The 113,130-nt window shown below is 63.4% G+C and carries 106 protein-coding genes and 1 tRNA gene (2 of these 107 cut by a window edge); 66 read left to right on the top strand and 41 right to left on the bottom strand.

Features of this window, described 5'->3' with window-relative positions; all coding sequences use genetic code 11:
- On the bottom strand, window positions 1-172 hold the beginning of the coding sequence (locus OKW20_RS03535; RefSeq protein ID WP_043618241.1) for a LysR family transcriptional regulator. 710 nt of this gene lie to the left of the window's left edge; the window shows 172 of its 882 coding nt (coding positions 1-172); it begins with the start codon at window positions 170-172; its stop codon lies off the left edge, out of view.
- A gap of 127 nt (window positions 173-299) precedes the next feature.
- On the opposite strand from OKW20_RS03535, the gene OKW20_RS03530 reads away from it, so the two are divergent.
- The 3 genes from OKW20_RS03530 to OKW20_RS03520 all read left to right on the top strand — a co-directional run bounded on the left by OKW20_RS03530 (window position 300) and on the right by OKW20_RS03520 (window position 4,177).
- Window positions 300-1,796, top strand: coding sequence for a CoA-acylating methylmalonate-semialdehyde dehydrogenase (locus OKW20_RS03530; RefSeq protein WP_429170218.1), 1,497 nt, complete (start codon window positions 300-302; stop codon window positions 1,794-1,796).
- Between the two features lie 235 nt (window positions 1,797-2,031).
- Window positions 2,032-3,126 (top strand): YjgN family protein, encoded by a 1,095-nt coding sequence (locus OKW20_RS03525; RefSeq protein ID WP_429170215.1) that lies wholly within the window; start codon window positions 2,032-2,034, stop codon window positions 3,124-3,126.
- Entirely contained in the window at window positions 3,116-4,177 is a 1,062-nt protein-coding gene (locus OKW20_RS03520; RefSeq protein ID WP_429170213.1) for a M48 family metallopeptidase, read from the top strand. The genes OKW20_RS03525 and OKW20_RS03520 overlap by 11 nt, the downstream gene beginning before the upstream one ends.
- Window positions 4,178-4,263: 86 nt before the next feature.
- On the opposite strand, the gene OKW20_RS03515 is transcribed toward OKW20_RS03520, so the two are convergent.
- Window positions 4,264-5,283, bottom strand: coding sequence for a Fe(3+) ABC transporter substrate-binding protein (locus tag OKW20_RS03515; protein WP_429171139.1), 1,020 nt, complete (start codon window positions 5,281-5,283; stop codon window positions 4,264-4,266).
- Between the two features lie 213 nt (window positions 5,284-5,496).
- Here OKW20_RS03515 and rirA point away from each other — a divergent pair, with 213 nt between their 5' ends.
- A complete protein-coding gene (rirA, locus tag OKW20_RS03510) occupies window positions 5,497-5,961 on the top strand; it encodes an iron-responsive transcriptional regulator RirA (RefSeq protein WP_034801384.1) in 465 nt (154 codons plus the stop codon).
- Window positions 5,962-6,024: 63 nt separating this feature from the next.
- On the opposite strand, the gene OKW20_RS03505 is transcribed toward rirA, so the two are convergent.
- On the bottom strand, window positions 6,025-6,414 hold the full coding sequence (locus tag OKW20_RS03505; RefSeq protein WP_043618400.1) for a response regulator: 390 nt from the start codon (window positions 6,412-6,414) through the stop codon (window positions 6,025-6,027).
- Between the two features lie 76 nt (window positions 6,415-6,490).
- Entirely contained in the window at window positions 6,491-7,204 is a 714-nt protein-coding gene (locus OKW20_RS03500) for a helix-turn-helix transcriptional regulator (protein WP_429170210.1), read from the bottom strand.
- Window positions 7,205-7,851: 647 nt separating this feature from the next.
- On the opposite strand from OKW20_RS03500, the gene OKW20_RS03495 reads away from it, so the two are divergent.
- The 8 genes from OKW20_RS03495 (at window position 7,852) to OKW20_RS03460 (ending at window position 15,391) form a co-directional block, all read left to right on the top strand.
- Window positions 7,852-9,447 carry an ABC transporter substrate-binding protein gene (locus OKW20_RS03495; RefSeq protein ID WP_034800843.1) on the top strand — a complete coding sequence of 532 codons (1,596 nt, stop codon included), beginning with the start codon at window positions 7,852-7,854 and terminating at the stop codon, window positions 9,445-9,447.
- A gap of 204 nt (window positions 9,448-9,651) precedes the next feature.
- Window positions 9,652-10,656, top strand: coding sequence for an ABC transporter permease subunit (locus OKW20_RS03490; RefSeq protein ID WP_034800844.1), 1,005 nt, complete (start codon window positions 9,652-9,654; stop codon window positions 10,654-10,656).
- A gap of 10 nt (window positions 10,657-10,666) precedes the next feature.
- On the top strand, window positions 10,667-11,575 hold the full coding sequence (locus OKW20_RS03485; protein ID WP_429170208.1) for an ABC transporter permease subunit: 909 nt from the start codon (window positions 10,667-10,669) through the stop codon (window positions 11,573-11,575).
- 2 nt (window positions 11,576-11,577) lie between these two features.
- Window positions 11,578-12,420, top strand: a complete 843-nt coding sequence (locus OKW20_RS03480) for an ABC transporter ATP-binding protein (RefSeq protein ID WP_429170206.1) — start codon at window positions 11,578-11,580, stop codon at window positions 12,418-12,420.
- A complete protein-coding gene (locus OKW20_RS03475) occupies window positions 12,417-13,247 on the top strand; it encodes an ABC transporter ATP-binding protein (protein ID WP_043618254.1) in 831 nt (276 codons plus the stop codon). Before OKW20_RS03480 ends, OKW20_RS03475 begins: the two co-directional genes overlap by 4 nt.
- A gap of 180 nt (window positions 13,248-13,427) precedes the next feature.
- Window positions 13,428-13,775, top strand: a complete 348-nt coding sequence (locus OKW20_RS03470; protein WP_025426006.1) for a RidA family protein — start codon at window positions 13,428-13,430, stop codon at window positions 13,773-13,775.
- Between the two features lie 177 nt (window positions 13,776-13,952).
- A complete protein-coding gene (locus tag OKW20_RS03465) occupies window positions 13,953-14,123 on the top strand; it encodes a hypothetical protein (protein WP_090425577.1) in 171 nt (56 codons plus the stop codon).
- Window positions 14,124-14,260: 137 nt separating this feature from the next.
- Window positions 14,261-15,391 (top strand): AI-2E family transporter, encoded by a 1,131-nt coding sequence (locus OKW20_RS03460; RefSeq protein ID WP_402323738.1) that lies wholly within the window; start codon window positions 14,261-14,263, stop codon window positions 15,389-15,391.
- A gap of 17 nt (window positions 15,392-15,408) precedes the next feature.
- Here the strand turns inward: OKW20_RS03460 and OKW20_RS03455 are convergent, their stop codons facing one another.
- Window positions 15,409-16,206, bottom strand: a complete 798-nt coding sequence (locus tag OKW20_RS03455; RefSeq protein ID WP_043618257.1) for a response regulator — start codon at window positions 16,204-16,206, stop codon at window positions 15,409-15,411.
- 156 nt (window positions 16,207-16,362) lie between these two features.
- On the opposite strand from OKW20_RS03455, the gene OKW20_RS03450 reads away from it, so the two are divergent.
- Entirely contained in the window at window positions 16,363-16,611 is a 249-nt protein-coding gene (locus OKW20_RS03450; RefSeq protein ID WP_429112490.1) for a NepR family anti-sigma factor, read from the top strand.
- A gap of 47 nt (window positions 16,612-16,658) precedes the next feature.
- Here the strand turns inward: OKW20_RS03450 and OKW20_RS03445 are convergent, their stop codons facing one another.
- The gene (locus OKW20_RS03445) at window positions 16,659-16,907 is read right to left on the bottom strand and encodes a glycine zipper domain-containing protein (protein ID WP_034800856.1); all 249 of its coding nucleotides are present in this window, start codon (window positions 16,905-16,907) and stop codon (window positions 16,659-16,661) included.
- Between the two features lie 513 nt (window positions 16,908-17,420).
- Between OKW20_RS03445 and OKW20_RS03440 the strand changes: the two genes are divergently transcribed.
- Together OKW20_RS03440 and OKW20_RS03435 are read left to right on the top strand one after the other, a co-directional pair.
- Window positions 17,421-17,744 carry a hypothetical protein gene (locus OKW20_RS03440; RefSeq protein ID WP_429170204.1) on the top strand — a complete coding sequence of 108 codons (324 nt, stop codon included), beginning with the start codon at window positions 17,421-17,423 and terminating at the stop codon, window positions 17,742-17,744.
- A 76-nt stretch (window positions 17,745-17,820) separates the two neighbouring features.
- A complete protein-coding gene (locus OKW20_RS03435; protein ID WP_043618266.1) occupies window positions 17,821-18,018 on the top strand; it encodes a CsbD family protein in 198 nt (65 codons plus the stop codon).
- Window positions 18,019-18,122: 104 nt separating this feature from the next.
- On the opposite strand, the gene OKW20_RS03430 is transcribed toward OKW20_RS03435, so the two are convergent.
- Window positions 18,123-18,317 (bottom strand): hypothetical protein, encoded by a 195-nt coding sequence (locus OKW20_RS03430; RefSeq protein ID WP_429170202.1) that lies wholly within the window; start codon window positions 18,315-18,317, stop codon window positions 18,123-18,125.
- Between the two features lie 226 nt (window positions 18,318-18,543).
- Here OKW20_RS03430 and OKW20_RS03425 point away from each other — a divergent pair, with 226 nt between their 5' ends.
- The 3 genes from OKW20_RS03425 to OKW20_RS03415 all read left to right on the top strand — a co-directional run bounded on the left by OKW20_RS03425 (window position 18,544) and on the right by OKW20_RS03415 (window position 20,687).
- Window positions 18,544-18,708 (top strand): DUF1328 domain-containing protein, encoded by a 165-nt coding sequence (locus OKW20_RS03425; protein WP_034800864.1) that lies wholly within the window; start codon window positions 18,544-18,546, stop codon window positions 18,706-18,708.
- A 156-nt stretch (window positions 18,709-18,864) separates the two neighbouring features.
- Window positions 18,865-19,368: a TIGR00645 family protein gene (locus tag OKW20_RS03420; RefSeq protein WP_082006056.1), complete on the top strand. Its 504-nt coding sequence runs from the start codon at window positions 18,865-18,867 to the stop codon at window positions 19,366-19,368.
- A 65-nt stretch (window positions 19,369-19,433) separates the two neighbouring features.
- Complete coding sequence (locus OKW20_RS03415; RefSeq protein WP_043618271.1) at window positions 19,434-20,687, top strand: NAD(P)/FAD-dependent oxidoreductase; 1,254 nt, start codon at window positions 19,434-19,436, stop codon at window positions 20,685-20,687.
- Window positions 20,688-20,761: 74 nt separating this feature from the next.
- Here the strand turns inward: OKW20_RS03415 and OKW20_RS03410 are convergent, their stop codons facing one another.
- Complete coding sequence (locus OKW20_RS03410) at window positions 20,762-21,556, bottom strand: SDR family NAD(P)-dependent oxidoreductase (protein WP_429170199.1); 795 nt, start codon at window positions 21,554-21,556, stop codon at window positions 20,762-20,764.
- Window positions 21,557-21,607: 51 nt separating this feature from the next.
- On the opposite strand from OKW20_RS03410, the gene OKW20_RS03405 reads away from it, so the two are divergent.
- A complete protein-coding gene (locus OKW20_RS03405) occupies window positions 21,608-22,225 on the top strand; it encodes a TetR/AcrR family transcriptional regulator (protein WP_043618277.1) in 618 nt (205 codons plus the stop codon).
- A gap of 125 nt (window positions 22,226-22,350) precedes the next feature.
- Here the strand turns inward: OKW20_RS03405 and OKW20_RS03400 are convergent, their stop codons facing one another.
- Window positions 22,351-22,773, bottom strand: a complete 423-nt coding sequence (locus OKW20_RS03400) for a hypothetical protein (protein ID WP_429170196.1) — start codon at window positions 22,771-22,773, stop codon at window positions 22,351-22,353.
- Window positions 22,774-23,026: 253 nt separating this feature from the next.
- On the opposite strand from OKW20_RS03400, the gene OKW20_RS03395 reads away from it, so the two are divergent.
- Complete coding sequence (locus OKW20_RS03395) at window positions 23,027-24,163, top strand: fumarylacetoacetate hydrolase family protein (protein WP_429171137.1); 1,137 nt, start codon at window positions 23,027-23,029, stop codon at window positions 24,161-24,163.
- 33 nt (window positions 24,164-24,196) lie between these two features.
- Here the strand turns inward: OKW20_RS03395 and OKW20_RS03390 are convergent, their stop codons facing one another.
- Together OKW20_RS03390 and OKW20_RS03385 are read right to left on the bottom strand one after the other, a co-directional pair.
- Window positions 24,197-24,439 carry a hypothetical protein gene (locus tag OKW20_RS03390; RefSeq protein ID WP_429112510.1) on the bottom strand — a complete coding sequence of 81 codons (243 nt, stop codon included), beginning with the start codon at window positions 24,437-24,439 and terminating at the stop codon, window positions 24,197-24,199.
- A 284-nt stretch (window positions 24,440-24,723) separates the two neighbouring features.
- Window positions 24,724-24,797, bottom strand: a tRNA-Gln gene (locus OKW20_RS03385).
- A gap of 318 nt (window positions 24,798-25,115) precedes the next feature.
- Here OKW20_RS03385 and OKW20_RS03380 point away from each other — a divergent pair.
- The 4 genes from OKW20_RS03380 (at window position 25,116) to OKW20_RS03365 (ending at window position 29,886) form a co-directional block, all read left to right on the top strand.
- Window positions 25,116-26,705 carry a Ppx/GppA phosphatase family protein gene (locus tag OKW20_RS03380; protein ID WP_043618285.1) on the top strand — a complete coding sequence of 530 codons (1,590 nt, stop codon included), beginning with the start codon at window positions 25,116-25,118 and terminating at the stop codon, window positions 26,703-26,705.
- Window positions 26,702-27,439 carry an RlmE family RNA methyltransferase gene (locus tag OKW20_RS03375; RefSeq protein WP_402323285.1) on the top strand — a complete coding sequence of 246 codons (738 nt, stop codon included), beginning with the start codon at window positions 26,702-26,704 and terminating at the stop codon, window positions 27,437-27,439. The genes OKW20_RS03380 and OKW20_RS03375 overlap by 4 nt, the downstream gene beginning before the upstream one ends.
- 1 nt (window position 27,440) lies before the next feature.
- The gene (locus tag OKW20_RS03370; protein ID WP_429170194.1) at window positions 27,441-27,821 is read left to right on the top strand and encodes a VOC family protein; all 381 of its coding nucleotides are present in this window, start codon (window positions 27,441-27,443) and stop codon (window positions 27,819-27,821) included.
- Window positions 27,822-28,119: 298 nt separating this feature from the next.
- On the top strand, window positions 28,120-29,886 hold the full coding sequence (locus OKW20_RS03365; protein WP_429170191.1) for a peptidoglycan D,D-transpeptidase FtsI family protein: 1,767 nt from the start codon (window positions 28,120-28,122) through the stop codon (window positions 29,884-29,886).
- A 185-nt stretch (window positions 29,887-30,071) separates the two neighbouring features.
- Here the strand turns inward: OKW20_RS03365 and OKW20_RS03360 are convergent, their stop codons facing one another.
- Window positions 30,072-31,481 carry a DHA2 family efflux MFS transporter permease subunit gene (locus OKW20_RS03360; RefSeq protein WP_429170188.1) on the bottom strand — a complete coding sequence of 470 codons (1,410 nt, stop codon included), beginning with the start codon at window positions 31,479-31,481 and terminating at the stop codon, window positions 30,072-30,074.
- A 186-nt stretch (window positions 31,482-31,667) separates the two neighbouring features.
- Here OKW20_RS03360 and OKW20_RS03355 point away from each other — a divergent pair, with 186 nt between their 5' ends.
- From OKW20_RS03355 to OKW20_RS03335, 5 genes are all read left to right on the top strand, one after another.
- Complete coding sequence (locus tag OKW20_RS03355; protein ID WP_429170186.1) at window positions 31,668-32,654, top strand: MBL fold metallo-hydrolase; 987 nt, start codon at window positions 31,668-31,670, stop codon at window positions 32,652-32,654.
- Between the two features lie 204 nt (window positions 32,655-32,858).
- Window positions 32,859-34,361: an IMP dehydrogenase gene (gene guaB / locus OKW20_RS03350; RefSeq protein WP_034800902.1), complete on the top strand. Its 1,503-nt coding sequence runs from the start codon at window positions 32,859-32,861 to the stop codon at window positions 34,359-34,361.
- Window positions 34,362-34,444: 83 nt separating this feature from the next.
- Entirely contained in the window at window positions 34,445-34,861 is a 417-nt protein-coding gene (locus OKW20_RS03345; RefSeq protein WP_043618295.1) for an MAPEG family protein, read from the top strand.
- Between the two features lie 142 nt (window positions 34,862-35,003).
- Window positions 35,004-36,032 carry an alcohol dehydrogenase AdhP gene (adhP, locus tag OKW20_RS03340; RefSeq protein WP_429170183.1) on the top strand — a complete coding sequence of 343 codons (1,029 nt, stop codon included), beginning with the start codon at window positions 35,004-35,006 and terminating at the stop codon, window positions 36,030-36,032.
- Between the two features lie 148 nt (window positions 36,033-36,180).
- The gene (locus OKW20_RS03335) at window positions 36,181-37,056 is read left to right on the top strand and encodes a dienelactone hydrolase family protein (protein ID WP_192447729.1); all 876 of its coding nucleotides are present in this window, start codon (window positions 36,181-36,183) and stop codon (window positions 37,054-37,056) included.
- Between the two features lie 11 nt (window positions 37,057-37,067).
- Here OKW20_RS03335 and OKW20_RS03330 read toward each other — a convergent pair whose 3' ends face one another.
- A complete protein-coding gene (locus tag OKW20_RS03330; protein WP_429170181.1) occupies window positions 37,068-37,979 on the bottom strand; it encodes a LysR substrate-binding domain-containing protein in 912 nt (303 codons plus the stop codon).
- A gap of 185 nt (window positions 37,980-38,164) precedes the next feature.
- On the opposite strand from OKW20_RS03330, the gene katA reads away from it, so the two are divergent.
- Window positions 38,165-39,649, top strand: coding sequence for a catalase KatA (katA, locus tag OKW20_RS03325; protein WP_043618306.1), 1,485 nt, complete (start codon window positions 38,165-38,167; stop codon window positions 39,647-39,649).
- Between the two features lie 95 nt (window positions 39,650-39,744).
- Here the strand turns inward: katA and OKW20_RS03320 are convergent, their stop codons facing one another.
- Window positions 39,745-40,695 (bottom strand): LysR substrate-binding domain-containing protein, encoded by a 951-nt coding sequence (locus OKW20_RS03320; RefSeq protein WP_043618309.1) that lies wholly within the window; start codon window positions 40,693-40,695, stop codon window positions 39,745-39,747.
- A gap of 208 nt (window positions 40,696-40,903) precedes the next feature.
- On the opposite strand from OKW20_RS03320, the gene OKW20_RS03315 reads away from it, so the two are divergent.
- Window positions 40,904-41,200: a DUF1127 domain-containing protein gene (locus tag OKW20_RS03315; RefSeq protein ID WP_429170179.1), complete on the top strand. Its 297-nt coding sequence runs from the start codon at window positions 40,904-40,906 to the stop codon at window positions 41,198-41,200.
- Between the two features lie 312 nt (window positions 41,201-41,512).
- Here OKW20_RS03315 and OKW20_RS03310 read toward each other — a convergent pair whose 3' ends face one another.
- The 7 genes from OKW20_RS03310 to OKW20_RS03280 all read right to left on the bottom strand — a co-directional run bounded on the left by OKW20_RS03310 (window position 41,513) and on the right by OKW20_RS03280 (window position 49,250).
- Window positions 41,513-42,343, bottom strand: coding sequence for a DUF937 domain-containing protein (locus tag OKW20_RS03310; RefSeq protein WP_429170176.1), 831 nt, complete (start codon window positions 42,341-42,343; stop codon window positions 41,513-41,515).
- A gap of 125 nt (window positions 42,344-42,468) precedes the next feature.
- Entirely contained in the window at window positions 42,469-43,842 is a 1,374-nt protein-coding gene (locus tag OKW20_RS03305) for a glutamate--cysteine ligase (RefSeq protein WP_429170174.1), read from the bottom strand.
- Between the two features lie 448 nt (window positions 43,843-44,290).
- The gene (locus OKW20_RS03300) at window positions 44,291-44,860 is read right to left on the bottom strand and encodes a hypothetical protein (RefSeq protein ID WP_429170172.1); all 570 of its coding nucleotides are present in this window, start codon (window positions 44,858-44,860) and stop codon (window positions 44,291-44,293) included.
- A gap of 386 nt (window positions 44,861-45,246) precedes the next feature.
- Window positions 45,247-45,984, bottom strand: coding sequence for a 16S rRNA (uracil(1498)-N(3))-methyltransferase (locus OKW20_RS03295; protein WP_043618322.1), 738 nt, complete (start codon window positions 45,982-45,984; stop codon window positions 45,247-45,249).
- Window positions 45,985-45,995: 11 nt separating this feature from the next.
- Window positions 45,996-47,501, bottom strand: coding sequence for an inorganic phosphate transporter (locus OKW20_RS03290; RefSeq protein ID WP_429170170.1), 1,506 nt, complete (start codon window positions 47,499-47,501; stop codon window positions 45,996-45,998).
- A 139-nt stretch (window positions 47,502-47,640) separates the two neighbouring features.
- The gene (locus OKW20_RS03285; RefSeq protein ID WP_429171134.1) at window positions 47,641-48,147 is read right to left on the bottom strand and encodes an NUDIX hydrolase; all 507 of its coding nucleotides are present in this window, start codon (window positions 48,145-48,147) and stop codon (window positions 47,641-47,643) included.
- A gap of 314 nt (window positions 48,148-48,461) precedes the next feature.
- Window positions 48,462-49,250: a FadR/GntR family transcriptional regulator gene (locus tag OKW20_RS03280; protein ID WP_429170168.1), complete on the bottom strand. Its 789-nt coding sequence runs from the start codon at window positions 49,248-49,250 to the stop codon at window positions 48,462-48,464.
- 287 nt (window positions 49,251-49,537) lie between these two features.
- Between OKW20_RS03280 and OKW20_RS03275 the strand changes: the two genes are divergently transcribed.
- The gene (locus OKW20_RS03275) at window positions 49,538-50,812 is read left to right on the top strand and encodes a DUF3422 family protein (protein WP_429112541.1); all 1,275 of its coding nucleotides are present in this window, start codon (window positions 49,538-49,540) and stop codon (window positions 50,810-50,812) included.
- Between the two features lie 64 nt (window positions 50,813-50,876).
- Here OKW20_RS03275 and OKW20_RS03270 read toward each other — a convergent pair whose 3' ends face one another.
- Window positions 50,877-51,773 (bottom strand): LysR family transcriptional regulator, encoded by an 897-nt coding sequence (locus OKW20_RS03270; protein WP_429112544.1) that lies wholly within the window; start codon window positions 51,771-51,773, stop codon window positions 50,877-50,879.
- A 106-nt stretch (window positions 51,774-51,879) separates the two neighbouring features.
- On the opposite strand from OKW20_RS03270, the gene OKW20_RS03265 reads away from it, so the two are divergent.
- From OKW20_RS03265 to glcF, 4 genes are all read left to right on the top strand, one after another.
- Window positions 51,880-53,319, top strand: a complete 1,440-nt coding sequence (locus tag OKW20_RS03265; protein WP_429170166.1) for an FAD-linked oxidase C-terminal domain-containing protein — start codon at window positions 51,880-51,882, stop codon at window positions 53,317-53,319.
- Window positions 53,316-54,527, top strand: a complete 1,212-nt coding sequence (glcE, locus tag OKW20_RS03260) for a glycolate oxidase subunit GlcE (RefSeq protein ID WP_429170164.1) — start codon at window positions 53,316-53,318, stop codon at window positions 54,525-54,527. Before OKW20_RS03265 ends, glcE begins: the two co-directional genes overlap by 4 nt.
- A gap of 32 nt (window positions 54,528-54,559) precedes the next feature.
- Window positions 54,560-54,940, top strand: a complete 381-nt coding sequence (locus OKW20_RS03255) for a DUF4870 family protein (RefSeq protein ID WP_043618337.1) — start codon at window positions 54,560-54,562, stop codon at window positions 54,938-54,940.
- 111 nt (window positions 54,941-55,051) lie between these two features.
- Entirely contained in the window at window positions 55,052-56,347 is a 1,296-nt protein-coding gene (glcF, locus tag OKW20_RS03250) for a glycolate oxidase subunit GlcF (protein ID WP_205237040.1), read from the top strand.
- A gap of 65 nt (window positions 56,348-56,412) precedes the next feature.
- Here glcF and OKW20_RS03245 read toward each other — a convergent pair whose 3' ends face one another.
- Window positions 56,413-57,108 carry a L,D-transpeptidase gene (locus OKW20_RS03245; protein WP_429170162.1) on the bottom strand — a complete coding sequence of 232 codons (696 nt, stop codon included), beginning with the start codon at window positions 57,106-57,108 and terminating at the stop codon, window positions 56,413-56,415.
- Window positions 57,109-57,299: 191 nt separating this feature from the next.
- Complete coding sequence (locus OKW20_RS03240) at window positions 57,300-58,073, bottom strand: L,D-transpeptidase (RefSeq protein ID WP_043618346.1); 774 nt, start codon at window positions 58,071-58,073, stop codon at window positions 57,300-57,302.
- Between the two features lie 255 nt (window positions 58,074-58,328).
- Between OKW20_RS03240 and OKW20_RS03235 the strand changes: the two genes are divergently transcribed.
- Complete coding sequence (locus OKW20_RS03235; protein ID WP_429170159.1) at window positions 58,329-58,973, top strand: DNA-3-methyladenine glycosylase I; 645 nt, start codon at window positions 58,329-58,331, stop codon at window positions 58,971-58,973.
- Window positions 58,974-59,033: 60 nt separating this feature from the next.
- Here OKW20_RS03235 and copM read toward each other — a convergent pair whose 3' ends face one another.
- Both copM and OKW20_RS03225 read right to left on the bottom strand, forming a co-directional pair.
- Window positions 59,034-59,420 carry a CopM family metallochaperone gene (gene copM, locus OKW20_RS03230; RefSeq protein ID WP_429170157.1) on the bottom strand — a complete coding sequence of 129 codons (387 nt, stop codon included), beginning with the start codon at window positions 59,418-59,420 and terminating at the stop codon, window positions 59,034-59,036.
- A gap of 108 nt (window positions 59,421-59,528) precedes the next feature.
- The gene (locus OKW20_RS03225; protein ID WP_429170155.1) at window positions 59,529-59,957 is read right to left on the bottom strand and encodes a hypothetical protein; all 429 of its coding nucleotides are present in this window, start codon (window positions 59,955-59,957) and stop codon (window positions 59,529-59,531) included.
- A gap of 439 nt (window positions 59,958-60,396) precedes the next feature.
- Between OKW20_RS03225 and hisS the strand changes: the two genes are divergently transcribed.
- The 6 genes from hisS to OKW20_RS03195 all read left to right on the top strand — a co-directional run bounded on the left by hisS (window position 60,397) and on the right by OKW20_RS03195 (window position 68,929).
- The gene (gene hisS, locus OKW20_RS03220) at window positions 60,397-61,908 is read left to right on the top strand and encodes a histidine--tRNA ligase (RefSeq protein ID WP_429170152.1); all 1,512 of its coding nucleotides are present in this window, start codon (window positions 60,397-60,399) and stop codon (window positions 61,906-61,908) included.
- A 5-nt stretch (window positions 61,909-61,913) separates the two neighbouring features.
- Window positions 61,914-63,056, top strand: a complete 1,143-nt coding sequence (locus tag OKW20_RS03215) for an ATP phosphoribosyltransferase regulatory subunit (protein WP_429170150.1) — start codon at window positions 61,914-61,916, stop codon at window positions 63,054-63,056.
- On the top strand, window positions 63,053-63,748 hold the full coding sequence (hisG, locus tag OKW20_RS03210) for an ATP phosphoribosyltransferase (protein WP_043618363.1): 696 nt from the start codon (window positions 63,053-63,055) through the stop codon (window positions 63,746-63,748). Before OKW20_RS03215 ends, hisG begins: the two co-directional genes overlap by 4 nt.
- Before the next feature lie 147 nt (window positions 63,749-63,895).
- Window positions 63,896-64,603 carry a glutathione binding-like protein gene (locus OKW20_RS03205; RefSeq protein WP_429170148.1) on the top strand — a complete coding sequence of 236 codons (708 nt, stop codon included), beginning with the start codon at window positions 63,896-63,898 and terminating at the stop codon, window positions 64,601-64,603.
- A gap of 87 nt (window positions 64,604-64,690) precedes the next feature.
- Window positions 64,691-65,914: an NAD(P)/FAD-dependent oxidoreductase gene (locus OKW20_RS03200; RefSeq protein WP_429170146.1), complete on the top strand. Its 1,224-nt coding sequence runs from the start codon at window positions 64,691-64,693 to the stop codon at window positions 65,912-65,914.
- Between the two features lie 216 nt (window positions 65,915-66,130).
- Entirely contained in the window at window positions 66,131-68,929 is a 2,799-nt protein-coding gene (locus OKW20_RS03195) for a bifunctional diguanylate cyclase/phosphodiesterase (RefSeq protein ID WP_043618368.1), read from the top strand.
- Window positions 68,930-69,050: 121 nt separating this feature from the next.
- Here the strand turns inward: OKW20_RS03195 and OKW20_RS03190 are convergent, their stop codons facing one another.
- The 3 genes from OKW20_RS03190 to groES form a co-directional block, all read right to left on the bottom strand.
- Complete coding sequence (locus OKW20_RS03190; protein ID WP_043618371.1) at window positions 69,051-69,500, bottom strand: hypothetical protein; 450 nt, start codon at window positions 69,498-69,500, stop codon at window positions 69,051-69,053.
- A gap of 529 nt (window positions 69,501-70,029) precedes the next feature.
- Window positions 70,030-71,670 carry a chaperonin GroEL gene (gene groL, locus OKW20_RS03185; protein ID WP_043618373.1) on the bottom strand — a complete coding sequence of 547 codons (1,641 nt, stop codon included), beginning with the start codon at window positions 71,668-71,670 and terminating at the stop codon, window positions 70,030-70,032.
- Between the two features lie 60 nt (window positions 71,671-71,730).
- Window positions 71,731-72,027 (bottom strand): co-chaperone GroES, encoded by a 297-nt coding sequence (gene groES, locus OKW20_RS03180; protein WP_004675403.1) that lies wholly within the window; start codon window positions 72,025-72,027, stop codon window positions 71,731-71,733.
- 434 nt (window positions 72,028-72,461) lie between these two features.
- Between groES and OKW20_RS03175 the strand changes: the two genes are divergently transcribed.
- The 5 genes from OKW20_RS03175 to OKW20_RS03155 all read left to right on the top strand — a co-directional run bounded on the left by OKW20_RS03175 (window position 72,462) and on the right by OKW20_RS03155 (window position 78,804).
- Window positions 72,462-73,310, top strand: a complete 849-nt coding sequence (locus OKW20_RS03175; protein ID WP_192447677.1) for a TIGR01459 family HAD-type hydrolase — start codon at window positions 72,462-72,464, stop codon at window positions 73,308-73,310.
- Between the two features lie 13 nt (window positions 73,311-73,323).
- Window positions 73,324-74,310, top strand: a complete 987-nt coding sequence (locus tag OKW20_RS03170) for a bifunctional riboflavin kinase/FAD synthetase (RefSeq protein ID WP_192447675.1) — start codon at window positions 73,324-73,326, stop codon at window positions 74,308-74,310.
- A 244-nt stretch (window positions 74,311-74,554) separates the two neighbouring features.
- A complete protein-coding gene (ileS, locus tag OKW20_RS03165) occupies window positions 74,555-77,464 on the top strand; it encodes an isoleucine--tRNA ligase (RefSeq protein WP_429112584.1) in 2,910 nt (969 codons plus the stop codon).
- Between the two features lie 127 nt (window positions 77,465-77,591).
- Window positions 77,592-78,212: a hypothetical protein gene (locus tag OKW20_RS03160; protein ID WP_043618384.1), complete on the top strand. Its 621-nt coding sequence runs from the start codon at window positions 77,592-77,594 to the stop codon at window positions 78,210-78,212.
- Window positions 78,213-78,324: 112 nt separating this feature from the next.
- A complete protein-coding gene (locus OKW20_RS03155) occupies window positions 78,325-78,804 on the top strand; it encodes an N-acetyltransferase family protein (protein ID WP_429170143.1) in 480 nt (159 codons plus the stop codon).
- A 43-nt stretch (window positions 78,805-78,847) separates the two neighbouring features.
- On the opposite strand, the gene OKW20_RS03150 is transcribed toward OKW20_RS03155, so the two are convergent.
- The gene (locus tag OKW20_RS03150) at window positions 78,848-79,297 is read right to left on the bottom strand and encodes a nucleoside deaminase (RefSeq protein WP_043618390.1); all 450 of its coding nucleotides are present in this window, start codon (window positions 79,295-79,297) and stop codon (window positions 78,848-78,850) included.
- Window positions 79,298-79,370: 73 nt separating this feature from the next.
- On the opposite strand from OKW20_RS03150, the gene OKW20_RS03145 reads away from it, so the two are divergent.
- The 3 genes from OKW20_RS03145 (at window position 79,371) to OKW20_RS03135 (ending at window position 83,059) form a co-directional block, all read left to right on the top strand.
- The gene (locus tag OKW20_RS03145) at window positions 79,371-81,527 is read left to right on the top strand and encodes a pseudouridine synthase (RefSeq protein WP_429170141.1); all 2,157 of its coding nucleotides are present in this window, start codon (window positions 79,371-79,373) and stop codon (window positions 81,525-81,527) included.
- A 6-nt stretch (window positions 81,528-81,533) separates the two neighbouring features.
- On the top strand, window positions 81,534-82,094 hold the full coding sequence (rsmD, locus tag OKW20_RS03140; protein WP_429170139.1) for a 16S rRNA (guanine(966)-N(2))-methyltransferase RsmD: 561 nt from the start codon (window positions 81,534-81,536) through the stop codon (window positions 82,092-82,094).
- 83 nt (window positions 82,095-82,177) lie between these two features.
- Window positions 82,178-83,059, top strand: a complete 882-nt coding sequence (locus tag OKW20_RS03135) for a patatin-like phospholipase family protein (protein ID WP_429170137.1) — start codon at window positions 82,178-82,180, stop codon at window positions 83,057-83,059.
- Between the two features lie 86 nt (window positions 83,060-83,145).
- On the opposite strand, the gene OKW20_RS03130 is transcribed toward OKW20_RS03135, so the two are convergent.
- Entirely contained in the window at window positions 83,146-84,981 is a 1,836-nt protein-coding gene (locus tag OKW20_RS03130; RefSeq protein WP_429112594.1) for a monovalent cation:proton antiporter-2 (CPA2) family protein, read from the bottom strand.
- Between the two features lie 148 nt (window positions 84,982-85,129).
- Here OKW20_RS03130 and OKW20_RS03125 point away from each other — a divergent pair, with 148 nt between their 5' ends.
- The 6 genes from OKW20_RS03125 to lpxK all read left to right on the top strand — a co-directional run bounded on the left by OKW20_RS03125 (window position 85,130) and on the right by lpxK (window position 91,062).
- Window positions 85,130-86,476 (top strand): TldD/PmbA family protein, encoded by a 1,347-nt coding sequence (locus OKW20_RS03125; protein ID WP_429170135.1) that lies wholly within the window; start codon window positions 85,130-85,132, stop codon window positions 86,474-86,476.
- 84 nt (window positions 86,477-86,560) lie between these two features.
- On the top strand, window positions 86,561-87,376 hold the full coding sequence (locus OKW20_RS03120; RefSeq protein WP_043620987.1) for a 3'(2'),5'-bisphosphate nucleotidase CysQ: 816 nt from the start codon (window positions 86,561-86,563) through the stop codon (window positions 87,374-87,376).
- A 60-nt stretch (window positions 87,377-87,436) separates the two neighbouring features.
- Window positions 87,437-87,673, top strand: coding sequence for a DUF4170 domain-containing protein (locus tag OKW20_RS03115; RefSeq protein ID WP_043620984.1), 237 nt, complete (start codon window positions 87,437-87,439; stop codon window positions 87,671-87,673).
- A 91-nt stretch (window positions 87,674-87,764) separates the two neighbouring features.
- Window positions 87,765-89,078 (top strand): lipid IV(A) 3-deoxy-D-manno-octulosonic acid transferase, encoded by a 1,314-nt coding sequence (waaA, locus tag OKW20_RS03110; protein WP_043620982.1) that lies wholly within the window; start codon window positions 87,765-87,767, stop codon window positions 89,076-89,078.
- A gap of 24 nt (window positions 89,079-89,102) precedes the next feature.
- A complete protein-coding gene (locus OKW20_RS03105) occupies window positions 89,103-89,807 on the top strand; it encodes an HAD family hydrolase (RefSeq protein ID WP_043620978.1) in 705 nt (234 codons plus the stop codon).
- Window positions 89,808-90,021: 214 nt separating this feature from the next.
- Window positions 90,022-91,062 carry a tetraacyldisaccharide 4'-kinase gene (lpxK, locus tag OKW20_RS03100; RefSeq protein WP_429170132.1) on the top strand — a complete coding sequence of 347 codons (1,041 nt, stop codon included), beginning with the start codon at window positions 90,022-90,024 and terminating at the stop codon, window positions 91,060-91,062.
- A gap of 41 nt (window positions 91,063-91,103) precedes the next feature.
- On the opposite strand, the gene OKW20_RS03095 is transcribed toward lpxK, so the two are convergent.
- Together OKW20_RS03095 and mutL are read right to left on the bottom strand one after the other, a co-directional pair.
- Entirely contained in the window at window positions 91,104-91,337 is a 234-nt protein-coding gene (locus OKW20_RS03095) for a DUF2093 domain-containing protein (RefSeq protein WP_053250845.1), read from the bottom strand.
- Window positions 91,338-91,427: 90 nt separating this feature from the next.
- Window positions 91,428-93,245 (bottom strand): DNA mismatch repair endonuclease MutL, encoded by a 1,818-nt coding sequence (gene mutL, locus OKW20_RS03090; protein WP_429112605.1) that lies wholly within the window; start codon window positions 93,243-93,245, stop codon window positions 91,428-91,430.
- A 384-nt stretch (window positions 93,246-93,629) separates the two neighbouring features.
- Between mutL and OKW20_RS03085 the strand changes: the two genes are divergently transcribed.
- Window positions 93,630-95,348 (top strand): response regulator, encoded by a 1,719-nt coding sequence (locus OKW20_RS03085; RefSeq protein ID WP_429170129.1) that lies wholly within the window; start codon window positions 93,630-93,632, stop codon window positions 95,346-95,348.
- 263 nt (window positions 95,349-95,611) lie between these two features.
- Entirely contained in the window at window positions 95,612-96,958 is a 1,347-nt protein-coding gene (locus tag OKW20_RS03080) for a putative bifunctional diguanylate cyclase/phosphodiesterase (protein WP_429171133.1), read from the top strand.
- Window positions 96,959-96,964: 6 nt separating this feature from the next.
- Here the strand turns inward: OKW20_RS03080 and OKW20_RS03075 are convergent, their stop codons facing one another.
- Window positions 96,965-97,903, bottom strand: a complete 939-nt coding sequence (locus OKW20_RS03075) for a LysR substrate-binding domain-containing protein (RefSeq protein WP_205239391.1) — start codon at window positions 97,901-97,903, stop codon at window positions 96,965-96,967.
- A 92-nt stretch (window positions 97,904-97,995) separates the two neighbouring features.
- Between OKW20_RS03075 and OKW20_RS03070 the strand changes: the two genes are divergently transcribed.
- Both OKW20_RS03070 and OKW20_RS03065 read left to right on the top strand, forming a co-directional pair.
- Window positions 97,996-99,546: a trimethylamine methyltransferase family protein gene (locus tag OKW20_RS03070; protein WP_429170127.1), complete on the top strand. Its 1,551-nt coding sequence runs from the start codon at window positions 97,996-97,998 to the stop codon at window positions 99,544-99,546.
- A 39-nt stretch (window positions 99,547-99,585) separates the two neighbouring features.
- Entirely contained in the window at window positions 99,586-101,634 is a 2,049-nt protein-coding gene (locus OKW20_RS03065) for an NAD(P)-binding protein (protein WP_429170125.1), read from the top strand.
- A gap of 63 nt (window positions 101,635-101,697) precedes the next feature.
- Here OKW20_RS03065 and OKW20_RS03060 read toward each other — a convergent pair whose 3' ends face one another.
- Window positions 101,698-102,315, bottom strand: coding sequence for a PRC-barrel domain-containing protein (locus OKW20_RS03060; RefSeq protein ID WP_043620957.1), 618 nt, complete (start codon window positions 102,313-102,315; stop codon window positions 101,698-101,700).
- A gap of 358 nt (window positions 102,316-102,673) precedes the next feature.
- On the opposite strand from OKW20_RS03060, the gene OKW20_RS03055 reads away from it, so the two are divergent.
- Window positions 102,674-103,768 carry a hypothetical protein gene (locus OKW20_RS03055; RefSeq protein WP_429170122.1) on the top strand — a complete coding sequence of 365 codons (1,095 nt, stop codon included), beginning with the start codon at window positions 102,674-102,676 and terminating at the stop codon, window positions 103,766-103,768.
- 63 nt (window positions 103,769-103,831) lie between these two features.
- Here OKW20_RS03055 and OKW20_RS03050 read toward each other — a convergent pair whose 3' ends face one another.
- The 5 genes from OKW20_RS03050 to OKW20_RS03030 form a co-directional block, all read right to left on the bottom strand.
- A complete protein-coding gene (locus tag OKW20_RS03050) occupies window positions 103,832-105,556 on the bottom strand; it encodes an IlvD/Edd family dehydratase (protein WP_043620951.1) in 1,725 nt (574 codons plus the stop codon).
- 95 nt (window positions 105,557-105,651) lie between these two features.
- Window positions 105,652-106,536: an SMP-30/gluconolactonase/LRE family protein gene (locus OKW20_RS03045; protein WP_429112619.1), complete on the bottom strand. Its 885-nt coding sequence runs from the start codon at window positions 106,534-106,536 to the stop codon at window positions 105,652-105,654.
- Entirely contained in the window at window positions 106,536-107,171 is a 636-nt protein-coding gene (locus tag OKW20_RS03040) for a 2-dehydro-3-deoxy-6-phosphogalactonate aldolase (protein WP_429170120.1), read from the bottom strand. The genes OKW20_RS03045 and OKW20_RS03040 overlap by 1 nt, the downstream gene beginning before the upstream one ends.
- Window positions 107,172-107,186: 15 nt before the next feature.
- Window positions 107,187-108,104: a 2-dehydro-3-deoxygalactonokinase gene (locus OKW20_RS03035; RefSeq protein WP_429170118.1), complete on the bottom strand. Its 918-nt coding sequence runs from the start codon at window positions 108,102-108,104 to the stop codon at window positions 107,187-107,189.
- Window positions 108,104-108,874, bottom strand: coding sequence for an SDR family NAD(P)-dependent oxidoreductase (locus OKW20_RS03030; RefSeq protein WP_429170116.1), 771 nt, complete (start codon window positions 108,872-108,874; stop codon window positions 108,104-108,106). The genes OKW20_RS03035 and OKW20_RS03030 overlap by 1 nt, the downstream gene beginning before the upstream one ends.
- Window positions 108,875-109,024: 150 nt before the next feature.
- On the opposite strand from OKW20_RS03030, the gene OKW20_RS03025 reads away from it, so the two are divergent.
- The 3 genes from OKW20_RS03025 to OKW20_RS03015 all read left to right on the top strand — a co-directional run bounded on the left by OKW20_RS03025 (window position 109,025) and on the right by OKW20_RS03015 (window position 111,696).
- Window positions 109,025-109,843, top strand: coding sequence for an IclR family transcriptional regulator (locus tag OKW20_RS03025; protein WP_429170113.1), 819 nt, complete (start codon window positions 109,025-109,027; stop codon window positions 109,841-109,843).
- 195 nt (window positions 109,844-110,038) lie between these two features.
- A complete protein-coding gene (locus OKW20_RS03020) occupies window positions 110,039-110,779 on the top strand; it encodes a LuxR family transcriptional regulator (RefSeq protein WP_043620943.1) in 741 nt (246 codons plus the stop codon).
- Between the two features lie 143 nt (window positions 110,780-110,922).
- A complete protein-coding gene (locus tag OKW20_RS03015; protein ID WP_052201938.1) occupies window positions 110,923-111,696 on the top strand; it encodes a LuxR family transcriptional regulator in 774 nt (257 codons plus the stop codon).
- Window positions 111,697-111,887: 191 nt separating this feature from the next.
- Here OKW20_RS03015 and gcvA read toward each other — a convergent pair whose 3' ends face one another.
- Entirely contained in the window at window positions 111,888-112,781 is an 894-nt protein-coding gene (gene gcvA, locus OKW20_RS03010) for a transcriptional regulator GcvA (protein ID WP_429170111.1), read from the bottom strand.
- A gap of 214 nt (window positions 112,782-112,995) precedes the next feature.
- On the opposite strand from gcvA, the gene OKW20_RS03005 reads away from it, so the two are divergent.
- Window positions 112,996-113,130 carry the 5' portion of a glutathione S-transferase family protein gene (locus OKW20_RS03005; protein ID WP_429112628.1) on the top strand. Its footprint extends 489 nt past the window's final position, so 135 of the gene's 624 nt are visible here — the first part of the coding sequence; it begins with the start codon at window positions 112,996-112,998; the stop codon falls past the right edge of the window.

Here is a 113,130-nt window from a genome sequence, read left to right as displayed (position 1 = left end):
TCAGCTCGCAGCCGTTCGGCCGGCGCACCAGCAGCCGCGTTTTCATAGCCTCTTCCAGCGCAGTCACCCGACGGCTGAGCGTGGCATGGTTGACGCCCAGCCGCTTGGATGCGGCCAGAATCTGTCCGGTCCGCGCCACGGCTAGAAACATTCTGACATCGTCCCAGTTCATGGTGTTGAGCCCCGGTTGCGGTCGTTGGGCTTTAATTCTTGCACAACGGTTGCTGAATATCGGAAATTGCTTTGTTTAAATCGTAGTGCGATCATGCCGCCACAATCAAGATCAGGAGGAGACATCCATGTACGAACTCGGTCATTTCATCGATGGCAAGCGCGTTGCCGGCACCAGCGGCCGCACGAGCAACATCTTCAACCCGGCAACGGGCGAAGTGCAGGGCACCGTGGCGCTCGCAAGCGACGCGGAACTTTCGGCAGCCGTCGAAAGCGCCAAGGCAGCACAGCCGAAGTGGGCGGCCACCAATCCGCAGCGCCGCGCCCGCGTTTTCATGAAGTTCGTCGAACTTCTGAACGCCAACATGAACGAGCTCGCCGAGATCCTGTCGCGCGAGCACGGCAAGACGATCGAAGACGCCAAGGGTGACCTTATCCGCGGTCTCGAAGTCTGCGAATTCGTCATCGGTATTCCGCATCTGCAGAAGAGCGAGTTCACCGAAGGCGCCGGCCCCGGCATCGACATGTACTCGATCCGCCAGGCCGTCGGCATCGGCGCCGGCATCACCCCGTTCAACTTCCCGGCCATGATCCCGATGTGGATGTTTGCCCCGGCCATCGCCTGCGGCAACGCCTTCATCCTGAAGCCGTCCGAGCGTGATCCGTCCGTTCCGATTCGCCTTGCCGAACTGATGATCGAAGCCGGCCTGCCGGCGGGCATTCTCAACGTCGTCAACGGCGACAAGGGTGCGGTTGACGCGATCCTGACGCATCCGGATATCGCAGCCGTCTCCTTCGTCGGCTCGACCCCGATTGCCCGCTACGTCTATGGCACGGCTGCCATGAACGGCAAGCGCGCCCAGTGCTTCGGGGGTGCCAAGAACCACATGATCATCATGCCGGACGCCGATCTCGACCAGGCCGCCAACGCCCTGATGGGCGCCGGCTACGGTTCGGCCGGCGAGCGCTGCATGGCGATCTCGGTTGCCGTTCCGGTCGGTGAGGAAACCGCCAACCGCCTGATCAGCAAGCTGACGCCGATGGTCGAAAGCCTGCGCATCGGCCCGTACACCGACGAGAAGGCCGACATGGGCCCGGTTGTCACCAAGGAAGCCGAACAGCGTATCCGCAGCCTGATCGACAGCGGTGTCGAGCAGGGCGCAAAGCTCGTGGTCGACGGGCGCGACTTCAAGCTTCAGGGCTATGAGCAAGGCCACTTCATCGGCGGCTGCCTGTTCGACAACGTCACCCCGGACATGGACATCTACAAGACCGAAATCTTCGGGCCGGTTCTCTCGGTCGTCCGCGCCAAGACCTACGAGGAAGCCCTCGATCTGCCGATGAAGCACGAATACGGCAACGGCGTCGCGATCTACACCCGCGACGGTGACGCTGCCCGCGATTTCGCCTCGCGCATCAACATCGGCATGGTCGGCGTCAACGTTCCGATCCCGGTTCCGCTCGCCTACCACTCGTTCGGCGGCTGGAAGTCCTCGTCCTTCGGCGACCTCAACCAGCACGGCCCGGACTCGATCAAGTTCTGGACCCGCACCAAGACCATCACCGAGCGTTGGCCCTCGGGCATCAAGGACGGTGCCGAGTTCGTCATGCCGACGATGAAGTAACAACGGGATAAAGATCCTCCCGCCTCGGGGCCTCCTTCGGGAGGCCCTTTTTTGTTGCATTCGGCGACGCGACACAACTAATTTGCGAACCGTGGGCAAGGGCCGTGAATGGACCGCAGCTCCAACGGCAGCCTGGCGGGCGGGGGCGCAGCAGGCGAATTGTGTTTGATCCTGTGCTGTTGGAGCGCTTTTGCGGCGTGTCCGATGCACAACGGATGGACGGAGGGGGCCCATCATGGTTGTGGCTGAAGCGACGTCGTTTCAAGCAGCGCCGACACGCGACGTGTCGATCGATTTTCACCGTTTCTCGTTCATGGGGAGCGGCAAGGAATATTTCGGCATCTGGATCGTCAACGTGTTTTTGACGATCGTCACGCTTGGCATTTATTCCGCCTGGGCAAAGGTCCGGCGAAATCGATACTTTTACGGAAACACCGTTCTGCTCGGCCGTGCCTTCGAGTATCACGCGAGAGGTGGCCAAATTCTTGTCGGGCGTCTCATCGTTCTTGGCGGCCTAGTGATTTTGAACGTCATCGCGACCACCGTCCCAATCCTGGCGCTGCTGCCGACCATCGCGGTGATCGTTGCGGTGCCATGGCTTGTCGTCAGGGGGCTGCGCTTTAACGCGCGCGTGACCAGCTACCGCAATGTCCGCTTCGACTTTGTTGGTAGCGTAGGTGGCGCATTCAAGGCGTTTATCCTCGGCGGCCTGCTCACGCTCATTTCGCTCGGGCTGCTGGCTCCGATCGCCAGCCGATGGATTGGCCGTTATGTTGGGTCGAACTTGCGTCTTGGCGGCAAGTCCTTTCATACCGATCCGCCGCTCCTTCCGCTCTATCGGGGGATGTGCATCGGTGCCGCATTCGGCGTGATCGTCGGCATCGTAATGGCAGCAATCATTATCGGCACGGTTCGAGTGACAGCCCTCTACGAAGCCGTATCCCCCGATTACGTGACAGTGCACTGGGTGTTGGCTGGTGCAATGTACGCGGTCGTGCTGAGCGTCTATGGCGTCGCGACACTGTTTTATCGTGCCGCCGTGCGCAACGCGGTCTGGAGCGCGTCGAGATTTGATGAAAAACATAGATTCCGCAGCAATCTGTCACGGGGACGCTACACCTGGATCGCCATTTCGAACCTCGTTGTTACGGTTCTGAGCCTCGGTTTCCTGCGGCCCTGGGCGGCCGTGCGAATGGCGCACTACACGTGGGAGCATACGGGCGTTCTGATTGCTGGATCGGTCGGCACTCTGGTCAGCGACATCGAAGAGCAAGGCTCGGCCGTCGGCGCTGAGTTCATCGAGTTCGAAGGGTTCGATTTTGGTTTCTGAACGTCCACGAATTGCTTCAGGCGAATGGCATCCGCCGGGCTCAAGCCGGTCGGTGCCAGCAAAGCTCGTCGAGATCGGTGATGAGATTGCCGTGCAGGATGAGGCCAGCGGCACACTCGTGGCTGCGGCTTTTGCGCAGATCGAGGTTTCCGCACGTGTCGGGGCGATCCCGCGCCGGCTCGATTTTCCTGGCGGTTCGCTTTTCGAAACACTTGATAACGAAGCGATCGATCGGCTGCTGACCGCCAGGGGCAAGGTCGGCCATGGCTTCATTCATCACCTCGAACGCTTTCGTCCTCAGTTGATTGCCGTCGTCGCTGCCACGATACTTTCCGGCTGGGCCGTCTACCGTTATGCGGTGCCGGCGCTCGTCGAGATCGCGGTGCTGGTGACGCCGCCAGTCGTGCCGAAGATCATGTCAGCGAGTACGATCGAGGCGATGGACCGAACTGTATTCGACAAGACCAAGCTAAGCGCCGAGCGCCAGGAGAGAATCCGCGAAGGGTTCAATGCGATAGCCGCCCTCTCCATCCGGGGCCAAGCCGGATACACGCTCAACTTTCGCACAGGCGGGATTGTCGGGCCGAACGCCTTTGCGCTCCCGGACGGCACGCTGGTCGTCACCGACGAACTCATCGAGCTTGCCGGCGACGATACGGAAGTGATTGTCGGCGTGCTGGCGCATGAGATCGGCCACGTCGAACTGGAACACAGTTTGCGCCAGATCTATCGCGCTGCCGGAGTTGCCGGCCTCATCATGATGATCGGCGGCGATATCGGGTCTGGAACCGAAGATCTGCTGGTGCAGGGCGCCGGCCTTCTTTCGCTTTCCTATTCGCGCGGGGCGGAAAGTGCGGCCGACAGGCATTCGGTGGAGCTGATGCAGAAGGCGGGCAGGGATCCGGTGGCAATTGCCCGCTTTTTCGATCTGATCGAGGAAAAGCTCGACGATCATGGCGAAACCAGCATCCTGTCGACGCATCCAGGGACGCCGGAGCGGCGCCAGGCGATCCTCGACTATGCGGCGGAGTTGCGCGCCAAGGCGCAATGAGCCTGCAGGACCTGTCGTCTCGCTATTCCCGAAACGAAAACAGCGGGCCGATGGCCCGCTGTTTCTGTCTTGCGACTTGTCTGTGATCAGTCCTGCGGACCGTCGTTGTAGCCGACCTTGTCGACCAGCTCGGAAGCGTTCTTGCGGTTCGAAGCGATGTCGGCGAGCGGCAGTTCGTCCGGCTTGATCGTGCCGAAGGACTTGACGACGTCAGACGGCTCGGCGCCCGGCAGCACCGGATATTCGAACACCTGCTCGGCGTAGATCTTCTGGGCTTCGCCTTCCGACAGGAATTCCATCAGCTTCAGCGCATTGTCCTTGTTCGGGGAGTTCTTGGCGAGCGCCATGCCCGAAATGTTGACGTGCGTGCCGCGGTCCTTGGCATTCGGGAAGAGCACCTTGATGGCCGCTGCCCAATCCTTCTGTTCCGGCTCCTTCTCGTTGGTCATCATCAGGCCGACATAGTAGGTGTTGCCGAGTGCCAGGTCGCATTCGCCGGCGAGAATCGCCTTGGCCTGGTCGCGGTCGCCGCCGTCAGGCTTCTTGGCGAGGTTGTTCTTCAGGCCCGTCAGCCACTTCTCGGTCTCGGCTTCGCCATGGTGGGCGATCATCGAGGCGAACAGGCCGATGTTGTAGGAATGCTGGCCGTCGCGGGTGCAGATCTTGCCCTTCCACTTGGGGTCGGCAAGCTCTTCATAGGTGATGTCGTCCTGCGCAACGCGCTCCTTGGAAGCATAGACGACGCGGCCGCGGGTGGTGAGGCCGAACCAGTTGCCCTCAGGATCGCGGAAATGCGCCGGGATGTCCTTGTTGATCGTCTCGTTGACAACAGGCTGGGTGACGCCCGCATCCTTCGCCTCGGTCAGGCGGCTGATGTCGACGGTCAGGATCACGTCGGCCGGCGAGTTGGCGCCTTCGGCCTGGATGCGCTCGACGAGACCCTTGTCGAGGAAGAGCACATTGGTGGTGATGCCGGTTTCCTTGGTGAAGGCGTCGAGCAGCGGCTTGATCAGGTCGGGCTGCCGGTAGGAGTAGATATTGACTTCACCATCGGCCCAGGCGGCGCTCGTTGCCAGCAGGGTTGCCGTCAGGGACAGAACGCCCATCGCTGCTCTTGAAACGGACATCGCTTCCTCCATTTTCTCGTTTGAGCTAAGTTAACAAAATTCCTCATCTTTCTGACCGGGGCGCCGCAATCAGTCAATCAGGAAACCGTAAACGCTCAACAAGAAGTGACTTTTCTGGCTTTTTGGAATTGTTCCAAACTACGATCCGTCCTATATGATGAGTTCGTGAACCTCTCGATGCCGGAGTGAATGATGCGTCTGACGAAGCAAACGAACTACGCGGTTCGCATGTTGATGTACTGCGCCGCCAACGGGGAAAAGCTCAGCCGCATTCCCGAAATCGCCAGGGCCTATGGCGTTTCCGAGTTGTTTCTCTTCAAGATCTTGCAGCCGCTGACCAAGGCCGGCCTCGTTGAAACCGTGCGTGGCCGCAACGGCGGCGTACGCCTGCCGAAGCCTGCCTCGGCGATCACGCTGTTCGACGTCGTCAAGGTGACGGAAGACAGTTTCGCGATGGCGGAATGCTTCGAAGCGGGTGAGATCGAATGCCCGCTCGTCGACAGCTGCGGCCTGAACTCGGCGCTGCGCAAGGCGCTGAACGCCTTCTTCGAAGTGCTGCAGGGCTACACGATCGACGACCTCGTCAAGGCCCGCCCGCAGATCAACTTCCTGCTTGGCCTGGAAGAAACCAAGCGTCCGCAGACCTCGGCTGCCTGATATCTCCGAACACCGCCGCGCACATCGCGCGGCATGGCCTGGCGGCTGACGTGCCGCCGGGTGTTATTCCTGCGGTAGATATTCCCGCAATATGAAGTCGATCGCAGTCGGGTCGATTTCAGCCTTGTCGATGCGGAAATCGGCGCCGTAATCCTCCAGATTCTGAAAATAGGCATCGGCGAGCGACGCTGAGATCACGCCGATCGGGCCGATATAGCCCTGGTGCCGGAGGGCTGGGACCGTCTCGCGGAAATCGAGCTGCGGCCGCAGGCGGTTGTCGAGCAGGATCATCGACACCGGTTTGCCCGAGCGCAGGAATTCAAGCGCATCGTCCATCGTCTGGCAGTAGTGCAGCTCGATGTCGATGCTGCTCACCTTGCGGATGAGCGCGCGCAGGATCAGGTTTTCTGCCGGGTCGTCGTCAACGAGCAGGATGTGTGCTTTTCGCGTCATGACCGAATACCCTTGCTGATGGCGGGCGTCCCGTTCGTTGGGCGTGGCGGTGCGAAACGCGGCCACGCATCGGCTGTTACTGGATGATCTGCTCTCGGATTGCCTTCGCCACCATCTGGGTGCGATTGACGACGTCGAGTTTCTTCAGGATCGTTGCGGTGTGTGAGTTCACCGTGTGCTCAGACACCGAAACGATGAGCGCGATCTCGCTTGCCGTCTTGCCGTGCGAGATCCATTTGAGGATTTCGGTTTCGCGCGGCGTCAGTCCCATCCCGGCCTTGTTGGCAAGCGCGATGCGATAGAAATAGTCGAAGGCGGCGATCGCGTCGTAGGCGAGCGCGACATGCTCGGCCCGGCCGATATCCTCCCCGTCTCCGAGAAAGAGCACGGCGTAGCGCGCGCCGGTCGAGGCTGCGTGCACCGGCACGCTGACGAGCAGTTCGAAGCCGAGCTGCACCAGCAGGTTCTGCCCGGCGTCGCAGCCGGCGTCGTCCGCCCGCCAGACCGACGAGATCGCCGAGCGGTGCAATGTCTTGTAGAACACGGAGTCGCCGAAGCGATGGCGCTTGTCGTATTCTTCCGCGAGCCCGGAGGGCAGGTCGTGCAGCACCAGGCGGGTGGACAGCATGCAGGCGTCGTTCTCGTTGCCGAGCTGCAGGATGCCGAAATGGCTGAAGCCGAAGCGCAATGCCATCGTATGAAAAATGCGGAAGAAATCGACGCGGTTCAGCGCCTTCTCTAGCTCGTCGCGAAGGTCGTATCGCCTGTGATTTTCCAGCAAAGCCGCCACGGACTGGCTATCCCCTTATGGTCGCGCGGCAGTTTATCCCGCGCGCCGCAGCGATCAATCGGCAATGTGCGTTGCCGGTATTGCGGGCAGGCTGCGTCATGCCCGTCCCTCGGCAAGCCTGCCGAACGACTGAAAGCAGTAAAAGGCAGCTGCCGGTCCCTCCCAAGGACGTCTGGGCACGTCGAATGTCTCCCCCGAGTTTTGTATACATTTTATTGCACAATCCCGTTCGGGATTTCTACCATAGTATCTTGGGATTGACGGAAAGCTGTCGAAACCGAATCGCATGTCCGTGCGGCCAATGATCACGGCTTTCTCCATCGCGCATTCGCCGAGGAAAGCAGGCGGCTGCCGCGGGCCGGCATCGCGCCACTGACGGGCGGGCAGGGCGGGCCGCAGGCCCTGCGAAAGCGGCCAAAACGCCATGGAGTTTCGGTGCTGCAGCGCACTGTTTTGTCAGTCGATTCTAAAACAGTGGACGAATATCCCGGCTCTACCTGCGGACGAATTTTTCGCATAGACAAATTTCTGCGGCGACTTATTGCAATGCGACGCCAAATGTCGTTCCATCCGGCCTTGACCGGGGGGCAACGGCATTCCGCGTCAGGAAAACACGAGAACAAAAACAAATCTGGGAAGCAAAGCTCATGAAAAAGCTCACTACTCTGTTTGCAGCGACGGCGCTTGCCACGCTGATGGCCGGCTCCGCCTGGTCGAAGACGTTCGTTTATTGCTCGGAAGGTTCGCCAGAGGGTTTTGACCCGGGCCTGTACACCGCCGGCACGACCTTCGACGCGGCTGCGCACACGGTTTACAACCGCCTGCTCGAGTTCAAGAAGGGCACGACCGAAGTTGAGCCGGGTCTCGCCGAAAGCTGGACGATCTCCGACGACGGTCTGGTCTACACCTTCAAGCTGCGTCCGGGCGTCAAGTTCCAGACCACCGAGTTCTTTACGCCGTCGCGTGACTTCACTGCCGACGACGTGGTGTTCTCCTATGAGCGCCAGCTGAAGGCCGACAACCCGTGGAACAAGTACATTGCTGGCGCTTCGTGGGAATACGCAGCCGGCATGGGCTTCCCGGAAGTCATCAAGTCGGTTGAAAAGGTCGACGACCTGACCGTCAAGTTCACCCTGACGCGCAAGGAAGCTCCGTTCCTCGCCAACATCGCGATGCCGTTTGCTTCGATCCTGTCGAAGGAATACGCCGACAAGCTGCAGGCTGACGGCAAGATGGAGCAGATGAACCAGATGCCGCTCGGCACCGGTCCGTTCGCTTTCGTTGCTTACCAGCAGGATGCCGTCATCCGTTACAAGGCAAACCCGGACTACTGGGGTGGCAAGCAGAAGATCGACGACCTCGTCTTCGCGATCACCTCTGACGCTTCGGTTCGCTTCCAGAAGCTCCAGGCTGGCGAATGCCACCTGATGCCGTTCCCGAACGCTGCCGACGTTTCGAAGATGAAGGCAGACCCGAACCTGAAGGTCATGGAACAGGCCGGTCTGAACGTCTCTTACCTCGCCTACAACACGACCCAGGCTCCGTTTGACAAGCCGGAAGTCCGCAAGGCGCTGAACAAGGCGATCAACAAGCAGGCGATCGTCGATGCCGTCTTCCAGGGCGCTGCCCAGCCGGCCGTCAACCCGATCCCGCCGACGATGTGGTCGTACAACGACAAGATCGAAGACGACACCTACGAGCCGGAAGTCGCCAAGAAGATGCTTGAAGACGCAGGCGTCAAGGACCTGTCGATGAAGCTCTGGGCAATGCCGGTTTCGCGTCCGTACATGCTGAACGCCCGTCGCGCAGCTGAATTGATGCAGTCGGACTTCGCCAAAATCGGCGTCAAGGTCGAGATCGTCTCCTACGAGTGGGCCGAATACCTCGACAAGTCCAAGGCGAAGGATCGTGACGGTGCCGTCATCCTCGGCTGGACCGGCGACAACGGCGACCCGGACAACTTCCTCGACACGCTTCTCGGCTGCAACGCTGTCGGCGGCAACAACCGTGCACAGTGGTGCAACCAGGAATTCGACGCTCTCGTGAAGAAGGCGAAGGAAACCTCGGATCCGGCAGAGCGCACCAAGCTCTACGAAGAGGCGCAGGTCGTCTTTAAACGCGAAGCGCCGTGGGCCACGATCGACCACTCGCTCTCGGTCGTGCCGATGCGCAAGAACGTCGAGGGCTTCGTTCAGAGCCCGCTTGGTGATTTTGCCTTCGACGGCGTGGACATCACCGAGTAATTTAGTTAACTGATCCTTAAGGGGGCGTTTGCCAAGGGCAAGCGCCCCTCTTTGCATCCACTATAGCGACCCCGAGTTCCTGCTGGAGCGCAAAAGGTCGCTGTGGCATTTCGACTTGCTGTATGCTTGGCCGTTAAGTGGGAAAGCATGCGGTGGTGCCAGCGGCGGGATACAATGCCGCGGCAACATGGCGCGGGGTTTAACATGTTCCGATTTCTCTTGGGGCGATTGGCTGTCCTGATACCGACCTTCGTCGGCGTCTCCATCATCGCCTTCTCCTTCATCCGCCTGCTTCCGGGCGATCCGGTTGCGCTGCTTTCGGGCGAGCGCGTCATGTCGCCGGAGCGACATGCGGAAATCTCACACGCACTCGGCTTCGACCGGCCGATCGTGGTGCAATATCTCGATTATCTCTGGGGCGTGCTCCAGGGTGATTTCGGCACCTCGATCGTCACCAAGAAGCCGGTCATCGACCAGTTCTTCGAACTGTTCCCGGCAACCGTCGAGCTTTCGCTCTGCGCGATCTTGTTTGCGGTCATTCTCGGCATTCCGGCCGGCGTGATTGCTGCGATCAAGCGCGGCTCGGCCGTCGACCAGGCGATGATGGGCACTGCGCTAGTCGGCTTTTCGATGCCGATCTTCTGGTGGGGCCTGCTGCTCATCATGCTCGTTTCCGGCATGTTGCAGTGGACGCCGGTCTCCGGCCGCATCTCGCTGATGTACTTCTTCCCGCCGGTCACCGGCTTCATGCTGATCGACTCGCTCCTGTCCGGCCAGGCCGGCGCCTTCAAGTCGGCCGTCAGCCATCTGATCCTGCCGACGATCGTGCTCGGAACCATTCCGCTTGCGGTCATCGCGCGCCAGACGCGCTCGGCGATGCTTGAAGTTCTCTCCGAAGACTACGTGCGCACGGCACGTGCCAAGGGCCTTTCGACCTTCCGGGTCGTCGGCGTCCATGCGCTGCGCAATGCGATGATCCCGGTGGTCACCACCATCGGCCTGCAGGTGGGCGTCATGCTCGCCGGCGCGATCCTGACCGAAACGATCTTCTCCTGGCCGGGCATCGGCAAGTGGATGGTGGATTCGGTGTCGCGTCGCGACTACGCCGTCATCCAGGGCGGCCTGCTCGTCATCGCTGCGGTGATCATGCTGGTCAACCTGATCGTCGACCTGCTCTACGGTCTCATCAATCCGCGCATCCGGCACTAAGGAGGGCGTCATGTCTCAAGCTGCTGCAACAAGCACCGTTTCGACCGACCCGTCCCGCCGGGCGCGTCTGGCCGAATTCTGGTATTACTTCTCCGAGAACCGCGGCGCCGTGATCGGTCTCGTGTTCTTTGTGTTCCTCGTTCTGCTCGCGATCTTCGCACCGTGGGTCGCGCCGCATGATCCGGTGGCACAGTACCGCGATGCGGTGCTGGTTCCGCCGGTCTGGCAGGAAGGCGGCCGCGCCGGATTCCTGCTCGGCACCGATGCCGTCGGCCGCGACATGCTGTCCCGCCTGATCTACGGCACGCGCTTCTCGCTGTTCGTCGGTGTCATCGTCACGACCCTGTCGCTCGTCGGCGGCATCGCACTTGGCGTCATCGCCGGCTACTTCCGTGGCTGGGTCGATACCGTCATCATGCGCGTGATGGACATCATCCTCGCCTTCCCGTCGCTGCTGCTAGCCCTCGTGCTGGTCGCCGTCCTCGGCCCGGGCCTCGTCAACGCCATGATCGCCATCGCGCTCGTCTTCCAGCCGCACTTCGTGCGCCTGACGCGTGCTGCCGTCATGAGCGAAAAGACCCGTGACTATGTCGTCGCCGCCAAGGTGGCCGGCGCCGGTCATGGCCGTCTGATGTTCAAGACGATCCTGCCGAACTGCATGGCGCCGCTGATTGTCCAGGCGACGCTCTCCTTCTCGAGCGCGATCCTTGACGCAGCCGCCCTCGGCTTCCTCGGCATGGGCGCACAGCCTCCGACACCGGAATGGGGCACGATGCTCGCCGAAGCCCGCGAGTTCATCAGCAGCCACTGGTGGGTGGTGACCCTTCCGGGTATCGCGATCCTGATCACCGTGCTTGCGATCAACCTGATGGGTGACGGCCTGCGCGATGCGCTCGATCCCAAGCTGAAGAGGTCCTGATCATGGCGCTTCTCGAAATCGAAAACCTGGTCGTCGAATTTCAGACGGCCTCCGGTCCCTTCCGCGCCGTCAACGGCGTATCGATGAAGGTCCATGAAGGCGAAGTGCTTGCGATCGTCGGCGAAAGCGGCTCGGGTAAATCCGTATCGATGCTGGCCGCCATGGGGCTTCTGCCCTGGACGGCGAAGGTGACGGCCGACAAGCTCACTTTCAACGGTCGCGACCTCTTGGGCATGTCGGCCAGCGAAAAGCGCAAGATCGTCGGCAAGGACATTGCCATGATCTTCCAGGAGCCGATCGCCAGCCTCAACCCGTGCTTCACCGTCGGCTTCCAGATCGAGGAAGTGCTGCGCATCCATATGGGCCTCGACAAGGCCGGTCGCCGCAAGCGCGCGATCGAACTGTTCGAGGCGGTCGGCATTCCGGATCCGGCCGAACGGCTCGGCCACTATCCGCACCAGATGTCGGGCGGCCAGTGCCAGCGCGTGATGATCGCGATCGCGATCGCCTGCAACCCGAAGCTCCTGATCGCCGACGAGCCGACCACCGCGCTCGACGTCACGATCCAGAAGCAGATCCTCGACCTCCTGATGAGGCTGCAGGCTGAGCACAAGATGGGCCTGATCATGATCACGCATAACATGGGCGTGGTCGCCGAGACTGCCGACCGGGTGGTCGTGCAGTACAAGGGCCGCAAGATGGAAGAGGCCGACGTGCTGACGCTCTTCGAAAACCCGAAAAGCAACTACACGCGCGCACTTCTGGCGGCTCTGCCTGACAACGCGACCGGCGATCGTCTGCCGACGATTTCCGAACTCTTCGTCGACGAAGGAGCGGCCCAATGAGCGTGATCCTCGAAGCGCGCAATCTGGTGCGCGACTACCATATCCCCGGCGGCCTCATCAAAAAGGCAAAGACGGTTCATGCGCTGAAAGGCGTGAGCTTTTCCGTCGAAGAGGGCAAGACGCTGGCGATCGTCGGCGAAAGCGGCTGCGGCAAGTCTACGCTCGGCCGCATCCTCACGCTGATCGATCCGGCAACCTCGGGCGACCTCCTGATCGAGGGCAAGAAGATCGATATCTCCAAGGGCGACATGACGCCGGAGATGCGCCGCAAGGTGCAGATCGTCTTCCAGAACCCCTATGGCTCGCTCAACCCGCGCCAGAAGATCGGCGACATCCTGATGGAACCGCTGGTCATCAACACCGACACGCCGGCCGACGAACGTCGCGACCGGGCGATGACGATGCTGAAGAAGGTCGGCCTCACCGAGCTGCACTTCAACCGCTATCCGCACATGTTTTCGGGCGGCCAGCGCCAGCGTATCGCCATTGCGCGTGCGTTGATGCTGAACCCGAAGCTGCTGGTCCTCGACGAGCCGGTCTCGGCGCTCGACCTGTCGGTTCAGGCACAGGTCTTGAACCTGCTTGCCGACCTTCAGGACGAGCTGAAGCTCACCTACGTCTTCATCAGCCACGACCTGTCGGTCGTGCGCTACATCGCTGACGACGTCATGGTGATGTATTTCGGCGAGGCCGTCGAATACGGCAGCCGCGACGAGGTGTTTGCCGATCCGAAGCACAGCTACACCAAGACGCTGTTTGCAGCGACGCCACGTGCGGATGTCGAGAGCATCAAGGCGCGCCTTGCCAAGAAGAAGCAGGCGGCCTGACCCGCCGCTGCTGATTTTTGCTGAAGAAACAAGAGAAGCCGGGCAGCCATTGCCCGGCTTCTTTGACTCGGGGGCTTGATGGTGTAGAGGTGTCGCGCCGCCTTCACTTCTCGCCTCTTGGCGGCGGGCAGCCGCTTTTTGGCCGGACCGATCGTTCGGCCCAACCTCAGGAACACGTTCATGGAAATCAAGCGTTTCGAAACCGGCCCCCGTATGAGCCAGGCCGTGGTCTACAACAACACCGTCTACCTCGCCGGCCAGGTCGGCAACGCCGGTGACGATGTCGTGACGCAGACCAAGCAGGCGCTTGCCGAAGTCGACCGTCTTCTGGCGCTCGCCGGCACCGACAAGACCCGCATCCTTTCGGCCACCATCTGGCTCGCCGACATGGCAGACTTCCCGAAGATGAACTCGGTCTGGGACGCCTGGGCACCGCAGGGCAATACCCCGGCTCGCGCCACCGGCGAAGCCAAGCTCGCGACCCCGGAATACCTCGTCGAAGTCATCGTCGTCGCCGCTGCCGCTTAAGGCCGGCGCTACGGGATTTCCCGTCGTCTCATTCCTGCGCCGCCGGACTGCCGTCCGGCGGCGTTTTTCGTTCCCATTCCAGCTCCCGTGCGCGGAACCAAACGGCGCGCCGGCACGTTAAGTGTCCGATCCGAAGAAGCAGGCCAAAACCGGCCGCCACCATTGGGAGGACTGTCAATGCTTTACTGGCTGCCCCGTGTCTGTGTCCTTCTCTTGGCGGGCGTCATGATCGGTTTCGGGCTCGTTCCCTACACCGCCGCAGGTGTCGCCCATACCTTGCTCGTCATCATCCTGGGGCTCGGCCTGTTGTCGCTGACCCTGCATGTCTTCCCGCCGGAACACCATTGACCGTGCAAGATCAATCACGCGATGTGCCGCAAGCAGGGCCTGAGCAAAAGGCAGGGCGGCCTGATCTGTTGACCGGAAACGCGAACGACCCGCGCGCCGCCCTGGCCGAGGGACGGCGCGGCATGATCGCGAACACGCTGCGGCGGGCGGGTGCCGCCCAGCAGCGCAAGCGCGCGCGGCGGATCGTCGAGGAGGAGGCTGCAGTCGCGACGGCGGCGCCATCGACCGCTCCGCGGCGGGACGGCATCGATCTGATGGTCGCCTGGAGCATCATCGGCCTTTTCGCCATTGCCGCATGTGCGGGCATCTACGCCATGGAAACGATCCTGCTGCCAATCACGCTGGCGATCGTCGTCGGCGTGGTGCTCGGCCGGACCGCCGACGGTCTGGCGCGCTACGGTCTGCCGCCCATCTTCGGGGGGTTGCTGTTGGCGGGCATCTTCGTCACCGGCCTCTCGTGGCTCGTCAATGCGCTTCTCGGCCCGTTGACGGCGCTCGCCTCCGAGGCGCCGAAGCTTGCCGAAAGCGTGGTGGCGCGGGTGATGCCGTTCATCGATCGGTTCGAGTGGCTGCGGCTGGCTGTCGCGCGCAGCATCGGCAACGACGCGATTGCCGACACCGTCATGAAGAATGCCGGACCGATGCTTGCCGCCACTGCAGCCGGGCTGACGCCCGCCTTGGTGCAGACCCTGATTTTCCTCGCGGCACTCGGCCTGTTCTTGCTCGGGCGGCTGCAACTGCGGAAGGCCGTCATCCTTGCCTTTGCCAGCCGTGAGCGGCGGCTCAGCGCCATTCGCATCATGAACGGCATCGAGGACGCGTTGGCGCGTTACTTCTCGATCGCCAGCGTGATCTATCTCTCGCTCGGCCTGGTGACGACGGTGATCGCGTTTGTCGGCGGCCTGGGCATGGCTCCGCTGTGGGGCCTGTTCGCTTTCGTCTCCAGCTTCATTCCTTATCTCGGCGTGACGGCGATGACACTGAGCCTGCTGGTGGCGGGGTTGATGACGCACGAGGTGCTGTGGCTGGCATTGGCGCCGGCCGCGGTCTTCTTCGTCGTTCACCTCGCGATGGAAAACCTTGCCATTCCGGCGATCCTCGGCAACGAACTCGAGGTGAACCCGTTCCTGATCTTCCTGGCGATCGTGTTCTGGACCTGGATGTGGGGGGCGGTTGGCGCCATGCTGGCACTGCCGCTCTCTCTCATCGTTCTCGCCATTGTCGAGGAAATCAGCGACCAGCCACCGGAACGGCAGCTTCCTGGATAAGCGACATGTTGCCCGGCCTAGCGCCGGGCAGAGCGTGCGTGTTCGTCGAAGAACAGCGCCTGGCTGATCAGTGCCTTCACCATGTCCGGATTGAACGGTTTGGTCACGAGGAAGGCCGGCTCCGGCCGCTTGCCAGTCAGCAGCCGTTCCGGGAAGGCGGTGATGAAGATCACCGGCACCGCGGCCTGTGTGAGGATCTCGTTGACGGCGTCGATGCCCGAGCTGCCATCGGCAAGCTGGATGTCGGCCAGGACCATCTTCGGAGAGGTCTTGCGGTAGAGATCGAGCGCCTCGCCGTGGGTGCGGGCGATCCCGGTCACGCGGTGGCCGAGGCTGGTCACCATATCCTCGATATCGAGCGCGATCAGCGGCTCGTCCTCGATGATCAGGACGTCCGTTGCGACCTGGCGCGAGATGTCCTCCGAGGCGAGGGTCAGCAGCTTCGAAAATTCGGCTTGGCTCAGGCTCATGACCTCGGCCGCATCGGCGATGGAAAAGCCCTCGACCGACACGAGCAGAAACGCCTGGCGCGGCACAGGCGCGATCAGCGACAGATTGGCGGCGGCCTGCTTCTCCCATGCGAATGGCGAGGTGTTTTCGCTGCGGTCGATCGAGATCTTTTCGAACTGTGAGCAGAACAGCTTGTAGAGGCTGATCCGATCGTTCGAGGCTTCCGGAAACAGGCTGATGTCCTCGATCAGGGCTTCGAGAACAGCGGCCACATACCCGTCGCCTGCGGCCTGCGAGCCTGTAACGGCCCGCGCGTAACGGCGCAGAAAGGGCAGGTGGGGCGCAATCCGGGTCGAAAGTGACATCAACGACTTCCTTACGTGCAATGCGATTCGTTTGATTTCTGAGGATAGGGGGTATGTGGCGGAATAGATGGATGTTTTGAACACGTTTTTCGGCTTAGAGCAAATGGGGGACGTGTTCGAACGGTGTGCCGGCGATTTCGCGCAGGCAGCAAAACCGTGAAGGACGAAGCGGTGGTGAAGCGCAGCATGGACGATGAAACCGGAAAGCATGAAGGCGTGAGCCAGCGGCGCGGCGGCACGGCCGAAACGCGTGATATCGGCGGCTCGATCGGCGCCAGCTTGAAGGCGTTCTATCGGTCGCTCGAGCAGGAGCCCGTTCCGGAACTATTTCTCAATCTTCTTGAAAAACTGGATGAAGCGGAAGCTGCGGCCAAAGGCCCGTCGAAGGGTGGGGTTCCGCTCTGAGGGGGGAAGAAACGGGCAGCTGCCCGTTTCTTCGTGAGATGCGCCGATCAGCAGGCGGCTTCGTAGCGGCGGCCGTAGCGGTCGCGATAGATGCAGCGGCCCGGCTCGTTGGCATTGCCGATCAGCGCACCGGCGACACCGCCGATGGCAGCGCCCACGGCCGCACCCCTGACGTTGCCCGTCGCGGCGCCGCCGACGATCGCGCCGCCGGTTGCACCGATCGCCGCGCCCTTTTCTGTCTGCGTGCATGCCGCGAGGGGCAGGATCAGGCTTGCTACGATAAGTATCTTCTTCATGACGCGTTCCTATCCGAGGGTTGCTTTGTTGAACTGAGAATCAATTTTCGGTGAAATCAATTTGCCCGCGACTGGTGACGAACAGAATGACGACAATGAGGCATAGCCCGTACCGCTACCGCGCCGTCCTGATCGACCTTTGATGTAACCGTTCGGCGCTCGCAATGGGTGAGCTCCTTGCGGTGTGTCCTTGCCTCGCCAGTATCTCCTCCGTCGCTCGGCCGCGGTCGCAGCGCTTGTTATCGTTGCGAAAACGAGAGCGCGGCGTTTTTGTTCCATTATTGGTGTGGCCGATGGTGGGTGGCAGTCGCCGTTGCGCGCCCTCGCGCCCGGTTGAACGCTGCGAACGGATGCAGGTTCTCGACCGTCTCCCAACCGCCGATGGGGGCTTTTGACGGGCGTCCAAACGCGCAGCTCACGCCAAAGTTCCGGGAAATATTTCGCGCCCCTTTGCGGAACCGCAGATCGTGCATTGCCGTTTGCTGTTGGAGTTTGACGGAAGGGAGCATGCGAATGGAACATATTGCCGCCATCATGGTCCTGGTCGGCTGCATGCAGACGACAGAGGCCTGCCGCGAAGTGCCGGCGCCCACCGTGGCTTTCGAAACCGTGGACGAATGCCGCGAACTGCTTTCGCCCGCGATCGAGGCGACAGGAACGACCTTCAAGCACGCCTATGGCGCTTGCGCGGAAGTCGATCCGGCGCTGTTCGTGGAAGACGCGACCATCGAATGGCAGGTGAAGGCGCCTGGCCGGCTTCAGGTCGAGGTCAAGGTCGATGACGGCAGCTACGCCGTAGCCGCGCGCCACGACGTCGGCGCCAGGACTCGCAACTGATTTCACCGGCCGCCCAAGCGCAATTGCCCAAGCGCAATTTGCGCTTGCGCGGCCGCATCAACCGAAAGGACAGAAAATGAACTGGGATATTGTTGAAGGAAAATGGCACGAGCTGAAGGGCAAGGTTCAGACGCAGTGGGGCAAGCTCACCAATGACGACCTCGATGTCATCGATGGCCGTAGGGAAGAACTCGCCGGGCGGATCCAGGCGCGGTACGGCGTCGCGCGTGACGAGGCGGAGCGCCAGATCGACGACTGGATGTCCCGCCGTTAGATGGTTCGAGTAACGCAATTACTCTTCTTTGCTGGAAGAATAACTGTAAAAGCAAAAGCCGCGCGACATCTGTCGCGCGGCTTTGTTTGTGGTGCGCATCGCGCTTATTTCTTCTTTGCCTTGGCCTCTCGCTTGCGGAGTTCTTCCAGCAGAGACTGAATCTTGGCGCTCTTTTCGTCGCCGTCGGTGTATAGGTCGCGCATCGTCTTTCCGATGTGAAGATTTCTATCGGAGAGATGCGTCCGCTCCCGTCCGGCTTCGATCGCCGTTTTCCAGATATGTGCTGTCGGCATCTTCATTTCGACCCTGCGTGTTCCATGGATGAAGAACGTCAGAGTATTGCGAAGGTTCCGGGCATTTCCGGTGCAAACCGTGCCGATTTGGGACTCTTTCGTCTTTCATCGTAAACAGAATATTAATGTCGAGTGAAGCCGCGGAATTCTGCGCGGTGATTTTGATCGATAACTGGAACAAATTGAAAGCTATGGCGTTTGCTTTGCAGTGATTTCGGCAAGGAGAATTGCTATGTTATACTATGCGCTTGTCTTCCTCGTTGTGGCAATCATAGCGGGTGTACTTGGGTTTGGGGGTATTGCCGGCACGTCCGCGGGCATCGCGCAGATCCTTTTCTTCCTATTCCTGGTCTTCCTGGTGATTTCGCTCGTAGCTGGCCTCGTGCGTCGCGGCTGACGGGAGCCCGAATTTGAGCGGATACGAACGGACGAAAATGGGCGGCGTTACTGCCGCCCATGGTGCGTTTGGGGCTCGATCGTCTTGCTTGCCCTTGCCTGCCTGCTTGGCTATTGATGCCGAAACCGTCGCAATAGCCTTGAGGAACCGAACACCATGAAATCGCTGGAACTGCTCGTCGAGCGGATCATCCTCTCCAGCCGCTGGCTCCTCGTCATCTTCTATCTTGGCCTGGTAGCGGCGCTCGCCCTTTACGGCATCTCGTTCGCCTTCAAGCTGTTCAAGATCGCCAGCATGGTCTTCGTCTATGACGATGCGGAGATGATCCTGGCCATGCTCGCCCTGATCGATGCCGCGCTGGTCGCCAGCCTGATCGTGATGGTGATGATTTCAGGGTACGAGAACTTCGTCAGCCGCTTCGACGAAGGCGACGCGGAGGTCTCCTTCCTCGGCAAGCTCGATTCCGGTAGTCTGAAGATCAAGGTCGCGTCGTCGATCGTGGCCATTTCCTCGATCCACCTGCTGCAGATCTTCTTGAACGCGCAGCAATATTCGAGCGAACAGCTGATGTGGGCGACGATCATACATCTTGCCTTCGTCGTATCGGCCGTGTTGCTCGGCTATCTCGAGCAGATCATGACTGCGCTGAAGAAGAAGTGATATTGGTGCCGCGGCCCGGCGCAAGGCCGCGGCTTGTCTTGATCGAGCAACGGGGCAGCCTTTAGATGAAGACTGACGTAGTGGTTCTGGGCGCCGGCATCGTCGGCATTTCCACCGCCATCCATCTCGCCCGCCGCGGCAAGTCGGTGGTGTTGCTCGACCGTCGCGGCGCCGGTGAGGAAACCTCCTACGGCAATGCCGGCCTGATCCAGCGCGAGGGCGTCTTTCCCTATGGTTTCCCGCATGATTTCGGCGCGCTCTTTCGCTACGCGCTCAACAACACCATCGACGCCCATTACCATTTCCGCGCCCTGCCGGGCCTGGTGCCGTTCCTGGCGCGCTACTGGTGGCACTCCGGTTTCACCCAGCACCGGCGCATCGCCCAGCTCTATGCGCCGCTGATCGAGCATTCGATCAGCGAACACCAGGATCTGATCGAGGCGTCCGGCGCCGGCGACCTCATCCGCAAGGATGGCTGGATGAAGGTGTTCCGCACCGAGAAGGAACGCGACGCCGCGTACAAGGAAGCGGAAAAACTCTCGGCCGGCTTCGGCGTCAACCACCAGAAACTTTCGACCAGCGAGTTGAAGACGCTGGAACCGTCGATCAAGGCGGATCTCGTCGGTGGCCTGCGCTGGAGCGATCCCTGGTCGATCCGCGATCCGCACAGCCTCAACAAGGCGTATCTCGCCTACTTCCAGTCCCTGGGCGGACGGCTGATTTCCGGCGATGCGGCGACGACAGAACACGTGCTCGAAGGTCCCGGTTGGCGCGTCGCCACTCCGGAAGGGCCGCTGGAGACGCGCGAAGTCGTCGTGGCGCTCGGCCCCTGGGCCGATACGGTGACCCGCAAGCTCGGTTACCATTTCCCGCTTGCCGTGAAGCGCGGTTACCACATGCACTATGGCACGCAGGAGGGCGCGCAGCTCAACAACTGGGTGCTCGATGCCGAGAAGGGCTATTTCCTGGCGCCGATGCTGCGCGGCATCCGTTTGACGACCGGCGCGGAATTTGCCTGGCGCGACGCGCCGAAGACGCCGGTGCAGCTGACGCGAGCCGAGCGGGTGGCGCGCGAGTTCTTCCCGCTGGCCGAACGCCGTGACGAAGAACCGTGGATGGGCGCGCGTCCCTGCACGCCGGACATGATGCCGCTGATCGGCAAGGCGCCGCGTCACGAGGGCCTGTGGTTTGCCTTCGGTCACGCCCATCACGGCATGACGCTCGGGCCGGTCACCGGCCGGGCGCTGGCGGAAGCCATGACCGGTGAAAAGACGGTCATCGACATCGCGCCCTACCGGCCGGAGCGCTTCCTGGCCTGACGGGTCCGAAGCCACAGCATCACGCAGTGGGAAAAGGCCGGAAGCTGCGTTTCCGGCCTTTTTTCTTTGGCTGATCAGGCGTTGGTGCCGCCGTCGATGGTGAATTCGGCGCCCGTGACGCTGCGGCCGTCAGGACCCGCCAGCCAGGCGACGACGCCTGCCACGTCGCTTGCCTCGTTGAAGCGGGGGATCGCCATCAGTCCGCGCTGTGGGCCGGCATGGTCGCCATTGGCCGGGTTCATGTCCGTGTCCGTCGAGCCCGGATGGACGATGTTGACGGTGATGCCCTTCGGCCCGAGATCGCGTGCCACCGCCTTTGTGAAGCCGATCAGCGCGCTCTTGCTCAGCACATAAAGGCTCATGCCCGGCCATGGGACGCGGGCGGCAAGGTTGCTGCCGATCGTGATGACGCGCCCGCCATCCGGCATGTGCGCCGCTGCGCCGCGCGTGGCGAGAAACACCGCCTTCACATTGACGTCGATCGTCCGATCGAAATCCTCCGCGGTTACCTCGTCTATCGTCCCGGCATCGAAGATGCCGGCATTGTTGACGAGAATGTCGATGCGACCGTGCTTCTCCGCAACCGACTTGACGGCAGCCTCGACCGCGCCCGGATCGCGGTTGTCCGCCCGGATTGCCAGCGCGCTGCCGCCAGCCCGCTTGATCTCCGCCACGAGCGCCTCGGCCTTTTCTTTCGACTGGCTGTAGGTCACCGCCACCGTTGCGCCGTCGCTCGCCAAGCGTTTTGCGATTGCAGCACCGATGCCGCGGCTGCCGCCCGTTACCAGGGCCACCTTGTCTTTCAAACTCGTCACTGGCTTCTCCAAATCTGTAGTGATCGATACATATAAAGGGAGGCGACTTGCCATCCGCTGTCAAGCGATTTATGTATTGATCGATACAAAAAAGGATCAGCGAGCATGAGCCGCGGGCGGCCACGCAGTTTTTCGAGGGACGAGGCGCTTGCAAGCGCCATGCAGCTCTTCTGGGACAAGGGCTATGACAATACCTCGCTTTCGGACCTGACCCGGGTCATGGGATTGAACCCACCGAGCCTCTACGCGGCCTTCGGCAGCAAGGCGCAGCTCTTCATCGAGGCTGTGGATCTTTACGGCCGCACCGACGGTGCCGGCATCTGGGATGAACTGGAGGCGGTTCCGACCGCAAAGGCGGCGGTGCACGACCTGCTGAGACGCACGGCTGCGAATTTTACCCAGCGGGGCGAGCCGAGAGGCTGCATGGTGGTTCTTTCCGCGCCGCAGATGGCAGGTGGAGATGCGGAGGTTTGCGACGCTCTGAAGCTGCGCCGGCTTGAAAAGCAGGTGGCTCTGGAGCGACGCTTCGAGCGCGCCGTCGAAGAGGGCGACCTGCCTGCCGGTGTCGATTGCGCAGCGATTGCCGCCTACGTCGCCTCGCTGCAGCACGGCATGTCGATCCAGGCACGCGATGGCGCTACGCGGGAAACCCTGCTTGCGATCGCCGACTGCGCCGCAGCCGGCTGGGATGCGATGATTTCCGCAAACATCAGGCCGCACTGACCGACGACGGTTAACGGACGCACCGATCCGTATTTAGGCCACCCCGTTTTCATTCTGGTGAACGATGACGCGAGGGCCGGAGATCAAAACCTCCGGCCCATCGATTTGCGCGGGCTCCGTCCTACTTACGGCGCCGGCTGCGTCATGTCGGGTGTCGTGCCAGGGGTCGAGTTCGGGCTGGCGCCCTGCGTTCCCTGCTGCGGCGTCGTTTCCGGTGCCGGCTGGGTCGTTGTTCCACCGGCGGGGGGCGTGGCCGTATCGGTCGGCGGTGTCGCCTGGCCCGTCGTTCCGGTTGCCGGCTGGTCGGTGGTCGCCGGCGGCGCTGCCGTGTTGGCGGTGTCGCGGCTGAGTTCGGCCGGCAGCCAGGCGATCAGCGCCAATACCAGGCCGGCGAGCAGGATGATGACGATCGGCCAGTTACTGCGCCCCGAGCGGGAGGGAGGCGGCACGTCGCTCATCTGCGTTGGTGTCTGTGGCAGCGGCTGCCCGGTCACCGGATCGATCACGGGCTTGTCCTTGAATTCCTCGTGCTGGTTCATTGTGTGCATCCTTTTCTTGGCGTCCTCGGGTGGCCTTGATGCGACTGCTCCTGAACCTTCCCGGCAGTCGTGGCACCGGATTTCGCGCCGTCGCGATTGCGCGACAAGGGCGCCCGGAGGGCGCGTGGCATAGGCATAAACGTATGAGGATTTGCAATGTTCCGGACGCTGCAACCGGAGGGAAGCCTGAGTGTCGCTGCCGGCTTTACAGCCCCGTCTTCCGCTGCAAGAAATAGGCGTTCACGGGAGGATGGAAGGCATGATGGATCCGGCATTTCGCACTGGCACCTTTGTCGGCCGGGTTTGGCGGCCGGATCTGAGTGGGCCGTCGCTCGTCGTCCTGCGCGACGGCGCGCTCTATGACATCACCAGCAAGACGGCGCCGACCATGCGCGACCTGCTCGAGCTTTCGGATCCGGTTCAACATGCCCGCACCGCACCGGGTGATCGACTGGGCTCGATCGAGGAGCTCTTCGCGCAAAAGGCGGACCCGGCGCGTATCCACCTGATCGCGCCCTCGGACCTCCAGGCGGTCAAGGCCTGCGGTGTCACCTTCGCGCGCTCGATGATCGAGCGCGTCATCGAGGAGCGCGCGGCGGGCGATGCGTCGCGCGCCGAAGCGATCCGAGCCCGCGTCACCGCTGTCATCGGCGACAGTCTACGAAACCTGAAACCCGGTTCGCCGGAGGCGGCCCGCGTCAAGGCAGCCCTCATCGAAGAGGGCGTCTGGTCGCAATATCTGGAGGTCGGCATCGGCCCGGACGCAGAGGTCTTCACCAAGGCGCAGGTCCTCTCGGCGGTCGGCCCGGGCGCCGATGTCGGCCTGCACCCGGCGTCGCGCTGGAACAACCCAGAGCCGGAGATCGTACTTGCGGTTTCCTCAAGCGGCCAGGTGAGGGGTGCCACCCTCGGCAACGACGTCAACCTGCGCGACATCGAGGGGCGCTCGGCGCTGCTTCTCGGCAAGGCCAAGGACAACAACGCCTCCTGCGCCATCGGCCCCTTCATCCGGCTCTTCGACGAAAGCTACACCATCGACGATGTCCGCCGGGCGGAACTCAGCCTCCTGGTCGAAGGCGAGGACGGCTACCGCCTGACCGGCCGCAGTTCGATGGCCGAGATCAGCCGCGATCCGCTCGACCTCGTCGCCCAGACGATCGGTCCGCATCACCAGTATCCCGATGGCCTGATGCTGTTCATGGGCACGCTCTTCGCCCCCGTCGAAGACCGCGACGAGCCCGGCCAGGGCTTCACCCACAAGCGCGGCGACGTGGTGACGATCGCCAACGCCGAACTCGGATCGCTGACCAACACGGTCAAGCTATCGACGGAGTGCGCGCCCTGGAGCGTTGGCGCCGCGTCGCTGATGCGCAATCTTGCGGGACGGGGGCTGCTGTAGGGACCATGCTCCGTGGCCCACCCGCAAGGGCACCTACGTCATGTTCCTCATGATCCAGAGCGACCGGCCCGCATGCGCGATGTCAGCGACGGACTGAAGGCGGGCGTCTTCCTTCAGTCGTTCCGCTTCAGCGCTGTCGATACGGAGAACCCGCCGATCGGTCTCGTTTGCGTTCGGCGTTATCCACCAGCGCCGTCCCTCCCGGCACAGCCCGGCTTCCGGGTGTTCCTGGAAGTACTCGATCGCATATGCCGCATCCGCTTTTGTCTCGAGCATCGGCCTGTCTCCACCTGATCGATTGTGGGCGGCGAAGATTATGCGCCTCCGGAAGAGGTCTGAATATCCGCAAACTCGGAAACTGCAGTGTTTAGGGGCGTATTACAGCCGATTTCGCCGCGGGAGGCGCGTCGTGGCCGCTGGGTAACGGCAGCCATGCCCAGACGAGCCGCTCGTCGAATTCGGCCGTCTGGTTCGTCGGGCAAAACATTGCATTCGCGATCGTCGGTCACGCGTGAGCGTTCAGCATCTCATTGATATTTTATTGAATTGTCGGTGAAAGTTGGCTGGGGAACCTGGATTCGAACCAGGACTAACGGAGTCAGAGTCCGTGGGTCTACCGTTAACCTATTCCCCAAAGCCGCCGTCGGAGCGAAGCCCGTCGGTGTGGTTGGCGGGCTTATAAACAAATCGGCGGCTGATGCAAATACCTTTTGCAAAAAAAATCGCGCATGAAGTGAAGATCGTAGCCATCAGGGGTGACCGGAACAGGGGACCACATGCTTAACCCGCTGTGTTTGCTGGGTTCGGGCGCCCGACGCCTTTGTTGTGCACAAGCCGGTTCTCAAAAAAAGTTTGGCGAATGGGGGTTGCGCTGGTACAGTCGCGCCAACGAAAAATCGAGAGAGCGCCTTGAGCGGCCGTAAGGCCTTGCGCGGCGCCATGGTTGAAACAAGTGAAAGACCCCGATCACGGCGATAAGCCGTCCGAATCCGGGGCGTCGGCAGCAGGCCGCGGTGATGGATCGAAGCTCGGTCCGCGCAACGGCAAGGGCAAGCGCAAACGACGTAAGTCGTCTGCTTCGCCGTCTGCAATTGCCAGCCAGTCCGGCCCAGCCGGTTTGGCAGGGCGTCCCGCAGGAGAGAACGAAACGGAGCCGGCGCGCAAGCGCAAGCGGCGGCGTCGTTCGAAATCAGCAAAACAACAGGCTCAGGCCGGATCCGCCTCGCAAAACAGCGGCGTCCAGGTCGTCGATGCGTCGCTTGGCGAACGCAAGGGCCACAAGCGCAGCAAGAAGGCCAAGCATCGCCGTGGGCTGCAGGGTCGCCCGCTGACGAGTGGCGAGCGCCAGCCGGCGCCGCAGCGTGGCGCCGATGGTGGCGGCAATGCGCGGCAGGCTTCTGCTTCCGGAGGCGGTCATGCGGGCGCGCAGTCGCGGCCGGGCAATCGCGGTGAACAACCGCGTGCACCCTATGTTGCCGCCGGCGAACCTCCTGCGCCGCTCTATGCCGCGCTTGATCTCGGCACCAACAATTGCCGCCTGCTGATCGCGCAGCCGACCCGTCCCGGTCAGTTCCGGGTCGTCGATGCCTTCTCGCGCATCGTGCGTCTCGGCGAAGGGCTCGGTGCCAGCGGCCGGCTGTCGGACGAGGCGATGGAGCGCGCCGTCGAGGCCCTGAAGATCTGCGCGTCGAAGCTCGGCGCCCGTACCATCCGCCGCAGCCGCCTGATTGCGACGGAGGCTGCCCGCGCCGCTGAAAACGGTGAAAGCTTCCTTCAGCGGGTTGCGAGCGAAACCGGTCTCGATCTCGAAATCATCAACCGCGAAACCGAGGCACGGCTTGCCGTTTCCGGCTGCTCGTCGTTGGTCGACCGCGAGACGCGCTCGGTCGTGCTTTTCGATATCGGCGGCGGCTCGTCCGAGATCGCCGTCATCCGCATCGGTGATTCGCGCTCGAACCGGCTCGCCAACCACATCACCCACTGGACCTCGCTGCCGGTCGGCGTCGTCACGCTTTCTGAGCGCCATGGCGGCCAGCATGTGACGCCGGCAAGCTTCGAGGCGATGGTGCAAGAAGTCGAAGGCATGCTTTCCCGCTTCGACAGCCCGCCTGTCGAAGCTCTGGCGAACGGCACGTCAGGCAGCGGTTTCCACCTGATCGGCACGTCCGGCACGGTGACGACGCTTGCCGGCGTGCATCTCGATCTGCCGCGCTATGATCGCCGTCGCGTCGATGGCCTGTGGCTGACGGACGATGAAGTCTCGGCCATGCAGGCAAGGCTTCTGTCCTGGGATTTCGACGCACGCGCCGCCAATCCCTGCATCGGCCCGGATCGCGCCGATCTGGTGCTTGCCGGCTGCGCCATCCTCGAAGCGATCCGCCGGCGCTGGCCGTCGACCCGCATGCGCGTCGCCGATCGCGGCCTGCGCGAAGGCCTGCTCACCGATATGATGGCGGACGACGGCGCCTGGCGCCGCTCTCGGCCGCGCCGCCACCAGCGCGGCTCCAATGCCTCCGGCAGCCACGAAGGAAACAAACCATGACGAAACCTCCTGTCGGCGGCAACCGCAGCGGCCGCAAGCTTGGCCAGAAGGTCAAGAAGGGCAAGCTCAAGGCATCTTCCCGTCGCTGGATCGAGCGCCACATCAACGACCCCTATGTGCAGCGGGCGCAGCTCGAGGGCTACCGCGCCCGCGCGGCCTTCAAGCTGCTGGAGATCGACGAGAAGCACAAGATCCTGAACGGCGCCCGTCGTATCATCGACTTGGGTGCTGCGCCCGGTAGCTGGTCGCAGATCGCCGCCAAGGTGACTAATTCGACCGATGCCGATCCGCGCGTCGCCGCGATCGACTTCCTGGAGGTGGACCCGATCCCGGGCGTGCGCATCCTGCAGATGGATTTCCTCGACCCTGAGGCGCCGGCGAAACTGAAGGAAGCGATCGGCGGAACGCCGGATCTCGTTATCTCCGACATGGCGGCGCCGACGACCGGCCACCGCCAGACCGATCACCTGCGCACCATGCATCTGTGCGAGGTCGCGGCCTATTTCGCCGTCGACGTGCTGGGCAAGGGCGGACATTTCCTGGCGAAGACCTTCCAGGGCGGCACCGAGCGCGAGCTGCTCAACATGCTCAAGCAGAATTTCCGTCAGGTCATCCATGTGAAGCCGGCCTCCTCGCGCGCCGAATCGGTCGAGATGTTCCTGTTGGCCAAGGACTTCAAGGGACGTCAGCAGACCGCCAGCGAAACGGAAACCGAAGACGAAGCGGCCGAATAGCATGCTGCTTTACGTCACGGTCGGCAGCAACGATCTGACACGCGCCGGCGCGTTCTATGATGCGGTGTTGCCGGCGCTTGGGTTTTACAGGCAACGCCAGGACGAGACCGAGATCGGCTATGGTGCTGAGGGTGACCGCATCCGTTTCTGGGTGGTGACGCCCTTCGACCGCGCGCCCGCCACCTATGGCAATGGCGTGAGCATCGCGCTTGAAGCCGAGACGCGCGCCGCCGTCGATGCTTTTCATGCGGCAGCCCTTGCCAATGGCGGTACGGACGAGGGCGCACCGGGCCTGCGCCCGTTTCACTCAAATTTTTACGGCGCCTGGGTGCGCGATCACGACGGCAACAAGATCGCCGCGGTCTGCGAGCGGCCGGAGTAACCGCTCGCGGCGCGCCGACTTTCCAGAAATCTGCTGATCATGAAGGCAGGGCCGCGCGATGGCCCGGGCTGGCTTGTGCCGATCGGCCGCACCCCTGACCGCCCTGTAAGACCCGGTTCCCCCTAAAGACGGTGCATCGTGGTTAATCGGCCATTAACCAGTTGAGTGCAACTCTGGTGTTACTCTCTGGTCCATTAGGACCTCCTAAGGTTTTAGTTCCACCGAGCGCTGGCTGCCGATCGACGATTGGCGACGGGTCGAGCACGTGCTCGGTTGGCCTGCATGTGGAAGTACCTTTATGTCGATGATTTCGCTTGCCGTTCGGCTCAGAAGCCGCGCGCATTTTTCTGTAAAGAGGAATGGTGCCGGCAAGCCGGGGGTCATCATCGGCACCAGCGCCGGTCGTAGGAACCAGGCGCGGCAGCGCGTAGGGATCCTGATCGCCGGCTTTGCCGTCGTCTTCCTCGTGGTCGGCGGACGGCTGGTTCAATATGGCCTGTCGGCGCCGGCTGACACCGCATCGATCGGTGGCAGCGGCCACGTGATTGCCTCTCGCCCGGATATCGTCGACCGCAACGGACATCTGCTGGCGACCGATCTCAACACGATGTCGCTCTATGCGGAGCCGCGCAAGATCGTCGATGCCGACGAGGTCGTCGAGAAGCTCGCGACGGTCATCCCCAATCTCGATTGGCGCGATACGCACCGCAAGCTCCAGTCCGGTTCGGCTTTCCAGTGGCTGCGGCGCCAGCTTACCCCGAAGCAGCAGTCTGACATTCTGGCGCTCGGCATTCCCGGCATCGGTTTCCGCCCGGAGAAGCGCCGCTTCTATCCCGGCGGCGTCACCGCTTCGCACATCCTCGGCCACGTCAATGTCGACAACCAGGGACTGGCGGGCATAGAGCGTTATCTCGATCAGCAGGGCTTTGCCGATCTGCGGGCGGCTGGCCTCACCAGCAATGCGTCGCTGGAGCCGGTACGGCTGTCGATCGATCTGCGCGTGCAGAACATCGTGCGCGAAGTGGTGGCCAACGCGATGACGGCCTATGAGGCCGAAGCCGCGGGCGCAGTGGTGCTCGACGCCGACACCGGCGAAGTGCTCGCCATGGCATCGGTGCCCGATTACGATCCGAACGAGCCTTCCCGAATGTTGCCCGGCGGCGGTGTCGACAAGGAATACGAGAAGGGCTGGTTCAACCGCATGAGCAACGCCACCTTCGAGATGGGCTCGACCTTCAAGAGCTTCACGCTGGCGATGGGCCTGGATGCGGGCAAGGTCAATCTGAATTCGGTCGTCGATGCGTCGCGGCCGATCCGCATGGGCGGCTTCACCATCAAGGACTTCAAGGGCAAGAACCGTCCGCTGTCGATACCGGAAGTGTTCCAGTATTCGTCGAACATCGGCACGGCCGCTGTCGCCGACATGGTCGGGATCGAAGCACACCAGCAGTTCTTGACGAAGCTCGGCCTGCTGTCGAAGATGGAAACCGAAATGCCGGGCGTAGCAACGCCCACCCAGCCGCGCACTTGGAAGAAGATCAATTCCGTGACGATTTCCTTCGGCCACGGCGTGGCGACCACCCCGTTGCAGACGGCGGTAGCGGCTGCTGCCCTGATGAACGGCGGACACCTGATTCCGCCGACGTTCCTGCCGCGCTCGCAGGAAGAAACGCAGCTCGTTGCGCAGAGGGTGATCAAGGAAACGACCAGCGCCGACATGCGCTTTCTCTACAACTGGAATGGCGTGAAGGGGTCCGGCAGGCGGGCGCAGGTGGAAGGCTTCCATGTCGGCGGCAAGACCGGCACGGCCGACAAGGTCATTAACGGGCGATATGCCAAGGACCTGAACTTCAACGGGTTCCTGGCGGCATTCCCGATGGACAAGCCCAAATACATCGTTCTTTCGATCATCGATGCGCCACGGACCGGCGAAAATGGCGGGCGAACGGCTGCGGCCAATGCCGCCCCCATGGTCAAGGCCATCATCGGCCGCGCGGCACCGCTTCTGGGCGTGAAGCCGCGCTTCGGCGACGTGGGTGCCGAGCAGGTGCTGGCCGACTATTAGGCGACGCGAGAACCGATTGAGGCAGCTGGGCTCCCCGCGCCTTGATCAGACGCGCAAGGGGCCCTGTAATCCTTTGATCTGCTGCATGCCGCCGTCCTTAACGAGGACGGTCGGTTTAAGACGACATGCAGCAGCCGTTCGAAAAGCCGCCGCCGTGTTCGCCGCCGGCGCATGTGTCGGGCGGCTTATTTCCCCGCAGCCGTTTCGATCTCGCGCGCCGGCAGTCGGTGGCCCGATACGGACGAACCCGCGTTCTTCGCCATGGTGAGGAACGGGATCGCCGCGATCAGGTTGGCGGCGGCGATGATCATGAAGGCGGTGTGGAAATCGTCGAGCTGCAGCGGGCCGCCGCTGAGCTTCGTCTCGATTTCGAGGATCGCACCGGCGACGGCGACGCCGAGTGCCAGGCTGATCTGTTGGAGCACGGCGCTCATCGAGGTCGCCTTGCTGGCGTCCGCATCGTCGATATCGGCAAAGGACAGCGCGTTGACGCTGGTGAAGAAGAACGAGCGCGCAAAGCCGGCGATAAGCAGGATTGTGATCAGCACCAGATAGGGCGTCTCCGGCGTGAAGAAGCCATTGGCGAAGGTGGTGATCGCCGCAATGATCGCCGCAATGATCAGCGTCGTGCGGAAGCCGGCAAAGGCCAGGACCCGGCGCGCATAGAACTTCGTGGTGATCGCGCCGACCGCGCCGATGAAGGTGATCATGCCCGATTGAAACGGGTTGAGGCCGAAGCCGACCTGCAGCATCAGCGGCATCAGGAAGGGAACGGCGCCGACCGAGATGCGAAAGATCGTGCCGCCGATCGAAGCGGCGCGAAAGGCGCTGTCCTTGAAGAGCTTGAGGTCGAGGACCGGGGCCGGATGGCGCCGCGCATGGCGCATGTAGAGCAGGGCCGAAAAGAGGCCGATCAACACCGAGGCGATGCCGATGACCGGAGGCAGGGCCGGCAGGCTGATCACCGACAGGCCGAAGACGATGCCGGAGGCGGCGACGCCGCCGAGCAGGAAGCCGAGCACGTCGACCGGCGGCGGATCGAGTGGCTCCATCTTCGGCAGGTAGATGCCCGACAGGATGTAGCCGGCGATGCCGACCGGCACGTTGATTAGGAAGATCCAGTGCCAGGAGAAATAGGTGGTGATGAAGCCGCCGAGCGGCGGTCCGGCAAGGGGACCGACAAGTGCCGGGATCGTCAGCAGCGCCATCGCCGACACCAGTTCGCTGCGCGGCGTGCCGCGCACCAGCACCAGGCGGGCGACCGGCGTCATCATCGCGCCGCCCATGCCCTGCAGGAACCGGGAGAAGACGAAGGCGAGAAGGCTGTTCGAAATGGCGCAGAAGATCGATCCGGCAATGAAGACCAGGATCGCCGCGCGAAAGATCTTCTTGGCGCCGAAGCGGTCGGCCATCCAGCCGCTCAAGGGGATGAAGATCGCCAGCGCCACCATATAGGCGGTCAGCGCCAGCTTCAGCGTAATCGGCCCGACGCCGATGTCGCGGGCGATTGCCGGCAGCGACGTGGAAATCACGGTCGAGTCCATCTGCTCCATGAAAAGAGCGACGGCGAGGATCATCGGGACGATACGGTTCATGAATCGATGCTTCGGACGGTCAGCGATAAGCAGAAGCTAATAATACCGGTCATGGCTTTTGTCGGGGCAAAACCGGTGATTGCGGATCAAAAGCCTGTGATCCCGACTGGCCTTTGCTGTCAAGACGCTAGTTCTGGCCGGGTTGCCACCGATGGCAACGGATCCAACAGAAAGCGGAAACGGACCATGAGTGAAATGTCGATGAAGCGCAGGACCTTGATGGGAGCGGGAACGCTCGGCGTGCTCGCAGCGCCCTCGCTGATGACGGGCATTGCAGTCGCTCAGGAAAAATCGGAAAACACCGGCATGAAAGCCAGCCCTCCAACAAGAATGCTCAAGCTTGGCGCGTTCAAGATCGTCGTCGTCAATGACGGCACGCGCGTCAGCGACAAGCCGCACGAGACCTACGGCACCAACCAGCCGCAAGAGGCCGTGGCCGAACTGCTGCAACAGAACTTCCTGCCGACGGATGCGCTGCTCAACAGCTATTCGCCGGCCCTGGTCGATACTGGATCGGATCTCGTGCTCTTCGATACCGGCATGGGCGAGGGCGGTCGGGACGCCGGGGCGGGCCGTCTGCTCGACGGGATCCGCGCTGCCGGCTATGCGCCGGAACAGGTCTCGGTCGTCGTGGTGACCCATATGCATGGCGACCACATCGGCGGCCTGATGGAGGCCGGGAAACCGGCCTTCGCCAATGCTCGCTATGTGATGGGCGAGGTCGAATACGCCTTCTGGAAGGATCCGGCCCGCGCCGGAACGCCGGCCGAAAACGGCCACAAGGCGGTGCTGGAAAAAGTCGTGCCGCTTGCGGAGAAGACCACTTTCATCGGCGACGGGGCCGCGGTCGTGCCCGGCATTTCGGCGATTGCCGCCTTCGGCCATTCCCCAGGGCACATGGTGTTCCGGCTGGATTCCGACGGCAAGGGCATGATGCTGACAGCCGATACCGCCAACCATTATGTGCTGTCGCTGCAGCGGCCGGACTGGGAGGTGCGCTTCGACATGGACAAGGCGAAGGCGGCAGAGACGCGGCGCCGGGTGTTCGACATGATCGCCAGCGAACGGCTGCCCTTCATCGGCTACCACATGCCGTTTCCTGCGGTCGGTTTCGTCGAGAAACAGGGCGAGGGTTACCGTTTCGTGCCCGCAAGCTATCAGCTCGACATCTGATCGGTTTTCGCGCCTTTTTGCGCGGAAATGCTGCTCTGCAACAAATATCGGCCGAAGGCGGGACATTTCCCGGCTTTGGCTATTTTCATCCTGACATATCCGTGTTACGAGCCCTCGCCAACTTCCAAGACACGCTTTGAAGTCGCCCGGTGGACAAATCGCAGCCCGTCCCCGGGGATTTTCGCTATTTGAAGGGAATTGGCCATGGCGCGCATCATCGAAACGGCAACTGGTCTGGAGGCTTTGACCTTCGACGACGTCCTGCTCCTGCCGGGACATTCCGAAGTCATGCCCGGTCAGACCAACATCGCGACCACCATTGCCCAGGACATCGACCTGAACCTGCCGATCCTGTCGTCGGCCATGGACACGGTGACCGAAGGTCGTCTCGCCATCGCCATGGCTCAGGCCGGCGGCATCGGTGTCATCCACCGCAACCTGACACCGGCCGAGCAGGCCGAAGAGGTTCGCCAGGTCAAGAAGTTCGAAAGCGGCATGGTCGTCAATCCGGTGACCATCGGCCCCGACGCCAAGCTTGCCGATGCACTCGGCCTGATGAAGCAGCATGGCATTTCCGGCATTCCGGTCGTCGAAAACGGCGGTGCCGGTGGCCAGAAGCAGGGTCGCCTCGTCGGTATCCTCACCAACCGCGACGTCCGCTTCGCTTCGGATCCGAACCAGAAGATCCACGAGCTCATGACCCATGAGAACCTGGTCACGGTCAAGGAAAGCGTCGACCAGCAGGAAGCCAAGCGCCTGCTGCACGCCCATCGCATCGAAAAGCTGCTTGTCGTCGATGGCGACGGCCGTTGCGTCGGTCTCATCACCGTCAAGGATATCGAGAAGGCGCAGCTGAACCCGAACGCCTCCAAGGATGCGCAGGGCCGCCTTCGCGCCGCCGCCGCCATCTCCGTCGGCGATGACGGCTTCGAGCGTGCCGAGCGACTGATCGATGCCGGCGTCGATCTCATCGTCGTCGACACCGCCCATGGTCACTCGCAGCGCGTTCTCGATGCGGTCGCCCGCGTCAAGAAGCTCTCGAACTCGGTTCGCATCATGGCCGGCAACGTCGCGACTGCCTCCGGCACCAAGGCGCTGATCGATGCCGGTGCGGATGCGGTCAAGGTCGGTATCGGCCCGGGCTCGATCTGCACCACGCGCATCGTCGCTGGTGTCGGTGTGCCGCAGCTCGCTGCGATCATGGGCGCCGTCGAAGCCGCTCAGGCGGCCGGCATTCCGGTTATCGCCGATGGCGGCATCAAATTCTCCGGCGACCTCGCCAAGGCGATCGCTGCCGGTGCTTCGGCCGTCATGATCGGCTCGCTGCTTGCCGGCACTGACGAAAGCCCGGGTGAAGTGTTCCTCTACCAGGGCCGCTCCTTCAAGGCCTACCGCGGCATGGGCTCCGTCGGCGCCATGGCGCGCGGCTCGGCAGACCGCTACTTCCAGGCGGAAGTACGCGACACGCTGAAGCTGGTTCCGGAAGGCATCGAGGGCCAGGTTCCCTACAAGGGCCCGGTCGCAGGCGTCCTGCATCAGCTCGCCGGCGGCCTCAAGGCCTCCATGGGCTATGTCGGCGGCCCGACGATCAAGGAATATCAGGAGCGCGCCCAGTTCGTGCGCATCTCCGGTGCTGGTCTGCGCGAAAGCCACGCCCATGACGTGACGATCACCCGCGAAAGCCCGAACTATCCGGGCGCGCACTGATTGCGATTGCATTCGAAGGGCGCCGCGGCATTGCGCGGCGCCCTTCGCTTTTTCAGAGTAAGCGTGTTTGAGGGAGTAACGTAATGACGGGTTTCGAGATTTTCTGGCCGATCGTGGCGCATGTCTTCCTCGTCTTCTGCCTCTACGCTCTTCTCTCCGTCCGCCGCATGGGTCTGGTGCGTGCCGGCAAGGCGAATGCCGGTCAGTTTCGCGAGAACCGCGACGAGCCGGGCGAAAGCCTGGTGGTCAAGAACAGCATCGCCAACCAGTTCGAGCTGCCGGTTCTCTTCTACGTCTGCTGCGTGCTGCTCTACATCACCGAGGCCGACAACATCGTCTCGCTCGCGCTTGCCTGGCTCTTCGTCGCCCTGCGTTATGTGCACGCCTTCGTGCATGTCACCAGCAATCGCCTGCGTTATCGCCGCCCGCTGTTCATGGGCGGCTGCGCAACGCTGTTTGCGATGTGGGTGTGGCTCGCCGTCTGGATGGCGATGAGCTGATCCGGATAGGCCAACCGGCATTCTGACGCAGATCTGAGACAGTCTGCGCCTTCATCTTCCCGCCTTGATGCGTATCAATTACCCGGCACCGCTTTTGCGCGTAGTCTCTCCGCCGTTGGGCAACAACGCATCGGAGGACGAGATGACCGCAACGATGAAAGCCGCCGTGGTGCGCGAATTCGGCAAGCCGCTGGTAATCGAGAATGTGCCGATCCCGGAGCCGGGCCCCGGCCAGGTGCTGATCAAATACGAGGCGACCGGCGTCTGCCATACGGACCTGCACGCCGCCAACGGCGATTGGCCGGTCAAGCCGAAGCCACCATTCATTCCCGGGCACGAAGGCGTCGGCTACGTCGCCAAGCTCGGCAGCGGCGTCAAGCGCCTGAAGGAGGGCGACCGCGTCGGCGTGCCATGGCTGCATACCGCCTGCGGCGGCTGCACGCCCTGCCGCACCGGCTGGGAAACGCTCTGCGGCAGCCAGCAGAACACCGGCTATTCCGTCAACGGCACGTTTGCGCAATACGGCCTCGCCGATCCTGACTTCGTCGGCCGCCTGCCGGCAAAGCTCGAATTCGGTCCCGCGGCCCCCATCCTTTGCGCGGGCGTTACGGTCTACAAGGGCCTGAAGGAGACCGAGGTGCGCCCCGGCGAATGGGCTTTGATCTCCGGCATCGGTGGGCTCGGCCACATGGCGGTGCAATATGCCAAGGCGATGGGCATGCATGTCGCCGCCGTCGATATCTTCCCGGACAAGCTGGAACTTGCGCGAAAGCTCGGTGCCGACCTCGTCGTCGACGCGCGTGACAAGGATGCGGTCGAGCAGGTGCAGAAAGCGACCGGCGGCGTGCATGGCGCCCTGGTGACGGCCGTGGCGCCAAAAGCGATGGAGCAGGCCTTCAACATGCTGCGCTCCAAGGGAACGATGGCGCTGGTTGGCCTGCCGCCCGGGCAGATGTGCCTGCCGATCTTCGACACGGTGCTGAAGCGCATCACCATCCGCGGCTCGATCGTCGGCACGCGGCAGGACCTGGAGGAATCGCTCGAGTTCGCCGGCGAAGGCAAGGTCGCCTCGCACTTCACCTGGGACAAGATCGAGAACATCAACGCCATCTTCAAGCGCATGGAAGAGGGCAAGATCGACGGCCGCATCGTACTCGACCTCAACGGCTGATCGACCTGCGCGGGACCTTCGGCCTTTAAGGGCGAGGGAAACACGCGGCAGTAACGCAAGTTTGTATGTTCCAGACCGCCCGCCGACCTATTCTGTCGCGGGCGGTTCTGTCTGCCGCCGCGGGAGATATGAACCGGAGGAGGCTGGTATGCAGGAACCGAAGATCACGCAGGCGATGATCGACGCCTATGACGAGTACACGCATCTGACCCTCGATCGCCGTCGTTTCATGGAAAAGCTCACCGGCCTTGCCGGCTCCGCGGCTGCGGCCGCGGCGATCGCGCCGCTGCTGGCGGCCAATGGCGCAAAGGCCGAGATCGTGGCTGCAAACGACACCCGGGTAACCGGCGAGGACATCACCTATCCCGGCGCTGGCGGCGATATGAAGGGCTACCTCGTTCGTCCGGCAGAGGTGAGCGGCAAGCTGCCGGCGGTCATCGTCATCCATGAGAACCGCGGGCTGAACCCGCATATCCGCGACGTTGCGCGGCGCATGGCGCTCGAAGGCTTCCTGGCGCTGGCGCCCGACTTCCTGTCGCCTGCGGGTGGCACGCCGACGGACGAGGATAAGGCGCGCGAGATGATCGGCGCACTCGATGCGGCGGCAACGACCGCGAATGCGGCGGCGACCGTGGCATTTCTGGAAGGACATGCGCAATCGACCGGCAAGGTCGGCGCCATCGGCTTCTGCTGGGGCGGCGGTCTCGTCAACCGGCTTGCGGTCGGCTCCCCGGATCTGAAGGCCGGCGTTGCCTATTACGGCGCGCAGCCCAAGGCCGAGGACGTGCCGAAGATCAAGGCGGCGCTGTTGCTGCACTATGCAGGCCTCGACGAGCGCATCAACGCCGGCATCGAGGCCTACCAGAAAGCGCTCAAAGACAACGGCAAGGACGCGACGATCTATGTCTATGACGGCGTCAACCACGCCTTCAACAACGACACTTCTGCCGCGAGGTATGACAAGGCCGCAGCCGATCTCGCCTGGAGCCGGACGGTCGAGTTCCTGAAGACCAAGCTCGCCTGAGCGTCGCTAGGTCAGGCGGCTGCCGCCTGGAGAATGTGGTCGGCGCAGCCGCTGATCGCCGCTGCGAGCGCTTCCATGTCGCGCTCGCGCGGGCTGCTGCGCCGCCAGATAAGCCCGATCTCGCGCGCCGGTTCAGGGGCGGCGAAGGGCACGATGCGGATGGAATTGCGGGCTGCCTCGGTCGCGATCGCGATCTCGGGGATGAGCGTCATGCCCATGCCGTTGGCGACCATCTGCAGGAGCGTCGTCATCGAGGTCGCGCCGAAGGAGACGAGGCGTCGCTTTCCCGCGGTGCTGCAGACGGCGAGCGCCTGGTCGCGCAGGCAATGGCCCTCTTCGAGCAGCAGCAGCTGTTCGACATCCACCTGGTCTTCGGTCAGCGGCGACATCAGGATGTTTCGCTCGTCGTCCGCCATCGCCATGTAGAAGCGGTCGGAAAAGAGCGGCTTCGTCGAAAGCCCGTCGGTCTCGATTGGCAAGGCGGCGACGACGGCATCGAGCAGGCCCTCTCCGAGATCGGCCACCAGTCTTGATGTCACCGATTCCTTCAGTTCGATCTCGATGGCCGGGTAGACCTGGCGCAGGTGCGGCACCAGCCGCGGCACGAGATAGGGCGCAAGTGTCGGGATGACGCCGATGCGGATCCGCCCTTCGAGCGTGCCGGAACTGGTGCGCGCGCTCAGTTCCAGCTGATCCACTTCGGCGAGGATGGCACGGGTGCGGGCCAGCACCTCTTCGCCCTTACGCGTGAGGAAGACGCCGCTGCGGCTGCGTTCCACCAGCTTCACCCCCAGGTGGCTTTCCATTTCCATGATCTGGGCGGAGAGCGCCGGCTGGCTGACATGGACGAGTTCGGCCGCCTTGCCGAAGTGGCGAGCGGAGGCAAGCGCCTCGAAATAGCGCATCTGTCTGAGTGTAAGCATGATAGGAAAATCTTATCGATTTTTAATTTTTATGCAATTGGAGATTATCGAAGCGCTGTGGGAAAACCCTCTTGCCAGAGCGTTCGGGCTTTGATCGTCGCCGCAACCTGCGGCTGGCAGTCGCCGTGACTGCCGCCGGTCCTGTGTGACCACCCGGACGCGAAACCCTTTGACAGGAGGACGCGATGTCTGATCGACCCATATTGACGACGAGTGCCGGTGCCCCGGTGCCGGACAACCAGAATTCGCTGACGGCCGGCCCGCGCGGCGGCGTCATGATGCAGGACTATCAGCTTATCGAGAAGCTGTCGCATCAAAACCGCGAGCGCATCCCTGAGCGCGCCGTGCATGCCAAGGGCTGGGGCGCCTATGGCACGCTGAAGATCACTGGCGACATCTCGAAATACACCAAGGCCAAGGTTCTGCAGCCGGGCGCCGAGACGCCGATGCTGGCGCGCTTCTCCACTGTCGCCGGTGAGCTTGGCGCCGCCGATGCCGAACGCGACGTGCGCGGCTTTGCACTGAAATTCTATACGCCCGAGGGCAATTGGGACCTCGTCGGCAACAACACGCCGATCTTCTTCGTCCGCGATGCCTACAAGTTCCCGGACTTCATCCACACCCAGAAGCGCCATCCGAAGACCAACCTGCGCTCGGCCACCGCCATGTGGGACTTCTGGTCGTTGTCGCCGGAAAGCCTGCACCAGGTCACGATCCTGATGTCCGACCGCGGATGTCCGGTCTCGCCGCTGCACATGAACGGCTACGGCTCGCACACGTTTTCGCTCTGGAACGATGCCGGCGAGCGCTATTGGGTCAAGTTCCACTTCAAGACCCAGCACGGCCACAAGCACTACACCAATGCCGAGGCGGCGGACGTGATCGGCCGCACGCGCGAAAGCTACCAGGAAGCGCTCTATGGCGCGATCGAGGAGGGCAATTATCCGCGCTGGACGCTTCAGGTGCAGGTCATGCCCGAGCTCGAGGCGGAAAAGACCCCCTACAATCCCTTCGACGTCACCAAGGTCTGGCCGCATGCGGACTATCCGCCGATCGAGGTCGGCGTGCTGGAGCTTAACCGCAATCCGGAGAACTATTTTGCCGAGGTCGAGAACGCCGCCTTCTCGCCGTCCAACATCGTCCCCGGCATCGGCTTCTCGCCGGACAAGATGCTGCAGGCGCGGCTGTTTTCCTATGCCGACGCCCACCGCTATCGGCTCGGCACGCACTACGAGCACATTCCGGTCAACAGGCCGAAATGCCCGGTGCATCACTATCACCGCGATGGCCAGATGAACACGTTTGGCGGCATCCAGACCGGCAATTCCAACGCCTACTACGAGCCGAACTCGTTCAACGGTCCAGTCGAGCAGCCCTCCGCGATGGAGCCACCGCTGCGCATCAGCGGCGACATGGCTCGCTTTGACCACCGCGAAGGCAACGACGACTACAGCCAGCCGCGCGCGCTGTTCAACCTGTTCGATGCCGGCCAGAAAGCGCGCCTGTTCTCCAACATCGCCGCGGCGATGCGCGGCGTGCCGGGCCTGATCGTCGAGCGCCAGCTTGCGCATTTCAAGCGCGCCCATCCGGACTATGAAGCCGGCGTGCGCGCGGCGCTTCACGCGGCTTATGGCTACGAAGCCGACGCCGTCGGCACGGCAGCCGAATAGACCGGTGGCGGGGTCGGCCGCGTGCCGATCTCCGAATAAGAAAAAGGCCACGCACCGGCTTGGTGCGTGGCCTTTCCTGTCTCTGCGTTCCGCTCTTACCAGCCCGGCAGCATATGGCTCTGACGGAGACGCGGATAACGCGGGAAGCCCTTGATATCGGCTTCGAGGTCGTCGTTGGCGCTGATCGGCGTGATGTTGTCGAGGCAGGCGGTGATGTGGTTGCTGATCGCGTTCGAAAGCGAGGGCGACAGGCCCGGCCGCTTCATGATGCCGATCTGGACCGGCGCGAGCGCCGGGAAGCCGTCGGCAAGCGTCAGCACCTTCATGCCTGGGCGCAGTGCCGATTCCGGCAGGACGGAGACGGCCATGCCGGCAAGCACCGCAGCGGCGACGACCGTCGACGACCAGCTGGTGAACAGGATCTGGTATTCCCGGCCCGTCGCGTCGAGTGCGGCGCAGGCCGCCTGGCGCCACAGACAGTCGCGCCGGCCGACAGCAAGCGGGATCGGCGCGTTCTCGGGCAGCGGGTGGTTGATCGAGCTCACCCAGCAGAGCGGCTCGGTCCTGACGACGTCGGAGGCGCGGGCGCGCGGATTGTGGGTGACGAGCGCGATGTCGAGGTCGCCCTTGGCCATCTTTTCGGCGAGGTCCACGGAGGGCTCGCAGACGATGTAGAGCTCGACATTCGGATGCGTCTTGGCGAAACGCATGATGATCTCGGGCATGTAGCGGTCGGCATAGTCGTCAGGCGTGCCGATCCGGAGCGTGCCTTCGAGGCGGTTGTCGTCGAAGGAGGCGATCGCCTCGTTGTTGAGGCGGATCATCCGGCGTGCGAAATTGAGCAGCCGGTCGCCTTCGACCGTCAGCCTGTTGCCGCGGCCGTCCTTCATGAACAGCGCCTTGCCGATACGCTCTTCCAGGCGGCGCATCTGCATGGAAACGGCGGATTGAGTCTTGAAGACCCGGTCGGCCGCCTTGGTGAAGCTGCCCGTATCGGCGATCGCGACAAAGGTCTGGAGCTGATCGATATCAAGGGGTGCGGACATGGCCGTGATGCATCCATAAGATTGTTTGATGAATATCATTAAAAACATTCGTTGGACTGATCAATAAGGATTTGCGATCTATCGGAAGCAAATTCATCGATCCCCGGCCGGCAATTTCGCCGGTGAATCCCAAACTCTTTGGCCCGCCCCTGCGTTCGACCTCCCCCGCAGGGGATGGGCCTCTTCGTGCCTGAAAGGAGAAATTGTCATGCGCACGACACAGCACGCCCTCGATCTCGACCTCGTTGCCGGAAAGCAGTCCTATGCCTCCCGCGCCGGCGGCGTGACAGGCATGCTCACGTCCGTATGGCAGCAACTCCGAAACCGCTATGCGATCGGCCGTCTGAAGGACCTGGATGACCGTCAGCTCCTCGACATGGGGCTGAAACGCGAAGATGTGCGCGAGGCGATCACCTCGCCCTTCTTCGACAATCCGGCCAGCTACCTGACCCGCGCGTCGCGAAACCGGGCGAGCCTCTTCTACAAAGGGGCCCGCCACGACTGAACGTCCCCCAATGGCGCATCCCGCCGCTTGAGATGTGCCAGTCGAGCATGATCCGCGAAAGCCTGCCGCCGCCGCGGGTCATGCTGCGAATTTCAGAGTTTCGGCGCTGCTGACCTCAAGGGTCGCGTGCCCAAACGTTCCCCGCAGGGTAGAGCCAATAGACCCTGCCGCTTGGCCCGGTGCATGACCAAGACATGTACCGGGCCTTTTTCTTTCCGAAGCTATTCGAGACAACACACTGACGCCCGCACGTGCAGGCGATCGTTGTGCCCGATGGAGGCGCGGGATGTCTTTCGTCGGGGAGGGGTGGCCTCAGCCCTTTGTGCCGGGGCCGGTCTTGTAGAGGTCGAACAGCGCCTCGACGTTCTTCTGGTATTCCTTCTGCATATCCAGCCCGGTGTCGAACATGCTGTTCATCACCTGGGAGAATTGGGCCAGCGCCGGGTTGTCGGGTGCCGGCTTCTGCCCGCCGGCGGCACCGGCCTGCATCATGTCCTGAAATGCCTTGACGAAGGGGTTGTCGGCAAAGACGTCAGCTGTCTTCGGCTTCTCTTCCTTTTTCGGAGCCATGCCGAAGAAGCCCTGCATCGCCTGGGTGAAGGGATTGTCGAACGGGTTCGGCTGCGGTTCCGGCTTCTTGGCGAAACCGGCCGCTTCCATCCATTGCCGCATCGCGGTTGCCATCGGATTGTTGGCAAAGGCATCGCTTGCGGCAGCAAACTGGCCGGTCGTCTGCTTGAACAGCCCGCCCATCAGCGTATCGGCCATCACCGGCAGCATCTGCTTGTAGATTTCCTGGCTGACACCGGTGACCTGGGCCGCCTGCGCGGCGATCGCGCGCGACATTTCCTTCGAGCCGAACAGTTGCCCGAGAACGCCGTTGCCGTCGGCCATGCCCTGCGGCGTAAAGGCCTGGCTCATGTCTTCGAAGTATTTGGCGTAGTTGCCGCTGCCAAGCGCCGTCAGCAGGGCGCCGAAGTCATAGGGGTTGGCGGTGTTGCGCTTGAAGGCGGCGGAGAAGGCCGGCAGCAGTGCCGCCGTCGCCTTCGTCATCTGCTCCTGGGCGATGCCGAACTGTTGCGCCATCAGCTCGATGGCCTTGCCGTTCTGCGCCTGCGCGAACATGTCGAAAAGCGGTGCCATCCCAGTTCCCCTTTATGGACGCGCGGCGCTCTAAGCGACGCATATCCTTGCACTATAACGGGAAATCGGGGCCTGGGAACCGCTTTTTGAAGGGGCGCGACAGGCGTCGCGCGCCCGTGTGGGCCTTAGTACTGGTATTCGGCGAAGACCGGATCGACGGAGCCGTTCCAGCGACCGTTGTAGAGCGCCAAAAGGTCTTCCGCGAGCGTCGCCTTCTTGGCCAGCACCTCGTCGAGCGGCGCCAGGAACTGGCTTTCGTCGATACCGTCGCCGTTCAGCCGGTTGCGGCGCTTCAGGCCGCCACGCGAAATGGCGATGACCTCGCGCGCGACGTCGTAGAGCGTGCCGGTACGGAACTTGGCGGCAAGCGCCTGCGCCGGCACGGCGTTGCGCATGGCGCTCACCTCTTCGAACGTCCAGTCACGCGTCAGCGCCTCGGCGGCGTCGAGTGCTTCGCCGTCGTAGAGCAGGCCGACCCAGAAGGCCGGCAGGGCGCAGATCCGCCGCCACGGGCCGCCATCGGCGCCGCGCATTTCGAGGAAGCGCTTCAGGCGCACGTCGGGGAACAGCGTCGACAGATGGTTGGTCCAGTCGCCCATGTTCGGCTGCCAGTCGGCGACCTCGCCCTTGAGCGCGCCGCCCATGAACTGGCGGAAGGTAATGTGGGTGCAATCGTGGTAGTGGCCGTCGCGCACGACGAAGTACATCGGCACGTCCAGCGCCCACTCCACGTAGTCGGCAAAGCCGAAATCCGGGCGGAAGGCAGACGGCAGCAGGCCGGCGCGCTGGTTGTCGGTGTCGCGCCAGATGTCGCCGCGCCAGGAGAGCAGCCCGTTCGGCTTGCCGTCGGTAAAGGGCGAGCTGGCAAACAGCGCCGTCGAGAGCGGCTGCAGCTTCAGGGACACCTGCATCTTGCGGCGCATGTCCTCTTCCGAGGAGAAGTCGAGGTTCACCTGGATCGTACAGGTGCGGTACATCATGTCGAGGCCCTTGGTGCCGACCTTGGGCATGTAGCGGCTCATGATGCCGTAGCGCGATTTCGGCATGCGCGGCGTTTCTTCGAAGGTCCACTTGGGGCTGCCGCCGATGCCGAGGAAACGGATGCCGAGCGGCTCGGCGACTTCGCGCAGGACCGCCAGATGCTGGTTCGATTCCTTGCAGGTCTGGTGCAGGTTTTCGAGCGGCGCGCCGGAAAGCTCGAACTGTCCACCCGGTTCCAGCGAGATCGCGCCGTTGCCCGATTGCTCGGCAAGGCCGATGATGTTGCCTTCGTCGATGATCGGTTCCCAGCCGCTTTTCGCCGCCATGCCGTTCAGTAGCGCCTGGATGCTGGCCTCGCCGAAATAGGGAACGGGGCTGTTGTCCGCCTTAAAGAAGGCGAACTTTTCGTGCTCCGTGCCGATCCGGAACCGCTCCTCCGGTTTCGAACCTTCGGCCAGGTAGGCGGTCAGGTCAGCGACAGAGGTTGCCGGCGTCTGGTCGGTGGTATCTCGGGCCATGAGCGTCTTCTTTTGTTTGGGCGGCTCCCGCAGGTTAGCGGGAGTTGATGGAGGCTGCTTGAACCGTAATCAGGTGCGGTGCAAGTCAATTTCTTTCAAGATCTCATCAAAAAAAGTAGGACGATTGCTTGCTCTGGAGCAAGCTGGCGGCCAACAGGATCAATATTGCCAATTGGGGATTGTTCCAGTGTGTGGTAGGCATCGACGGCGGATTGTAGCAAAGCCACTGGCAAGAGATCGTTGATGGCAGTCGGCGGGGGCTCTTCGAGAGCCCTCTTGTTTGACCGACAGGTGGTCGCCATGCTAAAGCTCAAGGCGAGGCATTCGCGCCTCGCCCGTATGGTCGCCACACCATCACACCCCTACGGGCCTGCCGGATTGGGCCGCGGCAACGGCTTTCTCCGGGGATTCAGTGAATGACTATGGAGGCTGCATCAGTATCACCTCCTTATTCGAAAACATCCGCTACAGATGGCAAGTCATCCTTGCCATCTGTGGGTAATTCGATGGGATACCACATGCGCCCCTGGCGTCTGGACTGTCCGTCCTGCGACAACCTGTAGAGCGTCATCCCTACGGTCTTATCATGCATCTCCACGCCTTCGCTTCGCAGTTCATCAATGATAGTTCGCGCAGTCGTTCCCTCTGATCCAGCCTTCCTGAGCAACTCCAGCACCCTATCCTTGATGTTTGCATCAGCGTCAGACATCTGGGTGTTGTCCAGGGCCCGTTGTCGAACCCTTTCTTCTAGATCCTCGCCCATGCCGGCCAAATGAAATGCTTCTACATAGCGTTCATTTCCTAGCGCCTTAGCGACTTCCTTCCATAAATCCGCGCCTTCCTTCTCAGGACAAAAGAACTTGATGGCTTCCATGCCCTTTACCCAGGCGATGTTAGCTTCCGAAATGGTCTTTTGCGCCTCTTCAAGGGCCTTCTGCGCTTCGTCGCGGCGCTTATGCTCCTTCAGAACCCTCACCATTAGGGCAAATACGGCATCTGTTTCATAGTCTTCCAACATAGCGTGATTCCTCAAGTGGGTAGAGTGTCGCACAAGGAAATCTAAAAAGCAATCCAGCTATGAGGTCGCCGTTGATTGACTTTGATGGGTATTTCGCGGTGAGGGCGATGTAGTCGGACGCTGACTTGTGCCATCTCACGTGTAGCTTCTTTCAAGATGCAAGAGTCTGGATTGCGAAAGGTGGGCGGCCGTGATGAACAACGAAGTCACCTGGCGCTGAGGAGTGTAATAGGAAGTGATGCAGCAGGCGCGTATGGCTGCATCATTTTTCTGGCCGCTGGCCAGCGCATTTCCTAGCTATCGTTGAATTCGCATGAAGGGCGCCCTGTCTGCGGCGCTTGCCGTCTACGGAAACAGATGACGGCAGCTCGCCCCTAAGCGACCGGCTATCGCCAGTCGCCGACAGTGGCCTGGATGACCGCCATGGCGGCGACCGCTGCCGTGTCGGCCCTGAGGATGCGGGGCCCAAGCGGAATGGCGGTGACGAAATCGAGGCTGTGCAACAGCGTGCGCTCCGCTTCCGAGAAACCGCCTTCCGGGCCGATCAGCAATGCGAGCTTCTCTTCCTTGATGCCGGAAAGGATCGGCAGCGGGTTCTGGCTGTCGCTGCCTTCGTCGCAGAAGATGATGCGCCGGTCGCCCGGCCAGGTGGCGAGCAGGTCTTCGAGCCGGCGCGGCTCTAAGACATCGGGAATGCCGAGCACGCCGCATTGCTCGGCGGCTTCGATGACATTGGCGCGAACGCGCTCGATGTTGCCGAGCTTGCCCTGCACGTGCTGCGTCATGACCGGCTGCAAGGTGCCGGCGCCCATTTCGACAGCCTTCTGCACGAGATAGTCGAGCCGCCCGACCTTGAGCGGGGCAAAGAGGTAGACGAGGTCGCAAGGCTTAGGCTGCGGGCGCGTCTGCTCGACGGGGGTGAGCACCAGCCGCTTCTTGGCTGCGAAGGAAAGCTCGGCCCGCCACTCGCCGTCGCGCCCGTTGAAGACCAGGATCGAGGCACCCTCTTCGTACCGCAGCACGTTCACCAGGTAGTTGAACTGCTCCTTGGTCGCCTCGTGCGCCGAGCCGGCGCTCAAGGAGTGTTCGACGAACAGTCGCTGCATGCGAAAATTGGCGCGCATCGAGAGGACCTTCAGGTGAAAATGCTGGAGAGGATGAAATAAAGCACGGCCGATAGGGCCGCCGATGCCGGGACGGTGATGACCCAGGCGCCGATAATGGTGAGGAAATGCGAGCGGCGCACGAGGCGCCGGCGCCGGACTTCGGCGAAGTTCGTTTCGGCCGATTCCATGAAGTCGGCCTGTCCCGTTTTCTGCCGGACATATTCCAGGCGACGCTTGGAATTGCGGATGTACCATTCGCGGAAGAAGCCGACGCCGAAAACGGCACCGACGGCCGTGTGGGTCGAGCTGATCGGCAGGCCGAGCGCCGATGCCAGAAGCACCGTGACGGCGGTGGCGAGCGCGACGCAGAAGGCACGCATCGGGTTGAGCTTGGTGATTTCCTGGCCGACGACGCGGATGAGCTTCGGGCCGTAGAGCAAAAGACCGATCGAAATGCCGAGCGCGCCGATCGCCAGTTCCCATAAGGGGGCAGGCGCTTTGTCCGTCGTGATCACGCCATCGAGCGCCGACACGATCGCCGACAACGGCCCGATCGCGTTGGAGACGTCGTTGGCGCCATGCGCGAAGGAGAGCAGTGCCGCAGCCACGATCAATGGCAGGCGGAAGAGCCGGCGCAGCGACTGGTTGCGGTTGTCGAGCCCTTCCGATTGCCTGACGATCCAGGGCTTCGCCTGCAGATAGACCGCGAAACCCGCAACGACGCCGGCGGCAAGGCCCACGGGCATGCTGATCGCTGCCACCTGAACCAGGGCGATCACCGCCAGATAGGCCGTAAAGCAGCCGGCGGTCACGCCGAGGATGACCGGCATCCATCGCCTGGCCGCGGCGATCTTGTCCTCGCGGTAGATGATGAATTCCTTGAGGAAGGCGAGGAAAGCGGCGGCGATCGCGCCGCCGAGTAGCGGCGAGACCGACCAACTGAGCGTAATGCCGGCGAGCGACCACCATTGCACGCTGGAGAAGCCGGCGGCCGCGATGCCGGCACCGACGATGCCGCCGATGACCGAATGCGTGGTCGAAACCGGCGCTCCGGAATAGGTGGCGATGTTGATCCACGCCGCCGAGGAGGCGAGGGCCGCCATCATGATCCAGACGATCGTCTGCGCGCCGAGCACATCTTCGCCGTAGACGATGCCGGCCTCGATCGTCAGCGAGACCTGCCGCCCGGCAAGCAGAGCCCCGGCGATTTCGAAGACCGCGGCGATGGTAAGTGCCGTTGCCATCGACATCGCCTTGGCGCCGACGGCCGCACCGACGTTGTTGGTCACGTCGTTCGCGCCGATGTTCATGGCCATGTAGCCGGCGATGGCGGCAGCCGCGATGATGATCGGCGCGGTTGCTGAACTCGTCACGAAGCTCGCGGCAAAGGCCATGCTCAACAGCAGGAACAACCCGGCGAGCGCGGGCGCTGCCAGGCTGCGCTTGACATGCTGCGAGGCTTCTTCGGCAAGGCTGAACTTGTCGAGGTCTTTATCGATCGTCTGTTTTGCGAGGCGCGTGCGCGGCTTGGCCACTGCCGGAAACTCCATTGTCACAACGGCCACTAAGGCCACTGCGACACGCATTCAAGTGGATTTGATGGACATCCGTGTGGCGCAGGCCGGGAACCCGCGTCGGGAGGCTTTGAATGTCCTCGGGGGACCGACGGAGAGATTAGCCGTTCACGGCCTTCGGCATCGGCGTTGGCGCGCTCTCCATGCGCTCGCCGAAGGCGAGGATGAGATCTTTCAACGACGGTTCGGCAACCCGTGAGGCCGCTTCCCTGTAGTCGACCCATTCGAGCTGCCGGCGCCCTTCCTCGGGAAAGTGCTTGCAGAGGTCGTCGACTTCCAGCGCGTGGACCTGCACCTTGACCGAAATCTTCAGGCCGTGATCCAAGCGCTTCTGGTAAAGGTAATAGCCGGCAGTCGCCTTCTGCACATGCCCCTTGACGCCGGCCTCCTCGTAGGCTTCGCGTTCGGCCACTTCGTGGGCGCGCTTGCCCTGCATCGGCCATCCCTTGGGGATGACCCAGCGGCCCGTATCGCGGCTGGTGATCAGGAGAATTTCGAGGGCCTTGGTCTTCTTGCGGATCCGGTAGCAGAGCGCGGCGTACTGCATGCGCGCCGGTCGACGCAGCATCAATTGGACATCGGATGCGAGCCTGTTCAAGAAGTTCAAGGTCGTCTGTGCTCCTCTCGGCGAATCAGTGATCTCAGTTGCTTTATCGGCCAGTATGGCAGCGTCCTGCAGCGTGTAAATGTCGCAGCCATTCGGCAGCCGGATATGCGGCTTGCTTTCCGCAGAACTGTGGTCCGGATACGACAGGATATGGTGTTTTCGCGGCATATTTGCAAACCGATCGACAGCCATACGTTGTCTTCCGATCACGATTGGTTGCGGATTGGAACGGTTCGAGATCGCAAGTGTGATCGATTGCAACCGGGGGAGGCTGCTGCGGAGGTGGAGCCGAAGGGTGGCGCAGGGCCGAGCCGTCAGTTCGCGCGGTCGCGCTGCTGCATGCGCAGCCGCGCGATGCGGTTCCATTCTCCGGTGCGTTCCGCCTCGCGGGTGGCGGCGGCGACGAAGTCAATATGGCTCTGCGAGGCGGCTTTCGCCTGCGCCGGATCCCTTGCCATGATCGCCTCGTAGATCGCTTCGTGCTGGACGAGAAGCCGGTCGCGCGCGCCCGGCGCATCGAAAACCGAATTGCGATGGAAGAATATGCCTTGCTGCAGCAGCCGGTAGCAGGCGCGCAGCGTGTGCAGGAGAATGATGTTGTGGGCGCTTTCGCCGATCGCCTGATGCAGTTCGATGTCGGCTTCGAGTTCGGCATCGAAATCGCCGGCGGCGTGCGCCTTGCGCATGCGCTCGATGATCCGTGTCAGGATGTCCCGGTCGTAATCGGTCGCGCGGGTCGCCGCCAGTTCCGCGGTCAGGCCTTCGAGCTCGCGCCGGTATTCGAGGTAGTCCTGGGTCGCCTTGTGATGGCGCGCGATGAGATCGATCAGCGGCCTGGAAAAGATCTGCCCGACGACGTCGGCGACGAAGGTGCCGCCGCCGTGGCGGCTTTCAACGAGGCCGCGCCCCTCCAGTTCCTTCAGCGCCTCGCGCAAGATCGGCCGTGAGACGTCGAAGCGCTTGGAGAGCTCCCGCTCGCCGGGCAAGCGGTCGCCGTCGCGCAATACGCCCTCGAGGATCAGAAGCTCGATCTGCTGCACGACCTCGTCCGCCGTGCGGCTGTGGCTGATACGGGCGAAAAGGTCGATCTGGTCTTCGGTCACGTCTGGTCTCCAGACCATGAGGATTTCGGCCGGGTTTCGTCCGAAATCGCGAATGGTCGGTTTGCAATGCGGCAAGGGCGGTGGAAGAACGTCGATGCTCGGCGCTCCTCCTGTCAGCGCCGCAATCTAGGCACGTCGCGCAAAGTGGTCAATTTGATTGTCCACTTGGCTGCGTCCGGGGGGATCCGACTGACAAAAGTCAAACTGCGGCAATGCGTCCTTTGTTCTTTTGCTCTTTCCGTTGATAAGGAAGTCGTGATGAATGCGTGAGGGGGACAAGGCGCTTCATGGCAAAGGGTAGTTTTGCATTTCCAGTGGCGCCGATGCGCGCCGTCGCCTTGGGCGAGGTTCATTCGCGCCCCTACGCGCTGGTGACCACGCCAAGGGTGATCTTTCAGCTCGCCTTCCTGACGGATGGCGGCTCGATCGTCGACCATGCGGTGTTGTCGGAGCTGACGCGCGCCCGTGGCATCGCGCCGCCCGGGCGCGACGCCAACCATCACGCCATGCCCTGGGGGCAGGGCACGTTGCGTTGGGAGCGTCACACCGAGTTTTCGACCTATTTCTGGGATGCGCCGGCGCCGGAGCAGTTCGGCGGCGAGGTGCCGATCCATCCGTTCGGCGACGGGTTCTCTCCGCCAGGCTCGCTGATCTCTGGCATCCGCCTGGAGATCCGGCCGGATACGCCCGAGACCCGCGAAGCCATCGGCCTCTTCGACCCAACCAGCCTCTGTTACAGCGAGACCAAGAACGGCCAGGCGGTGATCGTTACCGACTTCCGCCAGAACGGTGACGGTCTGACGCAGATCCTGGTGATCGATTGCGGCATGACGGAAGCCGGTACCGGCGCACTCGTCCAGCGTCTGCTCGATATCGAGACCTACCGGACCCTGGCGATGATGGGCCTGCCGCTTGCGCAGTCGCTGTCGCCGGAAATCCGGCGGACGGAGGACGGGCTGACGGCAGTGACCCAGCGCATGAAGGAAAACGTGCGCGAGGAGGCAGACGACATGCTGGCCGAGATCACCCGGCTTGCGGCCGATCTCGAGGCCGGGGCCGCACTCAGCCTTTACCGTTTCGGCGCCAGCCGTGCCTATTACGGCATCGTCCAGGAACGCATCCGCACGCTCGCGGAAACGCCGGTGCCGGGCTACGAGACCATCGGCACCTTCCTCGAACGACGCCTGGCGCCGGCCATGCGCACCTGTCAGTCGGTCGAGGAACGGCAGGCGAACCTGTCGCGCAAGCTAGCCCGCGCAACAGCGCTGCTTCGAAGCTGGGTCGATGTCGAGCTTGAGCGCCAGAACAGTGCGCTTTTGAACTCGATGGACCGGCGCGCCAGACTGCAGCTGCGCCTGCAGCAGACCGTTGAGGGCCTGTCGGTCGCCGCGATCTCCTATTACGTCGTCGGGCTGTTCGGCTATCTCGCCAAGGCGGTCAGCCACGAGCTGCCGATCGATCCCGGTCTGCTGACAGGGCTTGCCGTGCCCTTCGCCGTCGCCGGCGTCTGGTTGATCGTGCGCCGCATCCGGCGGCACCACGAGGACAGCGAGCACAAGTAAGCAATTCCGGCAAAAGTGCGCAGCGGTTTTGCGTCCGGAATTGCGGAAAACCAGTCTGCTAGGGCTACTGCTCCCAGTAGGGGATCGGTCCGTAGAGTTCGGCGAGATAGTCGATGAACAGGCGCACCTTGGCCGGCAGGAACTGCCGGCTTGGGTAGACCGCCGAGAGCGTCAGCTGCTTCGAGCCTTCCCATTGCGGCAGCACTTGCACCAGCTGGCCGCTGCGCAATTCCGGGCCGATATCCCAGGTCGAGCGTAGCGCGATGCCGGCGCCGGCGATGACGGCGGCGCGCACAATCTCCGAGGAGTTGGTGACGAGCGGCCCTTCCGGGTGCCAGACCAGCGCGCCCTCGGGCCCTTCGAGTTTCCAGTTGTCGTTGTTGTGCGCCGGCAGGCAGAGGTGGTTGGCGAGGTCGCCGATCTCTTTCGGCGCGCCGTTGCGGGCGATGTAGTCCGGCGAGGCGCAGAGCAGGCGGCGCACGGGGGCAAGCTTGCGGGCGACCAGCGACGAATCCACCAACTCGCCGATGCGAACCGCCATGTCGAAGCCTTCCGCGACGATGTCGGTGAATTCGTCCGTCAGCACGATATGCAGCTTCAGGTCCGGATGGTCCTTCATGAACGTCGTCAGATGCGGCGCGATGTGCATGCGGCCGAAGGAAGTGGGCGCCGATATCCGCAGCACCCCGAGCGCATGCGACGAGCGGCCCGAGGCGTAGGCTTCAGCCTCCTCGATGCCGGTCAGGATGCCGAGTACCCGGTCGTAAAACCCCTGGCCGGCTTCGGTCAGCGAAATCTGGCGTGTCGTGCGCTGCAGCAGGCGCGTTCCGAGCCGATCTTCGAGCCTCTTGATGCGCTTGGAGATCACAGCTGGGGAAAACCCCAGCGCCCGCCCCGCTGCCGACATACTGCCGGTGGAAACGACCCGTGCAAAAATCTCAAGATCGCCTAAATTCGTCATCAATCGTTGCCATTGTTTCCAAAACGGAAAAGCTCAATAGCATTTGCGAGGCCTCTGTCCTAGTGGTAAAGAAAATGAACCAATCGATACGCGGCGGGAGGAGCTGATGGCGGAGACAATCGGTTTTCTGCAGCCGAAACCAGAGGTTATCGCCCGGCGCCGCGAGATTGTCGCAGACCTCTCGGACCTCTTGCCCGAGGGCTGTCTGATCAGCGACGAGCGCGGACTGAAGCCGTTCGAGACCGATGCCTTCATCGCCTATCGCCGCATGCCGCTGGCGGTCGCCTTGCCGGAAACCACCGAACAGGTGGCCGCGCTCCTGAAATATTGCAGCCGCTACGGCGTTCCGGTCGTGCCGCGCGGCGCCGGCACCTCGCTTTCGGGCGGCGCCATCCCGCAGGAGGATGCGGTCGTCATCGGTCTCTCGAAAATGTCGCGCATTCTCGACATCGACCTTTTCAACCGCACCGCCACCGTCCAGGCGGGCGTTACCAACCTCAACATCTCCGAGGCCGTTTCCGCCGACGGCTTTTTTTACGCGCCTGACCCGAGCTCGCAGCTTGCGTGCACGATCGGCGGCAACATCGGCATGAATTCCGGCGGCGCCCATTGCCTGAAATACGGCGTCACCACCAACAACCTACTCGGCGTGAAGATGGTGCTGTTTGACGGCACCGTCGTCGAGCTCGGCGGCAAGGCGCTGGATGCGGCGGGTTACGATCTGCTCGGCCTCGTCTGCGGTTCGGAAGGCCAGCTCGGCATCGTCACCGAGGCGACGGTGCGGCTGATCGCCAAGCCGGAGGGAGCCCGCCCGGTGCTCTTCGGCTTCTCGTCTTCGGAAGCGGCCGGCGCCTGCGTCGCCGACGTCATCGGTTCCGGCATCATCCCGGTCGCGATCGAGTTCATGGACAAGCCGGCGATCGAGATCTGCGAAGCCTTCGCCCATGCCGGCTACCCGCTCGATGTCGAGGCGCTTCTGATCGTCGAGGTCGAAGGCTCCGAGCCGGAGATGGATGCGATGCTCGCAAGCATCGTCGCCGTTGCCCGCCGTCACGGGGTCGCGACCATCAAGGAATGCCAGTCGGCCATGGAAGCGGCAGCGATCTGGAAAGGCCGGAAATCCGCCTTCGGCGCCACAGGCCGCATCGCCGACTATATCTGCATGGATGGCACCGTGCCGCTCAGCCAGCTGTCGCATGTGCTTGCCCGCACCGGTGAAATCGTCGCGAGCTACGGCCTGCGCGTCGCCAATGTCTTCCACGCCGGCGACGGCAACATGCATCCGCTGATCCTCTACAACATCAACGATCCGGAGGATGCCGCGCGCGCCGAAGCCGCCGGTAACGATATCCTGAAGCTTTGCGTCGATGCGGGCGGCTGCCTGACGGGCGAGCACGGCGTCGGCATCGAAAAACGGGACCTCATGCTGCACCAGTACAACCAGATTGACCTCGACCAGCAGATGGCGGCGCGCGCCGCCTTCGATCCGCAATGGATCCTGAACCCGTCCAAGGTCTTCCCGCTTAAAGGGCGTCCCGCCGCATGATCGTGCATTTCGAACCGGCCAGTGAAGAGGGGATTGCGACCGTCGTTCGCGCCATGGCGGCGGACAAGGCGTCGCTCGCGGTGATCGGCGGCAACACGCGCTCCGGCCTCGGCAATCCCGTGCGCGCCGACCGGGTGCTGTCGACCCGCCGCCTTTCCGGTATCGTCAGCTACAACCCGGCCGAAATGACGATCACCGCGCTTGCCGGAACGCCGTTGCGCGAGATTAACGAGGCGCTCGCCGAAAACCGGCAGATGCTCGCCTTCGAGCCCATGGATCACCGGCCGCTCTTTGCCTCCTCGGGGGAGCCGACGATCGGTGGGGTCTTTGCTGCCAACGTGTCCGGCCCCAGGCGCTATGTCGCCGGTGCGGCCCGCGACAGCCTGCTCGGCGTGCGCTTCGTCAACGGCGAGGGTGAGGCGATCAAGGCCGGCGGACGGGTGATGAAGAACGTCACCGGCCTCGATCTGGTCAAGCTTCTGGCCGGCTCGCACGGCACGCTCGGCATCCTCACCGAAGTCACCTTCCGCGTCCTGCCGCTGCCGCCGGCGTCGCAGACCATCGTCGTCTCCGGGCTGAACGATGCGGAGGCTGCGGCGGTCATGGCCGAGGCGATGGCGCAGACGACAGAGGTTTCCGGCGCGGCGCATCTGCCGGAGAGCGTGCGCGGACGGTTCCTGGAGGGTAGCCTTCCGGATGGTGCGGCCACCGTGCTCAGGCTCGAAGGGCTGGAGGCATCTGTCGCGATCAGGGCCGAGAAGCTCATGAAGGCGGTCGGTCGCTTCGGCGCAGTGACGCGGCTCGATGCATCGCAGTCAGCAAAGCTCTGGGTCGAGATCCGCGACGTCAAACCCTATGCCGACGGTACCAGGAGGCCGCTCTGGCGCGTGTCCGTCGCCCCGTCGCTCGGCCATCAGCTGGTGGCTGCCCTGCGGCTGCAGACGGGCGTCGACGCCTTCTACGACTGGCAGGGCGGTCTCGTGTGGTTGCGCATGGAGGCCGATCCGGAAGCGGAACTGGTGCGCCGCTACATCAAGGTTCTCGGTGGCGGCCACGCGACCCTCGTCAGGGCCGATGATAGTTATCGCCAAGCCATTCCATCGTTTGAACCGCAGCCCTTGCCCGTGGCACAGTTGAGCGAGCGCGTGCGCGCGAAGTTCGACCCGCACCGCATATTCAATCCCGGCCGTATGGCAGCAATTTCCTAAGCGTCCGCGAGAGGGAGCAGGAGGGACAAGCAATGAGCGATAATGGTCCGCAGACACCGTTCTCCCGGGAGACCGATCGCTGGCTGGAGCCGGGCAAGATCAATGTCCAGGTGATTTATGTCCTCTATCTCGTCGGGTTTGCGGTGGGTATCACGCCGATCATCGGCGTCGTCATGGCCTATCTCAACCGCGGCAAAGGCGCGCCCTGGGTCCAGACGCACTATGTCTGGGCAATCCGGACCTTCTGGATATCGCTGTTGTTCCTGTTGATCTCGCTGTTGCTGACCGTGGTGCTTGTCGGCATCCTCGGCTTCATCGCCACCGCCGTCTGGATCGTCGTGCGCTGCGTCGTCGGTCTGCAAAGGGCCGCGCGTGAGGAACCGATCACCAATCCCGAGGGCTGGATGGTCTAGGCCGGTACGCAACCGGAGGCCGGCAAGGTCGACGGAAGCTGAAACCAGAATGTTGCAATCGACCGCGGCGCCAAGCGCGCGGTTCCGCAGGACGAAGAGTGGAGTTCGCACTTGCAGACCAATTTTACCGCCGCGCAGCTCGCCGATCCGCACGTGGCCGAATCCGAGGCCATTCTGCGCAAGTGCGTGCATTGCGGCTTCTGCACCGCGACCTGTCCGACCTATGTGACGCTCGGCGACGAGCTCGATAGCCCGCGTGGGCGCATCTATCTCATCAAGGACATGCTGGAAAACGGCCGGGCGGCCGACAAGGAAACGGTCACCCACATCGACCGCTGTCTGTCTTGCCTCGCCTGCACCACCACCTGTCCCTCGGGCGTCGACTACATGCACCTCGTCGACCATGCGCGCGTGCATATCGAAAACACCTATCGCCGCCCGTTCAAGGATCGGCTGGCGCGTTCCGTGCTCGCGGCGGTACTTCCTTATCCCCAGCGCTTCCGGCTGTCGCTGAAGGCGGCCGGCCTCGCCCGGCCGCTCGCCGGCCTGATGAAGCGCGTCGCCTTCCTGAAGACCTTCGGGGTGATGCTCGACCTGGCGCCGGCGGCCGTGCCGGAGCCCTCGGCATCGGCGACGCCCGGCGTTCATGCGCCCAAGGACAAGCGTGTCGGCCGCGTGGCGCTTCTGTCCGGCTGCGCCCAGCCGGTGCTGAAACCGGAGATCAACGAGGCGACGATCAGGCTGCTGACGCGGTTCGGCATCGAGGTGGTCGTTTCGGCCGGCGAAGGTTGCTGCGGCGCGCTGGTGCATCACATGGGCCGGGAAAACCAGGCGCTCGACGCCGCGCGCCGCAATGTCGATGCCTGGCTCAAGGTCGCCGATGAGGGTGGGCTCGATGCCATCGTCATTACCGCTTCGGGCTGTGGAACGACGATCAAGGACTACGGCCACATGCTGCGGCTCGATCCCGCCTATGCTGAGAAGGCCGCCCGGGTCTCGGCACTGGCGAAAGACATTACCGAATACCTGGCGACCCTCGACCTGCCGGAACAGGAGGCGCGCGGCATGACGCTCGCCTATCATTCCGCCTGCTCGATGCAGCACGGGCAGAAGATCACGCTTGCGCCGAAGCAGCTTCTGAAGCGCGCCGGGTTCGCCGTGCGCGATCCGGCCGAGGGCCATCTCTGTTGCGGCTCGGCCGGCACCTACAACATCCTGCAGCCGGAAATCTCGGCAAAGCTGAAGGCGCGCAAGGTCAAGAATATCGAGGCGACGAAGCCGGACGCGATTGCCACCGGCAATATCGGTTGCATCACCCAGATCGCCAGCGGCACCAAAATCCCCATCCTGCATACGGTCGAATTGCTCGACTGGGCCTATGGCGGGGCGAAGCCTCAAGGGCTCTGAGACAAAGAAAAAGGCCGGCACCTTTCGGGAGCCGGCCTTTTTGTTGGGTGGACGTCTCGGCGCTCTCAGCCGCCAAAGATCTGGCGGAAGATATCGACGCCGCGATCGTCGAAATAGGTGTCGCCGGCCTTGCTGCCGGGGCCGATGACGATGACCTTGGTGCCAACGTCGGCGCGGTCGTAGAGATGCTCAACGTCCTCGTTCATCATGCGGATGCAGCCGGACGACATGTTCTGGCCGATGGTCCAGGGCTGGTTGGTGCCGTGGATACGGAAGATCGTGTCGCGGCCGCCCTTGTAGAGATACATGGCGCGGGCGCCGAGCGGGTTGTCGATACCGCCCTCCTGGGTGATCGGCAGAATGCGGCCCTTGGCTGCTTCGCGGCGGCGCATTTCCGCCGGCGGCGTCCAGGTCGGCCATTCGGCCTTGCGGCCAACCTTCACCACGCCAGACCAGCCGAAGCCGTCACGACCGACGCCGATGCCATAGCGCGTCGCGCGGTTCGGGCCGTCGATGTAATAGAGGAACTTGTTGTTGGTATCGACGATGATGGTGCCGGGGGCTTCGTCGGTGCGGAAGCGAACCTTGGTGCGCCAGTATTGTTTTGCCGGCTTCTTCGGAGTGGCCACGAGTACAATGTCTGACGACTTGATCTTGGGACCTGCTACGGGCGCCGGCGTGAAAGCCGAGGCGCTGGCGGCCACAAGAATAGTGCTGGTCGCAATCGCGATTGCGACCACTTTGCTGGCATGACGCTTCATTTACGATTCCCTCTAAACCCTCGTTGCAGGCAGGCTATGCAAAATGCATCGAAGTTCAAGCGTGTGATACATCCGGTAGATCAAACGTGATCACAAAACTTGCCTGTCCTTATGCTGCTGTTGCCTGAATATCACGCATCGGCAACAGCAACACGGGTGAGGAGAGGGGAATATTCTATGCTGTGCTGCAATTAAATGACGATAACCTTCGTGCCGACTTTCACGCGCTCGTAAAGGTCGACGACGTCTTCGTTGCGCATGCGGATGCAGCCGGAGGAAACGGCATAGCCGATCGTCCACGGCGCGTTGGTGCCGTGGATGCGGTAGAGCGTCGAGCCGAGATACATGGCGCGTGCGCCGAGCGGGTTTTCCGGACCGCCGTCCATGCGCGCCGGCAGGTAGTGGCCCTTGGCGGCTTCGCGACTGATCATCTCCTGCGGCGGCGTCCAGCTCGGCCATTCCGCCTTGCGGGTGACCTTGTGGGCGCCGGCCCATTCAAAGCCCGGCTTGCCGACACCGACGCCGTAGCGCCGTGCCTCACCGTTGCCCGTCACCAGATAGAGGAAGCGGTTGTTGGTATCGATGACGATCGTGCCTGGCTTTTCCTTGCTCTCATAGGCAACCGTCTGCGGCAGGTACTGCGGGTCGAACTTCGATTTCACCGGCCGCTGGGCGCGAGTGGCGTTGGCCGGCTGAAGCAGCGGATTGACGACACGGCGCTTGACCTGAGGCTGCGCGGCCTGTCCCTGCTGATAGTATTGTTTTCGGGTGGCCTGCGGAATCTGCTGCCGGTAGATCACCTGCCGCGCCCGGGGCTGCTGCCCGCCGAGCTGCATCACCCAGGGGGCGGTAAGATCGGGGCTGACGACGACAGGCGGCCTGTTCTGATACCGGTCCTGTGCTGCGGCCGGGCCGGCCACCAGTGTCAGAAGAGAGGCGGCTATAAGAAGAGACTTTTTCAACATCGGACGGACTCGCTACCTTTCGCCGAAAATCACAAAGGGGGCGCAGTCTGCCCGAGAGCGGAATGCTCGAACGGACGGGTTGCGCCTTGGCAATGGGGGCGATCGTGTCATTTGGAGGGCGACCGAATGGTAAACGGTGCCTCGTTAAAAGGCGAAGGCGCCGATAAAGCTTTGGGTAGGGTTATCCGCAGCTTTAGGAATCTGGTTTGCAAATGGTAAAGGCATAAAAATGAGCAGGATGGAGCAAAGAGGGCGATGACGGCCAAGGGCATTGTGATCGGTGAGGACGGATTTCTGCGTTGCGCCTGGCAGGGCAATCTTGACGATTATCGTCGCTACCATGACGAGGAATGGGGGCGCCCGGTCACCGACGACCGTCGCCTGTTCGAGAAAATCTGCCTGGAAGGATTCCAGTCTGGCCTGTCATGGCTGACGATCCTGCGCAAGCGCGAGGCGTTTCGCGCCGCCTTTGCCGGTTTCGATTTCGACGCGGTCGCGACCTTCGGCGACGCGGAAATCGAGCGTTGCCTTGCCGATACCGGCATCGTGCGTCACCGAGGCAAGATCGTCTCGACCATCAACAATGCGCGCCGCGCCCAGGAACTGAGGCAGGAGTTCGGGTCGTTGGCCGCTTATTTCTGGTCGTTCGAGCCGCAGGCGGCCGAGCGTCCGCAGGTGGTGACCTATGAGGTGATCGTCGCCAATCCGACGACCCCGACCTCGACCCGCATCTCCAAGGATCTGAAGAAGCGCGGCTGGACCTTCGTCGGCCCGACGACGATCTACGCTTTCATGCAGGCCATGGGCCTCGTCAACGACCACATCGAAGGCTGCCATTGCCGCACAGTCGTCGAGGAGCTGCGCGGCAAGCTTGCTAGGCCCCGGGCCCGGGTCGCCTGATGAGTGCGCCCGTCGTCCGTTTGGCGACGGGTGTTTGCCGGTGGCAGTGGGATTGCGGGATTAGCCGCCGCTCTTGGCGAGCCACGCCTTCATCGTCTTGATCTCGCCTTCCTGCGCCTTGATGACCTCTTCGGCGAGCTTGCGCAGCGTTTCGTCCTTGCCGTATTCGAGCTCCACCTTCGCCATGTCGATCGCACCTTGATGGTGGGCGATCATGCCGCGCACGAAGTCGATGTCCGCATTGCCGGTGTAGGTGATGTCCATGTCCTTGTGCATGCGGGCATTGGCTTCGGCGAAGGCCTTGCTTGAAGGCGAGCCATCGCCTTTCGGCGTTGCGGCTTCGGCTGCGCCATGGTGCATGCTGCCGTGCCCGGTGTCTTCGGCCATCGCGGGTAAGCCGAGGCAGGCGGAAAGCGCGAGTGCGGCGATCAGCGGTTTCAGCGACATGGTGTTTCCTTCCTTCTCTGATGTCTCGCACCGGGAAACCTGCCGTAGCCGGCCCCTTGGCGCGCCATCAATCTAGGGGAGGCGTATCTGCGGTTTCAATCCGCCCGTTCAGGCGTCGAGCGCCGCGCGCTCACGCGGAAAGGCGAAAACGCCCTGCAGCATGTTTTCGCCGGTGGACGCGTCGAGCGACGATCGGCCGACGCAGAAGAGCTGTGCCGCCTTCAGGCTTGGCGAGTGCACGAGCGCCGTGAAGCAGAACGAGGACGGCGACGCGGTTGCCTGCTCGAGGATGTTGAGCACGGTCGCGCGATCCCGGCCGCCATAGGCGCGCACCAGGTCGACGATGCCGCAGGAGCGGGTGGACGCGCCGAGCAGAGCGGCGGTTCGCTGGCCGAGGTGAAAGACGCCGCTGGCCAGATCGCAGCGCCATGTCTCGACGAAATAGTCGCGTTCATCGAGGTGGTCCATCCAGGCCAAGTGCGCCCCGAGATGCCCGGGTTGGATGGCTCCCGAGCCAGGTGTCATGAACCTCAACATGATGCCCTTCCTCTCGTCGCGCGGACGTGATGTCTCGTGCTGGAGACCGCCTCTGCCGCAAGGCGCTTCGATGCGTTGTTTGCCATTGAAGTGTTTCCCCGATGCAGTCATTGCAGCGAGAATTCGTTTGTGGGTACTCGGCCCTTGGCCGCGAAGATAGCCGATCACCGCTGCAGCCGGAACGTCGTCGATCGGTCGGGCGATAAACTTTTAGTGATTGCATGCTGTCTAATACGCCTTGTGGTTGAGGTCAAGTCCTCCCCGGCGCGTCGCGATGGTGCGTGTCGATCCCGATGATGCGAAGCCGACCCGTACCTGGCTTAGGCGCAAAGCGCCGGCGTATGGTCCGGGCGAACGCTTTGCGCGGTCCAAACCCTTGCCGCACCTTACCTGATCCGATAGGGAAAGCAGCCAACAAGATACAGTCCGGAATGCTCCCATGACCGAGAAACAGAAGAAACCGCAGAAGCTCAAGGCGCGTCTTCCGCGCGGCTTCGTCGATCGCTCCGCCGCAGATATCCGCGCGACCGACGAAATGATCGGCAAGATCCGGGCGGTCTACGAGCATTATGGTTTCGATCCGGTCGAAACGCCGCTGTTCGAATATACCGATGCACTCGGCAAGTTCCTGCCCGACAGCGACCGGCCGAACGAGGGCGTCTTCTCGCTGACGGACGACGACGACCAGTGGCTGTCGCTGCGCTACGACCTGACGGCGCCGCTCGCCCGTCACGTCGCCGAGAACTTCAACGAGATCCAGCTGCCGTTCCGCACCTACCGTGCCGGCTACGTCTTCCGCAACGAGAAGCCGGGCCCCGGCCGCTTCCGCCAGTTCATGCAGTTCGACGCCGATACCGTCGGTGCCGCTGGCGTCCAGGCGGATGCCGAAATGTGCATGATGATGGCAGACACCATGGAAGCCCTCGGCATCGCACGCGGCGACTACGTGATCCGCGTCAACAACCGCAAGGTACTCGACGGCGTGATGGAAGCGATCGGCCTTGGCGGCGACGACAAGGTGAATGCGCGGCTTACGGTTCTTCGCGCCATCGACAAGCTCGACAAGTTCGGCCCCGAAGGTGTCAGGCTCCTGCTCGGCGAAGGCCGCAAGGATGAGAGCGGCGACTTCACCAAGGGTGCTGGCCTCAATGCCGAGCAGATCGACAAGGTCCTGTTCTTCGTCGGTATCCAGAATTATGCCGAAAGCGCCGACGAACTGGCGGCGCTCGTTTCAGGCACCGCCAGGGGTGGCGAGGGCGTCCAGGAACTCAACACCATCCGCAGCCTGGTCGTCAGCGCCGGCTACGGGGCCGACCGCATCAAGATCGATCCCTCGGTCGTGCGTGGTCTCGAATATTACACCGGCCCGGTCTTCGAGGCCGAGCTGCAGTTTGCTGTGACCAACGAGAAGGGCGAGAAGGTCGTCTTCGGCTCGGTCGGCGGCGGCGGTCGTTACGACGGCCTCGTGTCGCGCTTCATGGGTCAGCCCGTACCGGCAACCGGCTTCTCGATCGGTGTTTCCCGCCTGATGACGGCGCTGAAGAACCTCGGCAAGCTCGGTGCATCTGACGTGCTCGCGCCTGTTGTCGTTTGCGTGATGGACCGCGACATCGAGGCGATGGGCCACTACCAGCGCTTCGTGCAGCAGCTGCGCCATGCCGGCATCCGAGCCGAAATGTACCAGGGCAACAAGAAGAACTTTGGCGACCAGCTGAAATATGCCGACCGCCGTGGCTCGCCGCTCGCCATCATCCAGGGCGGCGACGAGCGCGCCGCCGGTGTCGTGCAGATCAAGGATCTGATCGAGGGCAAGCGCCTGTCGGGTGAGATTGAGGACAATGCGGCCTGGCGCGAGGCGCGCGTGGCCCAGGTTTCCGTGCCGACGGCCGAACTGGTCGAGAAGGTGCGCGAGATGCTGGCGGCGCAGGCCGAGGATCGGGCAAGGGGCTGACGACCATGGCCCTCATCAATCTGCCTGCTTTTGCCGATGCGCTGCTTGCCGACTTCGAAAGCCTCGGCACGCTGCGCGTCGACACCCCGGTGATCCAGCCGGCCGAGCCTTTCCTCGCCATGGCCGGCGAGGATCTGCGCCGCCGTATCTTCATGACCGAGAACGAGACCGGCGAGAGCCTGTGCTTGCGGCCGGAATTCACCATCCCCGTCTGTCTCCGCCATATCGAGGCGGTCACTGGAACGCCGAAGCGCTATGCCTATCTCGGCGAGGTCTTCCGCCAGCGCCGCGAAGGCGGCAACGAATTCTACCAGGCCGGCATCGAGGATCTGGGTGATACCGACACGGCGGCAGCCGATGCGCGCGCCGTCTCTGACGCCATGCGCATCGTCGCCAACCGGGTGCCGGGCCAGTCCCTCAGCGTGACGCTCGGCGACCAGGCGGTGTTTGAAGCCGTCGTTGGCGCCTGTGGCCTGCCGGCCGGCTGGCAGAAGCGGCTGATCCACGCTTTCGGCGACCAGAAGCACCTGCAGAAGCTTCTGACCGAGCTTGCCCATCCGCGGACCGTCGGCGTCTTCGGTCCCGAAGTGGTGCGGCTGTCGATGGACGGCCTGCTCGAGGACGAGGAGCGTCTCGTCGCGCATGTTGCCGCAACGATGGAAGCGACCGGTTATTCGACCAATGCCAGCCGCTCGCCGGAGGACATCGCGCGCCGGCTGAAGGAAAAGATGGAGCTGGCGAACACGCGGCTCGACCGCAAGACGCTGGACCATGTCGCTGCGTTCCTGGCGCTCGACGTGCCGCTTGCCGATGCGCCGGCCGCACTCTTCGCTTTCGCGCAGAAATCCGGCCTCAAAATCGATGACGCGCTCGCCCGTTTCGATGCGCGTGTGTCCGCACTTTCCAAGACCGGTGCCGATATCGGCGCCATTCGTTATCGTGCGGCCTTCGGTCGTCCGCTCGACTATTATACCGGCCTCGTTTTCGAGGTTGAGCTTGCCGGCACGCATGCCGTTCTTGCCGGCGGTGGCCGCTTCGACCGGCTGCTGACCCTGCTCGGCGCCCGCGAGCATATCCCGGCCGTCGGATTTTCGCTCTGGCTCGACCGCATCGAAAAGGCGATTGCCTCTGAAGGAGGCGCTCAATGACCATCACCATCGCGCTGCCGTCCAAGGGGCGGATGAAGGATGACGCCTCGGCGATCTTCGAACGCGCCGGCCTGAAGATCGTTGCCGTCGGTAACGACCGCTCCTATCGCGGCCGCGTCGAAGGCGCCGACGACGTTGAGATCGCGTTCCTTTCGGCGTCGGAAATCTCGCGCGAACTCGGCAACGGCTCGATCGATTTCGGCGTGACCGGCGAAGACCTCGTGCGCGAGGGTCTCGCCAACGCCGACGCGCGCGTCGAATTCTGCGCCCGTCTGGGCTTTGGTCATGCCGACGTTGTCGTCGCAGTCCCTGAGGTCTGGTACGACGTCGACACCATGGCCGATCTCGGCGACGTTGCCGCCGATTTCCGCGCCCGCCACGGTCGCCGTCTGGCGATCGCCACCAAATACTGGCGGCTGACGCAGAACCATTTCTCCGGCAGCCACGGCATCCAGCTCTACCGCATCGTCGAAAGCCTTGGCGCCACCGAAGGCGCACCGGCCTCCGGTTCGGCCGACATCATCGTCGACATCACCTCGACCGGTTCGACGCTGAAGGCAAACCACCTGAAGATCCTGACGGACGGCGTGATCCTGCGTTCAGAGGCTTGCCTCGTTCGGGCGCGCAAGGCCGCCCACGACGGCGATCCGGTCGTGGCACGGATTATCGCGGCCGTTCGTAGCGTGCTTTGACGCAGCAAACGGAGCAGGGCGGGATCTCACGTTCCCGCCGGTTACAAAAATAGAGTAGGGCCCTCAAAAGGCGCGCCCTCCACTCCTATGTAAGTCCTGCGCGCGGCGCTCCTGCCGCTTCCCGCTGTTCCGTTCCAGGAGACCTTCATGGCCGATCTGTCCGCCTTTCCGATCACCAAGCGCTGGCCGGCGAAAAACCCTGACATCATCCAGCTCTATTCGCTGCCGACGCCGAACGGCGTGAAGGTTTCGATCGCGCTCGAAGAGTTGGGCCTGCCCTACGAGCCGCACCGCATCGCCTTCGATACCAACGATCAGAAGTCGCCCGAGTTCGTCTCGCTCAACCCCAACGGACGCATCCCGGCGATCATCGATCCCAACGGGCCGGATGGAAAGCCGATCGGGCTGTTCGAGTCCGGCGCGATCCTCATCTATCTCGCGGAAAAGACCGGCAAGCTGCTGCCTGCCGACGCGGCCGGCCGTTACGAAACGATCGCCTGGGTGATGTTCCAGATGGGCGGCGTCGGCCCGATGTTCGGTCAGTTCGGTCACTTCTTCAAGTTCGCCGCCGACAAGGTCGCCAACAATTCCTACCCCGTCGAGCGCTACCGTGACGAAGCCAAGCGGCTGCTCGGCGTGCTCGAAGCCCGACTTGAAGGGCGGCAATGGCTGATGGGCGACGACTACACGATCGCCGACATTGCCACCTACCCCTGGGTCGAGGGCGCGCGCAGATTCTATGGCGGCGCCGAGGTTCTGGATTACAAGAGCTTCCCGAAGGTGATGGCCTGGGTGGAGCGCGGCCTGTCGCGCCCGGCGGCTCAAAAGGGCATGGATGTGCCGCGCAAGGAATAGCAAACGGCGTGGCCTGTGCCAGAGTTGACGAAGCTCGGGCGGAAGGCTAGGCCTTGTTGTACAGATGAATAAAGGCAGGTGGGAAGCGTGTCCGGAAGGCTTGTTGTTGTCGGTGGCGGTCAGGCCGCCTTTGCTCTGGTTGCCAAGCTGCGTGCACTGAAGGACGAGCGGCCGATTACCATCGTCGCCTCCGAAGCAAGCCTGCCTTACCAGCGCCCGCCGCTCTCCAAAAAGTATCTCCTGCGCGAGATGAGCCTCGACCGGCTGCTCTACCGGCCGGAAGCCTGGTACGGCGAGCACGCGGTCGACGTGCGCCTCGAAACGACCGTGACAGGCCTCGACCGGGCCGGCAAGCGCGTGACGCTCAGCGACGGCACGTCGCTCGACTATGAGGTGCTGGCCTTTGCCACCGGCGCCACGCCGCGCCGGCTGCCCGCCTCCGTCGGTGGCGATCTCGAGGGTGTCTTCGTCGTTCGTGACTTCAGGGATGCCGATCGCCTTGCCGAGGAGATGAAGCCCGGCCGTCGCGCGCTCGTCATCGGTGGCGGTTACATCGGCCTCGAGGCGGCAGCCGTCGCGCGCACCTGCGGGCTGGACGTCACGGTCATCGAAATGGCCGACCGCATCCTGCAGCGTGTAGCCTCCTCGGCGACGTCGGGCCTCGTGCGCGACATTCATCGTGGTCGCGGCGTCGATATCCGCGAGGGCACCGGCCTCAACCGCCTCGTCGGCGACAATGGCCGTGTCACCGCAGCGGAACTCTCCGACGGCTCTGCGTTGCCGGTCGACGTCGTCATCGTCGGCATCGGCGTGACCGCAAATGATCGCCTGGCGCATGATGCCGGGCTCGAAACCGCAAACGGCATCGTCGTCGACGCCCACGGCCGCACCTTGGATCCTGCGATCTTCGCGATGGGCGATTGCGCCGTTCTGCCCTTCGAGGATCTGCGCATCCGGCTGGAGTCGGTACAGAATGCCGTGGATCAGGCCGAAGCGGTCGCCGCGATCCTCGCCGGCAGCGAAGCTCCTTACGAGCCCAAGCCCTGGTTCTGGTCCGACCAGTATGACGTCAAGCTGCAGATCGCCGGCTTCGGGCTCGGCCACGACGAAACGATCGTCAGGCCCGGCCAGCGCGAAGGCAGCGTGTCGGTTTGGTATTTCCGGCAGGGGCGCCTGGTGGCCGTCGATGCGATCAACGACGCCAAGGCCTATGTGACCGGCAAGAAGATGCTGGAGACCGGCGTCAACCCCAACCGGGCCGTCATCGCCGATCCGCAATCCGACCTCAAGGCGCTGCTGTCGCAAGCATAGGCGGCGAAACCACGCCAGGCAGCGCCTTTTGTAAAGTGCAACTTCAAGGCGGCTTGGTTTCAATTTTCATTAACGACGCCACTATTGTTTTGCCGCGCAACCGGGCGGCAAAGCGACGATTTATCATTTCCTTAAATCACCTACCGGCAACACAGATCGATTAACTGGAGGCGAGAGGTCTCGTTTCCCTGTGGTTGTTGATTTAGGCGATTGGCGATGTTCAAGGTTCTTACATGCCTGGTGGTAGAGCATAATCCCAGACTGGTCGTTTTGGCCGCACTTGTCTGCTTCCTCGCGAGCTACGGAGCAGTCACGCTGTTGCAGCGCGCTCGCGGCTCCTCGGGCAAGGCAAAAGCGATCTGGGCGACGGCGGCTGGCATCGCCAGCGGCTTCGGCATCTGGGCGACCCACTTCATCGCCATGCTCGCTTACGACCCCGGTGTCGTCCTCGGCTACCAGATGGATCTCACCGGCCTGTCGCTGGCCGTCGCGATTATCCTGACCACGACGGCGCTGTTGATCGCCACCCATGTTCAGGACCGGCTCGGCTGGATTGCCGGCGGCTTCGTTCTCGGCGGCGGCGTCGCCTGCATGCATTTCCTCGGCATGGCGGCGCTCGACGTGCCGGGCAGCATCCGCTGGGATGCGACGCTGGTCGTCGCCTCCGTGGTCGTCGGCTCGCTGTTCGATATCGCTGCCCTGCGTACGATCGCCAGCATCGGCAACCGGTTGAAGGCGAAAGTCCTTGCCACCCTGCTGATGACGCTCGGGATCGTCGCGCTGCATTTCACCGCCATGGGCGCGGTCACAATCGAAGCCGACCTGCTGACGCCGACCCATGCGGGCATGATCCAGCCGCACCTGCTTGCCTTCGTCATCGCCGGCACTGCCTTCTTCCTGCTGTCGATGGTGCTGATCGCCGCCGGCTTCGCCCATCATGCCGAGCTTTCCGCCGCCGCTGCCGAACGGGAATTTGCCCGCTTCGTGCGCAGCGTGAAGGACTACGCGATTTACATGCTCGACACCGACGGCCGCGTCGCCAGCTGGAACGCCGGCGCCGAGGCCAACAAGGGCTATAAGGGCGAGGAAATCGTCGGCAAGAATTTCGCCTGCTTCTACTCGCAGGAGGATCAGCGCGACGGCGTACCGCAGCGGGCGCTCGAGGTCGCGCTGGCCGATGGCAAGTACGAGAACGAAGGCTGGCGCTATCGCAAGGACGGATCCCGCTTCTGGGCCCATGTGGTGCTCGACCCTTTCATGGACGATGAGGGCAAACACGCCGGCTTCATCAAGATCGTCAAGGACATCACCAAGGCGAAGCTTGACGCCGATCGCATCGCCGAGGTCAGCAACAATCTCGATGTCGCGCTCGAAAACATGTCGCAGGGCATCTGCCTGTTCGACAGCAACGACCGGCTGTTGCTGTCGAACCGTCGTTGCCGCGAGATCTTCGGCTTTTCCGAGACGCTCGCCGGCAAGGGGCTGACCTTCCGCGAGATCCTCGACATCGTCTTTGCCCGCATTTATTCCGATCCGGAAATGGCACGGACCAAGGCCGACGAGCTCTACCAGAAGCACCGCATCGAAATGGTCGGCAACGGCGGCGGCGATATCGTCGAGAAGCTGGTCAACGGCCGTTCGATCCTGACCAAGCATCGCACGCTGCCCGATGGCGGCTGGGTGAGCACCTATGAGGATATCACCGAGCGGCTGGACACCGAGGAGCAGATCACCTTCCTTGCCCGCCACGACAGCCTCACGGGCCTGCCGAACCGGCTGCAGTTCAGCAGCTATCTCGAAGAGGAACTGGATGCAGCCGCCTGGTTCAACCGCAAGGTCGCCGTCATCGGCATCGACCTCAACAAGTTCAAGGAAGTCAACGACCTGCACGGTCACGCCGCCGGCGACTTCGTGCTGGTGACGATCGCCCAGCGCGTCAAGGGCCTGCTGCAGGAGGGCGAGTTCGTGGCGCGCCTGGGTGGCGACGAGTTCGCGGCGGTCAAGCGCTTCGAGGAACTCTCCGAGCTCAACGACTTCCTGCGCCGCATCGAAAAGAGCCTGCACGAGGAAATGCGCTTTGGCGATTTCGAGCTCAAGTCGGGCGGCAGCATGGGTGTCGCGATCTATCCGCAGGACGCGGAGACGGCCGACACGCTGATCAATAATGCCGACCTCGCCATGTACCGGGCGAAGGCTGCCCTCAACCAGACCGTCTGCTTCTACGAGGTGTCGATGGATGAGGCCGCCCGCCAGCGGCGCGCGCTTGCCAACGACCTCTGGGACGCGGTCGAGAAGAAGCAGCTTGCCTTGCACTACCAGGTGCAGAAGTCTGTGATGACCGGAGCCGTCATCGGCTACGAGGTGCTCCTGCGCTGGAGCCATCCGGAACGCGGCATGGTGCCTCCGAGCGAGTTCATCCCGCTTGCCGAGGAATGCGGCGCGATCCTGCCGATCGGCGAATGGGTGCTGCGCGAAGCCTGCCGCGAGGCGGCGGGCTGGGAGAGCAGCCACAAGATTGCGGTCAACCTCTCGCCGGTCCAGCTCGCCAACGGCGACATCGTCAGCCTGGTGCAGGACGTGCTGGCCGAGACGGGTCTCGACCCGAACCGGCTGGAGCTCGAAATTACGGAATCGACGATCATCGACGACAAGGAGCGGGCGCTGCTGACGCTGCGCCAGATCAAGGAACTCGGCGTCACCATCGCGATCGACGACTTCGGCACCGGCTACTCGTCGCTCGAGACGCTGCGCTCCTTCCCCTTCGACAAGATCAAGCTCGACCGGAGCTTCATGTGGGAAGTGGAAGGCAGCCCACAGGCCAAGGCGATCGTGCGCGCCATTCTTGCGCTCGGCCAGAGCCTGTCCGTGCCGGTTCTTGCCGAAGGCGTCGAGACGCAGAAGCAGCTCGATATCCTGCAGGCCGAGGGTTGCGATGAGGCGCAGGGCTATCTGCTCGGCCGCCCGGCGCCGATCACGGTGCTCTTCACGGGCAAGGACGACGCGGCGGCCGCCTGAGCCGTAGGTCCGCGTCTCTCCCGCACGTCTTCACCGCAATCGCCCACCGGGGCGGTTGCGACGGCCATGTATCTGGTCAGGGATTATCTACACCTGTGCCCGCGGGCGGGCAGCGGCGGGCCTACTGGCGCAACAGCGCGCGGCCCGCGACTTCCACGAGAAAGCGTGGGAAGAAAAAGATGCCGGTGATCATGCCGGAATAGCGCTGTTCGAGGCCGGAAGATTCACCGATGCAGAACAGCGGCTGCTTCTGGCCGGATTCCTCCAGCGCGATCGTCGTCGAAAAGCAGAAGGACGAGCAGCTCGTCGCCGCCTGCTCGAACAGTTCGAGCACGTGGTTGCGATCGGCCGGATCGTAGCAGCGAACGAAGTTCAGAAGGCCGCACTCCCCGTCGCGCAGGCCATGGATGGCGGCCGCCTTCTCGCCGAGGCGGAACAGGCCCGTAGAAAGATCGCCGGACCATCCCTCGGAGACGCAAAACTGCTCCATGAATTCATGATGCGGAAGGCCGGGATGCGGCTGTCCCGGAACGCCGAGGGGAGCGGAATTTGCTCTGGTGATCTTAAACACGGTCTACCCCAGCAGTGTTCCCGGAGCCGCCTTCGGCGCCCCAGGGAAACGCGTCCCAATGTGCAAACTGCGCCCGACATGACCAATACGAGAGCGCACGCCACATGGTGTGGGTGTTTTCTCAAGTAGTAAGGTCGATAGATGGTAGTGGATCTCGCCGGCGAACTTATTTCGAAGGAGAGTGTCGGCTTAATTTGCGATTAAATACTTTTATTCTTTAGGTATAGTCTCGAAGAATTTCCGGATGGGCAGCGAATACGAAAAAGCCCCGGCGATTGCCCGCCTGCCTCAAGTGTGCCGCCCAGTCTCCCCTCAATCTTCGCTCACTTGGGGCGCTGTTATAGTTCGTTTTTTTTCGACTTCAACGGTTTTTTGAAGCCTGACTACAACCGATGGGTTTTTTCCTGCCGACTGTTCGGCAGATGCTTCACCGGCGATGAATGGCATTGATAAAAAACAAGAAAGGCGACCCGAGGGCCGCCTTTCCGATCCGGATTGGATCGCTGATGCAAGAAGGCTTATCGCCTTATCACATCATGTCCATTCCACCCATGCCGCCCATGCCGCCAGGCATGCCGGCCGGAGCGTCCTTCTTCGGCAGTTCGGCAATCATGGCTTCCGTCGTGACGAGGAGGCCGGCAACCGAAGCTGCGTCCTGAAGGGCGGTGCGAACGACCTTGACCGGGTCGACGATACCCATGGCGATCATGTCGCCATATTCGCCGGTCTGGGCGTTGTAGCCGTAGTTGTCTTCGTTCTTGTCGAGGATCTTGCCGACAACGATCGAAGCTTCATCGCCAGCGTTCTCGGCGATCTGGCGGGCCGGAGCCTGCAGAGCGCGACGAACGATGTTGATGCCGGCTTCCTGGTCTTCGTTGACGCCCTTGACCGAGATCTTGGAGGCCGAACGCAGGAGAGCCGTGCCGCCGCCCGGTACGATGCCTTCCTGAACAGCAGCGCGCGTCGCGTTGAGAGCGTCGTCGATGCGGTCCTTCTTTTCCTTCACTTCGACTTCCGTCGAGCCGCCAACGCGGATCACGGCAACGCCGCCAGCGAGCTTGGCAAGACGTTCCTGCAGCTTTTCGCGGTCGTAGTCGGAGGTGGTGTCTTCGATCTGGGCCTTGATCTGGGCGACGCGGCCTTCGATGTCGGCCTTCTGGCCGGCGCCGTCGACGATCGTCGTGTTTTCCTTGGAGATCGAAACCTTCTTCGCACGGCCGAGCATGTCGAGCGTAACGTTTTCGAGCTTGATGCCGAGGTCTTCGGAGATCACGGTGCCGCCCGTCAGGATGGCGATGTCTTCGAGCATGGCCTTGCGGCGGTCGCCGAAGCCCGGAGCCTTGACGGCAGCGATCTTGAGGCCGCCACGCAGCTTGTTGACGACGAGCGTTGCGAGGGCTTCGCCTTCTACGTCTTCAGCGATGATCAGGAGCGGCTTGCCGGTCTGAACGACAGCTTCGAGAACCGGGAGCATGGCCTGGAGGTTCGAGAGCTTCTTCTCGTGGAGGAGAACGAAGACGTCGTCGAGGTCAGCGACCATCTTTTCCGGGTTGGTGACGAAGTAGGGCGACAGGTAGCCGCGGTCGAACTGCATGCCTTCGACGACTTCGAGTTCGGTTTCGGCGGTCTTGGCTTCTTCAACCGTGATGACGCCTTCGTTGCCGACCTTCTGCATTGCTTCAGCAATGTCGAGGCCGATCTGACGCTCGCCGTTAGCCGAGATCGTGCCGACCTGTGCAACTTCTTCCGAAGTGTTGATCTTCTTGGCCTTGGCCTGGAGATCCTTGACGACTTCGGTGACAGCGAGGTCGATACCGCGCTTCAGGTCCATCGGGTTCATGCCGGCAGCAACGGCCTTGGCGCCTTCGCGAACGATCGCCTGGGCAAGAACGGTTGCAGTCGTGGTGCCGTCGCCGGCGATGTCGTTGGTCTTCGAAGCAACTTCGCGGACCATCTGGGCGCCCATGTTTTCGAACTTGTCTTCGAGTTCGATTTCCTTGGCGACCGATACGCCGTCCTTGGTGATGCGCGGAGCGCCGAAGGACTTGTCGATGATGACGTTACGACCCTTCGGGCCGAGCGTGACCTTTACGGCGTCAGCGAGGATATCGACGCCACGCAGCATCTTTTCGCGCGCGGTGCGGCCGAACTTGATTTCTTTTGCAGCCATTAGAGAACTCCCGGGCTCATTGCCCATTGGTTGTCATGAAAAGGGTGGACGACGGCTGGATCAGCCGATGATGCCCATGATGTCGGCTTCCTTCATGATCAGAAGGTCTTCGCCGTTGATCTTGACTTCGGTGCCCGACCACTTGCCGAACAGAACGCGGTCGCCAGCCTTGACGTCGAGAGCGACAACCTTGCCGCTTTCGTCACGGGCGCCCGAACCGACGGCGACGATTTCGCCTTCCTGCGGCTTTTCCTTGGCGGTGTCCGGAATGATGATCCCGCCCTTGGTCTTCTCTTCAGACTCGACGCGGCGAACGACGACGCGGTCGTGCAGCGGGCGGAAGTTGGTGCTTGCCATTAGTCTAATCCCTCGATCAAATGACACTACGGATCGCAGATGGACCCGATGGATGGGTGTTAGCACTCTCATTTATCGAGTGCTAGCGATGCCGAGATAAGCTTGGGTATGGGGTGAGTCAAGGATCGGCGCCTAGATTTTTTGCTGACGGCAGTTGCCATGGACGGGCGCAGCAGGCGAGGGCGTAGGCAGCCTAGCCTCATTCTTGGCGAAATCTAGGCGATCGCGTCGATGCGTGGCATCGGCCGGATTTTGACGGTTGATAACCACGACAAAGTGCTTCTGCGTGGCGGGCGGCGTCCACAACGCATTTTTTCCTGGCTCTCGACGCCGCCGGAATCCTTGGGAAGGGGCGCCTTTTTCGGGAGACGAGACTTGTAATCTCCTGCCTTCCTTGCCATGCAAGCCGGAAACCGTGTTTGCAGGAAGCCAGAATGGCCGCAAGGATCAACAGTTTTCGCGAAATCGCCAAGCGCTACGATGTCGTTCTGTGCGACGTCTGGGGCGTTCTTCACAACGGCGTGCAGGCTTTCGCCTCCGCCTGTGAAGCATTGGCCGAGGCGCGTGCCGCCGGGCTGACCGTCGTACTCATCACCAATTCGCCGCGCCCGAGCCCGATGGTGAAGGTGCAGATCCGCAGCCTCGGCGTGCCCGACGAAGCCTATGACCGGATCGTCACCTCGGGCGACGTGACCCGGGCTTTGATCGCTGCCGCCGACAAGAAGATCTTCTTCATCGGCGCCGAGCGCGACCTGCCGCTGCTCGAGGGCCTGGGGACGCAGATCGTTTCCTCGGAAGATGCCGAGACGGTCGTCTGCGCCGGCTTCTATGACGACGAGACCGAAACGCCGGAGCACTACCGCGCGACCCTCACCGGCCTTGCCAAGCGCAAGATCCCGTTCATCTGCGCCAATCCCGATCTGGTCGTCGAACGCGGCCACCGGCTGATCCCTTGCGCCGGCGCGATTGCCAAGCTCTACGAGGAACTCGGCGGCGAGGCGCGCATTGCCGGCAAGCCCTATATCGCGATCTACCGCGCCGCCCTCGGCGAGGCGAAGGCTGCGCGCGGACCGATCGACCTCACCCGCGTCATCGCTGTCGGCGACGGCATGCCGACGGACGTCAAGGGCGCGCAGGATGCGGGCCTGGATCTGCTCTATATCAGCGCCGGTATCCATGCCCAGGAATACATGAACGAAAGCCGGACCGACGAGGCGAAGCTTGCCGCCTTCCTCAAGAAGGAGGGCGCCTCGCCGAAATATTGGATGCCACGGCTCGCCTGACGGGAAGACGGAGATGACGGTTTTTCATCGCAACGAGACCCGTGATCCGCTTCCGGAGCACTTGCGCGGTGGTGTCGTCGCCATCGGCAATTTCGACGGCGTGCACCGTGGCCACCAGTCGGTTCTCAATCGGGCGCTGGAAGAGGCGAAGTCGCGCGGCGTGCCGGCGCTCGTGCTCACCTTCGAACCGCATCCGCGAACCGTCTTCCGCCCGGACACGCCTGTCTTCCGGCTGACGCCGGCGCCGTTGAAGGCGCGCATCCTCGAAGGCATGGGCTTCGGCGCCGTCATCGAATATCCCTTCGATCGTACCTTCTCGCAGCTTTCTGCGTCGGACTTCATCCATCGCATCCTGCTCGAATGGCTGCATGCCTCGCATGTGGTGACCGGTTTCGACTTTCATTTCGGCAAGGGTCGCGAGGGTGGCCCTGCGTTTCTGATGGCGGCGGGCGGCGACAACGGGTTTGGCGTGACGCTGGTCGACGCCTTCCGTGATGAAAATGCGTCCGTCATCTCGTCGAGCTACGTCCGCGCGCTGCTCGGCGAGGGCGATGTCGCGCAGGCCGCCGGCATGCTCGGCTACCGTTATCTCGTCGAAGCCGAGGTGATTGGCGGCAAGAAGCTCGGCCGCGAACTCGGTTTTCCAACCGCCAATATGCGGCTTGCGCCCGAGGTGGAACTTCGGCCCGGCATTTATGCCGTGCGTTTTCGTCGCGCCGACGGCTCGCTCTACGACGGCGTCGCGAGCTTCGGCCGCCGGCCGACGGTCGATAGCGACGGCGAGCCGCTGCTCGAAACCTTCGTCTTCGATTTCTCCGGTGATCTCTATGGCGAGGTCTGCGCCGTGACCTTCTTCGGTCACCTGCGCGACGAACTGAAATTCGATGGCCTCGATCCGCTCGTTGCGCAGATCCGTCAGGACGAGGCCGAAGCCCGCGCGCTGCTTTCCGGCGTCACGCCGCTCGGCGACATCGACCGCAGGCTCAACTTCGCCCGATAAAAGATTTCGGTCTTCGCGCGGCGGCGGACCTTTTCAAAAGGCGGAAAACGCCTTAAACAACCGGCCACCATGACCCGGCACCGTCGATTGATCATCGATCAGCGAATTATTGGCCCGGCCTTCCGCGTGCTGTGATCAGCCGGAAGGTCCGGGATTTCGGCGTTTCCGACGCCCCAGTCATCTCTCGATACCGAGCCCATTTCGTATGCGCGGCCGTTCGCGCGAAGAAGCGATTGCAAAAACCATGACCGACACCGCTGAAAAGATCGACTATTCCTCGTCCCTCTATCTGCCGCAGACGGAATTTCCGATGCGCGCAGGCCTGCCGCAGAAGGAACCGGAAACGGTGGCCCGCTGGCAGAAGATGGGCCTTTACAAGAAGCTGCGTGCGTCGGCTGCCGGCCGCGAAAAGTTCGTGCTGCACGACGGTCCTCCCTACGCCAACGGCAACATCCACATCGGCCACGCGCTGAACAAGATCCTCAAGGACGTCATCAACCGCTCGTTCCAGATGCGCGGTTTCGACGCCAATTACGTACCCGGCTGGGACTGCCACGGTCTGCCGATCGAGTGGAAGATCGAGGAGAAGTACCGCGAGAAGGGCCAGAACAAGGACGAGGTTCCGGTCAACGAATTCCGTCAGGAATGCCGTGACTTCGCCGCCGGCTGGATCCAGGTCCAGGCCGAGGAGTTCAAGCGTCTCGGCATCGAGGGTGACTTCGACAATCCCTACACGACGATGAACTTCCACGCCGAAGCGCGCATCGCCGGTGAACTGATGAAGATCGCCAAGCTCGGCCAGCTCTATCGCGGCTCGAAGCCGGTCATGTGGTCGGTCGTCGAGCGCACGGCACTGGCCGAAGCCGAAGTTGAATACGCCGATATCGAAAGCGACATGATCTGGGTGAAGTTCCCGGTCACCGAAGGTCCCGACAGCCTTGCCGGCACCTTCGTCGTGATCTGGACGACCACGCCCTGGACCATCCCCGGCAACCGCGCCATCGCCTATTCCTCGCGTTATGCCTACGGTCTCTATGAGGTGGCGACCGCCGAGAACGACTTCGGCCCGCAGCCGGGCGAGAAGCTGATCTTTGCCAAGCGCCTGGCAGACGAGTCCGCCGCCAAGGCCAAGCTCACCTTCAACTTCGTTCGCGACCTTGAGGCCGATGAACTGTCGTCCGTGACCTGCGCCCATCCGCTGCACGGTCTGGGCGGCGGCTACGCCTTCAAGGTGCCGTTGCTCGACGGCGATCACGTCACCGACGATGCCGGCACCGGCTTCGTGCACACGGCCCCGAGCCACGGTCGCGAGGACTTTGACGCCTGGATGGACAATGCCCGCGCGCTCGAAGCCCGCGGCATCTCCTCGGCGATCCCGTTCACGGTCGACGACGCCGGCTACTTCACCGCTGACGCCCATGGCTTCGGCCCGGACGCCGAAGGTGGCGCCGGTCGCGTCATCGACGACAAGGGCAAGAAGGGCGATGCCAACGAGCGTGTCATCAAGGCGCTGATCGGTCGCCACGCGCTCTTTGCCCGCGGCCGCCTGAAGCACTCCTATCCGCATTCCTGGCGCTCGAAGAAGCCGGTGATCTTCCGCAACACGCCGCAATGGTTCGTCTACATGGACAAGGCCTTCGGCGACGGCACGACGCTGCGTTCGCGCGCCCTTTCGGCGATCGACGACACCCGCTTCGTTCCGGGTGCTGGCCAGAACCGCCTGCGTGCGATGATCGAAGGCCGTCCGGACTGGGTGCTCTCGCGTCAGCGCGCCTGGGGCGTGCCGATCGCGATCTTCGCCGACGACCAGGGCGAAATCCTGATCGACGAGGCCGTCAACGCCCGCATCCTCGATGCGTTCGAACTGGAAGGCGCCGATGCCTGGTTCGCCGAAGGCGCCAAGGATCGCTTCCTTGGCAACGACCACGATCATGCCAAGTGGCACCAGGTCATGGACATCCTCGACGTGTGGTTCGACTCAGGTTCGACCCACACCTTCACGCTCGAAGACCGTCCGGACCTGAAGTGGCCGGCCGACGTCTATCTCGAAGGTTCGGATCAGCATCGCGGCTGGTTCCATTCTTCGCTGCTCGAGGCCTGCGCCACGCGCGGCCGCGCACCCTACAACGCCGTTGTCACCCATGGCTTCACCATGGATGAGAAGGGCGAGAAGATGTCGAAGTCGAAGGGCAACACGGTCACCCCGCAAGAGGTGATGAAGGATGCCGGCGCCGACATCCTGCGCCTGTGGGTGATGACGACGGACTATTGGGAAGACCAGCGTCTCGGCAAGACGATCATCCAGACCAACATCGACGCCTATCGCAAGCTGCGCAACACGATCCGCTGGATGCTCGGCACGCTCGCCCACGACAAGGGCGAAGAGATTGCCTATGCCGAGATGCCGGAACTCGAAAAGCTGATGCTGCATCGCCTGGCCGAGCTCGACCAGGTCGTGCGCGAAGGCTACGACGCCTTCGACTTCAAGAAGATCGCCCGCGCGCTGATCGATTTCTCGAATGTCGAACTCTCGGCGTTCTATTTCGACGTTCGCAAGGATGCGCTCTACTGCGACGCGCCGTCGAGTCTGCGCCGGCGCTCGGCTCTCGCCGTGATCCGCAAGCTCTTCGATTGCCTCGTGCTGTGGCTGGCGCCGATGGTGCCCTTTACCACGGAAGAGGCCTGGCTGTCGCGCAAGCCCGATGCCGTGTCGGTGCATCTCGAACAGTTCCCGGCGATCCCGGCGGAATGGAAGAACGATGCGCTCGAAGCCAAGTGGGAAAAGATCCGCGCGGTTCGCACCGTCGTCACCGGCGCGCTCGAGATCGAGCGCAAGGACAAGCGGATCGGCTCGTCGCTGGAGGCTGCACCGGTCGTCCACGTCGCGGATCCGGAGCTGTTGAAGGCGCTGGAAGGCCAGGACTTCGCCGAGATCTGCATCACCTCGGGGATCACCGTCGAAGCCACCGAAGGTCCGGCCGACGCGTTCCGCCTGGCCGAAGTGGCCAAGGTCAGCGTCGTGCCGAAGCTTGCCGAAGGTCAGAAATGCGCCCGCTCCTGGCGGATCACGACCGACGTCGGTTCTGACGCACTCTACCCGGACGTGTCTGCCCGGGATGCCGCTGCCTTGCGCGAGCTTGGTTTCAAGGCTTAACGCATTGTTACCGGATGAATTGCACTCCTTGCGTTCATCCGGTAAAACCTGCCCGAAATTTGGCGGATTTCTCCGCCATGGGCGCTTGAGTGGCCGCGCTGACCGGTGGCCGGCTGGAAGGAATCTCATGGAAATGACGCGAGAGTTGCGAGTGCTTGCCAGCGTGGCCGCCATTTTGACGAGCGGCCTGGTGCTTACGGGCTGCATCGGTGGCCCGACCTATGGCACGGACAAGACCGCTGGCGAACAGCTCATGGACGACCTCGGGAGCGTCGCAAGCTTCGGGCCGCCGAAGCGGGATCCGGTCAAGTACCAGCCGCGTCCGGGCCTCGTCCTGCCGCCGTCGGCCCAGCAGGCCTCGCTCGTCGAGCCGCAGAAGTCGCTTGCCAGCCGCGAGGCAAACCCGGAATGGGTCGAGTCTCCGGAAGAGGTGCGCAAGCGCCTGCGTGAAGAGGCCGACGCCAACAAGAACAACCCGAACTATGTCTCGCCGCTTGCCAAGGCGAGCGCCAACGGTCGCCGTCTCTCCGCAAAGGAGCAGCAGGAGGCCTATCGCGAAGGGCGCAAGATCGAAATGGGCGCCTATTCCGACAAGCGCCGCTTCCTGAGCGATCCGCCGCTCGACTACCGTCGCCTGCCTGAGGGCACCGAGACCGATCTCGGCGAGCCGGAGAAGGACAAGGAGCGCCGCCGCAAGAAGGAGGCGCAGATCAAGAATTCCGGCTCCAAGTGGTATTGGCCCTTCTAAACCCGTTTTCGCCGTTTCGTTGAAACGGCGAAATGCCTCTCTCCCCTTGATCCATGCAGTTCCGGCGAAACGCGCGTTTGTTTGCTGGAAGTGCTTGAGAAGCGCCTGAGCCATGACCATCAGCATTCGTGACGCCCGCCCGGAAGACGCCGAGACCATTCTGCGCTTCATCACCGAACTTGCCATCTACGAGAAGGAGCCCGACGCCGTCGAGGCGACGGTCGAGATGCTGCAGGCTTCGCTCTTCGGTCCCGGCGCGATCACCCGCGCGGTGATCTGCGAGAAGGATGGCAAGCCGGCGGGCTTTGCCATGTGGTTCTACAACTATTCCACCTGGCAGGCGCGCAAGGGGCTTTACCTCGAAGATCTTTACGTCACCCCGGATTGCCGCGGTTCCGGCGCCGGCAAGATGCTCCTGAAGCATCTGGCTAAGATTGCCGTCGAGGAAGGCTGCGGCCGCTTCGAATGGAGCGTGCTCGACTGGAACGAACCGGCGATCCGCGTCTACGAATCGGTTGGCGCAGAGCCCATGTCCGAATGGACGCGCTACCGCCTGTCTGGCGCGGCACTCGATAGCTTCGTCGCCGACTGAAGCGATTTCAGGAAGTCACGCCGTCGCAAGGCGCTAAGGGGTCTCACCGCTTGCCGGCAAAGAAATCCCTGAGGATATCGGCAGCTTCCCGCTCGGCAAGGCCCGAATAGACATCGGGCGCATGGTGGCAGGTGGGCGAGCCGAAGAAACGCACGCCGCTGTCGACCGCGCCGCCCTTCGGGTCGTCGGCGCCGTAATAGAGGCGGCGGATGCGCGCAAACGAAATCGCCGCTGCGCACATGGTGCAGGGTTCGAGCGTGACGTAGAGATCGGCGCCTGTCAGCCTTTCGTCCTTGAGGACGGCGGCAGCTTCGCGGATGGCGACGATCTCCGCATGGGCGGTCACGTCGTTGAGTTCGCGGGTGCGATTGCCGGCGCGCGAAATGATCCGGCCGTCGAAAACCACCACGGCGCCGATCGGCACTTCGCCGCGTTCGGCAGCCTTGCGGGCCTCCTCAAGGGCCACATCCATGAAGCGTGTCGTCTCAGCCATCGCTCAAACAATAATTTCTCTTAACCCACGGGCCGCGACCTGATAGGACAGCCGCAAAAGGCAGGCAACACAAATGACATCCAAAGACAAGCCCACGCGGCCTGGCGGCAAGTCCGCTGGCCGGGACAAGAAACCGCATTTCGCCGACAAGAAGGGCGCTGCGCCGAAAAAGGCTGCAGGAGCCAAGGCTTCCGGCCCGAAATCTTTCGGTGCCAAGGGCCCCGGCAGGAGCTTCGATGCAAAGACGTCTGATCCCAAGGCCGGCGCTTCGCGTCCGGCCCGGGAACGTCCGGCTGCGGCTGTAGCGGCGGCCGACGAACCGCAGCGTATCTCGAAGATCCTCGCGCGTGCCGGCGTTGCCTCGCGTCGCGACGTCGAGCGGATGATCATGGAAGGACGCATCAAGCTCAACGGCGTTATCCTCGATACGCCCGTCGTCAACGCCACGCTTGCCGATGCGATCGAGGTGGACGGCCAGCCTATCCGCGGCATCGAGCGCACGCGCCTCTGGCTCTACCACAAGCCAGCCGGCCTGGTGACCACCAATGCCGATCCCGAGGGACGGCCGACGGTGTTCGAGAACCTGCCGGACGAACTGCCGCGCGTCCTGTCGATCGGTCGTCTCGACATCAACACCGAAGGCTTGCTGCTGCTGACCAACGACGGCGGACTTGCCCGCGTGCTCGAATTGCCGTCGACCGGCTGGCTGCGCCGCTACCGCGTGCGCGCCCATGGCGAGATCGATCAGGAAGCGCTCGACAGGCTGAAGGACGGCATCGCCGTCGACGGCGTGCTCTATGGCGCCATCGAAGCGACGCTCGACCGCGTCCAGGGCTCGAACGTCTGGATCACGATGGGGCTTCGCGAAGGCAAGAACCGCGAAATCAAGAACGTGCTCGGCGCGCTCGGCCTCGACGTCAACCGCCTCATCCGTATCTCCTACGGCCCGTTCCAGCTCGGCGAACTGCCGGAAGGGCATGTCCAGGAAATCCGCGGACGCACCCTGCGCGACCAGTTGGGACCGCGCCTGATCGAGGACGCCAAGGCGAACTTCGACGCGCCGCTCTACAACGACCAGGCAGCAACCGTTGCCGGCGATGCCGCGGACGACGATGGCGGCGATACCCGCCGGCCGGAACGCTCCAACCGCTGGGAAAAGCCTGAGGACAAGCGCGAACGTGCTCTGTCGCGGCTCGACACCCGCCGCGACGATCGTCGCGATGGCCCCCGCGGCAAGGGTGGCCCGCGCGACGACCGCGACGCCAAGTTCGAGGACCGGCCGAAGCGTGCGCCGGCGCAGCGCGCCCGCACGGCCAATGTCTGGATGGCGCCGGGCGCCCGCCCGCTTGCCGAGAAGAAGCCGAAGTCCGTTGACGGCGACGCCACCGAGAAGTCCGCCCGTCGCGAGCGTCCGGAAAGCGCACCGAAGTCCAAGCGCTACGGCCGCAACAAGGATGGCCTGGCGACGAAGACGACTGGCAAGTTCGACCCGGACCGCAAGGGCGCTTCCAAGGATTTCGGCCGTGGCGCCGACAAGCCGGCCCGCCCCTTCGTCAAGAGCCGTGACGAGGACGGCGAGTGGATCAGTGCCGCCGAGCCGGTTCGTCGCCGCGACGAAGGCCGGGATGGCGGCTTCGATCGTCGCAAGTCCTTTGATGGCGGCGACCGCAAGTCGCGCGATCACGGAGATCGTCCGCCGCGCCGCGAGGGTGGAGATCGCCCGCGCGGTGACCGTCCGGCCCGTGCCGAGGGTGGCGAACGCCGTTTCGACAAGCCGCGCGCGCCGCGCGCCGACGGTGACCGCCCGCCGCGCCGCGAAGGTGGCGACCGGCCGCGTGGTGATCGTCCGGCCCGCTCCGAAGGCGGAGAACGCCGTTTCGACAAGCCGCGCACGCCGCGCGCCGAGGGTGATCGTCCGCCGCGCCGCGAAGGCGGAGAGCGTTCGTTCGGCGACCGTCCCGCCCGCAGCGAAGGCGGTGATCGCCGCTTTGACAAGCCGCGGGCTCCGCGCGCAGACGGTGACCGCGCGCCGCGTCGCGAAGGCGGTGACCGTCCGTTTGGCGACAAGCCTCGCGGCAAGTCGTTCGGCGGCAAGCCCTCGGGTGGAAAATCCTTCGGCGAACGCTCCGGTGGCCCGCGTGGCGGCAAGCCCGGCGGTGGAAAACCCGGCGGACGTCCGGGTGGCGCTGGTCGCCCCGGTGGCGGCAAGCCGCGTGGCAGAGGAAACTAAGCGGCCGTGCGGATCGTCGGTGGAGAGTTTCGGGGTCGCAGCCTGGCGACCCCCAAGTCCAACGATATCCGGCCGACCACGGACCGGACGCGCGAAAGTCTGTTCAACATCCTGAGCCATTCCTATCCGGAAGCGCTCGACGGCACTCGTGTGCTCGACCTCTTTGCCGGCACCGGCGCGGTCGGCATCGAGGCGCTGTCGCGCGGGTGTCGGCAGGCGCTGTTCGTCGAACAGAGCGTCGAGGGCAGGGGCCTGCTGCAGACCAATATCGAGGCGCTCGCGCTACAGGGGCGGGCGAAGGTCTTCCGGCGCGATGCGACCAGTCTCGGTGGTGTCGGTACGATGGAGCCGTTTCATCTCGTCTTCGCCGACCCGCCCTATGCCAAGGGACTGGGCGAAAAGGCGCTGGAGTCGGCTGCCGTCGGCAACTGGCTGGTGCCCGGCGCCCTGGTGATCCTCGAAGAGCGGGCAGATGTCCAGCCGGCGCCGGTCGCCGTCTTCGAAAACCTCGACGTCAGGGTGTTCGGCGATACGCGCATGCATTTCTATCGGTTTCGCGGAGCCTGATGCCGTAATTTCGGTTGAGTTGCCGAGATAGACTCAGCCGGACGACGCCATTTTCTCAACCCGCCCAGCGCGGAGGCATGCCGATGAAGCAGGATCTTTCGATGACGCATGGAGCGGCGGAAGCCCCGGCACGGCCCACCGTGGCACTGGCGCTTGGCGGTGGTGGCGCCCGCGGTCTTGCGCATATCCATGTCATCGAGGCGCTGGATGAACTCGGCATTCGGCCGGTCGCGATCGCGGGCTCGTCGATCGGCGCAATCATGGGCGCCGGCATGGCGGCGGGCTTGCGCGGCGAAGAGATCCGGGCCCATACGCTCTCGACCGTCGGCCACCGCCGCGAAGTGGTCAACCGCCTGTGGCAATTGCGGCCGTCGAGCCTTTCCGAGGCGATGGCGAGCGGGTTCCGCTTCGGCCAGTTCAATGTCGAGCGGGTGCTGAAGGCCTTCCTGCCCGAGGCCATCCCCCAAAAGTTCTCCGACCTCGAAATCCCGCTGAAGGTCGTCGCCACCGACTACTACGGCCAGACGGAGCATATCTGCGAGAAGGGTGACCTGCGCAAGGCATTGGCGGCCTCTGCAGCCCTGCCGGCGATCTTCACGCCGGTCCGGATCGACGGGCGCGTCATGATCGACGGCGGCATCTACAACCCGATCCCCTTCGATCACCTGCGCGGCCTTGCCGAAATCGTCATCGCGGTCGATGTCGTCGGCGGGCCGGATGGCGACGGCAAGGCGATCCCGAGCCGGATCGACAGCCTGTTCGGCGCGAGCCAGCTGATGATGCAGTCGATCATCGCCATGAAGCTGAAAGAGGGAGCGCCGGACATCCTGCTGCGTCCCGATGTCGGCCGCTACCGCGTGATGGATTTCCTGCGCGCCCAGGACGTGCTGAACGCAACGGCTGCGATCAAGGACGAGCTGAAGCGCGCACTCGAAGAACGGATGACCGCGCCAAGGCTCACCTGAAATCCTGGCGCCCGAACCCTGGCGCCGGAACCTTGGCGCTTGAACCTTGGCGGCAATGACGGCGCGCGCCGTCGCCGCATGTGCGGTCAGGCGCTTTCGCGCTCGTCGGCGGGAAGGCCCGGGAGGATCCGTTCGCCGGTCTCTTGCGAATGGTCGACCTCGCGCTTCGGCTTGACCAGCGGCTCTGGCCGCACGGGCCGCGAATGCAGCATGTCGCGGCCGGCGGTGATACCCTCGGCCTCCTGCAGCACCAGCCGAGCCTCGTCGCGCTTGCGGATGTCGTCCATGATCGCGATCGCCTCGTCGTCGCCGACCCCCAGTGCCTCCAGCGTCTTGCGGCCGAAGAGCAGACCGGACTCGAACGTCTCGCGCAGTTCGTAGTCGACGCCCTTGGCCCGCAGTTCCAGCGTGTGCAGGCGATCGTAGGAGCGGGCGTAGATGCGTGCATTGGGATATTCGGATTGGACGAGGTCGATGATGTGGTCGGTCGTTTCCTTCTTCTGGGTGCAGACGGCGACGATCTTGGCCCGTTCGATACCGGCGGCGCGCAGCACGTCGAGACGGTTGCCGTCGCCGAAATAGATCCGGAAGCCGAACGTCGCGGCCTGGCGCACGCGTGCGGCGGAATGATCGATGATCGTCACATCGCGACCGCCGGCAAGCAGGATCTGGGCGGCGATCTGGCCGAAGCGGGAGAAGCCGATCATCAGCACATCGGCGTTGGCGCCATCGAAGTCTTCTTCGATCTCTTCGTCCATCTCGTCCTGCTCGCGCATCAATTTCGGCGCGAGCATGGAGGCAAGCGGTGTCAGCGCCATCGACAGGGTCACGATCGCGACCAGCAGCGAGGCGTCACCATCGGAGAAGACGCCGGCTGTTGCCGCAGCCGTGAACAGAACGAACCCGAATTCACCACCCTGCGGCAGAAGCAGGCTGATGCGCACCGCGTCATTGTGGTGCGATCCAGTCAGTCGGCAGAGCCAGTAAAGCACCAGGCTCTTCAAAGCCATGAGCAGCGGCACGGCAATGATGATCAGCTGATAGCGCTCGACGATGACACCGAGTTGGAGCGACAGGCCGACAGCCATGAAGAAGAGCGCCTGCAGGATACCACGAAAGGGCTCGATATCGGCCTCGAGCTCGTGGCGATAGGAGGATTCCGCCAAAAGCACGCCGGCGAGGAAGGCGCCCATGGCCATGGACAACCCGGCGAGCTGCATCATAGTCGCCGCGCCCATGACGATGAGCAGTGCCGCCGCGATCATGACGTCGCGCGCGCCGGTGCGGGCGATGACCTGGAACAGCGGATTGACCAGGTAACGACCGGCGGCAAAGAGCACGACGATCGCGGTGGTGGCGATCGCGAAGTCTTCGAGCGGCGGCGTCGTGTCCTCGGGCGCCTGCAAGGCCATCAGAGGGATGAGCGCCAGCAGCGGCACGATCGCCAGGTCCTGAAGCAGGAGGATCGAAAAAGCCCTCTGCCCGTAACGCGTGTTGCGATCGTTGTTCTCGTCGAGGATCTGCATCGCAAAGGCGGTCGACGACAGCGACAGGCCGAAGCCGGCGATGATGCTGCCACCATGCTCGAGGAGCCCGAGCGCATAGATGGCGTAGGAAAGCAGGATGCCTGTCAGCAGCACCTGCGCCGTGCCGAGGCCGAAGATATCCCGCCGCATTTGCCAGAGGCGCGAAGGCTTCAGTTCGAGCCCGATGATGAAGAGCAGGAAGACGACGCCGAGTTCCGAAACGTGCAGGATCTGCTCGCCTTCGGTAATGCTCTGGGCGACGGGTCCGATCAGAATGCCGGCCGAGAGATAGCCGAGGATCGTGCCGAGCCCGAGCCGCTTGAAGATGGGAGCGGCGATCACTGCGCCACCGAGCAGCATCAGGGCCTGGGAATAGATGATCGGTGTCGTTGCCATGCCTCAGGCTTTCACTGTTGATGAACCCGGCTCCCAAGCGGAGCTTTCGAGAGCGCTTCATTTTGCGGTGTTTGAGCGGGAATCGGGCCGATGCCCTTGATGCCTGCTTCGCCGCACAATAAATGGGGCAGGAATGAAAGGCCACACCATGTCAGACACGATCGATTCTGCCGACCTCGAAAAACGCGCATCCGAACTCGTGGACCTCGCCCGCAAGGCCGGCGCCGATGCGGCGGACGCGGTGGTGGTGCGCGGACGCTCCCGCTCCGTCTCCGTCCGCCTCGGCAAGGTCGAAGCGACGGAAGCCTCCGAAAGCGACGACTTCTCGCTCCGCGTCTTTGTCGGACGGCGTGTCGCCAGCGTTTCGGCCAATCCGGGCTTTGACCTGAAGCTGCTCGCCGAGCGCGCGGTGGCCATGGCCAAGGCTTCGCCGGAAGATCCCTTTGCCTCGCTGGCGGACGCCGACCGGCTGGCGAAGTCCTATCCGGACCTCGACCTCTTCGACTCCACAGCGGTTTCGACCGAAACCCTGACCGAAGCGGCGCTTGCGGCCGAAGAGGCCGCACTTGCGGTCTCCGGCGTTACCAATTCCAGCGGTGGCGGCGCCTCGGCCGGCATGGGCGGGCTCGTCCTCGTCACCTCGCATGGCTTTTCCGGCTCCTACATGGCCACCCGCTTCGGCCGCTCCGTCAGCGCGATTGCCGGCGAGGGCACCAAGATGGAGCGCGACTACGACTATGACAGCCGCCTGTTCTTCGCCGACCTGCGCGACGCCGACGAGATCGGCCGCCTTGCCGGTGAGCGTGCGGTCGCCCGCATCAACCCGCGCCAGGTGCCGACCGCCAAGAATGTCACCGTCGTCTTCGATCCGCGCATGGCCCGTGGCTTCGTCGGCCATCTGTCAGGCGCCATCAATGGCGCGGCTGTTGCCCGCAAGACGAGTTTCCTGCGCGACATGATGGGCAAGCAGATCTTGAAGTCGGGTCTTTCGGTTACGGATGACCCGTTGATCGTACGCGGCTCCTCGTCGCGGCCGTTCGACGGCGAAGGGGTCAGCGGCGAGAAACTGGCGATGGTCGAGGATGGTGTGCTGAACCACTGGTTCCTGTCCACATCGGCAGCGCTCGAACTCGGACTTCAGACCAACGGCCGCGGCGTGCGCGGCGGTCCGACCGTCAATCCGTCCTCGACCAATCTGGCGCTCGAGCCGGGATCGATCTCGCGGGACGATCTCATCCGCAGCGTCGGTACCGGCTTCTATGTCACCGAGCTGATCGGCCAGGGCGTCAACATGGTGACCGGGGAGTACAGCCGTGGCGCCTCCGGCTTCTGGATCGAGAACGGCGAGCTGACCTTTGCCGTCTCGGAAGTCACGATTGCGTCCAATCTCAAGGACATGTTCATGGCGCTGACGCCGGCAGACGACATCGACCGCAAGTTCGGCGTCGCGGCACCAACGCTCGCCATCGAGGGCATGACGCTCGCCGGCCTCTGACAAGGCCGCAGGAAAAGCAGGCGCGGGGAGCCCGCGCCGATCCCGCCTTCCGGACAAGGGAGAGGCGGGCTGACGGGGTTTTGAATGTCTGACACTGCACCATCGGGCGCGGACTGGAAGCCGGATCTCGACGTGATCCGCGCCGCCGCGGTCGTCGCCGGCGAAACCGCGCTCGGCTACTTCCGCAAGGCGCCCGACGTCCGCTGGAAGAACGAGGGCCGCTCGCCGGTCAGCGAGGCGGATCTCGCCGCAAACGATGTGTTGAAGACGCGCCTGCTTGCGGCCCGGCCCGATTACGGCTGGCTCTCGGAAGAGACGGACGACGATCTGAGCCGGCTGTCGCGCGAAACCGTCTTCGTCGTCGATCCGATCGATGGCACGCGCGCCTTCATCGCCGGCAAGGAGCTCTGGTGTGTCAGCGTCGCCGTCGTGCATCGTGGCCAGCCCGTTGCCGGCGTGCTCTATGCTCCGGCGCTCGATGAACTCTTCGAGGCGGTCGCAGGCGGCCGCGCGCTGAAGAACGGTGCGCAAATCTCGGTGCGCGAAGCAAAGCCCGGGGAAACGCTGCATCTGGCGGCCGCCGAAGACACGATCGACAAGCTTCCGGCGCCCTATCGCAGCGCCGTTACCCGTATCCCGCATGTGCCGTCTCTTGCCTATCGGCTGGCCATGGTTGCCGACGGGCGGATCGACGGTACGCTGGTGAAGAAGAACGCCCACGACTGGGACCTGGCTGCGGCCGACCTCATTCTAGCGAGCGCCAACGGCGCGCTGGTCGATCTCGACGGGCGGGCGCTTTTCTACAATCGATCCACTGTCGTTCACGGGGTTCTCTGCGCGGCGGCAAAGCCGCTCTTGCCGGACCTGATCGCCGCATCGCGGTCCATGGAGCCCCATTGACCTTTGAGGCTGAATGCCTCAAATCAACGCCCATACCCAACAAGAATAAATGGAAGTCCAATGGCTCACGACACCGAGAAAAAACAACGTCTGCACCTCGTCTTCGGCGGCGAACTCACCACGCTGACTGACGTGCATTTCCGCGACCTGGACAAGCTCGATATCGTCGGCATCTACCCGGACTACGACAGCGCCCTGACTGCCTGGAAATCCAAGGCGCAGATGACCGTCGACAACGCGCACATGCGTTACTTCATCGTCCACATGCACCGTCTGCTCGACCCGGAAAACGGCTGATGCCGATGAGGTCGGGATGCGCGGTGTTTACCCGCATGCCAGTCGCCCTTAAGTCTCTCCGGGCCGGAACGGCCGGGGAAGGTGACCTGACATGAGCAGCTTTCGCGCGCGCTTGGCGCTCTCCAGCTACCGCTGGATCGGCTCGGCCATCTATCCCCTCGTCTGGTCCTACCTTGCCGTTCGCGCCGCGAAGGGCAAGGAGGATCCGGCGCGTCGCCGCGAGCGCTACGGCCATGCCAGCGAACCGCGGCCGCAGGGTCCTCTGGTGTGGTTCCACGCGGCAAGCGTCGGCGAGACCAACGCCGTCATCCCGATGATCAAGGAAATCAGGCGGCGCGGCATCCACGTCGTCTTGACGACCGGGACGATGACCTCGGCGCGGGTCGTGGCCGAACGCCTGGGGTCGACGGTCATCCACCAGTATGTCCCGCTCGATTTCAAGCCGGCCGTCAGCCGGTTCCTGAACTATTGGGAGCCGGATCTGGCGATCATCGCCGAATCCGAAATCTGGCCGATGACCATCCTGGAACTCGGCCGTCGCCATATCCCGCAGGTTCTGGTGAACGGGCGCATGTCCGACCGGACCTTTGCGCGCTGGAAGCGCCGGCCGGCGCTCGCCGACGCGCTGTTCGAGAACCTTGCGCTCGTCATTGCCCAGTCCGACGTCGACGCGGAGCGCTTCCGCACGCTCGGCGCGCTGCCGGTGATGGTGTCGGGCAACCTCAAGGTCGATACCGACGCGCCGCCGCACGATCCGCAGGCGCTGAAGGAGTATCGCCAGCAGATCGGCGCCCGCAAGACCTGGGCGGCGATCTCGACCTTCGACGGCGAAGAGGCCGCCGCCGGCGTCGTGCACCGCGCGCTCAAGGAGCGAACCGGCCTTCTGACGATCATCGTCCCGCGCCATCCCGATCGCAGCGACGCCATCGAGGCGGCGCTGACGGCCAAGGGGCTGAAGGTCGCCCGGCGCACGCGCCGCGATCCGCTGACGCCGGACGTCGATATCTTCCTTGGCGATACGATCGGCGAAATGGGCCTCTATCTTCGCCTGACCGAGGTTGCCTTCGTCGGCCGTTCGCTGTTTGCCGAAGGCGGCCAGAACCCGCTGGAGCCGGCGATGCTCGGCTGCGCCATCCTTTCGGGCGGCAACGTCCAGAACTTTCGCGAGACCTACCAGACGCTGGCCAAGAACGGCAGCGCCAAGATCGTGCGCGACGTCGAGATGCTGGCCAAGGGCGTCAACTATCTGCTCGCCAACGACGACATGCGTCGCTCGATGATCGATGCCGGCCTTGAAACCGTGCAAGAGATGCGCGGTGCCCTGTCGGCGACGATGAAGGGGCTCGAGCCCTATATCAATCCGCTCGTCGTCAAGGCGCGCCTCAACCCGCCGACTGACAACTGATCCAGCAGGAGACGAAACCTCGTCATGACCGCAGCCAAAGCCATCGCCGGCATCCTTTTCGACAAGGATGGAACCCTGCTCGACTACGCAAAGAGCTGGGTGCCGGTGAACTACGAACTGGCGCGGATCGCGGCAAAGGGTGACGAGGCCCTGGCCCGCACGCTGCTTGCAGCCGGCGGCATGGATGCCGATACCGGCCACGTGCTGCCCGACAGCCTGCTGGCCGCCGGCAACACGGTCGAGATCGCGACCGGCTTCGTCGGCGCAGGCGCGCCCTTCACGATTGCCGAATTGACGACCTTGCTTGACGGCCTGTTTGCGCGCTCGGCGGAATATGCCGTGCCGGTGACCGATCTCGGTGCTTTCTTCGCCGGGCTGCACGCCAAGGGCTACCGCCTTGGTGTCGCCTCCAGCGACAACGAGCGCTCGATCCGCGAAACCGCAAAGCGCTTCGGCTTCGAGAACTACCTGCACTATGTGGCGGGCTACGACAGCGGTTACGGCGTCAAGCCCGAGCCGGGTATGGTGCTTGGCTTCTGTGCGGCGACCGGCCTTGAGCCGCAGCAGGTCGTCGTCGTCGGCGACAACAATCACGACATGCATATGGGCCGCAGCGCCGGCGTCGGCATGACGGTCGCGGTCCTCACGGGCACCGGCTCGCGCCAGTCGCTTGCGGCGGCCTCGGACCATTGCCTCGCCGACATCACCGAACTCGAAGCTGTCCTCTAGATCGGTTTGTGGCAGCGGCTAGCCGCGATTGCCTTCGGTTGCGCACCGCGATCGGTCTGGTTCAGCGCCCCTGCCGTGGCTGCATCGGTCTCCATAGCTTGCGTTTTTTCCCGTTCTGACGTTTTTTGTCGCAACCCGCCGGTTTCGACCGGCGAACAAACCGTCCCTCCCGGACAAGGAAGGACCTGAGCGGCCGGGAGGCCACGGAACGAAGATGGTATCGGAAGCGCCGCCATTCTGGTGGACCAAGGCGGATTGGCGTGCGCGCGCGTTGTGGCCGTTTTCATGGGTTTACGGACGGATTGCCGGCATGCGCATGGATCGCGCGCAGCGCGCCTCGGTGCCGGTTCCGGTCATCTGCATCGGCAACTTCACCGTCGGCGGCGCCGGCAAGACGCCGACCTCCATCGCGCTTGCCCGCGTCATCCGCGAGAAGGGGCTGAAGGCCGGGTTCTTGAGCCGCGGTTATGGCGGCTCGCTCGACGTGACGACCGTCGTCGATCTGGAACATCACCGCGCCCGCGATGTCGGCGACGAACCGTTGCTTCTGGCGAAGGAAGCCTTGACCGTCGTCTGCCGCCGTCGCGTCGATGGGGCTCGTCGGCTGGTGAAGGAAGGCGTCGACATCATCATCATGGACGACGGCTTCCAGAGCGCGCGGCTGGCCTTCGACTTCGCACTTTTGGTGATCGATTCCCGCCGCGGCATCGGCAACGGCTATCTGGTCCCGGCCGGTCCGGTGCGCGCGCCGCTGTCGAACCAGCTCCGCCACGCCACGGCCCTGCTCAAGATCGGCGACGGCACCGAAGCCGACGCCCTGATCCGTCGCGCCGCCCGCGCCGGCAAGCAGATCTATGAAGCCGAGGTCATAAGGCACGACGACGGATCGCTGAATGGCGTCAAGGTGCTTGCCTGGGCGGGCATTGCCGATCCGGAGAAGTTCTATCGCACCGTCCGGGAGACGGGCGCCGTCATCGAGGAAACCCGCAGTTTTCCCGACCATCACCATTTTTCCGAGGACGAGATCGCCGATCTGCTCGACCGCGCTGCAGCGCTCGGATGCCAGCTCGTCACCACCGCCAAGGACCTGGTGCGCCTGGAGCCCGGCCACGGCCGCGCCGCGGAGCTTGCCGCAGCGAGCAGGGTGATCGAGATCGACGTACGCTTCGACGATCCGATGGCTCCAAAAAAGATCATCGAGACGGCGCTTGCCGCGGCGCGTGCCCGCAAGCTGCGCGAAGGCGCGGCTAAGTAACGGCGCCTTTCGGGCTTTGGTGTGCCGGCGCTCGAGCTTGGTTAGCGGCGTTGGTTGGGCAGCGCGCCTGCGCGCTTTTCCGCTTCGAGCGAGGCTTCCGCGTCGACATAGGGCTCCTGCCGGGCGACGCTCCAGTAACGCAGCTCATCGACGGGGATGGTCTTGCCGGTCATCGCGCAGATCACGTGCGAGCCCGCAAGCACGATCTGAAAGTCGCCGTCGAGATAACGGATCTTCGCTTCGCGCGAAGCGCTTCCTTCAAACCGGTTCATCATGCTCGGCGCCTGTTTCCGTCTTCGTTATGGGTTCTCTGGTCTAGCTCGCCGCCCGGAAAAATGCCAGTCGCATTTCGCCGGACGGGAAGATCAGCTCCGGCCGAACAGCCGTTCGATATCCGAGAGCTTGAGTTCGATATAGGTGGGGCGGCCGTGGTTGCACTGGCCGGAGCCGGGCGTCGCCTCCATTTGCCTCAAGAGCGCGTTCATCTCCTCGGTGCGCATGCGCCGGCCCGAGCGCACCGATCCGTGGCAGGCCATGGTCGCGGCGAGATATTCGAGCCGGTTTGTCAGCCCGCTTGCCGTATCCCATTCGGCAAGCTCGTCGGCGAGTTGGCGCACGAGACCGACGGCATCCATTTCGCCGAGCATGGCCGGCGTTTCGCGCACCGCGATCGCGCCCGGGCCGAAGCGCTCGATCGCAAGGCCCAGGCGGGAGAACTCCTCCGCATGGGTCATCAAGCGGTCGCAGTCGTCTTCGGGCAGATCGACGATCTCCGGGATCAGCAGCGCCTGGGCGGCGACCGGCCGCGAATGCAGTGCCGTACGCATGGCTTCGAACACCAGCCGCTCGTGGGCGGCATGCTGGTCGACGATGACGAGGCCGTCATTGGTCTGGGCGACGATGTAGTTTTCGTGCAACTGGGCGCGCACGGCGCCGAGCGGGAAGGACTGCGGCTGCGGCGGTTGCTGGACCTCCGGCGCCGGCACGGGCATGTCCCGCTCGAACGGGGTGGCAACACGCGCCGATGGGGCGGAAAACGCCGCAAAGCTCGCCTGCGGCTGCTCGCCGAGATGGCGCAGCATGGAGTCAAATTGTGTCGGCCGGGAAGGCGACGTCTCGGCGCTCCAGGGCTGCGGACGATAATCACCGGAGCGGAACGCCTGCATCATGCCGCGGGCGCCCGTCGTTGCGGCGCGGTCGCCGTCGCGTGTCAGCGCCTGGCGGATCGCACCGATGATCAGTCCGCGGATAAGGCCGGGGTCGCGGAAGCGCACGTCGGACTTTGCCGGATGCACGTTGACGTCGACGAGCGCCGGGTCGAGCGTGATCGACAGCACGGCGACCGGATAGCGTCCGCTCGGGATCGTCTCGGAATAGGCGGCACGGATCGCCGACAGCAGCAACTTGTCCTGCACCGGGCGGCCGTTGACGAAGACATATTGCTGCAGCGAGTTGCCGCGATTGTAGGTCGGCACGCCGGCAAAGCCGGTCAGTTCCACATCTTCCCGCGCTGCATCGATCTCGATCGCGTTGTCGCGGAAATCCTTGCCGAGCACCTGCGCCATGCGCGCCAGCCGGTCGTCGCCGGTTGCCGGGAATTCGAGTGTCGAGCGGTCGCTGCCGGAGAGCACGAAACGGACCGCCGGAAACGCGATCGCCATGCGACGCACCACTTCCGAAATGGCCGCTGCTTCCGCCTTCTCGGTCTTCATGAACTTCAGTCGGGCCGGGGTGGCGAAGAAGAGATCGCGCACTTCGACGACGGTGCCGGTATTGGCGGGCGACGGGCGGACCGCCTCGGTTTTGCCGCCGGTAACCGCAATGACCGCGCCTTCGCTGGCGCCGGCCGTGCGCGTCGTGATCGACAGCCGGGCGACCGAGCCGATCGAAGGCAGGGCCTCGCCGCGAAAGCCGAGGGTGCGGATGTCGAAGAGGCTGTCGTCGAGCTTCGATGTGCAGTGCCTTCGAACCGCAAGTTCGAGGTCGCCAGGGGCCATGCCCGAGCCGTTGTCGGTGACCCGCAGCAGCGTCTTGCCGCCGCCGGCGGTTGCGATCTCGATGCGGGTCGCGCCGGCGTCGAGCGCATTCTCGATCAGCTCCTTGGCGGCGCTGGCGGGGCGTTCGATCACCTCGCCGGCGGCGATCTGGTTGATGAGGGTTTCTGAAAGCTGCTTGATGGCCATGCCCCATTTTCCGGGATTCGCCATGGAAACGGAAGGGGTAACGATATCTCGTCCCCGGTCACGAGCATCTGGTGCGGTTACCCTTGAAAAATGAGCGAGGGTTTAATCGGCCCTTAACACTCTGCTGCGATTTTCCACAACAACCTGAATGATCACGGGTTTTGTCTTTTGAGCCTTGCGGCGTAGCTGGACGCCGCACTCCCGCCGCTCGAAGAGACGCCTGCCAAGGCCACCCCAGCATGTCCCGAAATGAAACCGCCGTTGCAGCGCCGCGCGTCCTTGCAAAGACGCGGCAGGCCGTTGTGGCACTTTGAATGGCCGCCTGTCTGCCTTGATCCAAGGGTGATCCAGGGACACATGCGGTAGGCGAGTGAGGACAGTGCGATGAGCGATGGGGCGCCCAACGGCGCGGACATCAACAGGGTCATTCTTGAGTCGAGTTGCGACGCACTCGGCATCGCTGTGCTTGTCTGCAGCCGGGACGATACCATTCTCTTTGCCAGCCGCACGATGCTGCAATTTTTCCCGGTGCCGGCGGAAGCCCTGATGCCGGGCACGCGGCTCCGCGATTTCCTCGGCGCCGTCTACGACACCGGCGTCCGTCCGGGCACGGTTCCGGAAAACAGCCGCCGGCGCACCAACCGCGAGGAATGGATTGCCGAGCACATGGCGCTGCATTGGCGCGAGCGCTACGAGAGCGTCGAGCGCGCCGGCCGCACCCGCTGGGTTTCCATGCGCAAGCGCCGCCTGTCGAGCGGCATGGGCATCCTGTCGATCAGCGACGTCTCCGACCAGAAGAAGCGCGACGAACAGCTCCAGACCGACCTGGAGCGGGTGGAACTGACCGAGCAGATCCTCGACGGCCAGCCCAATCCCATCTGCGTCAAGGACCGCAATCTCAATTACATCGCGGTCAACAAGGCCTTCTGCCTGATCCATGACCTGGCGCAGGACGCCATCCTCGGCCGGTCGGCCTGGGATCTGGTCGAGAGCGACCTGGCGGAGCGCTTCGAACAGTCCGATCGCATGGTGCTTGAAACCGGCAAGCCGTTTTCGCAGGCCGAGCACATCGTGCGTGCCGACGGCAGCGACCTCTGGGTGCTGACCCGCAAGTACCGCGTCGGCATGCCCGGCCGCCACTTCGTCGTCACCTGCATGAACGACGTGACCGATATTGCCGTCTGGTATCAGGGCGGCGAGGAACCTCCGGCCGAGGTCACGCTGCAAATCCGCGACTACAGCATTTTTGCCGCGGCACAGAATTTCTACGATCCTTTCCGGGCGCTGAATGTCCAGCAGCTCGTCGAGGCGGGGTCGATGATCGAGACCTTGCCTGCGCGCGGCCTGCGGGTGCTTCTCGCCACCGACGACCGATCGCTGGAAGAGCGGCTTGTCGCCCGGCTGCGCGGCTCCGGGCTCGACGCCTGCGCCGTTCGCGATGCCGATGAATTGCGCGCCTTCTGCGCGGCCGTCGACGAGGCGGGGCTGAAACTCGACATCCTCTTGCTCGACGCGGCTTTCCCGGAGCGGCAGAAGGTCGCCGCCGGCTGGCGCGACAGCCCGATCCTCCCGGTGTCTGAGGATCAGGACGGGGCGGCGGTGCTTGCGGAAGTCTTCCGCGTCTGCTCCGAGCGGGCTGGCGCCGCGCCGCAACAGGAATGGTCGCTATCGTTCGAGGCCGAGGAGATCGCGCCGCCGCCGCCGGCGCCGCAGGTCGATGTGCTCGTTGCCGAGGACAACCAGATCAACCAGTTCGTCTTCACCCAGATCCTCGAAGGGCTCGGCGTTTCTCATCGGATCGCCGCCAACGGTCGCGAGGCCGTCGAACTCTGGCACGAACTGCAACCGGCCCTTGTGCTGATGGATGTGTCGATGCCGGTTATGAACGGCTTCGACGCCACCGTCGCGATCCGGTCGGCCGAGAAGGGGCGCGGACAGAAAACGCCGATCATCGGCGTTACCGCCCAGGCCCTGGATATCGACCTGCAGCAATGCAAGGCATCCGGCATGGACGACCACATCATGAAGCCGGTGAGCCCCGACATGATCGAGGCTGTGCTGAGAAAATTCATGCCGGTGAAGGCAGTACGAACGGCAGGTTGAGTAAAAGGCGTGTCAACTCGCTAGAATTGGGGAGGCCAATGGCAAATCTTGGAGCGGCTCGATATCGGATTGTTAACCGCCGATTGCGATCGTCTGCACCGAATTGCCGCTAAAGTGTAGAGCCCCATCCGTATGCCTCGCATCCACCTCGTTGCCCAAGCCCCGGTCGTGTCGGAAGGACACAGCCGGTCTGCGTCGTGGCGCGGGCTGGCGGTGCGGTCTATTGGGCATCGCCCCTGCCAGATGAATGGGGGACGGCGATGATGACAGCTGAAACGCCCTACCACCGCGTTGGCCGCGAGGCGTCTGCTGCCTGGGGCGACGTCGATCCGCTGACCGGTCTCGGCAACGCCCGTTGCCTGCGCCAGAGCGTGCTTGACCTCGCTGAGGAGCGGGCCAGCGACCCCGCGCCGTTCACCATCGGCCTTGCCAATATCGATGGCTTCAAGCCGATCAATGACCTGTTCGGACCCGAGGCAGGCGACGAGATCCTCTGCCAGGTGGCCTATCGGCTGAAGGCCTGCGCGCCTGAAGGCGCCACCATCACCCGTTTCGACAGCGACGAATTCGCCTTTGTGTTGCCGCTGATCTTCGAGCGCAAGGGCGCCGAGAAGATCGGGCAGATGCTGAAGGAAGTGCTGTCTGCCCCCTTCGATCTCGGCGACCGCCATGTTCGTCTGTCCGCCTCCTTCGGCTTCGCCGTCTATCCCTTTGCGGGCGAGGTGTTCGAGGATCTCCTGAAAAGCGCCGACACCGCGCTTTATCGCTCGAAGCGCCGCGGCCGCGGGCAGATCACCGTCTATTCGCAGGAGATCGCGCAGGAGATGAAGCGCGCAACGCAGCTCGAACAGGCGCTGCGCAATGCCATCATCGCCAACGAGGTCGACGTGCACTTCCAGCCGATCGTCGATCTGCGCAACGACGCGGTTGTCGGCTTCGAGGCCCTGGCGCGCTGGTGCGATGCCGATCTCGGTTATGTCTCTCCGGCGGTGTTCGTGCCGCTCGCAGAAGAGCGCGGCTTCATCGATTCGCTCGCCGAGGTGCTGCTGCGCAAGGCGGCCCATGCCGCCCTTTCCTGGCCGAAGGAGCTCTTCCTTTCCTTCAATCTCTCCTCGGCGCAGCTGACTGACCCGACCACCAGCCGGCGCCTGCTGTCGATCATCAGCCAGATCGGTCTCGACCCGCGGCGCCTGGAGCTGGAGATCACCGAGACGGCCGTCATGGCCGATGCGGATATCGCCCAGAAGATCGTTGCCGAACTGCGCGCCGCCGGTGTCCGCGTCTCGCTCGACGACTTCGGTACCGGCCAATCGAGCCTCGGCCGGCTGCGCGATTTTTCCTTCGACAAGGTCAAGATCGACCGGGCCTTCGTCTCACGCATCTCGGCCGATCGCGCCTCGGAGCACATCATCAAGGCGATCGTGTCGATGTGCGAGGGTCTCGAACTCGAGGTCGTCGCCGAAGGTATCGAGGATTTTTCCGAGGCCCTGAAGCTGAAAGCACTCGGTTGCGGCCTGGGGCAGGGCTATTTCTACGGAAAACCCGCCGATGCGGTGGCGACGATGCGCTATCTTGCCGATCGCTACCGCGATCTTCCCGCCCAGGCCTGATCCGGGTTAGTCCTCGGTCCCGGACATCTCAGCGCGGTCGCGCCGTCCTTCATCCAGCAGCCAGTCACGCACCCTTTTGGCCTGCGCATTCAGTTCGCGCGATCGCGGCCAGACGACGTAGAAGGCAAGGCCCGTCTTCAGCACGTGCCCGGCGACCGGGACCAGCGCGCCCGAGCGGATCTGCGGATAGATCAGGTGTTCCCAGCCGAGTGCCACGCCTTCACCGGACAATACCGCCTGGATCACCAGGACATAGTCGTTGATCGAAAGCCGGCGCGCCTGCTTGGGATAGGCATGGCCGGCGCTCGCAAACCACTCGGTCCAATCGCAGGCGCGGCGCACCGGCTCTTCCAGGTGGATGAGATTGTGGTTGGGCAGGTCGGCGGCCGTCTTCGGCAGGCCATGCCGCTCGATGTAGGCGGGGGTGGCGACCGCGTTGACCACTTCGTCCGCGAGCAGGGCGGCATGGTAGCGCGGCCAATGGCTGGGGTCGCCGCCGCGGATGCCGAGCGGGATCGGCTCCTCCTCCAGGTCGAGGTCGCGCACGCTGGTCTGGATCCGGAGGTCGATTTCCGGCAGGTCCTCGCGCATGCGGTTGAGGCGGGGCAGCATCCACATCGAGGCAAAGGCGGTCGACGCCGCCAGCGTCACGTTGGTCTCGCGGCCCTTGGCGCGAATGTCTTCGGCCGACTTCTGGATGCGCGACAAGCCGACCGACACGTCGGCATGAAATTTTTCCCCCGCCTCGGTCAGTTCCACGGCGCGGTGCACGCGGTGAAACAGCGGCACGCCCAGCTGTTCCTCAAGTCCGCGCACGGCGTAGGAGACCGCGGCCTGGGTCATGCCGAGCTCGTTGGCGGCACGGGTGAAGTTCTGGTGGCGGCCGGCCGCCTCGAACACGATGAGGCTTGCGGCGGACGGGAGCAGGCGGCGCAGGTTTTCCATAAATCACGCTTATAGCATGGATCGAATTTTTCCAGCGTTACAGTGGAATTTTTCGCCCATAGCATCACCTGAGATGATGGGAGGATGCGGGCATGGATACAGCATTGGCAACGGAGGTGGCGGCACCGAGACGGACGCGCGGCACACGGCCAAACCGGCGCGAGGGCGCGGGGCGCAGCCTTGGCGTTCCCTACATTATCCGCAACATTCCCACCTATGATATCCTTGGCGAGGAAAGCCTGCTTCGGATCGAGGCGGTCGCCGATCGTATTCTCGCCGAGGTGGGCATCGAGTTCCGCGACGACCCTGAAGCGCTCGACCACTGGAAGCGGGCCGGTGCGAAGGTCGATGGCGTCCGGGTGACCTTCGAGCCGGGCATGCTCAAGGAAATCGTCGCCTCGGCGCCGCGCCAGTTTACCCAGCATGCCCGCAATCCGGCCCGCAATGTCGAGATCGGCGGCAACAGCGTCGTCTTTTCGCCTGCCTATGGTTCGCCCTTCGTCATGGATCTCGACAAGGGGCGGCGCTACGGCACGATCGAGGACTTCCGCAACCTGATCAAGCTGGCGCAGTCGAGCCCCTGGCTGCACCATTCGGGCGGCACGATCTGCGAGCCGGTCGACGTGCCGGTCAACAAGCGCCACCTCGACATGGTCTACAGCCACATCAAATATTCCGACCGCGCCTTCATGGGTTCGATCACGGCGGAAGACCGTGCCGAAGATTCGATCGAGATGGCGCGCATTCTTTTTGGCCGCGATTTCGTCGACCGGAACTGCGTCATCCTCGGGAATGTCAACGTCAACTCGCCGCTGGTCTGGGATGGGACGATGACGAAGTCGCTGCGCGCCTATGCGCGGGCAAACCAGGCCGCGGTGATCGTGCCCTTCATCCTCGGTGGCGCCATGGGGCCGGTCACCAATGCCGGCGCCATTGCCCAGTCCTATGCCGAGACGCTGGCCGGCTGTGCGCTGACCCAGCTCGAGCGCAAGGGCGCCCCGGTCATCTTCGGCAACTTCCTGTCGTCCATGTCGCTGCGTTCGGGCTCGCCCACCTTCGGCACGCCGGAGCCGGCGATCGGCAGCATGGTGGTCGGCCAGCTTGCGCGCCGGCTTGGCCTGCCGCTGCGCTGTGCCGGCAACTTTTCCAATTCCAAGCTGCCGGATGCGCAGGCGATGCAGGAAGGCGCGATGTCGATGCTGTCGGCGGTGCATTGCGGCGCCAACTTCATCCTGCACTCGGCCGGTTTCGTCGATGGGCTGCTCGCCATGTCCTACGAGAAGTTCGTCATGGACACGGACTTCTGCGGCGCGCTGCATTCCTATCTCGCCGGCGTTGTCGTCGACGACAACACGCTCGCCATGGACGCCTTCCTGCAGGTCGGTCCCGGCAGCCATTTCCTGGGCTGCGACCACACGATGCGCAATTACCAGACCGCCTTCTGGGACTCGGCCCTTTCGGATAACGAACCCTTCGAGAAATGGCTTGAGGAGGGCGAGACCGACATGGCGACACGCGCCAACCGCGCCTGGAAGAAGACGCTTGCCGAATATGAAGCGCCGCCGCTGGATGTGGCGCTCGACGAGGCGCTGATCGATTATGTCACGCGTCGCAAGGACAGCATGGCGGATGCTTGGTACTGACGAAGCCGGCATGCTCGGTCGCCTTTCAAGGAACAGGAAATGACATCGTCGAAAGACCCGCTGCTGCAGCCTTACAGCCTGAAACACCTGACGCTCAAGAATCGGATCATGTCGACGTCCCATGAGCCGGCCTATTCCGAAGATGGCATGCCGAAGGACCGCTACCGGCTCTATCATCTGGAAAAGGCCAAGGGCGGCATGGCGCTGACGATGACCGCCGGCTCGGCGATCGTGTCGGAGGATTCGCCGCCGGCCTTCGGCAATCTCCACGCCTACTCAGACGAGATCGTGCCGTGGCTGAAGAAGATCGCCGACGACTGTCATGAGCATGACTGCGCCGTGATGATCCAGCTTACCCATCTCGGCCGCCGCACCGGCTGGAACAAGGGTGACTGGCTGCCGGTGCTCTCCGCCTCGCCGGTGCGTGAGGCGGCGCATCGTTCTTTTCCGAAGGAGATCGAGGACTGGGACATCGAGCGTATCGTTAGCGACTATGCAGCTGCTGCGCAGCGCATGCAGGCCGCCGGTCTCGACGGTATCGAGCTAGAGGCCTACGGCCATCTGATGGACGGTTTCTGGTCTCCGGCCACCAACCACCGCGAGGATGCGTTCGGCGGCTCGCTCGACAACCGCCTGCGGTTCACCGACATGGTGCTCGACGCCATCCGCGCCTCCGTGGGCAATGACTTCATCGTCGGCATCCGCATGGTCGCTGACGAGGATTGGGACAAGGGGCTTTCCAAGGAGGAGGGCGTCGAGATCGCCCGGCGGCTCGCGGGGTCCGGCAAGGTCGATTTCCTCAACGTCATCCGCGGCCATATCGATCACGACGCGCCGCTCACCAAGGTCATCCCGATCCAGGGCATGGCCGCGTCGCCGCATCTCGATTTCGCCGGAGAGGTTAGAGCGGCGACGAAGTTCCCGGTCTTCCATGCCGCCCGCATCGCCGACGTGGCCACCGCCCGCCATGCGATTGCCGAAGGCAAGCTCGACATGGTCGGCATGACCCGCGCCCATATCGCCGACCCGCACATCGTCAGGAAGATCGAGGAGGGCCGGGAGGCCCAAATCCGCCCCTGCGTCGGCGCCACCTACTGCCTCGATCGCATCTATGAAGGCGGCGGTGCGCTCTGCATCCACAATGCCGCTACCGGGCGCGAGGCGATCGTGCCGCATGTCATCCGCAAAAGCGAAGGGCCGAAGCGCAAGGCCGTGGTCGTCGGCGCCGGCCCGGCTGGGCTCGAGGCGGCCCGGGTGCTTGCCGAGCGCGGGCATCAGGTGGAGGTGCTGGAGGCGACCGGCGAGGCCGGCGGCCAGATCCTGCTCGCCCAGCGCAATCCACGCCGCCGAGAGCTGATCGGCATCGTCGACTGGCGGCTTTCCGAACTGGAGCGGCTCGGCGTGCCGATCCACTACAACATCTTTGCCGGCGTGGACGACATTCAAGAGCGCGTCCCGGATCTCGTCGTCGTCGCGACCGGCGGCATTGCCCAAAATCCCGCACTCGACAAAGGCGACGACCTCGTCGTGTCGAGTTGGGACATCATCGCCGGAACAGTGAAGCCGGAGGGGCCGGTGCTGCTCTATGACGACAACGGTGCCCATAGCGGCATGACGGCGGCCGAGTTGATTGCGCGTGCCGGCGTCGAGCTCGAAATCGTCTCGCCCGAGCGCATGTTCGCGCCCGAGGTTGGGGGCATGAACCATGTGCCCTATGCCGCCGCCTTTGCCGAACACAATGTCCGGGTGACGATCAACACGCGGCTGAAATCCGTGCGGAGGGAGGGCAACGGCCTGGTGGCGACGCTCGGTTCCGATTTTTCGGACAAGGCCACGGTCGAGCGACGCGTGGCGCAAGTGGTGGTCGAGCATGGCACGATGCCGATGGACGACCTCTATCGTGAACTGAAGCCGCTTTCGCGCAATCTGGGCGCCGTCGACTACAAGGCGCTGCTTCGCGGCGAGAACCCCATCCCGCAGAAAAACCCGGATGCCGGTTTCGACATGTTCCGCATCGGCGATGCGGTTTCCAGCCGCAACATCCATGCGGGGATCTACGATGCCTTGCGTTACGGCGTGCTCGTCTGAACACGGCAAGAGCGGCGGTGTGAACCGCCGCTCCCTGCGCACTCAACAACAACCTGATACCGATTACTGCTGCGGCTGAGCCGGTGCCGGTGCCGTGCTTGTCGAAGAGGTCGTCGATGTATCAACCGGCTGGTTGGCGTTCTGCTCGGCGATCTTCTGCGACTTGGTCTTGAATTCCGGAGCCGCCTTCAGCGTATCGGCGGTTTCCGTCGTCGTCAGCTTCAGCTTGTCCGTGTTGGGCTGCTCGGCAATCGTGATGCGATCAAACGGAACCGCTACGTCCTTTTCACCGAGGCCCAGGAAGCCGCCGACACCGATCACGGCCGCTTCCACGCCGCCATCCTTCTTCATGATCAGGTCGTTGATCTCGCCGATGCTTTCGTCACCGGCATTATAGACGCTCTGGCCGATATAGGTGCTGGCCGCGATCTGATCGCTCTCCTGCTCGGTCAGATAGGTGGCGTTCGATTGCGCCATATCAGCGGGCTTGGTTTCCGTGATCGGCGGCTTCGTTTCGGCCTGGTCGGCCGGAGCCGTGGCGTCCGGCGCAGGCTGCGCCGGCTGCATCGTCTGCGGCTGATCCATCGGCTTGGTTGCGTCCTGCGCGAAAGCCACCGGGGCGACAGTAAGACCCGCGAAGAGCGCGCCGGCTGCGACGGTTGTTACGAGTTTCTTGATCATCTCAAACTGCCTTTCCTTGACGTTTCGATCAGGGCGCGGGCCTGGCTTCTGCCGCCAGGTCCACCGCGCCGGTGATATGGTGTCAACGCCCGGGGGCGCGAACGGTTCCGGAAAAATAGTCAAAGTTTCAGGGACGAAAGATCCGTTGCCGGTGAGCGTGGCCTCGGATCGCGATTTTCCAAGGATTGCCGGCAATCTCCTGCTGACATGTATTTCATCCTCCGAATATATGTATTTTAGTGATCAATTATGTACTTCGCGCCATTCATGAATTCTTGAGTGTTCTTGCTGATACTTGTCCCATGGCAGGAAATAGCGCGCAGCGTCGTCACCCTGTTATCCCGGGATGGTTTTCACGATGTTCTTGCCGCGCCGCTTTCTTTCGATTTCCTTGCTCTCCGTCCTGGCGATGGCTGGCCTCGTTCTGATCGAGCGCAATCTTTTCGGCCTGCGCTATTTTTCGGAGCGGGTTCCCGGCGTCGAGCCCTACAATCTCTGGCATGCCTGGGTGGCGCTGAGCCTGTCGCTGGCGGCTGTTCAGGGATTTACCCGCGACGCCGCCTGGCTGGGCGCGCCGGAGCTGCGGCTGGCGTCCGGGCGTGAGCTTGGGCTTTGTGTCGCCAGCTGGATGCTCGCCGTGCTGATGGCGCTGGTGTTCGTTGCCGATCCCCTCGGCTTCAGCCTTCTGGCCCGCGAAGACGGCCTGGTCGAATGGGCATCGGCCCTTTTGATCTTCATCGCCAGCGGCTTCTTTGCATTTACCGCCGTCGGGCAGCTGCGCGTGGCCCGTTCGGGAATGGGGCGCCGAGCCTGGATGGCCGCGGCCTTTGCAGCGCTTCTGGCGCTTTGCTTCTTCGTGGTCGGCATGGAGGAGATATCCTGGATGCAGCGCGTCTTCGGCATCGCCACGCCGGAGGGCCTGCTCGCGCTCAACAAGCAGCAGGAACTGAACCTGCACAACATCTCCACCGGCTTCTCGGAATTGCTCTACTACACCGGCAGCTTCTTCCTTCTGACGCTCGCGCCCTTCGTCTGGCTCTATCTGCGCAGGAGCATCAGTCTCGGTCGGCTCGATGCCTTCGCCCCGAGCGTGCTGGTGCTGGTGGCAAGCGCCCCGATGGCCGCCTTCAACAGCGACAACTGGAGCATGCTGCCGACGCAGATGATGGTGATGATGACCGTGATCATACTGCTGGTGATCGCCGACATCGCGCTGAGGGCGGGGCACTGGCGCGAGTTCATCGTGCTGACGGCCGGCGCTGTTCTGATCGTCGCGATCCAGGAGCTGTTCATCCTCCAGGCTTCCACGCTCGTGCGCCTTTGGGATCCGACCGAGTACAAGGAGTTTTTTATCGCGCTCGGGCTCGCCATCTACGGCTTTGAAACCTGGGTGCGGCTGCGTTCGCCGGCCTCGCGCCTTTCGCGATTGGGCTCTCGTCCTCTGGCCGGATAAAAATACCCCGCCGGATGGGCGGGGTATCTGGAGCGCTTCTGCTTCGAAATGGATCCGAAGCCGTCAGTGGCTTTCGCGCAGCACTTCGCTGCCGCTGGCGCCGACGAGGAAGTCGAGGTCAGCACCCTTGTCGGCCTGCAGCACCGTGTCCTGGTAGAGCTTGTAGTAGCCGCGGGTCCATTTCTGCGGCGGCGCCTGCCAGGCGGCCATGCGCGTCTGAAACTCTTCCTCGCTGATCATCAGGTTGAGTTCGCCCTTCATCGCGTCGAGGCGGATGCGGTCGCCGGTCTTGACGATGGCGAGCGGCCCGCCGGCATTCGATTCCGGGCTGACATGCAGGACCACGGTGCCGAAGGCGGTGCCCGACATGCGGGCGTCGGACACGCGTACCATGTCGCGCACGCCCTTTTCGACGAGGCGCCGCGGGATCGGCATGTTGCCGACCTCGGCCATCCCCGGATAGCCCTTGGGCCCGCAGCCCTTGAGCACGAGGATCGTGTCTTCCGTGACCGGCAGGTCCGGATCGTCGATCTTCGCCTTCAGTTCCTCGATCGTCTCGAACACATAGGCCGGGCCCTCATGCACCAAGAGATGCTCGCTGGCGGCCGACGGCTTGATGACGGCGCCGTTCGGCGCAAGGTTGCCCTTGAGCACGCGAATGCCGGCGGCTGCCCGCAGCGGATTGTCGAGCGGGCGGATGACGTCGTCGTTATAGACTTCGGCATCTTCCCAATATTTGCTGATCGGCACGCCGAAGACCGTCGGCGCATCGGCATGCAGCAGGTGCTGGATGCGGTTCATCACCGCCGGCAGGCCGCCGGCATAGGCGAGGTCTTCGATCAAATACTTGCCAGACGGCATGCAGTTGACGATGCACGGCACCTGGCTGCCGACGCGGTCGAAATCCTCAAGACAGAGATCGACGCCGGCGCGGCCGGCGATCGCCAGCATGTGCACGACGGCATTGGTCGAGCCACCCACGGCGGCATTGGCGATGATACCGTTTTCGAAATTTTTCTTGGTCAGCACCTTCGACAGGCGCAGGTCCTCGTGCACCATCTCGACGATGCGCTTGCCGGTCATGTGCGACAGCGCCATGCGGCGGGCGTCGACGGCCGGCAGTGCTGCATTGGTCGGCAGCGACAGGCCCATGGCTTCGACGATCGAGGCCATGGTGGTGGCCGTGCCCATGGTCATGCACACGCCCGGTGAGCGCGACATGCCGCTTTCGGCCGCCATGAATTCCTGCATGCTCATATCGCCGGCGCGTACAGCTTCGGAGAACTTCCAGACATCCGTGCCGGAACCGATGTCCTTGCCCTTCCACTTGCCGTTCAGCATCGGGCCGGAGGAGACGACGATCGTCGGCAGGTCGACGGAAGCAGCGCCCATCAGCTGGCCGGGTGTGGTCTTGTCGCAGCCGCCGAGCAGCACCACGCCGTCGATGCCATAGGCGCGGATCGCCTCTTCGACGTCCATGGCGAGCAGGTTTCGGAAGAGCATCGCGGTCGGGCGCATCTGCGTTTCGCCGAGCGAGGACACCGGGAACTCGACCGGGAAACCGCCGGCTTCCCAGACGCCGCGCTTCACGCCTTCAGCCAGGATGCGCAGGTGGCTGTTACAGGGGGTCAGTTCCGACCAGGTGTTACAGATGCCGATGATCGGGCGGCCATCGAAGACGTGGTCCGGAAATCCCTGGTTCTTCATCCAGGAACGATGGATGAAGCCATCCTTGTCGGTGCCGCCGTACCAGTGACGGCTGCGCAGTTCTTTCTTCTTGTCGCTCATGCGAGCTCCTCCTCACCATGCGATCCAACGCGTGGCTGAATTGTATGACTTTTTATTGGCGGTTCGCCAAGAGTCCCGTGGCCAAGAATTTCCGGTCAGAGACGGAAAGACGGCTCGAACCGGCCCTTGACGCTGACGCCGAGGTCGAAGGTCTTGCCGGCATGCGGGTCCGCCGCACGCGTTGCCTCGTCCATGTCCTGCCAGGCGGATGTCACCAGCATGCGGTCGGCCTTCGGCCCGATGAAGGCTGTGCAGCTCGGCTGCGTCGTCGGCATCGCGTAACGCGCGATGCGCGCGCCGTCGGGGCGGTAGACATCGACCGTCCCGCTGCCCCAGCGGGCGTTCCAGATCAGGCCGTCGGCATCGCAGACGGAACCGTCGATGCCGCCAGCTTCACCGCTGCCATCGACGAGCAGGCTCGGTTCGCCCTTGGGCAGTCCCGTCTCGGCATCGATGTCGACGCGCATCAGGTGGTTGATGTCGGTGTCGACGAAATAGGCGACGGTTCCATCCGGCGAGAAGCAGATGCTGTTGGGAATGGTGATGGCGTCGTAGAGCTTCGTCACCCTGGTGCCGGCGACGTGATAGATCGCGCCCGAGCCCTTTTCGGCGCTGCGGCCCATGGTGCCGATCCAGAGCGAACCGGACGCATGCACGCGGCCGTCGTTCGAGCGATTGATCGGCTTGTCCTCAAGCGTGGTGAGCAGGCTGAGGGCTCCGGTCCGCGTATCCCTGACAAAGAGGCCCTGGTCGGAGGCAATCAGTTGCCGGGCCGGATCGATGACGGCGAGCACGCTGCCGAGGAAGGGCAGGGCATGCACGGTCTTGCGCCCGCTTTCCAGGTGCAGCTCATGCAGTTCCTGACCCTTGATGTTGAACCACCAGGCGGTGCCGGTCGCCGGATCATAGGTCGGGCCTTCGCCAAGGATCGACGTCGCTTCGCACAGAATGCTGCCGGCAAAGGGAATGGTGTCGCTCATCACTGTGCTCCGTAGACGGCGTCGTAGGCCTTGATGGTGGCAACGGCGCGCTCGCGGACTTCGGCCGCGCTCATGCCGGGCTTGTAGAGGCTCGATCCGAGACCGAAGCTGCGGATGCCGGCCTTGGCGTAGTCGCCGAAGTTCGCGTCGGAAACACCGCCGACGGCAGCGATCTCAAGCTCTGGCGGCAGGATCGCGCGGATGGCGATGATGCCCGATGGGCCGAGCACGCTTGCCGGAAAGAACTTGAGGCCGGTCGCGCCGGCTGCTGCGGCCGACAGTGCTTCGGTCGGGGTGAGCACGCCCGGCATGGTGACCATGCCCTTCGCTGCGGCAAGCGAGATGACCGCTGGCTCGACATTCGGGCTCACCATCAGGCGGCCGCCCACATCGGCAAGCTGTTCCACCTGCGCCGTCGTCAGCACCGTGCCGGCGCCGATCAGGCAGCCCTCGGGCGCCATCTTCACGGCGGTCTCGATCGAGCGGAACGGATCGGGCGAGTTCAGCGGGATCTCGATTGCGGTGAAGCCGGTTTCGATCAGAGCGCCGACGACGCCTGCGGTTTCCTCGGGCTTGAGGCCGCGCAGGATGGCGATCAGCGGGTACTTCATCGGCGGAAAGGGAATGCGGGTCATGAGCGTGTCTTTCGTTCAGAGGGGCCAGATCGCCTGGGCGGCGGTCGAAAGGCCGGAGCGGACGGCGGTGTCGGCATCGACCACCTGGAGCGGGCAGTCGAGGCTTTCGAGCGCCGCCTGATAGAGCGTGCCGAGGGAACCGGAGGCGACGAGGCAGATGCTGTCGATCGTCTTGGCCGAAGCCAGCGCCCCGGCGATCTCAAGCCCGATCAGCGTGCCCGACAGCAAAGCCTTGGCATCGGTCGCGCTTGCGCCGTGCAGCAGTTGGCCGGAGCGCGCGCCGAAGATCAGGCTGGTGGCAAGCGCCGGATTGGTGCGCGCCTCGGCCACCGCCGCCGCAAAGGCGGGGTGGTCGCCGGCAAAGGCATGGGCGTCGGCGATCGAGTGGCTGAGGATCGAGTGCTTGGAGATCACGTCGAACAATTCGCCGGTCATGAAGGTGGAGAAGCCGCTGACGGCGCCGTCTTCGAGTCGCACCCATTTGCTGTGCGTGCCCGGCATGCAGACGAGATGTCGACCGCGACCGAGATCGCCGGCCGCGCCGAGCAATTGCGTCTCCTCGCCGCGCATCACGTCCGGATGCCGTCGGTCGCGTTGCGCGAGGCCCGGCAAGATGCGGATGTCGCGATCGAGATCCGGCACCGCCACGGCATGGGAGGCGATATCGGCGAGCGCGGCCGGCGTATCGAGATAGCCGGCTTCGACCCAACCCTGCTTGGCGCCGGCCATGCCGCAGATGATCGCCGGCAGGTGGCCTGGCGCATCGACGGCGGCCAGGTGTTTTTCGAGGATCGCATGGAACCCGGTCTTGTTGGCGGTGGTCATGCCTTCGCCGCTTCGGCGTTCGGCGAGTACCGTGCCGTCCTCGCCGATGATCCACAGCCGGAAACTCGTCGTTCCCCAATCGACCGCGGCATAATAGGCTGCCGTCATCACAGTGCGCCTCCATCGATGATCATTGTTTGCGCGGTCATGCCCGAGGAACAAGCCGACGCGAGAAATAGGCAAGGGCCGACGAGATCGTCGGCGGTGAGGCTTCGCTTCAGGCACTGCCGTTCCTGCATGCCGGCGATCGCCGCGTCGCTCAGCCACAGCCGCTTCTGTCGCTCCGTGACGATCATGCCGGGCAGGATCGCGTTGACGCGGATATTGTCGGGGCCGAGCTTTCCGGCGAGCGATTTGGTCAGGCCGACGATCGCGGCTTTCGCCGTCGCATAGGCCGGGATTTCGGCCATGTTGAGCAGATAGGCGATCGAGGAGAAATTGATGATCGACCCGTCGCCGGCTTGGCGCATATGCGGCGCAATCGCCTGGCTCATGAAGAAGAGATGCCTGAGGTTGACCGCCTGGCTCTCGTCCCAGCTCTCTTCTGTCACGCTCTCCAGCGGCTCGCGATCGTCACGCGCGGCATTGTTGACGAGCACATGGACCGCGCCGAGCGCGGTCGCCGCAGTCTCCGCGGCCTTCTTTACCGCGTCGATGTCGCGCAAGTCGGCGGGAATATAGAGTGGTGCCGTGCTGGCCCTGGCGGCGAGCCTTTCGACGAGGTCGATACTTGCCCGTTCGTCGATATCGACGAAGGCCACGCGTGCGCCCTGGTCGACGAAACCCTCGACAAGCGCAGCGCCAATGCCGGAACCGCCACCGGTGATCAGCACCGCGCGGTCTTTGAGATCATGAAACTGTGCCCTCGGCACCGGCATATTCCTGTATCCCCGATCAGTTTCGTAGTGAGATTATCGTTCCATTATTTGGAACTTGATTTTATTATATGGAATTATCGCGTCGAAGCGTCTACCTTGTCAAGGTCGCGCGCCGATCGCGCGACGGCAATCGGACACAAGCGAGCGACGATGACGAGCAAAGAGGCAGGCGGCGGGGACGAGGGGCGTGCGGAGGCTGGCACGGGCACGCTCGGCAAGGCGATCGCCGTGCTGGAAGCGGTGGTCACCGCCGACGGCCCGCAGCGCTTCACCGATATTCTCGCCCGATCCGGCCAGCCGCGCGGCACGTTGCATCGGCTGCTCAGCCATCTCGTCGAGGAAGGACTGCTGATCCAGCGCCGTGACCTCTCCTATGAGCCTGGCCTTCGGCTACTGACGCTTGCCTATCGCTCCTGGTCTGCCAATCGCTTTCGCGATGTTGCCGAGCCGCACCTGCAGCGCCTGCACGAGTTGACGGGCGAGACCGTGCATCTCGGCATCCTGCGCGAGACCGAGATCGTCTATGTCGACAAGGTCGAGAGCCGCCAGACGGTGCGCATGAGTTCGCAGATCGGCAAGGCCTCGCCGGCCTATTGCACCGGCATCGGCAAAGCGGCGCTGTCCCTGCTTGGGCAGCCGGAGTTGGAAGGCGTTCTGGCTCGAACCGAGTTTCACGCTTTCACGCCGCACACCCATCGCTCGGCCGCCACCTTGCTGGCGGAGATCGAGGAAATCCGGCGCGACGGACACGCTTTCGATCGCGAGGAGCATGAAACGGAGATCCGCTGTGTTGCCGCGCCCATTCTCATTCCCGGCAGCGAACTTGCGGCCGGCCTGTCGGTGACGGGCCCCGCCTACCGGGTCACCATGGAGCAATTGTCGGCCTGGGCAGCTGCGGTTCGGGCCGCGGCGCAAGCGGTTGGCGAGGACGCGGCGATCCGTCTCGGGCCCGGCCGTGGTGGACCTTGAATTCACTTTACGGTAAATTAGAAACATCGACTGGACGTGGCGCGTCTCGCTCGATAGCTTTAATATATCAGACTCAGGTTCGTGGATGGTCTTAGTCTGGTTCGTTTTTGGTATTGGTATAAATTTTTGACGTGATCTTCATGCGGCGTCAGCGGCCGGTTCCCGCATGGAACCGGATGTGGAGAAGGGCGGAAGATGATCGATTTCAGCGCGAATTTGTCGGCGTTGGCGCTTCCTGATGGGCGAACCATCCGTGGGCCGATTTGTTGTGAAGAGGATATCAGGCGCGTGATTGCCCAGGTTGCGGATTCCTATGGTTTCCGTGGTTTCCTGGTGCTGGCCATTCCGGAGACGGAGAGCAACAGCCTGTCGGTCAGCGCACTGATGACGAACTACCCGGCTGCCTTTCTCAAGGGTTATGACAGCGCGGGCCTGATCAACGGCAGCCCGGTGATCCAGCGGCTGCGGCGCAGCACCATTCCCTTTACCTACGACGCGCACCAGCTTGCCCGCCGCCGTGCCGACGGCAAGGGCGACGCGGCGGTCTGCGTCTTCGAGCAGGCGAACATGCCGCGCGGCCTCTATCTGCCGGTGCACGATGCGAGCGGCCACCGCGCCGCGATCGCCTTTGGCGGCGACCGCCCCGTGGTTTCCAATGACGAGCTTCAGGAACTCAATCTTTGGGCCGGCGTGCTCTACAGCAAGTACATGGAGGTTCGCGATCGCGACAAGCGCGGTGCGGGAAGCCTTTCGCGCCGCGAGGTCGAGTGTCTGCGCTGGGCGGCGGCCGGCAAGACCACCAGCGAAATGGCGAAAATTCTGGCGCTGTCAGAGTATACGGTCAACCATTACCTCAACCGGGCAACGCGCAAGCTGGATTCGGTCAATCGCGTTCAGACCGTTGCAAAGGCCGTGCGCGCCGGGTTGATCAACTGATCGCCGGCACGCGTCGTGCGCGAGGCTGATGGCCATATCGGCCCTCACCAGGGGAAATACACAGACTTTTGGGTCGAGGCGGCAGGGATTTTCGATCATCTGTTGGCATTGGCAGGCTGCTCGGTCTATTTGATACGTGATGAATGCCATGGAACGCGCGAATGCAGGATACGATGACGACCGGGATGACTGACGCAGATCTGCCCCGGGGCGGAGATTTCGCGTCCGAGATCGCAAAGCTTGAGACCCAGTTCGATATCATCCGCTACATGCGGCGGATCACGCAGGTCTTTGGCTTCAAGACGTTTCTGATCTGCTCGATCCCCTCGATCGACGTGGAGCGCCTTGCCGCGAGCACGGTCATCTCCAATATGCCGGCCGAACTGCTGAACAAGTATGACAGCCTGTCGATGCTGCGCTTCAGCACCGGCGTGCGCCGCCTGCGCGAGACGACGACGCCGTTCCAGGTGACGCTTGCGGCGTGGGAGGGCGAGGGCGGCAAGCCGGAAACGGCGGCCGAATACATCGCGATGCTGCGCGAGAACGGCATCTTCCAGGCTAGCTACTTCCCGGTGCATGACGCAGAGGGCGGCCGTGGCGCGGTCATCCTGATGGGCCCGCTGGTCGAACTGCCGATGACGGTGACCATGGAACTGCAGATGATTGCAATCCATGTCTATAACCGTCTCGCTGAAATTGGCTCCGTGTGGAAAAGCAGCGGCGCCGCACTATCCGAGCGCGAGATCCAGTGCCTGAGCTGGACAGCAGCCGGAAAGACCAGCGCCGAGATCGCCGGCATCCTCGGGCTCTCCGAGCATACGGTCAACCACTACCTCAACCACGTGACCAAGAAGCTCGACGCCGTCAACCGCACCCAGGCGGTCGTGAAGGCGATGAAAAAGGGCTACATTAGCTAGGCGGCGACCCGGTTCGCGCTTGCCTGTAGTCCGCTATCGGCTCGTGGCCGATCCGGCGGATCGGCTGTGCCAACGGGATTGCGCTCGTCTCGTCCCAAAGCGCTCCGGCATCGGTGAGGTCTGTTGCTATAAACGCATGGCGGAAGCCACCGCGATGTGAAGCCGCCGATCCGTTTCACGGCGCCCCGGATTCAAATCCGCTCTCTTGCCGCCTCGTCCTTCAGCCAATCGATGAAGGCCCGCACCAGCTCGCGTTTCGCGGCGTTCGGCATCGTGACGGCATAGTAGGCGAAGTCAGTCGGCCAAGGCAGGTCCAGTGCGAGCGCCAGGCGGCCGGCTGCAATGTCATCGACCGCATAGACGTCCCGCACCAGCGCCAGCCCCTGTCCGGCGATTGCAGCGCGCAAAAGCAGGAAATCATCCTCGAATGACACGCCGCGTTCCGCGCGCGGATCGTCGGCGACGCCCATTGCCCGAAACCACAACTGCCAATCGGCTCTGTCGGAATCCTGAAGCAGTGGGTAGCCCAAGCAATCAGCTGGCACCTGTACTCGCGGCCCTCTTTCAAGCAGGGCCGGAGATATGACCGGCAACAGCACCGGTGCCATCAAATGCTCCGCCACGAGGCCGGGATATTCCCCGAGGCCGTGCCGAATGGCAACGTCGACCCGGTCCTTGTGCAGGTCGACCAAGCTCGCCGTTGCCTCGACGCGGACCTCCACATGTGGATGCCGGCTGGTGAACCGCCCGAGACGGGGCACGAGCCAGGATGCTGCAAAGGACGGGACCGTGCTGATGGTCAACGTCGGTCGGGCGTTGATGGCCTCCAGTGTTTCGAGGCTCGACGCGATCCGGTCGAACGCCAGGACAAGGGCCGGGTGAACCTTGGCGCCCGCTTCGGTCAGGCGAACGCCATAACGTGTGCGTGTGAATAGCGTCACGCCGAGGCGCTCTTCCAACTGTCTGATCTGCTGGCTCACTGCTCCGGATGTAACGCCCATGGCTTCGGCGGCCTTTTTGAGGCTGCGATACCGGCCGGTCTCGGTAAAGGCCCTCAGAGCAAGGAGCGGGAGAACAGGGTTCATTATGTAGTTTTCCTAAATTCTTCGCTCAGATCGTATCGTTTCCGATCCTCTATGAAAATGGGTAATTCTGCACGTGAAGGGGAAGCCATAACTGAGCTTTCCTCAATTTTAATTTCAAATTGGATCGGTTGGCTATGGAGATCTCGACACACAAGGACAGTCGCCGAGAGGCGGACGCCAGCGGGTGGCTGGCGCTGGTAAGGAGGGCTGGCAGATGATCGACCTCTACACGGAATCGTCCCCGAACGGCTTCAAGGCGACGATCGCTCTCGAGGAACTGGCGCTGCCCTATCGCCTGCACCATGTGAACATCGACAAGGGCGAGCATCGGCGGCCCGAATTCCTCAGC

Source organism: Ensifer sp. LBL, assembly GCF_050435225.1.
Lineage (GTDB): Bacteria > Pseudomonadota > Alphaproteobacteria > Rhizobiales > Rhizobiaceae > Ensifer.
This window is presented reverse-complemented; position numbering and strand designations above follow the sequence as displayed.

Coding starts and splice junctions, on each gene's coding strand:
- OKW20_RS03405 (WP_043618277.1), top strand. CDS start 21,608: ATGAGCCGCGGGCGGCCACGCAGTTTTTCGAGGGACGAGGCGCTTGCA.
- OKW20_RS03435 (WP_043618266.1), top strand. CDS start 17,821: ATGAACTGGGATATTGTTGAAGGAAAATGGCACGAGCTGAAGGGCAAG.
- glcE (WP_429170164.1), top strand. CDS start 53,316: ATGATCGTGCATTTCGAACCGGCCAGTGAAGAGGGGATTGCGACCGTC.
- OKW20_RS03125 (WP_429170135.1), top strand. CDS start 85,130: ATGTCAGACACGATCGATTCTGCCGACCTCGAAAAACGCGCATCCGAA.
- groL (WP_043618373.1), bottom strand. CDS start 71,670: ATGGCTGCAAAAGAAATCAAGTTCGGCCGCACCGCGCGCGAAAAGATG.
- ileS (WP_429112584.1), top strand. CDS start 74,555: ATGACCGACACCGCTGAAAAGATCGACTATTCCTCGTCCCTCTATCTG.
- OKW20_RS03505 (WP_043618400.1), bottom strand. CDS start 6,414: ATGACGCGAAAAGCACACATCCTGCTCGTTGACGACGACCCGGCAGAA.
- OKW20_RS03120 (WP_043620987.1), top strand. CDS start 86,561: ATGTCTGACACTGCACCATCGGGCGCGGACTGGAAGCCGGATCTCGAC.
- OKW20_RS03390 (WP_429112510.1), bottom strand. CDS start 24,439: ATGCTCGAGACAAAAGCGGATGCGGCATATGCGATCGAGTACTTCCAG.
- OKW20_RS03465 (WP_090425577.1), top strand. CDS start 13,953: ATGCTTTACTGGCTGCCCCGTGTCTGTGTCCTTCTCTTGGCGGGCGTC.
- OKW20_RS03160 (WP_043618384.1), top strand. CDS start 77,592: ATGGAAATGACGCGAGAGTTGCGAGTGCTTGCCAGCGTGGCCGCCATT.
- copM (WP_429170157.1), bottom strand. CDS start 59,420: ATGTCGCTGAAACCGCTGATCGCCGCACTCGCGCTTTCCGCCTGCCTC.
- OKW20_RS03310 (WP_429170176.1), bottom strand. CDS start 42,343: ATGGCACCGCTTTTCGACATGTTCGCGCAGGCGCAGAACGGCAAGGCC.
- OKW20_RS03075 (WP_205239391.1), bottom strand. CDS start 97,903: ATGGAAAACCTGCGCCGCCTGCTCCCGTCCGCCGCAAGCCTCATCGTG.
- OKW20_RS03050 (WP_043620951.1), bottom strand. CDS start 105,556: ATGAGCGACAAGAAGAAAGAACTGCGCAGCCGTCACTGGTACGGCGGC.
- waaA (WP_043620982.1), top strand. CDS start 87,765: ATGAGCAGCTTTCGCGCGCGCTTGGCGCTCTCCAGCTACCGCTGGATC.
- OKW20_RS03245 (WP_429170162.1), bottom strand. CDS start 57,108: ATGAAGCGTCATGCCAGCAAAGTGGTCGCAATCGCGATTGCGACCAGC.
- katA (WP_043618306.1), top strand. CDS start 38,165: ATGTCTGATCGACCCATATTGACGACGAGTGCCGGTGCCCCGGTGCCG.
- OKW20_RS03070 (WP_429170127.1), top strand. CDS start 97,996: ATGGATACAGCATTGGCAACGGAGGTGGCGGCACCGAGACGGACGCGC.
- OKW20_RS03470 (WP_025426006.1), top strand. CDS start 13,428: ATGGAAATCAAGCGTTTCGAAACCGGCCCCCGTATGAGCCAGGCCGTG.
- OKW20_RS03235 (WP_429170159.1), top strand. CDS start 58,329: ATGACGGCCAAGGGCATTGTGATCGGTGAGGACGGATTTCTGCGTTGC.
- OKW20_RS03015 (WP_052201938.1), top strand. CDS start 110,923: ATGCCATGGAACGCGCGAATGCAGGATACGATGACGACCGGGATGACT.
- OKW20_RS03045 (WP_429112619.1), bottom strand. CDS start 106,536: ATGAGCGACACCATTCCCTTTGCCGGCAGCATTCTGTGCGAAGCGACG.
- OKW20_RS03030 (WP_429170116.1), bottom strand. CDS start 108,874: ATGCCGGTGCCGAGGGCACAGTTTCATGATCTCAAAGACCGCGCGGTG.
- OKW20_RS03215 (WP_429170150.1), top strand. CDS start 61,914: ATGGCCCTCATCAATCTGCCTGCTTTTGCCGATGCGCTGCTTGCCGAC.
- OKW20_RS03240 (WP_043618346.1), bottom strand. CDS start 58,073: ATGTTGAAAAAGTCTCTTCTTATAGCCGCCTCTCTTCTGACACTGGTG.
- OKW20_RS03490 (WP_034800844.1), top strand. CDS start 9,652: ATGTTCCGATTTCTCTTGGGGCGATTGGCTGTCCTGATACCGACCTTC.
- OKW20_RS03035 (WP_429170118.1), bottom strand. CDS start 108,104: ATGACGGCAGCCTATTATGCCGCGGTCGATTGGGGAACGACGAGTTTC.
- OKW20_RS03425 (WP_034800864.1), top strand. CDS start 18,544: ATGTTATACTATGCGCTTGTCTTCCTCGTTGTGGCAATCATAGCGGGT.
- guaB (WP_034800902.1), top strand. CDS start 32,859: ATGGCGCGCATCATCGAAACGGCAACTGGTCTGGAGGCTTTGACCTTC.
- OKW20_RS03065 (WP_429170125.1), top strand. CDS start 99,586: ATGACATCGTCGAAAGACCCGCTGCTGCAGCCTTACAGCCTGAAACAC.
- OKW20_RS03400 (WP_429170196.1), bottom strand. CDS start 22,773: ATGCACACAATGAACCAGCACGAGGAATTCAAGGACAAGCCCGTGATC.
- mutL (WP_429112605.1), bottom strand. CDS start 93,245: ATGGCCATCAAGCAGCTTTCAGAAACCCTCATCAACCAGATCGCCGCC.
- OKW20_RS03295 (WP_043618322.1), bottom strand. CDS start 45,984: ATGCGCGCCAATTTTCGCATGCAGCGACTGTTCGTCGAACACTCCTTG.
- OKW20_RS03155 (WP_429170143.1), top strand. CDS start 78,325: ATGACCATCAGCATTCGTGACGCCCGCCCGGAAGACGCCGAGACCATT.
- OKW20_RS03515 (WP_429171139.1), bottom strand. CDS start 5,283: ATGGGCGTTCTGTCCCTGACGGCAACCCTGCTGGCAACGAGCGCCGCC.
- OKW20_RS03275 (WP_429112541.1), top strand. CDS start 49,538: ATGGCAAAGGGTAGTTTTGCATTTCCAGTGGCGCCGATGCGCGCCGTC.
- OKW20_RS03055 (WP_429170122.1), top strand. CDS start 102,674: ATGTTCTTGCCGCGCCGCTTTCTTTCGATTTCCTTGCTCTCCGTCCTG.
- OKW20_RS03020 (WP_043620943.1), top strand. CDS start 110,039: ATGATCGATTTCAGCGCGAATTTGTCGGCGTTGGCGCTTCCTGATGGG.
- OKW20_RS03455 (WP_043618257.1), bottom strand. CDS start 16,206: ATGTCACTTTCGACCCGGATTGCGCCCCACCTGCCCTTTCTGCGCCGT.
- OKW20_RS03115 (WP_043620984.1), top strand. CDS start 87,437: ATGGCTCACGACACCGAGAAAAAACAACGTCTGCACCTCGTCTTCGGC.
- OKW20_RS03495 (WP_034800843.1), top strand. CDS start 7,852: ATGAAAAAGCTCACTACTCTGTTTGCAGCGACGGCGCTTGCCACGCTG.
- OKW20_RS03255 (WP_043618337.1), top strand. CDS start 54,560: ATGAGCGATAATGGTCCGCAGACACCGTTCTCCCGGGAGACCGATCGC.
- OKW20_RS03475 (WP_043618254.1), top strand. CDS start 12,417: ATGAGCGTGATCCTCGAAGCGCGCAATCTGGTGCGCGACTACCATATC.
- OKW20_RS03145 (WP_429170141.1), top strand. CDS start 79,371: ATGACATCCAAAGACAAGCCCACGCGGCCTGGCGGCAAGTCCGCTGGC.
- OKW20_RS03365 (WP_429170191.1), top strand. CDS start 28,120: ATGTCGATGATTTCGCTTGCCGTTCGGCTCAGAAGCCGCGCGCATTTT.
- OKW20_RS03485 (WP_429170208.1), top strand. CDS start 10,667: ATGTCTCAAGCTGCTGCAACAAGCACCGTTTCGACCGACCCGTCCCGC.
- OKW20_RS03355 (WP_429170186.1), top strand. CDS start 31,668: ATGAGTGAAATGTCGATGAAGCGCAGGACCTTGATGGGAGCGGGAACG.
- OKW20_RS03335 (WP_192447729.1), top strand. CDS start 36,181: ATGCAGGAACCGAAGATCACGCAGGCGATGATCGACGCCTATGACGAG.
- OKW20_RS03170 (WP_192447675.1), top strand. CDS start 73,324: ATGACGGTTTTTCATCGCAACGAGACCCGTGATCCGCTTCCGGAGCAC.
- OKW20_RS03530 (WP_429170218.1), top strand. CDS start 300: ATGTACGAACTCGGTCATTTCATCGATGGCAAGCGCGTTGCCGGCACC.
- OKW20_RS03225 (WP_429170155.1), bottom strand. CDS start 59,957: ATGTTGAGGTTCATGACACCTGGCTCGGGAGCCATCCAACCCGGGCAT.
- OKW20_RS03360 (WP_429170188.1), bottom strand. CDS start 31,481: ATGAACCGTATCGTCCCGATGATCCTCGCCGTCGCTCTTTTCATGGAG.
- groES (WP_004675403.1), bottom strand. CDS start 72,027: ATGGCAAGCACCAACTTCCGCCCGCTGCACGACCGCGTCGTCGTTCGC.
- OKW20_RS03150 (WP_043618390.1), bottom strand. CDS start 79,297: ATGGCTGAGACGACACGCTTCATGGATGTGGCCCTTGAGGAGGCCCGC.
- OKW20_RS03480 (WP_429170206.1), top strand. CDS start 11,578: ATGGCGCTTCTCGAAATCGAAAACCTGGTCGTCGAATTTCAGACGGCC.
- OKW20_RS03305 (WP_429170174.1), bottom strand. CDS start 43,842: ATGGCCCGAGATACCACCGACCAGACGCCGGCAACCTCTGTCGCTGAC.
- lpxK (WP_429170132.1), top strand. CDS start 90,022: ATGGTATCGGAAGCGCCGCCATTCTGGTGGACCAAGGCGGATTGGCGT.
- OKW20_RS03300 (WP_429170172.1), bottom strand. CDS start 44,860: ATGTTGGAAGACTATGAAACAGATGCCGTATTTGCCCTAATGGTGAGG.
- OKW20_RS03375 (WP_402323285.1), top strand. CDS start 26,702: ATGACGAAACCTCCTGTCGGCGGCAACCGCAGCGGCCGCAAGCTTGGC.
- OKW20_RS03320 (WP_043618309.1), bottom strand. CDS start 40,695: ATGTCCGCACCCCTTGATATCGATCAGCTCCAGACCTTTGTCGCGATC.
- gcvA (WP_429170111.1), bottom strand. CDS start 112,781: ATGAACCCTGTTCTCCCGCTCCTTGCTCTGAGGGCCTTTACCGAGACC.
- OKW20_RS03095 (WP_053250845.1), bottom strand. CDS start 91,337: ATGATGAACCGGTTTGAAGGAAGCGCTTCGCGCGAAGCGAAGATCCGT.
- OKW20_RS03315 (WP_429170179.1), top strand. CDS start 40,904: ATGCGCACGACACAGCACGCCCTCGATCTCGACCTCGTTGCCGGAAAG.
- OKW20_RS03410 (WP_429170199.1), bottom strand. CDS start 21,556: ATGGCAAGTCGCCTCCCTTTATATGTATCGATCACTACAGATTTGGAG.
- adhP (WP_429170183.1), top strand. CDS start 35,004: ATGACCGCAACGATGAAAGCCGCCGTGGTGCGCGAATTCGGCAAGCCG.
- OKW20_RS03080 (WP_429171133.1), top strand. CDS start 95,612: ATGACAGCTGAAACGCCCTACCACCGCGTTGGCCGCGAGGCGTCTGCT.
- OKW20_RS03445 (WP_034800856.1), bottom strand. CDS start 16,907: ATGAAGAAGATACTTATCGTAGCAAGCCTGATCCTGCCCCTCGCGGCA.
- OKW20_RS03525 (WP_429170215.1), top strand. CDS start 2,032: ATGGTTGTGGCTGAAGCGACGTCGTTTCAAGCAGCGCCGACACGCGAC.
- OKW20_RS03345 (WP_043618295.1), top strand. CDS start 34,445: ATGACGGGTTTCGAGATTTTCTGGCCGATCGTGGCGCATGTCTTCCTC.
- OKW20_RS03265 (WP_429170166.1), top strand. CDS start 51,880: ATGGCGGAGACAATCGGTTTTCTGCAGCCGAAACCAGAGGTTATCGCC.
- OKW20_RS03105 (WP_043620978.1), top strand. CDS start 89,103: ATGACCGCAGCCAAAGCCATCGCCGGCATCCTTTTCGACAAGGATGGA.
- hisS (WP_429170152.1), top strand. CDS start 60,397: ATGACCGAGAAACAGAAGAAACCGCAGAAGCTCAAGGCGCGTCTTCCG.
- rirA (WP_034801384.1), top strand. CDS start 5,497: ATGCGTCTGACGAAGCAAACGAACTACGCGGTTCGCATGTTGATGTAC.
- OKW20_RS03420 (WP_082006056.1), top strand. CDS start 18,865: ATGAAATCGCTGGAACTGCTCGTCGAGCGGATCATCCTCTCCAGCCGC.
- OKW20_RS03370 (WP_429170194.1), top strand. CDS start 27,441: ATGCTGCTTTACGTCACGGTCGGCAGCAACGATCTGACACGCGCCGGC.
- OKW20_RS03060 (WP_043620957.1), bottom strand. CDS start 102,315: ATGATCAAGAAACTCGTAACAACCGTCGCAGCCGGCGCGCTCTTCGCG.
- OKW20_RS03135 (WP_429170137.1), top strand. CDS start 82,178: ATGAAGCAGGATCTTTCGATGACGCATGGAGCGGCGGAAGCCCCGGCA.
- hisG (WP_043618363.1), top strand. CDS start 63,053: ATGACCATCACCATCGCGCTGCCGTCCAAGGGGCGGATGAAGGATGAC.
- OKW20_RS03430 (WP_429170202.1), bottom strand. CDS start 18,317: ATGAAGATGCCGACAGCACATATCTGGAAAACGGCGATCGAAGCCGGA.
- OKW20_RS03195 (WP_043618368.1), top strand. CDS start 66,131: ATGTTCAAGGTTCTTACATGCCTGGTGGTAGAGCATAATCCCAGACTG.
- OKW20_RS03175 (WP_192447677.1), top strand. CDS start 72,462: ATGGCCGCAAGGATCAACAGTTTTCGCGAAATCGCCAAGCGCTACGAT.
- OKW20_RS03040 (WP_429170120.1), bottom strand. CDS start 107,171: ATGACCCGCATTCCCTTTCCGCCGATGAAGTACCCGCTGATCGCCATC.
- OKW20_RS03415 (WP_043618271.1), top strand. CDS start 19,434: ATGAAGACTGACGTAGTGGTTCTGGGCGCCGGCATCGTCGGCATTTCC.
- OKW20_RS03270 (WP_429112544.1), bottom strand. CDS start 51,773: ATGACGAATTTAGGCGATCTTGAGATTTTTGCACGGGTCGTTTCCACC.
- OKW20_RS03025 (WP_429170113.1), top strand. CDS start 109,025: ATGACGAGCAAAGAGGCAGGCGGCGGGGACGAGGGGCGTGCGGAGGCT.
- OKW20_RS03330 (WP_429170181.1), bottom strand. CDS start 37,979: ATGCTTACACTCAGACAGATGCGCTATTTCGAGGCGCTTGCCTCCGCT.
- OKW20_RS03205 (WP_429170148.1), top strand. CDS start 63,896: ATGGCCGATCTGTCCGCCTTTCCGATCACCAAGCGCTGGCCGGCGAAA.
- OKW20_RS03395 (WP_429171137.1), top strand. CDS start 23,027: ATGGATCCGGCATTTCGCACTGGCACCTTTGTCGGCCGGGTTTGGCGG.
- OKW20_RS03440 (WP_429170204.1), top strand. CDS start 17,421: ATGGAACATATTGCCGCCATCATGGTCCTGGTCGGCTGCATGCAGACG.
- OKW20_RS03085 (WP_429170129.1), top strand. CDS start 93,630: ATGAGCGATGGGGCGCCCAACGGCGCGGACATCAACAGGGTCATTCTT.
- OKW20_RS03130 (WP_429112594.1), bottom strand. CDS start 84,981: ATGGCAACGACACCGATCATCTATTCCCAGGCCCTGATGCTGCTCGGT.